Below are 115343 nucleotides of genomic sequence, written 5' to 3'. Positions count from 1 at the left end.
TCAATCACAACAACAGGGACACTGAGTGGTAAAAAAGATAATCCGATGATTCAAGTCATCTTTCAAGATAATAAAAATACGGAATGGTCACAATCTGAATGGTTGTATAATTGTTTGGCTGATTTAAAAAAAATGGGGGTTGAAGCGGTCAATTTGGTAGGACATTCGATGGGTGGCGTTTCGGGATTGCGGTATATGATGAGTTATCCTGACGATCCGTCACAGCCTGAAATTTTAAAATTTGTGGCGATTGGTGCACCTTTCAATGATTTTTTAGACACTAGTAGCAATCAAGATATGGCCGACTTATTAAAAAATGGGCCTACTGAAGTTTCTAGTCGTTACCAAGATTACCAAAAATTAGCAGCCAATTTAGCTAAAAATACGAAAATTTTACTTTTAGCTGGACAGTTAGATGAAAATACGTTTAATGATGAAATGGTCCCAACTACGAGTGCTCTAGCAGTGAACGCCTTACTAAAACAAACCAACAGCGTGACAACCCAAATTTTTTATGGTCCTAACGCACAGCATAGTCAACTGCACGAAAATAAGGAAGTCGATAAAAAAGTTTCAGACTTCTTATGGCCAAAGAGCTGAATCGCAAAGCCAGACAACCAGAAAAGCTTTTCTGACTTGGTCAGCGCTCGAAAAATAAGCGTGGAATTGCTAGAAATTGCTGCACAAATTTCTTGAAATTTCGCCTTATTTCTTAGAGGGCTAGTGCGTAAAGCCAGACAGTGCTAAGCGGTCAAATCACTATTTATCTTTTGAAAAATGTATCTCTTCTTTATAGTGAAGAAAATAAACGAGCCAATCACGTCACACAAGGCGTGATTGGCTCGTTTATTTTTCTGGTGCTAAGCCTTTTAGTAAAACTTCGCTCCACTCTGCAATGTAAGGCAATGCACGAGTATAAATTGCTGGTTCGGCAATGCCTGCGATCATTGATTCAGTGTAAATAAAGAGAAATTCATCGGTATACTTCGGATCAATAAATCCTTCTTTTCGTCCTTGTTGAAATAAGGTGAGGAGTGTTTCATTGCTTTTTTTTGCATAGCCGTTCATGAATTCAGCTAATTCTTTATCTTCTGTTTGCGAATAATAAGCCATAAGATCAAGATAAAATTGTTGACTACCCTGGTCTAAGCGGTCGATTTTTAGTTGTGTTAAGGCAGCGAAGGTATCTGGAAAAGATCTTTTTTCTTGTAAAATTTCCTCTGCATCACGGGCTGTCTCGGCCATAAAGTTTTTAAACACCATTTTAATTAAATTATCCTTGGATTGAAAATATTTAAAAATCGTAGCTTTTGAAATATTGGTTGCAGCAGTTACTTTGTCAATGGTTAGAGCTTTGCTTCCTTCAGGTCCATTCATTATTTCCGCTGCTGCCTTTAAGATGGCGTGCTTTTTTTGGGCACTTCTTTTTTCAAAACCGTTCAATTTTGTGCCTCCTTTTTAATCCATTACTACTTATATTATAGTAAAATAATTTTAAACTGCAAATTAAAAATAAGTTCAAAAGTAGGTGGTTTTTGATTGACATTTTCAACTGAGATGCATAATATTGAACTCGTATTAAGTAAATAGTTCAAAAATATTTTTTTGGAAAAAGGGAGACTTAAAAATGACGCAGTTAATTGAAATCAATAACTTGCAAAAAAGTTTTGGGAAATTTCAAGCATTAAAAGATGTAAGTTTTGCGGTTGCTCCAGGAGAAGTAGTGGGATTCATTGGCCCCAATGGTGCTGGGAAATCGACAACGATTCGAACGATTTTGGGCATCTTAAAAAAAGATGCGGGCCATGTTCAAGTATTTGGCAAAGATGCTTGGCAAGATAGTATCGAAATTCATAAACGACTATCCTACGTTCCAGGGGATGTCGCCTTGTGGGGAAATTTAACCGGTGGGGAAATTATCGACTTATTTATGAAGTTGCATGGAGGCGGTAATTTACAAAAGCGAGATGAATTAATTCAAAAATTTGAATTAGATCCACGAAAGAAGGCCAAAAGCTATTCAAAAGGGAACAGGCAAAAAGTCGGGTTGATTGCTGCGTTGTCGGTTGATTCCGATCTTTATATTTTAGATGAACCAACATCTGGTTTAGATCCACTAATGGAGGCTGTTTTCCAAGATGAGGTAGAAAAAATAAAGAATGCTGGTAAATCTATTTTATTATCTTCTCATATTTTAAGTGAAGTAGAGCGCTTAGCAGATAAAGTTGTTATTATTCGTGAAGGCAAAATAGTAGAAACCGGCACACTCCAAGAATTGCGACATTTGACGCGCTCTACGGTTTCACTCGTTGCAAAAGGCGATGTGGCAAGTTTAGCTGATGTTACTGGTGTTTACGATTTCAGTCAAAAAGGAACAGAAGTAAAATTTGCGATCGATAATAAAGCGTTAAATACTATTTTAACCGCGGTAGCAAAATTTGAAGTTGAAAAATTTGAAGTTGTACCGCCGACACTGGAAGATTTGTTTATCAGACATTATGAAGGGTGATGGCAGCAATGGCAGAGAAATTTTCACAATGGAATTTATTATTTTTTCAATTTCTAAAACGCGATTGGAAGAAAATTGTTGTTTGGTTACTGGGTTTAGGGTTATTTAGCGGTGGCTTTGTCTCCGCCTTTGAAGAACTTTCAAAAGGACAAGGGTTAGTGGGAATGTATCACACGATGCAAAATCCAGCCATGATTGCGATGATTGGCACAACACCCGTTTCTGATGCAAAAGCATATACGATTGGTGCAATGTATGCCAATGAAATGCTGCTGTTTTGCGGTTTATTTGCTATGGTAGTGGCCGCTTTACATGTTATTAGTCATACTAGAAAAGAAGAAGAACAAGGTTTAACAGAATTAATTCGTTCATTTCGTGTCGGACGACAAGCCAATTCGCTAGCTGTTTTACTTGAAACATTTCTAATTAATGTTGTCTTGGGATTATTTATCGGTATTTTAATGGCATCATTTCATGCTACAAGTATCGATCTAAAAGGAAGTTTATTGTTTGGGGCATCAGTAGGATTAGCCGGTATATTGGGTGCTGTGATTGGATTGTTATTCGCACAAATTATGCCTTCATCAGCAGGTGCAACAGGCGCCAGCCTCGGATTTATTGGTCTGTTGTACATGGTGCGGGCTGTAACGGATATCAGTAATGGTGATTTATCAAAATTAAATCCTCTTTCCTGGACGTATCTTACGTACCCATTTACGGAGAATAATTGGTCTTATCTGATAATTGGCTTTATTTTTAGTCTGATCATTATATTATTTAGCTTCTATTTAGAAGGAAAACGAGATTATAATGCAGGCTTTTTACCAGAAAAAGAAGGGCGCAAAAATGCTAGCAGGGCACTTTTGTCTATACCAGGTTGGTATTGGCGTATTAATGCTGGCATGATCATCAGTTGGCTTGTTGGTTTTGCAGTGATGGGAGCAGCCTATGGTTCTGTTTATCAGGATATGCAAAGCTTCATGGAAGGTAATGAATTAATAAAACAAATGTTTGTGCATACGGGTGGAAGTTTAGCTGAATCCTTTACTGGCACGATCATGATGGTAATGGTAGCGTTAGTGGTGATTTTACCTGTTGCGATTTTAAACAAATTATTCACCGAAGAAAGCAGTGGGCGTATGAGTCAGTTGTTTTCGACTAAAGTTTCTCGTTTAAAACTTTATGGTAATAGTGTTTTATTAGCTATAATCAGTGGTGTGGCCGGCGTTTTCATTAGCTCAGCTTGTCTAGGAGCAACAGCAGTTAGCGTTATGAAAGAAAATGCAACAATGCCGATACAAGAATTTTTTGAAGCTGGTTTTAATTTATTACCAGTCGTCTTGTTCTTTGCTAGTTTAGCGGCATTATGTTTAGGATTTGCACCAAAAATTAGCAAAGTGATTTACGCATATCTGGGTTATTCCTTTGCGCTAAGTTATTTTGGTGGTATTTTAGATTTACCAGATTGGTTTAGTAATACTTCTGCTTTAAAATGGTTGCCACAGCTGCCTGTAGCAGATTTTGATTTTACCCGTTTTGTTGTGATTAGCTTAATTAGTTGTGGCTTATTTATAGTTGGATTTATTGGTTATAATCGTCGCGACTTACAAGAATCGGCTTAACAAAAAGCATTATGAAGGCGTCTGCTTTCATAATGCTTTTTTTAGACTAACTATAAGGAGAACCGTTACTCATTTATTCTTGTTTGGCAAAAATTTCTTTTTGCAATCGTTGGGCTGTAGGGGTCATGGCTAAACCGCCTTCTGCTGTTTCTTTAAAGATAGAAGGCATTTGACGTCCGACTTGATACATTGCAACTACCACTTCATCTGGTGGGATGACACTTTCAATTCCGGCTAAGGCCATATCAGCGGAAATAAAAGCTTGAGAAGAACCTAATGCATTACGCTTCACACAAGGCACCTCGACTAAACCAGCAACTGGATCACAAATTAAACCCATCATATTTTTTAAAGTAATCGCCACTGCTTGGGCTGCTTGATGGGCACTGCCTCCGTTAGCACAAACTAAAGCCGCTGCGGCCATTGCACTAGCAGACCCGATTTCTGCCTGGCAACCACCTTCAGCTCCAGAAATCGAAGCGTTATTGGCAATCACTAAACCAAATGCGCCAGCAGTAAAAAGAAAGTCCACTTGTTCTTTGTGACTTAAATTTAAACGCTCACGTACCGCCAGTAAAACCCCAGCTACGACCCCGGCACTACCAGCAGTAGGGGTAGCGCAGATTAAGCCCATTTTGGCATTGACCTCGTTGACGGCGATGCCGTTTCTGACAGCCGTTAAAATTGTATCACCACTTAAAAAATTTCCACTGTTTAAGTAATCATCCATCTTTTTAGCATCACCGCCAGTTAAACCTGTAACAGAAGTAACTCCCGCAACACCTTCGGCAACGGAATTTTCCATAACGGTTAAGTTACGTTCCATTAATGCGATAATCTGTTCTTTTTTTCGTCCTGTGACAGCTATTTCAGTAGCAATCATTAAATCTGCAACAGAAGGATAATTTTTAGCTTGTTCTACTAAATCTGCAATTGTATAAAACATCAGATAATGCTCCTTAATCAAAATAATTAACAGTATACATGTGATCCAAAGCTTTTAACTGCTCACAAATACCTGGTTGCGGCTCATCAACTTCAATAATCATAATCGCTTTTTCACCTTTTGACTCCCGCGTGACAGTCATGGTACCGATATTTGCCCCGCGTTTTGATAAGATATTGGTAACTTTAGCAATCATACCTGGCACATCTTGATGAACTGTAATAAAGGTTGGTGTTCCCATAGATAAAGAAATTTTAAAACCATTTAACTCGGAAATTTGAATATTGCCACCGCCAATTGATTTGCCGGTTACAGATAATGTTCGCTCACCTTTATGCAGGACCATTTTGACTGAGTTGGGATGTTCCGCCTTTTCACTTTTAGGAATGAAGTATACTTCCATACCATTTTCGTAAGCGATTTTTAAAGAGTCTGCCAAACGGGTATCATCTGGCTCCATCCCCAACAAACCACCAACTAATGCGATGTCTGTTCCGTGACCGCGATAAGTTTTGGCAAACGATTCATATAAATAAATATCAACACTATCAGGCTGCTCGCCAAAAATACTGCGAATAACTTTCCCAATTCGAGCCGCACCGGCAGTATGAGAACTGCTAGGGCCGACCATGACAGGTCCGATAATGTCGAAAACGCTGCGATATTTCAGCTGTTCCATTGAAGGCACCTCGTTTCGTTTTATGCACTTGTAGTCTAACACAAAAATAACAATTTTTAAGCGTGTTTTTCTTATAAAAAAGATAAGTTTTTTGAAATTTTAATTCAATTCAACTGCGCAATAATAGCAAAAAAAATCAGATACCACAATATATTTACACGAAAGCATTCTTTTACGATATAATTATTTTATAAAACGTTTTCAAAAATAGAGGAGCGATATTAATGAAACTAATTATTGAAAAAGATTATGAAGCTATGAGCCAAGTAGCCGCCAATATTTTACTAGGTTTAATGAGTGAAAGTCGTCGTGTTAATTTGGCGATTACTGCGGGCAATACACCCAAACGACTATACGAGATCATGGTGCCTCAAGTAAAAGGGCGCCCTTATTTTGAAAATGTTCATTATTATAATTTTGACGAAATTCCAATTGTCGGTAGCCAAGGTTATGGCATTACCATGCGCAATTTAAATGACCTGTATTTTGGACCAGCTAATATCAAAAAAGAGCAGTTGCATCCATTAGATGAAACAAATTGGCAAACACAAGATGCGCGTCTAAAGGAAGCTGGTGGCTTGGATCTAATTTTAATGGGTATTGGTGCAGATGGCCATTTTTGTGGAAATATGCCTGGTTGGACAAAATTTGGCTCTGAGACATATGCTGTGGATATTTCTGATGCCGATGAAGCCAGAGAGTCATTGGCCGCAGAAGTTGATGGCAATTTAAGTAAAGTTCCCAATGAGTTTTACACGATGGGACCAAAAAGCGTAATGGCGGCGAAACACTTAGTCATGTTTGCTAACGGTAAGAAAAAAGCAGCAATCGTCAAAAAAGCATTTTTTGGTGAAGTAACAGAAGATATCCCATCTTCAATTTTACAATTACACCCGAATTTAACGCTAATTTTAGATCAAGAAGCAGCCAGCGAATTAACTAATCAGAACTAGAGGACCTGCTAGCTTCTCTGGTTTACCAACTCAACTTTCAAAACCAATAAGTCAAAAGTTCGCGAAATTAGAAGAGCAATTTATCAAGTTTCTGTCTTATTGCAAGAGAGTAAAGCAGGTTTGTTAAACTTTTCTTGTTGTCTAGTTTACCAACCCAACTCTCAAAGCCAATAAGTCAAAAGCTCGCGAAATTGGAAGAGCAATTTATCAAGCTTCTGTCTTATTGCAAGAGAGTAAAGCAGGTTTGTTAAACTTTTCTTGTTGCAATTTTTGCGAATTTTGCTATAATATTTCAGTGTGCGTAAACTCACGCTTATTTTGAGGCACGCATTTTTAATTGTGTTTTTACTATTTAGTAGCAGCACAAGTACGTGGGAGGAGAAATATGCATCTCCAATTAACCACATCACGGACTCAAGGAGGTATGTCTCGTGGCAAAGAAAGTTGAAAAAATCGTTAAATTGCAAATTCCTGCAGGTAAAGCAACACCAGCTCCACCAGTAGGTCCTGCGCTAGGTCAAGCGGGTATCAACATCATGGGCTTCACAAAAGAATTTAACGCCCGTACTGCTGATCAAGCAGGTTTAATCATTCCAGTTGTGATCTCTGTATATGAAGACCGTTCATTTACATTCGTCACAAAAACACCACCAGCTGCAGTATTATTGAAAAAAGCTGCCGGTGTTGAAAAAGGTTCAGGCGAACCAAACAAAACTAAAGTTGCAAAAGTTACGCGTGATCAAGTTAAAGAAATCGCTGAAACTAAAATGGCTGACCTAAACGCTGCTGATGTAGATGCTGCTATGCGCATGGTCGAAGGTACTGCACGAAGCATGGGGATCACTGTAGAATAATTCTACACCCTGAGGAAGTAGCTTCTCAGTTTACTCGCTATTGAAAAATACGAGACACGTGGGAGGTTCTACCGTTATAACCACATCAAGGAGGAAACAAAATGGCTAAAAAGAGCAAAAAAATGCAAGAAGCATTAAAAAAAGTTGACGCAACTAAAGCTTACTCTGTTGAAGAAGCTGTTGCTTTGGCAAAAGAAACAAATATCGCAAAATTCGACGCAACGGTTGAAGTTGCATACAAATTAAATGTTGACCCTAAAAAAGCGGATCAACAAATCCGTGGTGCTGTTGTATTACCAAACGGTACTGGTAAAACACAAACTGTTTTAGTTTTTGCTAAAGGCGAAAAAGCTAAAGAAGCAGAAGCAGCAGGCGCTGACTTTGTTGGTGACGACGACATGGTTCAAAAAATCCAAGGTGGATGGTTTGACTTTGACGTAGTTGTGGCAACACCAGATATGATGGCTACTGTCGGTAAATTAGGTCGTGTTTTAGGCCCTAAAGGTTTAATGCCTAACCCTAAAACTGGTACAGTTACAATGGACGTTACAAAAGCTGTTAACGAAGTAAAAGCTGGTAAAGTTACTTACCGTGTTGACAAAGCTGGTAACGTGCACGTGCCAATCGGTAAAGTTTCATTTGAAGATGACAAATTAGTTGAAAACTTCAAAACAATTAACGATGTGTTAGTGAAAGCTAAACCATCAGCTGCAAAAGGTCAATATATCAAAAACATTTCAGTGACTACAACATTTGGTCCTGGTGTTCACGTTGACCAAGCTTCATTTTAATTAAACGTAATTAAAACATTGACTTGACTACCTTATCTATGGTAAGGTAGTCAAGGTTAATAATTAACTGTACCGAAGACAGTAGGTGACGTATGTCTTAATTTCCTACCGAGGACGTTTATTGGAGAACATTCAATAGTCCCTCTATGTCTACGGTGACAAGGAGAGGCTTTTTTCTTTGCCTAAAATCCTTGTTCATCAAAATCAGGAGGTGAAATACAAGTGAGTGAAGCAGCAATCGCTAAAAAAGCGCAAATCGTTGACGAAGTTGCTGAAAAATTCAATGCAGCTGCATCTGTTGTAATCGCTGATTACCGTGGATTAACTGTTGAAGAAGTAACAACTTTACGTAAACAATTGCGTGAAGCAGGCGTTGAAATGAAAGTTATCAAAAACTCTATCCTTTCTCGCGCTGCAAAACAAGCCGGCTTAGAAGGTTTGGACGAAGTTTTCACAGGTCCTACTGCCGTTGCATTTAGTAACGACGACGTAGTTGCACCAGCGAAAATCATGGACGAATTTTCAAAAGACGCAAAAGCATTAGAATTAAAAGGCGGTATCATTGAAGGTAAAGTGGCTTCTTTAGAAGAAATCACAGCTTTGGCAAAATTACCAAACCGCGAAGGACTACTTTCTATGTTGCTATCTGTACTACAAGCGCCAGTCCGCAACGTGGCTTACGCTGTCAACGCAGTGGCAGAAAGCAAAGATGGAGATGCAGCCTAAGCGCCGCATAATCTAAATAAAAAAAACAAAACCTAAATTGGAGGAAAATCAATCATGGCATTGAATATCGAAAACATTGTCGAAGAGCTAAAAGGCGCGACAATCTTAGAATTAAACGACTTAGTTAAAGCTATCGAAGAAGAATTTGGCGTATCTGCAGCAGCTCCTGTAGCTGTAGCTGCAGCTGGTGCTGCTGGTGCAGCAGAAGAACAAACAGAATTTACTGTTGAATTAACTTCAGCTGGCGACCAAAAAGTTAAAGTTATCAAAGCAGTTCGTGAAGCAACTGGCTTAGGCTTGAAAGAAGCTAAAGCATTAGTTGATGGCGCTCCTGCACCAATCAAAGAAGCAGTTTCTAAAGAAGAAGCTGAAGAATTGAAAGGCAAACTTGAAGAAGTTGGCGCATCTGTAACAGTTAAATAATCACTGATTATTTCAAAAGCCGGGATCCTTTGGGGTCTCGGCTTTTTTTTTAAAATTGCTATTCAAAATGAATTGATAAGTTTATGTAATTTGACACATATGAAGCTCTTTCATTGGGCAGTTGACCATATTTTTGCTACACTTGAAGAGTAGTAAAGAATAAGGAGGCTATATCAATGGATAAAGATCAAGTTAAAGGTAAAGTAAATGAAACAGCAGGTAAGGCAACAGGTGATGATTCAAAAGAATTAAAAGGTAAACTACAACAAGAAGCTGGCAAAATTAAAGAAAAAGCTGAAGATTTAAAAGATGATGTAGCTGGTGAAATCAACAAATTATTTGATAAAAAAGATAAAGAAAAATAAATTTTTGACTTACAGGCTGCATGCAGTCTGTAAGTTTTTTTTACATTTTACCTCGGATTGTTAAGAAAAACTCTGCTACTTTTAAAATTTGTAAGCATAATTTTATAGCTAACACATGTTTTTGTACGCATACTCGCAATATTTGAGAGAAAATTTTATCTAGTCACACGTTTATAAATTTCTTAAAAAAGGTGGAATTTGGTCTAGACTTTTGTTGCCTACACAAAAAAATGGTGCTATAATTGGGCTATACCAAACAAGCGTAGAAAGAGGTTATCAAAATGGAAATTATCCGCGTAAAAGATGCCGTTGCTGGCGGAAAAAAAGCCTTTGAAATTATTCAACAAGCCATGAAAGATGGTATCCATACATTAGGTTTAGCAACTGGAAGTACACCGATTACTTTGTATCAAGAAATGATGGCAAGTGATTTAGATTTTTCAGAAATGACTTCTGTTAATTTAGATGAGTATGTCGGTTTAGGTGGAGAAGATAAACAAAGTTACCGCTACTTCATGAATGAAAATTTATTTAATCAAAAACCATTCAAAGAAACATTTGTTCCAAATGGTAAAGCAGAAGACTTAATTGCTGAATGCAAACGTTATGATGACGTAATTGCAACGCATCCAATTGATATCCAAATTTTAGGTATTGGTCGCAACGGTCATATCGGTTTTAACGAACCAGGGACACCACTAGATAGTAAAACATCAGTGGTTGATTTAACGGAGTCAACAATTGAAGCAAATAAACGTTTCTTCGATAAAATTGAAGATGTACCAACAAAAGCTGTTTCAATGGGAATTGGTTCTATTTTACAAGGTAAAAAAATGGTCTTAATGGCCTATGGTGAAGACAAAGCAGATGCGATTGCCGGCATGGTAAATGGTCCGGTTACAACAGATCTTCCTGCTTCTGCGCTACAAAATCACGCAGATGTGGTCGTAATCGTCGATGATGCAGCTGCCAGCAAATTATAATAAAAGCTAATTAAATAAAAGCACTTCATTATCTGTAAGGTACGTCATTGTGACGAATGCTTACGTAATGAAGTGCTTTTTTGTTAAAAGAATTATAAATTTTATGATTTATAAATGTTCGAGATGGAGCTTTGTGCACCAGCTCTTTGCACACTAAGTCAAAATCTTGAGAAATTTGAAGGACAATTTAGCATAATTTTATTTTCCTGCTATTCTTATTAAATAAACATGGTTATAACTAAGACTATAAAACCGGTAAGCAAATTAACAATATCGTTATCAATAAATTTTAGTCCATGGACAAGCTGGCAGGGTTTATTGTGATGATATTCCTGCTCAGTTATTTGATGGCAAACGACGCAGCGGTATTTACTTTGTAAAGATGAACCCAAAAGACTATCGACAAACATTCCCAATACACCAAGTAAAAATGGCTGCCAAAAAGTAGCAGGCTGGAAGCTGATTGGGGTAAATAGAAAAATACCGCCAGCGTAAGTTGCCGCAATTAAAAAGCTGCCACCAATTGCCGCAAAAGTTCCCAGCAAACTCACACCCCCTGATAAACCAGTGGCAACTTTTTTTAACGTTAGAATATTGTAAGGATCCCCTTTAGCTAACATGCCAATTTCAGAAGCCCAAGTGTCTGCAGAACTGACTGCGATCAGAGCTGTCATAATTTCTGACCAGTTAAAAGTCGCGGGAAAAAATTGTGCTAATAAGCCAGCAACAAGAACGGGCAGGCTATTAGCTAAAAGCTGTTTAGCATCTCGCTGGGCTCCTTTTTTGCCAATTGTATCGAATTGGTTACTAGCAACTTTTTTAATCGCATGGATGAAAATCGCACTGCCAAAGAATAGCCCTAATAAAAGCCAAACAAATGGAGGCGTTAGCGCAGCTAAAAAAGTACCTAAAAAAATAAAAGCAAGATAACCTGAGAAAGTTAGATAATGGGCGATAAAAAGTACAAAACCAAGGAGCGCTGTGAAAATTAAGCCACCACAGGCTAAATACACTGTAATCATTTGACACCTCTTTTGTTAACGGAATTTACACCCTTTTAGTGTAACATAAGAGAAGTTAAAGGAATGGTTCAGCCCAGAGATAGAAGACCAAAATCCTGATACATAGCAGTTCCATTTTTTAAAATTTTGACTTATTGTTACAGCGAGTTAGTGCACGAAGCTAGACAATAAGAAAAGTTTTTTGAACTCGGTCAACTCGCCAGCGATAAGACGGAATTCTAATAAATTGTTTTTCCAATTTTTTCAAATTTTGGCTTATTGTCGCAACGAGTTAGTTCAAAAAGCTAGACAGTAAGAAAAGTTTTTTGAACTCGCTCAACTCGCCAGCGATAAGACGGAATTCTAATAAATTGTTTTTCCAATTTTTTCAAATTTTGGCTTATTGTCGCAGCGAGTTAGTTCAAAAAGCTAGACAGGGCTAAAGCCGTTAGATCAATCTTTTTCTGGTGGACAACTTATACTTCCTATAATAGACGAAAAAGCACCGCCAAATTATTTTCATTACATAATTGCCGTGAAATTCTGGCAATTGTAATAATCATAATTGTAGCGGTGCTTTTTTGAACTAATTTGTTATGACACTAGTAGTAGTCAAAAGAAAATGAAATTTGCGAAGTCTTTTTTACTTAAAGATCAAAGTTATAGTCGTCATCTTCCATTGCTTCAACTTGACCTAATAAATAACCATTGCCGACTTGGGAGAAGAAGTCGTGATTGCTTGTTCCAGTTGAAATTCCGTTCATAACAATCGGGTTAACATCATCGGCAGTATCTGGGAAAAGCGGATCTTGTCCTAAGTTCATCAATGCTTTATTGGCGTTGTAACGTAAGAAGGTTTTTACTTCTTCAGTCCAGCCGATTTCATCATATAATTCTTCGGTATAACGTTCTTCATTTTCATACAATTCATATAATAAATCATACATCCAATTTTTTAAGTCTTCTTGTTTGGTTTCATCCAGTTCGTTAAAACCTAATTGAAATTTATAGCCAATATACGTTCCGTGAACAGATTCATCGCGGATAATCAATTTAATAATTTCAGCGACATTGGCCAATTTATTATTACCTAGATAATACAAAGGTGTATAAAAACCAGAGTAAAACAAGAATGTCTCCAAAAAGACACTGGCGATTTTCTTTTCCAAAGGTGTGCCGTTTTTATAAATTTCATTGATTCGTTCGGCCTTTTTTTGTAAATATGGATTCGTGTTGGTCCATTCAAAGATTTCGTCAATTTCTGATTTTGTATTTAAGGTTGAAAAAATCGATGAGTAACTTTTGGCATGGACGGATTCCATAAATTGAATATTATTCAATACCGCTTCTTCATGGGGGGTACGGACATCTTTTCGTAATTGATCCATTCCGCTTTCAGATTGGACGGTATCTAATAAGGTCAGCCCGCCAAAAACGTGGCCTACTGTTTGTTTTTCAAGTTCTGATAAAGTCCGCCAGTCATCCAAGTCGTTTGATAGCGGAATTCTGGTATCTAACCAAAATTGTTCGGTTAGTTTTTCCCAAGTGGATTTATCGATAATATCTTCAATTTCGTTCCAGTTAATGGCTTCATAATAAGTTGCCATGATCTGCCTCCTAATCGTAATTGTTTTAACAGCTTGCTCACAAAAAATGCAAGCTGTTAAAACAAGCCCTTTTTTTTCACTTGTAATTAAGGGTTAAATGACACAACTTTCACATTGGTTACTGCCGATTTCTTCTGCATCGTCGGTAAAGGTACGGACGTAATAAATCGATTTAATGCCTTTATGAAAAGCGTAGTGACGCAAAATATTCAAGTCACGGGTCGTTTGTTTGGTGGTAGCCGTTTTCCATTCATAAAGGCCCTTGGGAATGTCAGAACGCATAAACAGCGTTAAGCTCATACCTTGATCAATGTGTTGTTGGGCTGCGGCATAAACGTCGATAACTTTGCGCATATCCATATCATAAGCTGATGTGTAATAAGGTAATGTCTCATTTGAGAGATAAGGCGCTGGATAGTAAATTTTACCAATTTTCTTTTCTTGACGTTCTTCAATCATCCGAGTAATAGGATGTAAGCTGGCACTTGTGTCATTAATATAGGAAATAGAACCATTTGGCGCTACTGCTAAGCGGTTTTGATGATACAAGCCATCTTTTTGAATGGCTGCTTTTAATTTGGCCCAATCTTCACCTGTCGGAATGAAAATGCCGTCAAATAATTCTTTCACTTTAGCAGATTGGGGGATATGATTTTCAGCAATATATTTATCAAAATAGCTGCCATCAGCATAGGCTGATTTTTCAAAGTTGTAAAAAGATTGCTGGCGTTCTTTAGCAATTTTGTTACTTTCGACTAAGGTCCAGTAATTTAACAACATAAAATAGATATCAGTAAATTCAACGGATTCCTTTGAACCGTAAACCAATTGATTTTTAGCAAAGAAAGTGTGCAAGCCCATGCCGCCTAGTCCGATTGTATGAGCTTGGTCATTTCCATGGGCAATGGAAGGGACTACATCGATATGAGAATTATCGGTTACAAAGGTTAGTGCGCGTGTCATAGCTCGGACCGATTTACCAAAATCAGGGCTAGCCATTAAGTTAACAATATTGGTTGAACCTAAATTACAAGAGATGTCCGTACCTAAGACTTCATATTCTTGACGTCCATTTAAAACAGATGGAGTTTGGACTTGCAGTACTTCTGAACACAAATTGCTCATGATAATTTTGCCATCAATCGGATTTTCACGATTAGCTGTATCGATATTGACAATATAAGGATAGCCAGATTCTTGTTGTAATTTAGAAATTTCATTTTCCAATTCCCGCGCTTTGATTTTTTGCTTACGGATATTCGGATTTTTAACTAAGTTGTCGTATTCTGCAGTGATATCGATATAAGAGAAGGGAACGCCGTATTCTTTTTCGACACTGTAAGGGCTAAATAAATACATATCTTCGTTGTTACGGGTTAACTCGTAAAATTTATCGGGAACTAATACACCTAGGGATAAAGTTTTCACACGGATTTTTTCATCGGCGTTTTCTTTTTTTGCCGATAAGAAAGCCATAATATCCGGATGGAAGACATTTAAGTAAACTACCCCTGCACCTTGTCGTTGCCCCAATTGATTCGAGTAGCTAAAGGAATCTTCAAATAATTTCATAACCGGCATTACACCACTTGCAGCACCCTCATAGCCTTTAATTGGCGCTCCGGCTTCCCGCAAGTTGGATAATGTAATCCCGACTCCTCCGCCAATTCGAGAAAGTTGCAATGCAGAATTTAAGCCGCGGCCGATTGAATTCATATCATCGGTAATTTGAATTAGAAAACAAGACACTAATTCTCCTCGGCGTTTGCGTCCTGCGTTCAAAAAAGAAGGCGTTGCGGGTTGATAACGTTGATGAATCATTTCATCGGCTAAAGTTAACGCCAACTCTTCATCGCCTGCAGCAAAATACAAGGCGTTAATTGCGACACGATCCTCGTAATTTTCTAAATAAAAAGCACCATCATTGGTTTTTAAGGCATATTGCGAATAAAATTTATAGGCTGCCATAAACGATTTGAAGGTGAAGTTTTGGGCTAATAAAAAGTCGTATAATTTTGTAATAAATGCAGCAGAATAATGTGTTAGAAACTCTGCTTCCAAATAATCTTGCGCTACAAGATATTCCAGTTTTTCATTAAATGTAGCGAATTGCTTGGTATTTGGTAACACATTTTCCTTGAAAAAAGCTTGCAGAGCTTCTTGATCTTTGTTTAATGGAATTTGACCATTAACAGGGCGATTGATTTCGTTATTTAGTTTGTAGTAACTAACATCTTTTAACTCTTTTAAACTCATGGAAGGACCAACTTTCTTTTTTTTAGGCTCTAAAAAATAAAAAAATGCGAAAAAAAGGAGGTGTCCCCGTAAATTGCAAAATATGCTTGTATAACTGGTAAAAATAATTTTCCACTATTTGTAAAATATCTGCCAGTTAGACTGCTGCTATTTTGTCTAGGATACAACCTCGGTTAAATGCGTTTAAGAAGCAAGACTACGTAATTGGTCCGGTCTAAAACCGATGATTGTTGTTTCACCAGCAGTTGTTACCGGCACACTTTTGAAACCTTGTTCTTTTAGAAAGTTCAATGCGTTTGGCTCTTCATCTATGTTAACTTCTTTAAAACTGACATGATTCTCAGTTAAAAAGCGTTTTGTCATTTTACATTGCATGCAGTTGTTTTTTGAAAATAATGTAATCGTCATGATAATGCCCCCTTAATTCTTTATATTCTCAGTATAGAGAAGTAAAACTAAAAGTCAAACGAAAAACACTAGATATTGTGTTTTGTAATAATAAACACACTATACATTGTGGTTTTGGGATAGACAAGTTGAAAAGATAGCAGAAGGACAAGTTTTCTTTTCTATTTTCATGATGAGAATAGAAAATGGTCTAGTTCTAAATTAGAATAATTATTAATATGTGAAAAATATTACAATATTTTAAATTTGATTGACTTTGCTAGCGGTAGATCTTATTCTAAATGAGAATAATTATCAGTCGCAATTGATTCCTGTCAGTAAAGGAGTATTCATGAAAAAATTAGCAGAAGTTGCACCCAATCAAACCTTTGTTGTGAAAGAAGTAACAGCGCAAGCAGAAGTTCAAAAGCATTTACAAAACTTAGGATTGTTGCCCGGCAGTCATGTTGTGTTGTTAAAAAGTAAAGGTCAAGACGGAATTGTCCTAGTTCAAAATGCGCGCCTAGCTTTAGACCAGAGTTTATTAGAAGCAATTATCGTCGAGCCAGCTGCAAAAAAAGAAGAAGTCTTATCTTTAGATCAATTAGCAGTAGGAGATAAAGGCAAAGTTATTAAAATATTTGGCGAAGGTGCGGTCAAACGCCGCTTAATGGATATGGGCTTGACTAAAAATGTTGTGATAACGGTCCGTAAATTAGCACCATTAGGCGATCCCATTGAAATTAATTTGCGTGGCTATGAATTATCTTTAAGAAAAAGTGAAGCAGAGTATATTTTAGTGGAGTTAAAAAAGGAGGGATAGTATGGAAAACTTGCAATTTGCTTTAGCGGGGAATCCCAATAGTGGGAAAACAAGTACATTTAACCAATTAACAGGTTCCATGCAATCCGTGGGAAATTGGCCGGGGGTTACTGTTGAGCGTAAATCCGGTACATTAAAGAAACAAAAAAATATTACCATTCAAGATTTGCCTGGGATTTATTCTTTATCTCCTTATACTCCAGAAGAAATTGTTGCCAGAGATTATTTATTGACAGGTTCACCTAATACGATCATCAATATTGTCGATGCGACTAATTTGGAACGTAATTTATATCTAACGACGCAGCTTATGGAAACAGGTATTCCTGTTGTTTTAGGATTGAATATGATGGATCTCATCAGAAAAAGTGGCAAAACCATTAACTTGGACAAATTAGCTTATGGCTTAGGTATTCCGGTAGTGAGCATGAGTGCCTTGAAAAAACAAGGGTTACAGGAATTGATTCATAAAAGTACGCAAGCAGCGGAAAAATTTCCTCCTGAAACGACATATCCGACTTATGATGAGCGTTTAGAAGCAGCCTTAACTGAAATTATTGACGTCTTAGGTAATACTGTTGCGCAAAAACAAGCACGTTTTTATGCTGCAAAATTATTTGAAAAAGATGAATTGGCAACAGAAAATTTAGATTTAAGTAAAATTCAGCGTAAAGAAATTAACGAAATTATTGCCATTACAGAAAAAATCTTTGATGATACGAGTGATGCCATTTTGGTAAATGAGCGTTATGAATTTATCGCGCGCCTAATGGCATTATGTACCGTTAATGAAAATGAATTACGCTTAACTATCAGCGATAAAATCGATCAAATCGTGACCAATCGTTTCTTGGCACTTCCAATTTTTGCCTTTGTTATGTGGGGGATTTATTATCTGTCTATCCAAACAATTGGAGTCATGGGAACAGATTGGGTCAACGATGTCTTGTTTGGAACAGTCGTACCGGATTTTGTTACGAAAAATCTCGCGGCATGGCACGTTGCCGCTTGGATGCAAGATCTAATTTTAAATGGCATTATTGCCGGTGTCGGAGCTGTCTTAGGTTTTGTCCCACAATTATTAGTGCTCTTTTTCTGCTTGTCACTATTAGAAGATTGTGGTTATATGGCACGGATTGCTTTTGTAATGGATCGTCTATTCCGTAAGTTTGGTTTATCTGGTAAATCCTTTATCCCCATGTTGATTGCAACCGGTTGTGGTGTGCCGGGGGTTATGGCGAGTCGCACAATTGAAAATGAAAAAGATCGTCGTATGACGGTTATGGTAACGACCTTTATGCCTTGTTCTGCGAAATTACCAATCATTGCCTTAGTTGCCGGTGCCTTTTTCCCACAAGCAAGTTGGGTTGCACCGTCTGCTTATTTCATTGGCGTATCCGCAATTGTTTTGTCAGGCATTGCCTTGAAAAAAACGCACTTATTTGCCGGTGATCCCGCACCATTTATTATGGAATTACCCGCTTATCATTTGCCACAAGTCAAAAATGTTTTCCGCCAAACTTTTGATCGGGGATTTTCCTTCATTAAAAAAGCAGGGACGATTATTTTTGTCTCCAGTATCGTTTTGTGGTTTATGTCCAATTACAGCTTTACCTTAAAAGCAGTTGATGGCAATCAAAGTATTTTAGCGAATTTAGGTCGTGTGATTGCGCCATTGTTTGCACCATTAGGTTGGGGAAATTGGCAAGGTGCAGTTGCAACAATTACTGGACTGATCGCCAAGGAAAATGTGATCAACACATTTGGCATTTTGTTTAGTCATTTAGATGAAGTTTCTGAAAATGGTGTAGAAATTTGGGGACCATTACAAGCAGCCTTTACACCAGTAGCGGCTTACTCATTTTTAGTGTTCAATTTGCTATGTGCACCGTGTTTTGCAGCAATTGGCGCGATTCATCGGGAAATGGGCAATGCGAAATGGACTTGGATCGCAGTGGGCTACCAATGTGGTTTAGCTTATGCGGTAAGCTTTGTCGTCTATCAATTTGGCCGGGTTATCTTTGAAGGAGGCCCAATGAATGCGGCTACTATTTTAGCAGCCGCGGTCTTAGCCTACGGTCTGTTCTTACTAATTCGTAAAACACCCGCACCTAAAAATGATGTCATTTCAATGCATCAATTAAAAGAGGAAGTGAAATAAATGGTAGCAACGATAATTTTAAGTCTCTTAATTTTTGGCGCAGCAGCCTTTGTTGTTTACCGTCAAGTAAAAAAAGGCAGCAGTTGTGAAGATTGTAAAACAAGTTGTCCTGTGAAAAAAACGGAACAGTTTTAGTAGTTGTAAAAGTAAAATAAGGGGCTATGACAAAATCCTTGTCATAGCCCCTTATTGCGCTATTTAAAAATAGGAAGAAAAGTTGAGAAAAAACCGCCTCTTGTTTTTGAGCGTGAAGAAAAATTGGTAAAGCCCTTCTTTTTATTAAGCGTAAGAAGGTGCGCTATTTTGTGACACGTTTATATAAGTAGTATTTGGTGACGCCCCGCATAGGTGTATCCGGTAGGCTGCCAAAGATAGTAAAACCATTTTTTTGATAAAATTCAACGGCTTGATAACTTTTGGTTGTTAAGGTTAAGTTAATTACACCTTCTTCTTGTGCCCAATCACCTAAGGCTTGTAAAAGTCGGGAGCCGATTTTTTGGTTTTGAAATTCTGGTTTGACAGCTAACAGACTGACGTGAAGATTTTCAAAATCTTGCTTGGCGATTAATCCGCCGACTAATTCATCTGCTAAGGTTGCGGCAATGGCAAGTCTTTCGTGTTTTTTGGGCAATTCATCGTGAAATTGTGCCTGATATTGCGCTGTGAAAACTTCTCTTAATAAAGGTTCAATGGTTTCTGTCTGACTGGTTTCAATTCGAATCATGCAAATTCCTCCTGTCTATACGTATTTAGTATAGCAGTTTCTTTTAACCAATTGGAATTCTAAATAGATTTTTATAAAAGTAAGTAAAAATTTTAGTAAAATGACAAAAAAAGTTAAAATGCAAACGTTTTTTTGTGTGGGTTTGTTGTGTTATTCAATTCGCAAATTTTCTAATAGTATTTTATTTAAATTGTTGATTTAGCAAGGAATATTTTGAGTGAGAAAAGCAAAAACATTTGCTTTGTGTTTGATTATGTTTGGTATAAGTGTTTTTTTGAAAAAAATACAGTAGAAATATGTTAGAAAGGGTTTACAAGTGTTTGTTTACATGTTACGATACTTGTGAAGTTAATACGTAGTGGATTGTTACTATTCGATTAGGCAAAAACCGCGAATGCTAGGTGAGTACCAGTATCTTTACATGGTATGATAATCCTATCATTTGCGGTTTTTTTATTGGTTAGTTAGGGGGAATAGAATGTATCGCATTATTCAAGTCTTAAATAATAATGTCGCCATTATTCGAATAGAAAACGATGAGCAGGCTATTGCAATGGGAAAAGGTATTGTCTTTCAAAAGAAAAAAGGCGATTTACTAAAAAAAGAAGATATTAGTAAACTTTTCATGTTGCGCAATAAAGAGTCCCAGCAAAATTTTTCTTCACTGCTAAAAGATTTACCTTTAAATTTTATTACTACCGGTTATGAAGTGATTGATACGGCGATTTCTAAATTCAATTATCCAGTTCAGGAATATATCTATGTAACACTAACCGATCATATTTATTGGAGCTATCAAAATCAGCAAAAAGGGAACTATGAAGTCAGTCGCTTACCTGATATGAGTAAAGAATATCCGACAGAATATGCGATTGGCAAAATGGGTGTCACCATTATTAATGAGCGATTAAATGCGCATTTTCCTGATGATGAAATTGGTCGGATTGCCCTGCATTTTATCAATGCCAAACGGGAAGGGGAGCCTGTAACAAATGAAGTTTTGGATCCCCGTCAAGATATTATTAATCAGGTAGAAAAAATATTATTAAATAAAGGTATTGTACGAACCGAAGAAAATAAAAATTTTTATGATCGTTTAATGATTCATTTGAATTATTTTGCAGATAGACTCGATCAGCCAGCAGAACAAGTCATCTTTTCTAAAAGTTTGGAAACAAATATCAAAACAGATTATCCTCGTGCCTACGCGATTGGCAATGAAATTTATCAATTGGTAAGCGATTATGCGAATCGCAAATTAAGCGATAGCGAGCGGGTATATCTGGCAATTCATATTCAACGACTATTGTGAAAGAAGGTTTAGTAATGAAAGAAATGAGAACCCTACCAAAAGATTTTATCATGGGTGGTGCAATTGCGGCATACCAAGCTGAAGGTGCAACACAATTAGACGGCAAAGGCTTAGTTGCTTGGGATACGTGGCTTGAGGAAAAAGGAAGATACACCGCAGAGCCGGCCAGTGACTTTTATCATCAGTATCCAGTTGATTTAAAACTATGTCGCGAGTTTAAGATCGACAGTTTGCGCATGTCCATTGCTTGGAGTCGAATTTTCCCGAATGGTTATGGAAAGGTCAATCAAGCTGGTGTGGATTATTATCATCGCGTCTTTGCGGAATGTGAAAAACAAGGGGTCATTCCTTTTGTTACCATTCATCATTTTGATACGCCGAAGACATTATTTGATAATGGTGACTTTTTAAACCGAGAAAACGTGGAACATTTTGTTAACTACGCTAAGTTTTGCTTTGAAGAATTTAAAGAAGTGCATTATTGGAGTACCTTTAATGAAATTTATCCTGTGGCCACGAATCAATATTTAACAGGTATCTTCCCGCCAGAAACGAAATTTGATTTAAAAAAAGTAGTGACTTGTTTACACAATATGATGTGGGCCCACGCACGGGCTGTGAACATTTTTAAAGCAGGCAATTACGCTGGTGAAATTGGTGTTGTGCACTCCCTGGAACCAAAATATCCTTATTCCAAAGCAAAAGAAGATGTTCATGCTGCAGCTAAAGATGATGCGCTCTCTATTGCCTTTTTACTAGATGCAACTTATAAAGGACGCTATTCTGATAAAACGATGGCGCTAGTTAATGAAATTTTAGCTGCCAATGATACAAGTATTACTTTTGAAGAGTCAGATTTTCTTGAGATGGAAAAAGCTGCTACCCAAACTGATTTTCTGGGAATCAATAACTATCAAAGTCATTGGGTACAACATTACGAAGGAAAAAGTGAAGTTGGATTTAATGGTACTGGGGAAAAAGGAACTAGTTTTTACCGGATCAAAGGAATTGGTGAACGTGTTCAAAGAGATGATATTCCTAAAAATGATTGGGATTGGGCTATTTATCCAGAAGGTTTATCTGATTTATTAATTCGAATTAAAGCCGACTATCCAAATTATGGAAAAATTTATATTACTGAAAACGGCTTAGGGTTTAAAGATAACTTCAATGATGGCGTGATTATGGACGGTCCGCGGATTGAATATTTACGGGGGAATTTTAATGCTATCGCAAAAGCCATCGCTGCGGGTGTCGATGTCAAAGGCTATTTCATCTGGTCTTTAATGGATGTTTTTTCTTGGGCCAATGGCTACAACAAACGTTATGGCTTGTTCTATGTGGATTTTGAAACGCAAAAACGCTATCCCAAAGAATCGGCATATTGGTATAAATTTGTCAGTGAAACAAAAGTAATTATTTAAACTTTAGTAGAAGTTGCGAAAAATTATCCGGAAAACGAATTCAGAATATTGAAAAAATGGAGTGAGAATGATGAATAAAGAAGAATTACAGATGCTGGGCTTTGAGATTGTCGCATATGCTGGTGACGCTAGAAGTAGCCTATTAACAATTATTAAAGAAGCCCGGGCCGGCAATTTTGAAAATGTTACGACACTCATGGCTGACGCTGAGGAAAATTTGAATTTGGCCCATAATGCTCAAACCAAATGTCTGGCCGCAGAAGCAGAAGGTGAAGATTTAGATATCGGTTTTATCTTTGTTCATGGGCAAGATCATTTGATGACGACTATTCTTTTAAAAGAATTAACAGAAAACTTTGTCGACTTATATAAAGAAAAATACAACAAATAAACAAAGGTTAAGGAGGAAATGAAATGAACGCCATTATTAAACAAATCGAAAAGCATCAGGCAACTTTTCAAAAGATTTCAAGAAACATTTACTTGTCGGCGATCAAAGATGGTTTCTTGGCAGCGATGCCAGTTATCTTATTTTCCAGTATTTTTATCTTGATTGCGGCAATCCCGCCAATTTTTGGTATTACACTACCAGCAGAATTTGAAACCTGGTTATGGAAAATTTATGACTTTACCATGGGCTTAGTGGGGATGTTGGTGGCCGGAACAACAGCACGTTGTTTAGCAGGTTCTATGAACCGCAAAATGCCTGATGGTAAAGTGATTAACGAAACTTCTGTTATGCTAGCTTCAATTTGTGGCATGCTTTTACTTGCTGTTAATAAAACAGACGGTGCCTTTGTCGCAGATTACATGGGAACAAAAGGTTTGTTATCAGCTTTTGTTGCAGCCTTCATCACCGTTAATATGTATAAATTCTGTATCAAACGTGACATTACCATCAAAATGCCACCAGAAGTACCCGGTAGTATTTCGCAAAATTTTCGAGATGTCTTTCCTTTTTCATTTTCAGTTTTAAGTTGTGCAATTATCGATTTGATTTCTCGTTATTTCATTGATGCTCCTTTTGGGGAAATGTTCTCTAAATTATTATCACCACTTTTTTCAGCCGCCGAGTCTTATCCGGGAATGGCTTTGATTTGGTTTTTAATTCCGATGTTTTGGTTTGTTGGCGTACACGGTCCATCGGTTGTAAAACCGGGCCTGTCTTCAGCTTTGTATGGAAATACTGAAGAAAACTTGAAATTATTCCAAAATGGTGAACATCCTTTTCATTCATTGACGGAAAACTTTGGGAATTTCATTGGTGAATTAGGGGGTACCGGGGCAACGTTTATCGTACCAATTATCTTCATTTTGTTAATGCGTTCCAAACAGCTAAAAGCAGTTGGTAAAGCTTCGATTATTCCGGTCATGTTTGCCGTCAATGAACCGTTACTATTTGCAGCACCAATCATTTTGAATCCATACTTCTTAGTACCATTTTGTTTAGCACCGGTTGCCAATGTAATTATTGGTAAATTATTCATCGATATTTTGGGGATGAATGGTTTCATGTATGTCTTGCCGTGGGCTACGCCAGGACCAATTGGTACGGTATTATCAACTAATTTCCAACCAATTTCATTTTTATTGGCTGCCACATTATTAGTAGTCGACTTCTTCATTTATATGCCGTTTTGTAAAGCTTACGATAAAGTTTTGGTTGAACAAGAAGCACAACGGGTAGAAGAGATAGATGAAGTAGAAACAATTGCACCAGAATTAGCGCCAGCTAGTGCAGCAGCAGTTGTTGATGGCAATGAAACTGTTATTGTTGAGACAGAACCTGCTGTTAGTCCAAATGCTAGTGGCAAAGGTTACGATGAAGATTTAAATGTTTTAGTTTTGTGTGCTGGTGCGGGAACTAGTGCGATGTTGGCCAACGCTTTGAAAAAAGGTGCAGCAGAAACCGGGAAACACATTAATGCAGCAGCTGGGTCATATGGGTCTCATTATGACATTATGAATAACTACGATGTTATTGTTTTAGCGCCACAAGTAAATAGCTACTACGAAGATATTAAGACCGATACTGATAAATTAGGTATCAAATTAATTGCGACAAAAGGGGCGCAGTATATTAATTTAACCCGTGATCCCAAAGGCGCAGTTGACTTTGTCCTAGGTGAATTAAATAAATAAATTACTAAGATTTCTTCTTAGTTCGGGTAGAACGAAAAAATGGTTCTACCCTTTTTTCAAACAGACAGATCTAATTAAAAACAATGGCTGCCTAGTTGAAGAAATTATCTTTTGGATAAACAATGTAAAGTTGAAAAGTTTAGGAGTCTTTTGAACAATGGAGGAAAATACAAATGGAAAAATATCCCATTAATGATTGGCGTTTTTATTTAGGTGATAATGAAATCGCGTGGCAAAAAGATTTTAACGACGAAAACTGGCAAAATGTAACGGTGCCTCATGATTGGAGTATTACACAAGATTTTACAAAGGCCGCCTCTAGCGGTACGGGATATTTGCCGGGGGGGATTGGTTGGTATCGGGCTCATGTTGCCATAAATGAGATTGGCGAAGTTACCGATAAAGTGACGCAATTGCGTTTTGATGGTGTCTATAAAAACTGTCAGGTCTGGGTCAATGGGTATCATGTTGGCGGCTGGGCATCGGGATATAGTTCATTTCAATTTAATTTAACTGAAATTTTAAGCTATAACACCAATGATGAACTTGTAATTGCCGTTAGAGTGGATCATACAGACATTGCAGATTCTCGTTGGTATAACGGCAGTGGGATTTCTCGTCTTGTTACAATTGTCACCAGCAATCCCGTTATGGTGGATCGCTACGGGATTACGTTTGAAACCGTTGCGTTAAATGAGCAAGATGCTGTTGTGAAAACCAAAACAGCAGTAACAAATTTCACTGCCAAAAAAGCAACGGCAGTGATTAAACAAACTTTAACAGATGAAGATGGAACTGTCGTAACAGTAGGGCATGAAGAAGTTTCATTACTAGCCGGTGAAGTTTGCAAAATTCAATTTGAAACGACTGTAAAAGATGCAAAATTATGGCAGGTGCAAAGTCCCAATTTATATACTTTAACTACGAGTATTATAAGTGGTGATAAGGCGAATCATTATGAAGAAAAAGTCGGTATTCGCACCTTTGCCTTTACTGCTGACAATGGTTTTATTTTAAATGATACCGAAAATCTAAAATTAAAAGGGGTTTGTCTGCATGAAGATGCCGGTTGTTTTGGTACAGCTGTTCCCAAAGCAGTCTGGCTGCGTCGCTTGTTAAAATTAAAAGAAGCTGGTTGCAATGCGATTCGGATGGCGCATAATCCCCATGCGCAAATTTTGTACGATCTGTGTGATGAACTTGGCTTTTTTGTTTTTGATGAAGCATTTGACGAATGGGAAAACCCAAAAAACAAATGGTGGCAAGGTCACAATGTCTATCCGCCAAAATATGAAGGTTATGCCAAAGACTTTCCAGTTTGGCACAAAAAAGATTTAGTGGATATGGTATTGCGTAATAAAAATCATCCCTCAATTATCGCTTGGAGTGTTGGCAACGAGATTGACTATCCCAATGATCCGTATGCCAATGACCTATTCAATGAAATGGAAGGCAATAATGACGCCAATAAACCAGTAGAAGAGCGAATTTATAATCCTAATCGTCCGGATACGCGTCGTCTGACAACGATTGCCAAACAGTTGAGTGAAATCGTCCACAAAGAAGATGCAACAAGGCCAACGACACTGGCTGCTGCTTTTCCAGAATTATCCTATCAAACGGGCTTAGTAGATAGTGTAGATGTCATTGGTTATAACTATAAAGAACACTTGTATGAAAAACATCACCGCCTATTTCCGAACAAGCCCTTTATCGGCAGTGAAAATCGCCACAGCTATCAAAATTGGTTAGCGGTAAAAGATAACACGTATATTGCCGGTCAATTTTTGTGGACGGGAATTGATTATTTAGGCGAATCTCGTGGCGTTTGGCCCAAACATGGAACTTATCGTGGTTTACTGGATATGTGCGGATATGAAACCATGATGTTTTATAAACGTAAAAGCTGGTGGTCAGAAGAATTAACTGCCCGTCTTTTTACGCGTCCTGCTAAAGAAAAATCAGAGGATCCATGGGAAGCTGTTTATCGCAAATGGAATTACAGTGAAGGCGAACAAGTTGAAATTCGCCTCTACACGAATGCTGCCAGTTTTGAATTGAAGGTGAATGAGGAAAGAATTGCTTTAACTTTTGATGAAGTGGAGGGGTACTATTCGACCATTGTTCCATTTGTAGCAGGCCCATTAATTTTGACAGCCCACAAAGATGGGAAAACAATCATCGATACTTTAAAAGCAGTAGGGCAAGGACAGCGGTTAACCGCCAATCTATGGCAAGTGCCAACGGCTTTTAAAATGCTTTTGCCACAAGATGAAGTAATCCAACAAATTGAATTATCTATCGTCGACAAAGAGGAAAATCTAACCGATACCAATCAAGTTATTCACTTTGAAGGCGAAAACTGCGAGTTTTTAGGCTTTGAAAATGGGGATATGGACGATATTACCAATTATGGTGAAAAATATAGAAGAACACGCAATGGTCGCGCTATTTGCTATGTGAAAACAAAAGTAGACATGAAAGCAAAAGCAGTGTTTTCTGTCGCTGGATTTCACGATTTGATCATTACGTTATAGCACTGTTAGATAGTGGTTTTTAAAAGCGATGTTTACTTGCGCTTTTAAAAATCACTTTTTTGAAGACAAAAAAATACCACCGCATACAATCTCTTCGAAACGTCTAAAAGACGCCGAGATCATACCGGTGGCGTGGGTTTGGCACCCAATGGGCCGTGAGGGGCTCGAACCCGCGACCCGCTGATTAAGAGTCAGCTGCTCTACCAACTGAGCTAACGGCCCAAAATACTTTAAGAAAAGTACTTTTTTATGTTAGCACTCTGATTTTGAAAATGCAAGAATAAAGAGGAAAATATTTTTGCTTTGGTTAATTTATCGCAAGAAAAATTTTACAGAGGTGCAAAACTTCATTCACACTTTTTTCACACTTTCTCGTTACTATACAAGAGTACCAACAATAACCTGTCTTTTTAAGACAAACCCTAACACTTTTTCATTTTTACTCCTGCCTGTCGGTTCCCCGCCGACAGGTCTTTTTTTTACTTTAAAAATTTAGTGCAGCTGTCTTTTTAGCCATCACCCTCTTGAGCTAACTTTTTTGGTTTTCTGCTGGAAAGCAAAACAAGTTTTAGAAAGCCTTTCTTCCTGCCACACTTTATAAACTCGTTTTACTAGCACGAAGTAAAAAATTTTAATTTGAGTTGCAATTTTGCAATATTTTGCTCTTATTGTCTAAAAGCTGTGGAAATTTATGCAAACTTTCTAGGGGCTACTTCTAAAATTTTCCTTTAGTTGGCTAGTTTTGTTTCGTAGAATGTGTTATATTCTATCTAGTTTTTAAAACTACTTTATATAATTATCATAAATTTATTTGGAGTAATGAAAATGAATGATACTTTTCAAAATGAAACTTTAAAAAAATGGGGCGAAGCAATTAGTGAGTTCCATTTACCACGTTGGGACCAATTACCTGACTTGGAATTATATATGGATCAAGTGATTCAATTAGTTGATCAATATTTATCCCCTGTGACAACAGGCGACAAGCATCCGCTTTTGACAAAGTCAATGGTAAACAATTACGTCAAATTAGGCTTGATACCACCGCCAGTTAAAAAACGTTATACCAGAACCCATGTGGCGTTTTTACTTGCTATTACCACTTTGAAGCAAGTTTTAACGATTCCCGAAATAAAAGAAGCAATTGTTTTTCAAGGACGTACCGATGGCATTCGTGAGGCCTATAACTTTTTTTGTCGTGAGCAAGAAAGTGCGCTTCATTTAATCGCCCGCCAAGCGCAAGGTGAAGGGATAACTTACCCCAATGAACCTATCCCTTTTGCTTATTTGGCAGCCCGAACGGCGACAATTGCCTTTGCCAATAAAATTCTAGCCGCAAAAGTTATTAGTTGTGAGATTGATTATTTACGACAAGGAGAAAATAATGACTAAAGAAAAAATTGCCTTACTAGTAGACTCTGGAACAGACGTACCACAAGAAATTGTTGCCGCAAATCATATGTACACGATTCCTTTAAAAATTATTTATAAAGATCGGGAATACACCGATAAAGTAGACATCACCCCAGAAGAGATTTATGCCAAATTAAGTCAGGAAATTCCTTCTACTTCATTACCTGATGGCGATACGATTAATAAAATTTTTGATCAAATCAAAGCTGATGGGTTTACCCATGTCTTAGCGATTACAATTTCTGGTGGTTTGAGCGGGACAAATAATGCTGTTCGTCTTTTAGGCGAGCACTATGAAGGTTTAACTACTTATGCATTTGACACGAAAAATATTGGTATTGGGGCTGGCCTACAAGCGATTCGAGCAGCAGAACTATTGCAATCAGGAGTATCTTTTACCGAATTAATCGCCCAATTGGAAAAAGAAGTGTTGCAAAACAAAGTTTACTTCAATGTGGCAACTTTAGAATATTTGCAAAAAGGCGGCCGGATTGGTTTAGTCGCATCGATTTTAGGCAATGCATTAAAATTAAATCCGATAATTTCATGCAATGATGAAGGAATTTATTATACCGTTGCCAAAGCCAGAGGGCGCAAAAAAAGTTTGGAAAAATCAGTGCGTTTGATTTCTGAAGCAATCGGGAATCATCAAAAAGTTCGATTAGCAGTTGCTCATGGTGATGCAAAAGAAGAGGCTGAAATGATGTTGGCGCACTTGAAAAAAGAATTTCCCCAAGTCAAAGAATTTTTCTTTGGGCAAATTTCCCCAGCGTTGGTTGTCCATACTGGTCCCGGATTATTAGGTTTTGGGATTCAAGCATTAGACTAATCAAAAAAATAATGAAGGAAGCTTAACAAGTGAAGAATCAAAGTCAGAAAAAAGGTGTGTTATTTGACTTAATTCTTACTCTTTTGTTAAGCTTTTTCTTTTCAAAAGGCTGCTAGAGCAGGAAATTTTCCATTTAATGAAATGCCTGTCAAAATGAGTTATAATAATAGAGACAAATTTAAGAAGCATAAAGAGGTGTCTTCTAATGAAGAAAATATTAGTTGTTGACGATGAAAAACCAATTTCAGATATCGTCAAATTCAATTTAACCAAAGAAGGTTATGAGGTACACACTGCTTTTGATGGGGAAGAAGCCCTAGAAAAAGTGAAAGAAGTCGAGCCAGATTTGATTTTATTGGATTTAATGTTACCAAAAATTGACGGGCTAGAAGTCGCCCGGGAAGTGCGCAAAAACTATGATATGCCAATCATCATGGTAACAGCCAAGGATTCTGAAATCGATAAAGTTTTAGGGCTGGAATTGGGCGCAGATGATTATGTAACCAAACCGTTTTCAAACCGTGAATTAGTTGCTCGGGTTAAAGCCAACTTGCGTCGTGGTTCTACTGCGGCAAAAGAAGCTGAAGAAGCGCCAAACTCCGAACTTGTCATTGGAGATTTGACCATTCAACCAGAAGCCTACATGGTTATGAAAAATGGTGAGGCGATTGAGCTGACCCATAGAGAATTTGAATTGTTACATTATTTGGCAAAGCATTTAGGTCAAGTAATGACCAGAGAACACTTGTTACAAACCGTTTGGGGTTACGATTATTTTGGCGACGTCAGAACTGTTGACGTAACAGTTCGTCGTCTGCGGGAAAAAATTGAAGATAATCCAAGCCATCCTAATTATTTGGTGACACGAAGAGGCGTAGGCTATTATTTACGCAATCCGGAACAGGAGTAATGGAATGAATAAAAAAGTTCGCTTTTTTCAATCAGTGAACTTTAAAATCGCCCTGGCATTTATCTTGATCTTAATTATTTCGATCGAGATTATCGGGGCGTATTTTATTCGCGGATTGGAAAATAAAACGATCGAAAGTTTTACCACGAGTATGAACCGACAAGCTGCCAGTTTATCCGGCACGCTTGGCTCAGAATTGAGTAAAGACAATGATAAAGAGACCGATGAAGCGGATGCTTCTATTCAGCGGATTATTGACACGAATAAAAGCGGCGATATTATTGAAATTCGAGTTGTGGATGAAAAAGGCATTGTGAGAGCGACTACCAATGTTTCTGATCGTAGTGCCCGCGGCAAAAAAAATGATTATCGCGATATTGATGATTTAGCCGTAAAATCTGAGATGGCCATTGATGATACAACAGGAAATCGAGTTTACATTAATGTACAACCAATTCAATCTCCCACAGGCGATAGCATTATCGGAGCTGTTTACATTAAGAGTGATATTGAAAAACAATACTTAGAAATTCAAAATACGGCTCTGATTTTTGTTACTGCTTCGATTATCGCGGCGGCCATTTCAATAATCGTGGCGGTATTGGTTTCCCGCTCGATCACACAACCGATTGGAGAAATGCGAGAACAAGCAAGACGAATAGCCAGAGGAGATTATAGTCGTAAGGTGGCTGTTCATGGTAAAGATGAGTTAGGGCAATTGGCTGAAACATTTAATCAACTGGGAGATCGGATCGAAGAAACGCAAGAAGCGATGGAAGCAGAGCGAAATCGGCTAGATAGTGTCTTGTCGCATATGACAGATGGTGTTGTCGCCACCGATCGAAGAGGAAAAGTCATTACGATTAATGAAATGGCAATCAACCTTTTAAATGTCACCAGTGAAGAAGCAGTGGGACATTCGATTTTAGAACTACTAGATATTGAAGAAGATTATACCCTGCGAAAACTTTTGGAAAATCCTGATGAAATGTTAATTTCTCGTGAAGCACCAGATGGCAGTGAAATTATTTTACGGACGGACTTCTCCATGATTCGGCGTGAATCGGGCTTTATTAGTGGTTTAGTAGCCGTTATGCACGATGTAACCGAACAGGAAAAAACAGAGCAAGAACGCCGGGAGTTTGTATCAAATGTATCCCATGAATTACGGACACCTTTGACCAGTATGCGTAGTTACATTGAAGCCTTGAGTGAAGGTGCTTGGCAAGACAAAGAAATTGCACCAAATTTCTTAAAAGTAACGCTAGATGAAACCGACCGTATGATTCGCATGATCAACGATCTTTTGAATTTATCGCGGATGGATAATGGTAAAAATAATATGCAACTAGAATATATTAATTTTAATGAACTAGTGAATTTTGTTTTGGATCGTTTTGATATGATGATGAATTCCCAGGATCAAAAGAAAAAATATACAATTCGGCGAGAATTTACCAAACGGGAATTGTGGGTTGAAGTGGATACCGATAAAATGATGCAAGTGATTGATAATATCATGAATAACGCCATCAAGTATTCACCAGACGGCGGCACGATTACTGTTCGTTTGATGGAAACGCATAATAACATCGTCTTGAGCGTTCAAGACAGAGGATTAGGTATTCCAAAAAAAGATTTGCAAAAAGTATTTGATCGTTTTTATCGCGTCGATAAGGCGCGAGCACGAAAACAAGGTGGTACAGGCCTAGGCTTAGCAATTTCAAAAGAAGTAATTAAGTCCCATGGTGGTAGTATTTGGGCTGAAAGTAAAGAAGGCAAAGGCTCTACTTTCTTTATTACATTACCTTATGAACCATATGAGGGGGAATGGTGGGAATGAAAATATCCGAACGTATTATTCGTATCGGTTTGATTTTTTTAATCGCATTAAGTTTTTATCTTTCTTATATGATTTGGTTGAGCCCGACTGCGCGCAGTAACTTGCAAACCAATAAGCAAGCAGAACGGATTGTCAGTACGACCCAGAATATCCGAAAAGCAACCGACATTTTTTTACCGCTACGTTTGGTATGGGTCAATGGTGAGGGCAATATTAAGCAGACATCTACAGACACAATTATTGGGGATGTTCAAAATCTAGTGAATAAAGCTAGTTTTGGTACCCCTGAGAAAAAAAACTATGACAGCGATGAAGAATTTTTTGCTGATGTCGATATTAAAAATGGCGTTGAACTTTCATATTTTGGCCCATTTTTAGTGAAGGAATATGTTGAAATGTTTAATCTAGACTTAGCATTAGATAAATTGCAAGATGTTCATTTTACTAAGGTGCAGCTTGACTTTGACAGTCATCAAATTCGCTTTATTAATATGCGCCGTCATCAAATTGTCGAGGTGCCAGTAACCATTGATGAGCTGAAGATTACGCAAATTGCAAGCCAAGCCGCAGAAAAAAATTGGCTGCAAATGAATGAAGAAAATCGCATCAGTAGTATGCAATACAATACGCAAACGCCGGTCAAATTGAAGCGTTATAGCTATATTGCTTCTAATTTATCTTATACAACATTCCGGGATGCATTTTTCACAAATCCCCAAGATGTAAAAATGAATGAAGAAACTAGCAACCTTGTTTTATATGATGGCACTGAAAATATGAGTATTCAAGAAGACAAGCAGCTCATTGATTTTCGTGGGGAGATTGACTTAAGTGGTGGTGAGGGCGATATCTATTCCCAAAGCTTCAGTTATATCACACGCCTTGGTGCTAATTTGGGAAATTTACGTTATTTTGATCGCGACAAAGATGAAATAACTTACCGTATTTTCGTGGAAGGCTATCCTGTGTTTGGGGATGCTTATCAAGGGGAAGTTAATTTAAAAATAAACGGAGAAAGTAAAACAGATAACGGTGCTTTGCCGGTCCAAATTCTCTCAAGTATGAATGCAATCCAAGTACCGATTCCTTCTGATGAGGTCGTGGAATTACCGCCAAGTCATACGATTATTGAAAACCTGGCTTATATGGGGGTCGATCAAAGTTTGGTTCAATCGCTTGTGATTGCTTATGGTCGCCAAGATCTATCTGCCACTAGTGGTGTTGTAGATTTAGTCCCGATGTGGTATATCCGCTATGATGGTCAGTGGTATTCTTATGATAGTTTAATTGCTAAAATCCAGCAGGAAACGGGGGCGGATTAATTGGATTTTAAAAAAATCGAATGGATCTTCTTCTTAGCTTTTCTGGGTGTGAATATCTTTTTATTTAATATTTATCACGCTACTAAAAATGAAGAAGGTAACGTTTCTAGTACGAATCAAAAAATTGATATCTTACAGCGTTTGGAAGCAGACGAGATTAGTATCAAAGGCAAACTTTCTTCAGAAATAAAAGAAGGATATTATTTGGCTGCGGTACCAACAAATATGAATGAAGCTGTCAATACGGCTAAGGAAAAAAACGGTGCAGCCTTCAACAGCGGGACAAACTTTGTTGGAGAAAATCACAGTCAATTCATTTATACGCCGAGTACGAATTTTTATATTAAAGATAGTAAAGAAACCAAAGAGAATGTGGATTCTTTTTTGAAGGATTCAAATGAAGTTTTATTTGGGCAAGAATACATGTATGTCCCCCATGAGTCGTTAACAGATCCAGAATATCCAGAAATTATTTGTGCCCAAAGCTTTGAAGGTATTCCTTTTTATGATGACACGAGTAAAATGGAAATTATCTTAGAAGAAAATGACGGTCTACTGCGTGTTTCTCGTTATATGCAAACCCATCTGTCTGCAATTGAAAAACTACGGGAAAAGATGGGCTTATACAGTGAAAAAGATGCTGTCAATACGCTTTACATCAATAACAAACTACCAGCAAAATCCAAAATTTTGTGGCGCCAGCTGTCTTATGTGATGATTTTACAAGTTCGAGGTAAAAATGTCTATGTGCCTGCCTGGTTAGTAGCTGTGGAAACTGGTAAAAATAATGTTCAAATTGAAACAGTGAACGCCTTTACAAATCGTATTATTACAAATAATACGTTGCAAAAGGTGGAAAATACCAATTAAGGTATGTATAATAAAAATCGTTTAGAAGGTGAGGTTGTAAATTTCAATCACGCTTTAGTTTAGTTGAAGGGAAGTCTAGCAGATGGCAGAAGCTGCTTTAAAAATTAGTGTGTTAGCCAGTGGTAGTTCTGGTAATTCTTTATATATTGAAAGCGGAAAAAAACGACTGCTAGTTGATGCCGGTCTTTCTGGCAAAAAAATTACATCTTTATTAGCAGAAGTAGGCAAAGATCCAGCGGACTTAGATGCAATACTAGTTACCCATGAACATCGCGATCACATTCATGGTGTGGGAGTATTGGCTAGAAAATATGGTCTGGATGTTTACGCCAATGAAGGAACTTGGCAAGCAATGGATGGTATGCTAGGTAAAATTGATGTCGCGCAAAAGCATATTTTTGAAATGGGGAAGGTTCTAACCTTTGGGGATATGGACGTTGAAAGTTTTGGCGTTTCTCACGATGCAGCGGCACCGCAATTTTATCGTTTTCACAAAGACGGCAAATCTTTTGTAATGTTGACAGATACTGGTTATTGCAGTGATCATGTTCGTGGGATTATTCGCGATGCAGATGCCTATTTAGTGGAAAGTAACCACGATTTGGAAATGTTGCGGATGGGACCTTATCCTTGGAGTTTAAAACAACGAATTTTAGGGGATCGAGGCCATTTGTCAAATGAAGATGGTGCACTGGTTATGACAGATATCATCGGAGATAGCACGAAGAGAATTTACTTGGGGCATTTAAGTAAAGAAAACAATATGAAAGAGCTCGCCCATTTAACGATGAAAAATATTTTGAAAGAACATGATTTAGGTGTGGATTATAACTTTAAAATTTACGATACAGACCCAGATCAAGCCAGTGAAATGTTTGCAATTTAAGTATTGATATGAAAAAAGTCGTGAATAAACGACAGTTATATGTAAAAAAGCGGGGACAAAATTTTGTCTCCGCTTTTTTATTGCTAAAGAGTAGATCAAGTTCATGATGCTTTTTTTAGGGTCTAGCTTCATGAACTAACTCTTAATGACAATAAGTCAAAATCTTGAGAAATTTGGAGAGCAATTTATCAAGATTCTATCTTATTGCTAAAGAGTAGATCAAGTTCATGATGCTTTTCTTAGGGTCTAGCTTCATGGGCTAACGCTGCTAGGAATAAGGCGATATTTTCAAAAATTTGCGGAATGATTTCTGAAATTTCCGCGGAAATTTTTGAGAGCAAAGGGTGTTAGCGAAGTTTTTTTAATAATTTGTACTATCGCCAGCAATACTGATGTGAATATTTTTTTGTGGCTGTTTGATTAAATCCATAACACCCTTCGCATAATCCGCCATGCTGACTTCACTTTTTCCAGCACTATCTTTTTCCAAGATATCTTCGTTGATTTGGTATTTACCAGTAAAAGGGGCATCATAGATAAAGTTTGCGGCAGGTGATACATAAGTCCAAACAACATCAGGAAATTCTTTTAACTCAGCCAATGATTGGGCCATATTTGACGCCGTTGGATGAATGGGAGAGCTGGCTGGAATGGTATCTAGCAAGCGTTTTGTTCGCTCTGGATTCAAATACAAAGAAGAAGCGCCGCCGACTACAATTAACCAGACAGATGTTTTCCGCAAAATTTTAGCTAAATGAAGCAAGCTTGTTTTATGCATTTCTTCTCGTCCGTGGGGTGCGTTAAAAGCATCAATCACAATATCAAAAGCAGAGAGATCAGCAGTTGTTAAATCAAAAAGATCTTTTTTTAGCACGGGCACAGCTACTTGCAATTTTTCAGGGCTACGAACGATCGCTGTAACATCATAATGATCGTCTAATGCCGCTTTTAGTAGATGACTGCCGACATGACCTGTGGCTCCAATAATTCCAATTTTCATCAAAACGCCTCCTTAAAAATAAAAAAACACTACATCCTTTATTTTAGCGGTTAGCTACTTTTTTTGCTAAAAAAAAGCCTGTTAAAATAAAGGATTAAAGTGTAAAGCGCAATACTTGAATAAGCAATACTAAAATATTTGCACCGCAATGACTAAGGATGGCCGTTTTAATTGAACCTGTCTTGACGTAAATAAAGGATAAAAAGCAGCCTAAAATAAAGTAGACTAAAATATCACTATCGGTGTGAACTAGCGCAAACGCTGCTGCACTAAATAAAATTGCCAAAGGTAAAGAAAAATATTCACCAAAAAAGCCAATACAAGCCCGTCTAAAAACGAGTTCTTCCATAATGGGACCACAGATAGTGGCTATAACTGCAAAAATAGGCCGCTGCCACAAAACTTCCATCATATTGAGACTGCGATTAAAATTATTTTTTATACTAAAAAAAGTTTCGATATAGCCAGTGATGCCGATTAATAAGACGGTCAATAAAATACCAATCAGTCCGGTGAGAATAATTTTTTTTCGACTTATCGGATTTTTTTCAAAGGATAAAGGCGGAACTTTTTGGTATAAAAAAATTAGAACACCAGTGCCGATTAAATAAGATAAACCAGCAGTGAGGGTCTCGCCGTTGTTTATTTTAATAATAGCAGGAATTAAAAAAACGAAAGCATAACATAAAATTGATGAAAAGCTATATTTAATTTGTGACATTTAACTACTCCTTTAGTTGTCTAATAAAAGTATACCTGAATCATTTTCGCAAGACAATTACTTCGGAAAATAGGCAAAATTTCTTCAATAAAAAAACAAGGGAAAAAACTTGCATTGTGGGGGTAAAATGAGTAATATAGTTCTTGTAGGTTAGCACTCAACTATTGAGAGTGCTAATACATGAAAATTGATGGAGGGATTTATCGTGTTAAAACCATTAGGTGATCGCGTGATCATTGAAGTCGCAAAAGAAGAAGAAAAATCTGTAGGCGGAATCGTGTTAGCATCAGCTGCACAAGAAAAACCACAAACAGGTACAGTTATCGCTGTTGGTGAAGGCCGCTTTTTAGAAAATGGTGAAAAAGCCGCAATCCCAGTTGTTGTGGGAGACCAAGTAATGTTTGAAAAATATGCTGGTTCAGAAGTGAAATATGAAGGCAAAGAATATTTAATTGTTAATGGTAAAGATATTATCGCTATTGTGGAATAATCACACAAAAAACGTTATAAAAAAATTAAATGAGGTGTTTTAGCATGGCAAAAGATATTAAATTTGCAGAAGAAGCACGGGCTGCGATGGTGCGTGGAGTAGATAAATTAGCCGATACAGTAAAAGTAACATTAGGCCCTAAAGGTCGTAACGTTGTATTAGAAAAATCATATGGTTCACCTTTGATTACAAACGATGGTGTTACAATCGCAAAAGAAATCGAATTAGAAGATCATTTTGAAAATATGGGTGCAAAACTTGTTTCTGAAGTTGCTTCTAAAACCAATGATATTGCTGGGGATGGTACCACAACGGCTACTGTCTTAACACAAGCAATTGTCAGAGAAGGAATTAAAAACGTTACAGCTGGTGCTAACCCATTGGGTATTCGCCGTGGGATTGAACTTGCAACTAAAACAGCAGTAGCAAAATTACACAGCATTTCTTCAATCGTTGACTCTAAAGAAGCAATTGCGCAAGTAGGTGCCGTTTCTTCTGGTAGTGAACAAGTTGGGAACTACATTGCTGACGCAATGGAAAAAGTCGGAAACGATGGTGTTATCACCATTGAAGAATCAAAAGGGATTGAAACTGAACTAGACGTTGTTGAAGGGATGCAATTTGACCGTGGTTACTTATCCCAATACATGGTAACAGACAACGACAAAATGGAAGCTATTTTAGATAATCCGTACATTTTGATTACCGATAAAAAAATCTCTAACATTCAAGATATCTTGCCATTGTTAGAACAAATTTTACAACAATCAAAACCATTGTTGATTATTGCTGATGATGTTGATGGTGAAGCATTACCAACCCTTGTTTTAAATAAAATTCGTGGTACTTTCAATGTCGTTGCAGTAAAAGCTCCTGGCTTTGGCGATCGTCGTAAAGCAATGTTAGAAGATATCGCTACTTTAACAGGCGGCACAGTAATTACAGACGATTTAGGTCTTGAATTAAAAGACGCAACAATTGAAAGCTTAGGTCAAGCAAGTAAAATTGTCGTTGATAAAGACAATACAACAATCGTAGAAGGCGCTGGAGAAACAGATGCTATTGCTGCGCGCGTGCAATTAATTAAAAATCAAATTGCAGAAACGACTTCTGATTTTGATCGTGAAAAATTACAAGAACGTCTAGCGAAATTAGCTGGTGGTGTAGCTGTAATCAAAGTTGGTGCGCCAACTGAAACAGAATTAAAAGAAATGAAATTACGCATTGAAGATGCTTTAAACGCAACCCGTGCCGCTGTTGAAGAAGGTATGGTTTCTGGTGGTGGTACTGCACTAGTCAACGTTATCGCTGAAGTTGCGGCTATTGAAGCAGATGGTGACATTGCAACTGGTGTGAAAATTGTGGAACGTGCACTAGAAGAGCCAGTACGTCAAATTGCTGAAAACGCTGGTTATGAAGGATCTGTTATCATCGACAAATTAAAACATGCTGAAATCGGTATGGGCTTTAATGCGGCTAACGGTGAATGGGTAAATATGGTAGAAGCTGGGATCGTTGACCCAACGAAAGTAACACGTTCAGCTTTACAAAATGCAGCTTCTGTTGCAGCTTTGTTGTTAACAACTGAAGCAGTTGTTGCGGATAAACCTGAACCACAAGCGCCACAAGCTCCAGGAATGGATCCTGCTGCAATGGGCGGTATGATGTAATTTTTAACACTAAAAAAGTGATGATCTCTCAGGGATCATCACTTTTTTTATCCTTCAGTTAAAAGGGTGGCGAAATTTAAAGAGCATTCATCAAAAAAATTTGAAGTAAAGACTGTTCTATTCTTTGGTATAGTGGTAAATAATGTCGTGCATAATATCTACAACATCGGCTTCAACGTGGTCGTTGTAGTACGCTGCAAAGCGTTCATCGGCAACATACAAGTCGGCTAGACCGCGATGATACGCAGAATTGTAAAAAGGAGCGGCGATTTGTAGCCAAGTTTTGTGAGCATTAAAAACATTTTTTGAAATGCTGCTGTCTAAATCAATTTTTTCTGCTTGAGACAAGATTTTTAAATTCGTAAATAGCGCAGTTTGAGCTGCTTGCATTTTTTCATATTGTTCTTTGGTCAAATGTGACCAGTTATCATTGGCGGAATTAACGGCTTGTTCCCCATACTTTTCACGAATCTCTTTTCCATAGCGTTGCTCGTTTTCTTCAATTTGTTTGGCTTTAAAAGCTGCAAATTTTTCACTATCTTTCATGTGTTCTCCTCCTTTGTAATAAACCAATGTTTGAGAAAGAGTCTGAACCATTTCATTCAGCTGCGCTTGTTGGGTTAAAAGCGCTTGGTATTGTTCTTCAAGCAAAGCGAAACGTTCTGCTTGGGGGAGGTTCATCACTGCTTTAATTTTAGCCAAAGTAAAGCCAAAACTCTTAAAAAATAAAATTTGCTGCAATTTATCCACCGCAGCACGGTCGTAATAGCGGTAATCAGAATTAGGTTGACGTAACGCTTTTAGTAAACCAATTTGATCGTAATAACGTAGCGTGCGGTTGGAAATTTTTGCTAGTTTGGCTAATTCATTAATCGTATACATGAGTAATCCTCCTGCTTTTTGTTGTTTCATCCCATTTCTCTTTTACAGCATAAGGGTTGACGCAACGTAAAGGTCAAGTTTTTTCTAATAAATTATTTTGGACACTAATCACAAAGAAAAATGCGCCTATAAGTGACTAAATAGAACTTTAAAAGATAAAGTTAGTTGGATGGTAATGTGTTTTAAAATTCTCTTGTTTCATAATTTAAGCAAACTTTCTTCGCTAAAGTTGAAAACAAATTATGTTATAATATCAATGAGTAAAGGTTATGACAGTGTTAGTGTATAGTTGAATTTCACTTGAAAGGAAAGATGTTATGAAAATAATCGAAACACCAGTAAATAAAAATTTGAACTTAGAAACATTTTATCCTAATATTACCAAATTTGTTTTTGGCAAGACGGCAATTAAATATTACAAATTATATTCAGCTGATCGTACGCAAATCATTTATGCTGATACCTATGACAAGGTTCGGCTAATTTTGATTAACGATCACAAGAAAATTCGTAAAGAAGAAGTCGATACAATTATTCATCGTTTGTTAAAAGTGGATCGTCACGCTGTTTTTGTTGATGTGAACATTAAACAAAAAATGCAAGAAGCAGGCAGTAAATTCTCCAAACCCCGTAAAGATATTATCTTAGTGGAGTATACGCCTTTAGAAAACTAAACATATCCGCATTAAGTTTGATTGCATCATCATACAACAATAATTTTAGTTTAGTCTTTAAGAATATCTAAAAAAAGAAAGCTCTCTGTCAATTGATTTTGGTGAATCTCACCAAAATCAAAAAGTATAGAGCTAAAAAGAGGTAAGAGCAGTCTCTTATTCTCTTTTTTTTGTTGTCAATCTAAGAAAAAGCGTGATTTTCCTATCTTTTTGCGTTTTTTTGATATAATGGAAGGCATAAAATATCTTGAGGAGTTTAACTGATGCAAAAATTATATCCTGACGACAGCTTAACGCTGCATACAGATTTATATCAATTGAATATGATGAAAACTTACTGGGAATTAGGACGCGCCGATCGTCATGCTGTTTTCGAGTGCTATTTTCGTGAGATGCCTTTTAAAACGGGGTATGCGATTTTTGCCGGGTTGGAGCGTTTTGTCCACTACTTAGAAAATTTACAATTTACAGAAAGTGACATTGCCTATTTAAGAGAAGTTACAGGCTATCCGGAAGCGTTTTTGGATTACTTGGCAGACTTTAAATTCAGCTGTACAGTGCGTTCAGCATTAGAAGGGGACTTGGTTTTTAGTAATGAACCCATCGTCCAAATTGAAGGACCGTTGGCACAAGCGCAGTTAATTGAAACCGCCCTTTTGAACATGGTGAATTTTCAGACGTTAATTGCTACGAAAGCCGCTCGAATTAAATCCGTTATTGGAGACGATCCTTTGTTAGAGTTTGGTTCACGCCGAGCACAAGAAGTTGATGCGGCATTTTGGGGAACCCGTGCTGCGTTTATTGGGGGCGCAGATGCCACAAGTAATGTGCGAGCTGGGAAAATTTTTGGTATTCCTGCAAGTGGAACCCACGCCCATTCCTTAGTTCAATCTTATGGCAATGACTATGATGCCTTTATGGCTTATGCTAAAACCCATAAAGATTGTGTTTTCTTAGTGGATACTTATGATACTTTAAAACTTGGTGTTCCAGCGGCAATTAAAGTAGCCAAAGAATTAGGGGACGAAATTAATTTCTTAGGTGTTCGAATTGACTCTGGAGATATGGCCTACATTTCTAAAAAAGTTCGGGAACAACTAGATGAAGCTGGTTTTACGCAAGCAAAAGTCTATGCTTCAAATGATCTCGATGAAAACACCATCTTAAGTTTGAAAATGCAAAAAGCTAAAATTGACGTATGGGGTGTGGGGACAAAACTTATCACCGCTTATGATCAACCAGCTTTAGGTGCCGTTTATAAATTAGTTTCCATTGAAGATGACAATGGCAAAATGGTAGACACGATTAAACTTTCATCAAATGCAGAAAAAGTCACGACCCCTGGGAAAAAGCAAGTGTGGCGGATTAATCGTAATAAAGATGGGAAATCTGAAGGCGACTATATCACGCTCTGGGATGAAGATCCACGGGAAGAAGAAGAAATTTTTATGTTCCATCCAGTCCACACTTTTATTAATAAAACTGTTCGCGATTTTAGTGCGCGGCCTGTTTTACAAGAAATTTTTCATGCTGGTAAATTAGTCTATGACTTGCCAGATTTGGAGCATATTAAAGCTTATGCCCATGAATGTCTAGATTCTTTATGGGATGAATACAAACGTGACTTGAACCCACAACAATATCCAGTAGATTTATCTACCGATTGTTGGAATCATAAAATGGCAATTATGGAAAAAGTTCGCAAATCTGTGGCGGCTGTAACAAAAGAGGAGGGACGCTTTTAATGTCTTTACAAACAGAAATTATCAAAGAGTTAGGCGTTAAGGCAACAATTGATCCAAAAGAAGAAATTAGAGTAAGTATTGACTTTTTAAAAGCTTATTTAAAACGTAATCCTTTTTTAAAATCATTGGTTTTGGGAATTAGTGGCGGACAAGATTCTAGTTTAGCGGGAAGATTAGCTCAATTGGCGCTTACAGAATTACGAGAGGAGACTGGGGTTAATTATCAATTTATTGCAGTCCGCTTGCCTTATGGCACCCAAGCCGACGAAGCCGATGCACAAATGGCACTAGATTTTATAAAACCCGATGTTTTTCTAACTGTGAATATTAAAGCAGCTGTTGATGGGCAAGTGAACGCCTTAAATGCAGCTGGCGTTGAAGTTTCGGATTTTAATAAAGGCAACATCAAAGCTCGGCAGCGAATGATTACGCAATACGCAATTGCCGGAGCAAATAGCGGCGCTGTGATTGGTACTGACCATGCGGCCGAAAATATTACCGGTTTTTTTACCAAGTTTGGTGACGGTGGTGCTGATATTTTACCTTTATTTCGTTTAAACAAACGTCAAGGCAAATTGTTGTTAAAAGAATTAGGAGCGCCAGAAGCCTTGTATTTGAAAATTCCAACGGCAGATTTAGAAGATGACAAACCTCTCATTGCCGATGAAGCAGCACTTGGGGTGACCTATGATGAAATTGATGATTATTTAGAAGGAAAAACAATTTCAAAAAGTGCTCAAGCAACAATTGAATCTTGGTGGGCAAAAGGACAACACAAGCGCCACTTACCGATTACAGTTTTCGATGATTTTTGGAAGTAAAATAAGATTACGATGGTGTAAATTAATTTTTAATTAAAATGAACCCCTCCCTTTTGCTATATAACTTGGTTTATTTTATACTAAAAGTGGAGTTTTGGGGAAGACTCCGTCAACAACGGCTAGAGGATACCAGTTTGGTTCCTCTTTTTTTTGTCCTTTTTTAAATTTTCCATAGTTTCTTTACACCCGTAAAACAAACCGCTAAAATAAAGGCTACGAAAATAAATTATTTAACAAAAACAACGAATAGAAGGTTTCTTCATGAAAAAAATGAAATATGTTTTAGCTGGTGTGGCCGTTTTTTTACTGATCATCATCAGTAATTTATATTTGCAGTGGTGTCAAAATAATTTATCACTGGATTTAGCTTTGAAATTTGCTTTTTCTTGGCATACAGCCAAATTTTTCCTTGGTAGTTTGGTTTTACTGGCAGTCTATGGCATTTTTGCCACAATTGCAGGTTCGCTTTTATTTGGAGGCATATTTTATAGTATCGCCATTGGACTTTTAGGCTTTGCTGACTTACAAAAAATGACCGCCAGACAAGAACCTATTTATCCCGATGATTTAAAGATGTTAGGGCAATTAGGTGTTTTAAAAGATCTGGTGGGGTGGCCAGTCTTTCTGATGGCACTCCTTGCCATTTTTGTAGCAGTTATTGCACTAGGTTACAGTATTTATCGCAGCCGTAAATTGTCTTTTACCGAGCAAATCATTCGCGGTGTTGTCTTTTTACTTAGTTTATCTTTTTTAGTTTATGCTAGTCATTTTAACTCCAATGACAATTTATTAAGAAAGGCATACAATAAAACGGCTCTTTGGATTCCGTATTCGCAAAAAATGAATTACTATAATGTCGGTTTTGTTGGCGGTTTTTTATATAATTTAAGAGTAGAAGCAATGACTAAGCCAAAAGATTATTCTAAAGAGAAAGTCACAGAAGTTGTAAAGAAATACCAAGGTGAAAAAGGCAGCGAAGAAAAACCGAATATTATTTACGTGATGTCAGAAAGTTTCTCTGATCCGGCACATTTAAAAGGGGTAAAATATAGCGGTGAACCATTGGCTGATTATTATGCAGTGGCCAATAAAACGTATAGTGGAAAAATGTTATCGCAAAATTATGGTGGCGGCACTGCCAATATTGAATTCGAAGCTTTAACCAGTTTTAGTATGGAATTATTAAATGCCCAAATGACAACACCATACACGCTACTTGTTCCTAAACTACAGCAATTACCTTCCATTGTGTCGTTAACAAAAGAACAAGGTTATCAAACAACCGCTATTCACCCTTATGACACATCAATGTATAAGCGCAAAGATGTATATAAAATTTTAGGCTTCGACCGTTTTTTAGACCAAGATACAATGAAATACCAAAATAAAATTGAAAATAATCCCTATATCTCCGATGAGTCAGCTTATGACGAAATTTTATCCATTTTAAAAAAGGGAAAAACGCCCCAATTTATTCACTTGGTGACAATGCAAACCCATATGCCTTACGGAAATAAATATGGAAATATTCCCTATCAAGTAAACGCAGAGGGAAATACCTCAGCCATTGCCAATTACTTACAAGACATTGCCTATAGCGCTGAGGCGTTGCAAAGCTTTACTGAAGCGGTGAAAAAATTGCCGCGACGAACCCTCGTTGTTTTTTGGGGGGATCATCTGCCAGGGATATATTCAGATGCCATTCAAAAAGCAAATAGTGGTACGAACCTACATGAAACGCAGTTTTTGATTTTTGATTCGGCCGAAAAGTTAGCAAAAAGTAATCAGCATGATGTTATTACAAGTCCTTTTTATTTTGCGCCTAATTTGCTTTTGCAAGCAGGTCTTGGTGTCACACCTTATTATGCTATGCTTTTGAAGTTGGAAGAAACATTGCCAGCTTTTGAAAAAAATATGTATTTAAAACAAGGAAATTGGCAGAAAAATTTAACACTTACCGGCGCAAAAAAAGACGTTTATGAAGATTATCGGTTAATTCAATACGATATTTTAGCTGGTAAGCAATATAGTTTAAAAACTGATTTTTTTAAATAGTCGATTGATAAGGAGCTAGTATGAGTTTTAAGAAAAAAGACAATCAACTTTATTACAATCCCATCCGGCGTGCGATTTTAAACCATCAACTCATTGAAGCAGGAGATAAAGTTGCAATTGGTCTAAGTGGGGGCAAAGATAGCACCAGCTTGTTGTATTTTCTGGATACCATTTCAAAGCAAGAGCGGCTTGGTTTTCCATTTGAAATTGTCCCAATTAGCTTAGACATGGGATTTGAAGATGTTAATTTACAACCACTAATAGAATTTTGTCAACAGCTAGGGTACCCATTAGAAGTAGTTCCCACTAAAATTGCCGAGGTTGTTTTTGATGTGCGAAAAGAGGCGTCTCCTTGTTCATTATGTGCCAAATTACGCCGAGGAATTTTGTATAACAAAGCTCGTGAACTTGGGTGTAACAAAGTAGCGTTAGGGCATCATTTGGATGATGCGATTGAAACGTACTTTATGAATTTTCTCTTTCATGGCAAGTTAAATAGTTTTGAGCCGAAAAGTTATTTATCTAAAACAGAAGTTACTTTGATTCGTCCGTTGCTTTATATCCCAGAGCAAGAAATTATTCGCTTTGTCAAAAGAGAAGCATTGCCTGTCATTTTTAATCCCTGTCCAGCGGATAAAAAAACAAAACGGGAAGAAATTAAAATTTTTGTTGAAAATATTGCTAAAACTTATCCAGATGTGCGGCAGAAGTTTTTAATGGGAATGGAACAAGGAACAAAAGATAACTTTTGGCCAATCGGCAAATAATCAAAAATGGGAAAATATAGCAATGCTTTTGCTACGTTTTTCCATTTTTTTGTCTGAGAAAAGAAATTGTAAATTTTTCACAAAGAAAAGCTTTATTAATCGTTTCATTCTTTCATTGTTTTTCTACTTAATGAGGACTTGCTACTAATCTGAAGCAAAATGAATCAAGAATTGTCAAATTTTTGCTTTAATCGCAGCTTTTTTCTACAATAAAGAAAAGAGTGAATCAAAAAAGAGTGTAAAAAAATTATAGCTACTTTTTTGAGGTTTTTAATGGCAGGATTTTTCACAGGCATGAAGCGTGATTGGAGGAGTTGATTTAATGAAGGCGTTGGTGGCAATTGATTCATATAAAGGCAGTGCTACTTCACAAGAATTAAATGCAGCCGTCTGTCAGAAGTTGACAGAAATGGGCATAGCAAGTTGTAATGTACCAATAGCCGATGGTGGTGAAGGTACCATGGCTATTTTAGCGGCCGCTTTTGCAGGCAAAGAAATAGCAGTACCTACAATTGACTTATTAGGTCAGCCTATCACAGGTAAGTATTGGCTAACTGAAATCGCAGGCGTCAAAACGGCTATCATTGAGTCTGCTCAAATTCTTGGTCTAACCCAGATCACCCCTAGTGAAAAAACAATTCAAAAAGCACATTCCTATGGTTTAGGCCTGGTAATTTTAACGGCATTAAAAAAGGCAAAACAAGTGTATGTTTCCTTAGGGGGAAGTGGCGTAAACGATGGCGGCTTGGGCATGTTAGCGGCACTTAATCAACAAGATATTCCCTCAAAAAATCCCTTACTTTTAGGCAAAGACTTTTTGCAAGCTGTAAGACTACCAAATTTTACGGCAAAAAAAATAATTGGTTTAACAGATGTGAGTAATTTTTATACAGGCGCCCATGGCTTTACGTATATTTTCGGCCCTCAAAAAGGAGGCACACCAGCTATTTTAGCGCAATTGGAAGCAGGCGCAAAATGTGTCCAAAAAAAATTTCAAGATAAAATTGACGTTAATGTCTTTTCTGGCAGTGGGGCAGCCGGAGGAATTGGTGGTGGACTATTATTAGCCGGGGGCATGTTGCAGCCTGGTTTTCCAACCATTGCGCAAATGCTAAAGCTGGAAGAAAAAATGGCAGATTGTAAATTTGTCATTACCGGTGAAGGTCGTTTTGATGAGCAAACTGCCCAAGGTAAGGTACCTTTAGGTATGGCGCGTCTAGCTCGGCGGCATAACTTAGCAGTTGTTGCTTTTTGTGGCGCACGCCCAGATCATACAGTAGGGATTGAATATCATTTTGACGGAGTTTTTGCCATTCAAACGAAGCCGCTTTCTTTACAAAATGCCATGGTAAAAGAAACAACGCTACATAACATTGGGCTTTTAACGGAAAATGTCATGAAGGTTTATCTAGCTGGGAAAAATAGTTAATAACTACAAAAAAGTTATGATGATACTTATTTTTTTATAAAGCAAATAAAAAAGCTGACTGAAATCTTTTTAGTAAATAAAGATTCGGCCAGCTTTTTATCTTAGGTTTAAAAAACTTTATTTTCCAATAAATGAGGTACGAGAATTTCAATGTAGGCGCTAATCTCGCGTAAAACGTCTTTAAAAACCGCTTTATGGGTCAATAAATAAAAATGGCGTAAATGATGTTCGTGAATTGCTTCGTAGGCAATATCATGGGAAATAGCCAGTTTTGAAATAATTGAACGGCCAAATCCTTCACGCAATAAGGCTAGGATGGCTTCATTATTATCCACATATAAAATTTGCGGCAATAAATTATTTTCCCGCAAATAAATTTCATTATAAAAACGTAAACCCGATTCATTTTCCCGTAAAAGCCAATACGGAGAGTCTTCTTTTCCAGCCAAAACTAATTCATCTTCATAAATAGCTGTTTGATTGATGGCCTCATTGCGTTCTGGTTTTTCAATAAAACCAATACTGACTTTATTTTGAGCCATTTGCTGGCCGACTTCTTCTGAATTCATCAATTTAATAGAAAAATCAACATTTGGAAATTGTTTGACGAGATACGGGATTAATTTCGGGACAAAATAAACAGCACAAGTATGAGAACAGCCGATAATGCATTGGAGGCGGAAATTTTCTTGATTTTTAAGACGTTGACTCGTGTCATCCCACTCTTCAATAATTTGTAACGCACGGGGATATAAGAAAACAGCTTCTTTGGTGGGGATGATTTCTTGTTTGCCGTTGCGAATGAATAATTCCACTTTTAAATGTTCTTCTAATTTTTTTATTTGTGCTGAGATAGTTGGTTGTGACAAAAACAGATCTTCGGCAGTATGGGTAAAATTTCTCGTCTCATAGACAGAAACAAAGGTGTGTAACAGATGTAACATCAGAGGACCTCCGTTTTAATTAAAAAAACTAATAATAAGTATTTATACTATTTATTTTTCTTTTAGTCAAAATATCACTATACTAATAACGAACTCACTAGTGAGAAAGTAAACAATCTTTTTATTACAATTAGGAGGAACAAAAGTGCGAGACTTTCTAAAAATCATTCCTATTCCCATTTGCGGATTAATCTTGGGTTTAGCGACTTGCGGTAACGTGTTAAAAACGTATGGCTTAAACTTTTTTGGCAATAGTTTAGGTCTTATTGCCGGAATTTTATTTGTTGCAATCTTACTAAAGCTAGTTTTAACTTTTCGCCATGCCCATGCCAGTTTACGAGATCCTATCATTGCGTCTGTATCCCCAACATTCACGATGGGAACAATGGTCTTATGTACCTATTTACTGCAAATTCAAGCAATTGCACCTTATGTAAAATATCTATGGCTTTTGGCAATTTTAATTCATTATTATTTGATGACTTACTTTACCTATCATTTTCTAATTAAACCAAGCGTTAAAATAGATCATCTGTATCCAAGTTGGTTTATTGTTTACGTAGGTATTGGTGTCATTTCCGTTACCAGCAGTAACTTCTTTCCAGAAATCGGGCAGTTGAATTTCTGGGTGGGACTATTCTTTTATTTGGTATTACTGCCTTTTATTATTCATCGCGTCTTTTTATTTAAAAATATGGCCGAGGCAACACTTCCCCTGATTACCATTATTGCGGCACCGGGTTCTTTGGAACTAACCGGCTATTTAAAAGCTTTTTTCAAACCGAATATAGCTCTAGTCGTTGGTCTATTGATTTTATCACAGATTTTGTATTGGTTCATCATTTTCCACGTCATAAAAATGATTCGGTTGCCATTTTATCCTAGCTACGCAGCATTTACATTTCCGCTGGCGATCTCAGCCTTTGCCAGCCGCAGTGCAGGGAGTTTTTTAACAGCAATGGGTTATCGCGTTATCGTTATTGAATATTTGGCAAAAATAGAGACCGCAATCGCAGTGATAATGGTCTTGTATGTTTTAGCCCATTATTTAAATTTTTTAGCAAAACAGGCACGGATTTTATATTTTAAGCATCAGAAACAAAAAATTTAAAACAAAAAGTCGGAAGTCTACAAAAATTCATTCAAATTTTTGTAAACTTTACGACTTTTTATATTTTTTAGGGACTAAAAATAGGACCAAGGAGGCGTACTTGGAGTGGAACTTTTTAGCCAAGCGAAAATAGTAAACACGTGGCTTTTTTTATCTAGCCGACCATTTAAGCCGTTAAGAAAAGCTGAAGTAATCCTTCAGTCCGTGCCAACGGCTTAAAACTTGCTAAAATAGCTTTTGCATTTTTGTAACTTTCGATTTTTGCCAAAAGGTCGATCCGTGAAGTTGGGCAGGTAAAAAGTCAGATAATGCCAAAGTAGTCAAATCAATTTTTTTCCTGTAAAAAATGATACTTCTTTTATAAATCAGAAAAGACAGTTTTATCCTTTTCTTATCGGTGTAAAAAGATCAATTTGTAGCTGTTAATAAAACTTCGTAAATTCGGGCTACATCTTTTGGTGTGCCTCGCAATTCATAATCAGCTAGAAATGGACAGTCAAATTGTGTTGCGTACTGTTTGGCTGTCAGGCAATACTGGCGGTTAAAGTTTTTATTCCCACTGCCGACAATGCCAAGACAATTTTTGGCATTCTCTTCATAGGCAATGTATTCTCGTAAGGCTTCTGTTAAAATTTCTTGATCGCCATTATCAACACCGTTTCCTCCTTCTAAATAAGTAGGAACAAAGACAAAGAAAGGTTCAGTAATCACTTCTGGTAATGTATTATCGTCGACTGCTTGTAGCGTAATTGTCGGATTTTTAGTGTCTATTTCATGTTGTTGCGCGGCATATTTTTGTAAATTTGTCACAAAAGCACGGGTGTTGCCAGAAATTGACATGTAATAAATGTTCATGGAAATCTCTCCTTTATAAATACTGCTTTAACTTGAAGTATAACATGCTTTTTTGATAAATTTGTAAAAGCTCCCTTGGTAAAATATTTTAGCCGTGTTAAGCTTGTTAGTGGAGGTTGATAACATGATACGTTATGCAAAAAAGTCTGATGCTGCTGCGATAGCACCTTTAGTCTTAGTAATTTTAGAGGATATGGAGTTGCCCTTTGTACAAAAATATGGAGCAAAAAAAACATTAGCACTCTTAGAAGAAAGTGTGGCAATTCCTGATTACCGTTATGGCTATAAACGGGCCTTGGTAAAAGAAGTTGATGGCAAAGTTGCCGGAGTAGCTTATGGCTATCCTGCCAGTGAGGAAAAAATGATTGATGAACCGTTAATCACTTTGCTGGAAAAATTTGGGATCCCAAAAGATACACGCCTTTTTACCGATCCAGAAACTATTGACCCAGAATGGTATTTAGACTCTATTTCTGTAGCACCTGAATTTCGGGGACAAGGGATTGGTGGTAAACTATTGGCAGCACTCCCACAAATTGCAAAACGCGATGGCGAAGATGTCATTGGTTTAAGCGTGGACGTGAAAAATCCGGGTGCAAAACGATTATATGAACGAAATGGCTTTAAAACAGTAGCAAAAACAATGATTGCTGGTCACCAGTATGAGCATATGCAAAAACCAATTGCGTAAAAAAAGACCGCTGAAAATAAATCAGCGGTCTTTTTAGCTCAATTAGGAGGTTTTGTATTGGTTCGCTTAGCTGTCGTGGTTAGAACAACTTCGTTCATTACAATTAAAAAATTCACGTTAGCTTTTGGTACAAAATAGACAACTGTCCTAATTTTTCAAAAGAAAAGTATCACAAATAAGATGAAGAAGAGTTAAAAAAAGGAATGTCTAACAGCGTAGCTGTTGTACATTCCTTTTTTAACAATTTGGTGTTAGGCGATAATCAAACTTTTGGGTTTTACTCCGATTATACAGCCAGTAATCCATAATGGCCGCAATACAAATGCAAACAGGCGCATCTTCATCGTTTCTCACATCAAGGACATAATAATCACCAGAAAACAACGTGGCTTTATCCATTCGCATTATCAGATGATTAAAATGACGAATGCTATATTGATGTTGATAAATATTACCTTGTACTGTCCAATGAAGTTGTTGAATGTAATAAAAATCCCCCGGCCAACGAAAAATCTTTTGTAAGGTCCCCACTTTTTCAAAATTTTTATAAATTTCAAAACGGGTACCAAAGGTAAAACTAATTTGTTTGATGCTGGCCACAAGTTCACCATTCATTTTATAAAGAGAGAGGGCATCACCTTTTGTTCCCCAACGACCCACTAATAAAAACAAAGATTTTCCTTTTTCGTCTTTGACAATGGTTCGGGTGATGGAACTCAACTGTTTGTCTTGAATGAAAAATTCAGACATTCTAGCGCCTCCTTCAAAAAGTAGCTAAAAATTTATCGTATCAAATTAAGTTTACGCCAAATTCTCGTCGATTGCTCGCATAATGGCTTTGCCAACCCCAGAATCGATATTGGTTTCGGTTAAGTATTTGGCAGCTTCTTTTAATTCGATCTTAGCATTTCCCATAGCAAAACTCACGCCAGCCATTTGAATCATACTTAGGTCGTTCATATTATCGCCAATTGTCATCACTTGGTCTAAAGGGATATTCCGCTCTTTTGCAACATGGGCCACGGCAATCCCTTTTTGCGCATCGCGATGATTAATTTCAATATTATTTTGACCAGAAGAGGTAACGTGAAGTTGTTCATTTTCATCTAATTTTTTTGCAACTGGACCTAAGACAGCGGGACCGTCTTTATGGAAACAAATAATTTTTAAAACTTCAAAATCTGGTTTTCCTAATAAGTCTTTAATATCTGTAACATATTGTACAGGTAAAAATTCTAGTTGAGCAGAAGTCATAGCAATTGCCATTTTGTGAGTTAAATGGGGCATCATTTCGGACATGTGTTCAGAGAAATTCTCAATCCGCCGCGCTTGGCTTTCAGAATATAGACCTTCATTTGTAGCTACTTCGTAATAAATATCTGCTGCTCGCAAAAGATCTAGTGTTTCTGCCACCGTTTGTAGAGCAATCGGAACCGTAAATAAAGAGTTGCCCTCAGCATCAAAAACTTGCGCACCATTTAAGTTAATCATGGCACACTTAATACCGGCTTGTTCTAGTGCGGGCAGAGCCTCTTCGCGGTTGCGGCCAGTTGCCACCATGAATTCAATTCCGTGTTCGTTGGCATATTTAATCGCCGCAATATTTTCAACTGAAATCTGCATACGGGAATTTAATAAAGTTCCGTCCATGTCAGAGGCAATTAATTTAATCATAAAAAAATCGGCACCATCCTTTAAAAAATCTGACGCAAAGATTGCGTTAGAATTTTTTACTTATAAATTACTTGTCTTTAGTTTAACACAGATTTACAGGGAAATGTGGCGGTTTCAAAGACAATCCCTAACAATTGCGCTACAATAACTTTGAGTGGTTTAAAGTCTAATAATAAAGGCAGTGGCAGTATTTACTCTAAGTTGTTGCAGCTTTATCAATGAATTTAGGAGGCAGTAATGAAAGCAATTATTCATAATAGTTGGCAAGAGATTCTAGCACCGGAATTTTCGCAGCCTTATTACCTGCAGTTGCGAAAATTTTTGAAACAAGAATATCAAACTCAGAAAATTTATCCAAATATGTATCATATTTTTGAAGCATTAGAGCTAACACCTTATGAAGATGTCAAGGTGGTGATTTTGGGACAAGATCCATATCACGGAGAAAACCAGGCCCACGGGTTATCATTTTCCGTGCAACCAGGGGTTAAAATACCACCGTCTTTGCAAAATATTTATAAAGAATTGCAGAGTGATTTAAATGTGACGCCAGTAAATCATGGGTATTTAACCAGCTGGGCCAAACAAGGCGTTTTACTATTAAACACAGTTTTAACGGTACGAGCAGGCCAAGCTTATTCCCATCGCGGCAAAGGGTGGGAACAACTGACGGATAAAATTATCGAAAAGTTAAACGAGCGGCAAAAACCAGTCGTTTTTATCTTGTGGGGAAAAGGTGCGCAAGAAAAAATTAAAATGATCGATCAAACACGTCACGTTGTTATTGCGTCCCCCCATCCAAGTCCTTTATCAGCTCATCGTGGTTTTTTTGGCTCTCGACCTTTCTCAAAGGCCAATGATGCTTTAGTCAAGTTTGGCGAAGCACCAATTAATTGGCAGTTGCCAAAAGATCCTAATGCTGTATAATACAGTGTAATAATAAAGCGGTTGCTGTTATATAATAAAAGAGTAACTATGTGAAATTAAGAACAAAGAACGGTGCCTTTTTACTGTAACAGCAAAAAGAACTGTTCTTTTTTTTGTGAATAGTGTATGATGAGAAGGACAAAAAATACAGGAGGTAATTCCGGTGGAATTATTTGATAGTTTAAAATTTAAAATTGTACGTCGTGGCATTAAAATTGCTTTTCCAGAAGCAACTGATTCACGTATTTTAGGCGCAGCAGCACGTTTGAAAGCAGAAGAATTAATTACGCCTGTTTTAATTGGTAACAAAGAAGAAGTGGCAAAAGCTGCCGCTGCTCGTGGTATCACAATTGATCAATTTGAAATCCTAGATCCTGACGATTATCCTGATTGGGACAAAATGGTAGCAGCCTTTGTTGAACGTCGTAAAGGTAAAGCAACCAAAGAACAAGCTGAAGAAATTTTAAAAGATGTGAACTACTTTGGAACAATGTTAACTTACATGGGCGTAACTGACGGTATGGTTTCTGGTGCGATTCATTCAACCGGGGATACTGTGCGTCCAGCATTACAAATCATTAAAACGAAACCAGGTGTCAGCCGGACAAGTGGAGCTTTCTTAATGGTTCGTGGTCGCGACCAAGAAAAATATTTATTCTCAGATTGTGCCATCAATGTTAACCCATCTTCACAAGAATTAGCTGAAATTGCAGTAGCATCCGCTGAAACTGCAGAATTATTTGATATCGATCCAAAAGTTGCATTATTAAGCTTTTCAACAAAAGGTTCAGCTAAAGCTCCAGAAGTAGATAAAGTGGTGGAAGCAACAAAAATCGCAAAAGAAATGGCACCAGATATTATTTTAGATGGTGAATTACAATTTGATGCGGCTTACGTTTCTGCAGTTGGTCAATTAAAAGCACCAGATTCAGATGTTGCAGGTAAAGCTACAGTCTTTGTTTTCCCTGAATTACAATCTGGCAACATTGGCTACAAAATTGCGCAACGTTTCGGTAACTTTGAAGCGATTGGACCAATTTTGCAAGGTTTAAATAAACCTGTGTCAGACTTATCTCGTGGCGCCAATGAAGAAGATGTTTATAAATTATCAATTATCACTGCTGCCCAGACATTAAATACTGCAAAATAAAAATTGATTCATAAAAGAGGTTAGAAAAGTTAAATTGACTTTTCTAACTTCTTTTTTTAATACCTGTGAAAAAAGCAGTTTGTGGGACAATAAGAAAGAAAACTTAAATATGGAGCGTAACCTTTAAAATATATTTTTGATAGTTGGTATTGAGGTAATTTTGCTTATGTTGTCCTTTTGTTATGGTTAGCAATTTTTTGCATTGCTTTTGCAATCTAACTTTTAGCCAGTTATACTAAGCAAAACTTATATTTTAAAATTAAGATATTTATTGGTTAGGAGGAGCAATCATGATTGCTTTAACAGATCTTTTAGCAACAGAAAAATTAGGTAAGGTTATTGGTGCTAGTGCAATTGCTGGGGATGTCATTATTTTGACAGGAGAATTAGGGGCAGGAAAAACCACGATTACCAAAGGAATTGCACAAGGCATGGGAATAAATCGAATGGTAAAAAGTCCGACTTATACGATTATTCGAGAATATGAAGATGGACGGTTACCTCTTTATCACATGGATGTTTATCGTGTGGGCCAAGAAGCCGATGAACTGGGCTTGGAAGAATATTTTGAAGGAAGTGGCTTATCGATTGTCGAATGGGGCCAATTACTAGGGGATGCTTTGCCGGTAGATTATTTGGAAATAATATTAACGAAAATTGACGCCGATCAGTTTGCGCGTCAAGTAGAATTTAAAGCAGTAGGGAATCAGAGCGAAGCATTTTTAAACCGAATTTTACAAAACTGGGAGACAAAATAATGACAGATGTAGATGTAATTATTCGCCCTACACAACCAAACGATGCAGCCCAACTTTTACAGGTGATGAAGGAAATTGGCAGTCAAACAGATTTTTTGATTATGGACGAAAAGGGACTTTCCTTAACTAAAGAGCAACTAGCCAGAAAATTAGCAGCCTTTTTAGAGAGTCCAAATAATTTATCCCTCGTGGCATTGGCAGGAGAAAAGATTATTGGCGCTGCTTCTGTTATGGCAGAAGAAAACCCCCGAATCGCCCATATTGGTGAGGTAGGAATTTCAATTTTAAAAGAATTTTGGGGCATGGGCTTAGGTGCTGCGATGATGGAAGAAATTATTTGGTGGGCTGAAGATTCTGGTATCATTCGCCGTTTAGAGTTAACTGTTCAAACTCGTAACCAAAGAGCCTATCATCTTTATCAAAAATACGGTTTTGTAGTTGAAGGAAAGCTGCAAAGAAGCTTTTTAACACCACAAAATGAATTTGTTTCTGCTTATTTGATGGCACGCTTGATTGATTGATATTTTGTAAATCAGATGCTGAAAGTAATAAAAAGGCGTGGCGTTTTCAGGCAGCTTGTTGCTGCAAAGAAAACGCCACGTCTATTTGATTGTAACCATTTTTTTTAAAGGATCGGTGCCAAATTGTGCTTCTTGTCGTAATAAAATCTCAGCACAAGCGCGACTGTCTTCTAAAGCGTCGTGATGATTTTCTAAGGTAATGTCCAACATTTCACACATGGTATTTAAACGATGATTGGGAAATTCCGGATACAATTTACGACTAGAACGTGCTGTGCATAAAGATAAATAAGGTTGTTTTTCTAAGCCGTAATAATCTAAGCATCCGGCTAATACGCCATTGTCAAAAGGCGCGTTGTGGGCCACAATCAGGCTGTTTTGATTGTAATATTGGGAAATTTCTTCCCAAACGGTGGGAAATTTGGGGGCATTTGCAACATCTTCAGGATGAATCCCGTGAATTTGAATATTGCGCCAGAAAAAAGGTGTTTCTGGTTTAATTAAGGAATAGTATTCCCCTACGATTTTACTGTTGCGCACCATGACTAATGCCAAAGAACAAGCACTGTGTTTTTCGTGATTGGCTGTTTCAAAATCCATTGCAATAAAGTTCATATTACCCGCCCTTTCTTCGTGTAATGTAGCACAAAAAAGGCGACAATAGCAAACGCCTGGTCGCCTTTTTAAAACAAATTAAAAATTTAAATCCAATTCAACTGGACAGTGGTCACTACCAAAAATTTCAGTATGAATTTTGGCGTCAGTCATTTTGTCTTTTAGATCTTTGGAGACTACAAAATAGTCGATACGCCAACCTGCATTATTTTTACGGGCGTTAAAACGATAGCTCCACCAAGAATAAACGCCCTCAAGCTCAGGATAAAAGTAGCGGAAGCTGTCAATAAAACCAGCGTTTAAAAGCTCTGTGAATTTGCCACGTTCTTCATTGGTAAAGCCAGCATTTTTATGATTGGTTTTCCAATTTTTTAAATCGATATTTTCATGGGCGACGTTTAAATCACCACATAAAATGACGGGTTTTGTTTTATTCAATTTTACTAAATAGTTACGAAAATCATCTTCCCACGTCATGCGATAATCAAGCCGTTTTAATTCGTTTTGTGAGTTGGGGGTATAACAATCTACCAAGTAAAACTCGGGATATTCTAACGTAATAACCCGTCCTTCTAAATCATGGTGATCAATGCCGATTCCATAACTGACATTTAACGCTTCTTTTTTTGCAAAAATAGCTGTACCAGAATACCCTTTTTTCTCAGCATAATTCCAATATTCATAATAATTGGGTAAGTCCATTTCAATTTGTCCTGCTTGCAACTTGGTTTCTTGTAGACAGAAAAAATCTGCATCTAATTCTGCGATAACATCCATAAAATTCTTTTTCATCACAGCTCGTAAGCCGTTAACATTCCAAGAGATTAATTTCAAAATTTTTCCTCCTTATCAAATAAACATTCTTATTTATTTTAGCGAAAAATGGTGTAAGATGAAAGGAAAGGCCACTAAAGGAAGTGTTTTAATGAAAATTGGTGTCATTGGAATTGGCAATATTGCCCAGAAAGCTTATTTGCCAACTTATTTAAAAAAACAAGACGAAGCGACATTTTATTTCGCAACCCGCAATAAAAAGGTTAGAGAAGAGTTACAAGCGCGTTTTGGTTTTCAGCATGTTTATCAAAGTTTGGAGCAATTACTAGCTCAAAATATAACAGCTTGTTTGATTCATAGTGCCACTAAAAGTCATTACGACTTAGTGAAAACGTGTTTAGAAAACGGGATTCATGTCTTTGTCGATAAACCATTAACAGAAAACTATCGACAAACAGAAGAACTCTATCGGCTAGCAGCAGCTAAAAATTTGATTTTAATGTTAGGATTTAATCGGCGCTATGCACCACTTGTAAACCTGCTAAAAGATTTACCTGAAAAACGACAGCTCCACTTGCAAAAAAATCGTTTGGCCGGAAGTGGCACGCCGGAATTTTTAGTTTATGATTTATTTTTACATTTGGTAGATACAGCCGTTTATTTAATGCCAGGAACACCGCGGTTGGTTTATGGTAATTTACAAGTGAGTCAGAATAATTTAGAATATGCTACCATGTTGCTAGCCAGTGAAACAACGAGTGCAACGCTAACCATGGATTTAAAAAGTGGCGCAAACTATGAACGTTATGAGGTTACGAGCCCAAGTAAAACATTGATTTTAGAAAACTTAACAAACTTAACCGAGTTAAAACAACAAGGAACGCTGCAGTTAAGTGGTGATGATTGGCAAACAACGTTATTTAAGCGTGGCTTTGAAGCACTCGTAACCCAATTTTTAACTGCTGTTAAAGAAAAACAGCCCCTATCGCAGGAAAAGATTCTCTTGAGCCACCAATTATGTGCAGAACTTTTAGCAACCTATGGCAATTAATTAGGAAGCTTAGGTGGCAAGAAATGCCTTTGCGTGCTAAAATAAGTGGGATGTTTTTAAAAGAGAGGAAAATTTTTCATGAAAGACGCATTTAAACAAGCTTTTCCTGAAATTAGTATTTTACTAGATGAACCTTTAATGAATTATACGTTTACCAAAACTGGTGGACCGGCTGATGTTTTAGCGTTTCCTAAAAGCACGGAAGAAACGAAAGCTTTGGTAGATTATTGCCGTAATGAGGATATTGCATGGTTAGTATTAGGCAATGCCAGTAATTTAATTGTTAGAGACGGGGGCATTCGCGGTTTAGTCATAATGCTGAGTCAGATGACAAAAGTTTCTGTCACAGATACTGTGGTAGAAGCACAAGCGGGTGCAAAGTTAATCGATACGACTTACGCTGCTCTAAAAGAAAATTTGGCTGGTTTTGAATTTGCTAGTGGAATTCCTGGGAGTATTGGTGGGGCGGTATTCATGAATGCCGGTGCCTACGACGGAGAAATCAAAGATGTCTTTTTAAGCTGTGATGTTTTGTTTGCTGATGGTATCATCAAGACGTTGGATCATAATGAGATGAATTTTTCCTATCGTCACAGTGCCGTACAAGATTTAGGTGCGATCATTTTGAATGCTCGTTTCCAATTAAAAAAAGGAAATCACGATGAAATTAAAGCAAGAATGGATGAATTGACCGCTTTACGTCAGGCAAAGCAACCGTTGGAATATCCGTCTTGTGGAAGCGTCTTTAAACGACCTGCCGGACATTTTACCGGTAAATTAATTCAAGATGCTGGTCTGCAAGGATTGAAATGGGGCGGGGCCCAAATTTCTGAAAAGCACGCTGGCTTTATCGTGAATATTGATAATGCCACTGCAACAGACTATGTGGAATTAATTGCATATATACAAAAAACAATCAAAGAAAAATTTGACGTGACTTTGGAAACAGAAGTCCGCATTATTGGTGAAGAAAAATAGCAAAAAACTGGGCAAAAAGTTAACTAACTTTTTGCCCAGTTTTTTTGTCGTAATAAGTAAAAATTTGCTAAGTAGTTCTCATGAGTAAGGACGTGCTAAAAAAATCAGCTCGTTAATACATTTCGGTGCGGTTTTTCTTCGTTAAGCGTAACAAAATAGCACAAACCGCTGCGGTCACGACACCGGCTACAATTGACTCTGGAATTCCCTGTGTGAAAATGACAGTTAAAATGGCACCATATAAAAAGTTAGGACTTTGCCCGCTTTGTCCAACATACGTCCCATAGCTTTCTTGGAAGAGAAAATAAATGAAGTTCATTACCAACAAAGTATTGGTCAGTCCGCCACTAACACCAGCTATAAATAAAGCAACGCTATCGGCTTTATTTTTTAAAAGGCGACGCCCATATTTATAAACAAAAAATGGGACAACCCCGATTAAAATTCTAGGAACAATCGCGACAATCAAAGCTTTCCAATCCCCATGATTGGTTCCAATCACGTTAATAAAAGGGGAGAAAACAAAAGATAGTGGATTAGGTCTGGTCGTGGCATTATAGATACTCATAAGGCCCATTGAAAAACCAAGGAAAGCTCCCAAACGCGGTCCTAAAATAATGGAACCGATAATAACCGGCACATGTAAAATTGTGGCATTTAAAGGACCAATGGGAATAAAACCTAAAAAGGGTACCAGGCTCATTAAAATCATGATGCCTAAAAAAAGTGCAGTTAAAACAAGATCAAAAGTTTTGCTGTTTTTCATTATAAACTCCTTTGGCTTAGTGTTGCTTCTACAGCTTTGACAATAGTTTCATTGGTTGCCAAAGCTCCGCGACCAAAATCGCCACAGGCTAGTAAAGCTTCTCGAGGCTCTATTTCTTTATACCCGAACTCTTTTAATGTGACAAGATTTTTTTGTGTTACTGGATTTTGATACATGTAAGTATTCATTGCCGGTGCAATTAATTTAGGTACTTTAACTTCAAGGGCCATGGCTACAGTCGTCACCATGTCATCTGCGATTCCGCTGGCAAGTTTACCAATAATATTTGCTGTAGCTGGTGCAATTAATAATAAATCCGCCCGCTTAGCAAGCGCAATATGATTGACTAAATCCGCGCGCTGTTCCACCATAACGTCAGTGTGAACCGGGCGTTTTGATAAGGTTTGTAACGTGAGGGGCGTAATAAATTTAGTGCTGTTTTGAGTCATCAAAACATCGACGGCATAACCGCGTTTGGTTAATTCATTGGTTAAATCGGCAGCTTTGTATGCAGATATGCTGGCAGAGACGCCCAGTAAGATATGTTTTTGACGCATAATAGTTTGCTCCTTTTATTTATTTTTCCTTGCAGTAGTAATCGCTTGTTTTATTAACTGTGCAATTTCTTTTTTGGTAGCAGCTTCTGTGTAGCTGCCATCTTTGGCGATTAAATAACCATGATGTTCATTTGGACCAACTTCTGTTAAATCGTTAGCTAAGATAAAGTCGGCACTATTTTTTTGGATACTTTTCATCGCTACATCAAATAAGGCATTAAAGCTAACGTCAACCAGTAACTTAAAGCCAACTAATAGTGTTTCTGGCTGCAATTTTTTAATTAAGTGAATTACTTTAGGGTTTTTCTTTAAAATTAAGAACAAATGATCCGTATCCGAAGAAATTTTCTTATCCTGGTGTGCATCGGATTCAATTTCTGCCAACCAATTTTTTAAAACTGCAGCCGAGATACTTTCCCCATTATTTTTTGCGAGTAATCCAGTTAAAGCGGTTTGTAGTTGCTCTTCAGACAAACTTGTCGCAGGGGTGAAATCACTAACGGCCATGCTGTGAATAACCGCATCATAGGAATGTGTTGTTAATAAATTTGTTAGCGTGTCTGCTAACTCTTTTGTGTCATTAATAAAATGCAGCGTAATTAGGTCGCCTTCAGGCTTTTGTGCATTTTTCGTTGTGACGTAGTCGATTGTGGTCACCTCAGCGTTAAACGCGTCGGCAATTGCAACACCCAAACGACCACTTGAATGGTTTGAAATCGAGCGGACATCGTCAATTTTTTCAGATGTACCACCAGCGGTAATCAAAATGCGCATAATAAACTCCTTTTACATCGAAATAATACTGCGGCCTTCGTGCTTGCCAGCCAACAAGGATTGTGTAATAGCTCCCACATCGTAAAGAGGGGCTTCTTGAACTTTCAACTGTGAAGAAATTTTCCAATCGGTAGCCAATAAGTTCCAAATTTTTTGTCGCATAGGCATGGGTTGGTTGACTGAATCGATACCAAAGACTTTAATACCACGTAAAATAAAAGGTAAAACCGTCGTGTTCAGTTTAATGCCTGAAGCGTTGCCGCACAAAGCTGCTACACCTTCATAGTCAAGTTGTGGCAAAAGGGCAGCCAAAAGGTCACCACCGACTGTATCGATGATACCGGAAAATTGTTGTTTGGCTAAAGGACGTATTTTTTCTGGGATTAAGGCATCAGGCGTGATAACTTCTGTTGCACCGATAGTTTTCAACCAGTCTGTTGCAGCATCTTTTCTGCTGACAGCGACAATTTTTTCGTAGCCTAACTTGTGTAATAGTGCAATTGCAATACTACCGACACCACCAGAAGCTCCCGTCACAAGTACTTGCTTATTTTTAGCGATATTTTGATTGATTTTTTCTACTGCGAGTGCAGCGGTAAAACCCGCTGTGCCGTATACCATACTTTCTTTTAAAGATAAACCCGCTGGTAGAGGAACCAACCAGTCGCCAGGGATACTTTGATAGTGGCTTAAACCACCAGGAGCAGATACACCTAAGCCATAACCAGTTGCAAGAACTTCATCTCCTTTTACAAAGCGACTATCATTGCTTGTAACTACAGTTCCGGCTAAATCAATTCCTAAAGTTAAGGGATAACTTCGGACAACGCCAGTTTTAGCTTGTGTTGCTAAAGCATCTTTAAAATTTAAGGAAGAGTATGCAACTTTAACAATGACACCCTCAGTGTTGAGGGTAGTGAAATCTTGTTGGACTAAAGTAGCGTCAACTTGTCCGTCTTTTTCGTTAACGACAAATGCTTGAAATTTTTCTGTCATAATTTGCCTCCGGTTTTTTTCTAGCGTAGCCAAACGAGCCGTATTCTAGTAAAAAGATGTACTATAACGAATAAAAAAATACATATACATATAAAGAATCGTTACGGAATTGGGCTTCGTCATTTTTATTATCATACCATAAGTAAGCTGATTTCTAGTTTTAGTTTTTCTCGGTTAGATTAAAGGAATTTTCAGCGATGAAAAAATACTTATCGTAATGAAAAAAATCAAACTTTTTCGACCCATAAAATCCGAAATAGCACTTGTTAGCGGATAGTTATTATAATACATTTTGGCAAGTTTTTGCTATGATTTAATTAGGTCTTGTTTTTTGTCAATTTATCAGTATTCTTAATGAGTATGACCAAAAATTTTGTAGTGTAAAAGGGGGAGAAAAAGTGGCTAAATCCATCATCTCATTTAAAAATGTGACGAAACGTTACGACGATGAAGATACGGTATTAAAAAATGTCAGTTTTGAGATCGAGGAGGGCAAGTTTTATACCCTTTTAGGGCCTTCTGGTTGTGGTAAAACAACAATTTTACGGATTATTGCCGGCTTTTTAGATGCCACTGAAGGAGATATTTTCTTTGACGGCCAAAAAATTAATGATGTTCCGGCGAATCAACGCCAAGTGAATACAGTTTTTCAAGATTATGCTTTATTTCCACATATGAATGTTTTTGATAATGTGGCTTTTGGACTAAAAATAAAGAAGGTTTCCAAAGATCAAATTGAAAAACGGGTCATGGAAGCTTTGCGTCTGGTGCAACTAAAAGGATATGAAAAACGAGAAATTCGTGAAATGTCTGGTGGTCAAAGGCAACGGGTAGCCATCGCAAGAGCGATTGTCAATGAACCAAAAGTTTTATTATTAGATGAACCATTGTCTGCTTTGGATTTGAAGTTGCGAACAGATATGCAATATGAATTGCGGGAATTGCAACAACGCTTAGGAATCACTTTTATCTTTGTCACCCATGATCAAGAAGAAGCGTTAGCCATGAGTGATGAAATTTTTGTTATGAATCGCGGTAAAATCGTGCAAAGTGGAACCCCAGTTGATATTTACGATGAACCGATTAACCATTTTGTTGCCGATTTTGTCGGTGAAAGTAATATTGTGTCAGGAACGATGATTGAGGATAATCTGGTGGAATTTGTCGGCAAAAAATTTGAATGTGTCGATAGTGGGATGCGACCTAATGAACCAGTAGAAGTCGTTTTACGTCCAGAAGATTTGTCATTAACTTCCGTGGAAAAAGGCAAGTTGATTGTTAAAGTCGATACGCAATTATTCCGGGGCGTGCATTATGAGATCATCTGTTACGATGAACAAGAAAATGAGTGGATGGTTCATTCTACGAAAAAAGCTGTAGAAGGTAGTCAAATTGGACTGTATTTTGAACCAGAAGATATCCACGTTATGCGCTTTAATGAATCAGAAGCTGATTTTGATGCCCGTTTAGAAAGTTACGATGAATAGGAGGAAAGACAGTGACTAAATTACGACGTTTTTACTCCGTACCGTATTATATCTGGCTGTTGCTTTTTGTCATTGCACCCGTTTTATTAATTATTTATCAGTCTTTTTTTGATATGAATGGCAATTTTTCTTTAGTTAATTATGAGACCTACCTTGGTTCTGGCAAGTATTTAACCATGACCTTAAATTCAGTATGGTATGCCTTTTTAATCACACTTTTTACCTTATTAATTAGTTATCCGACTGCATATTTTCTGACCAAGTTGCAACATAAAGATCTCTGGTTGTTGTTAATTATTCTACCCACTTGGATTAATTTATTATTAAAAGCCTATGCTTTTATCGGGATTTTTGGTGTCCACGGTGGTATTAACAATTTCCTCGGGTTGTTTGGTATTGGACCTGAACAAATTTTATTTACAGATTTTAGTTTTTTAGTGGTTGCAACGTATATTGAATTGCCATTTATGATTTTACCGATTTTTAACGCTTTAGAAGAAATCAATCCATCGTTGGTTTTTGCTAGTCGCGACTTAGGAGCTAATAGTTTTGAGACCTTCCGCCGTGTTATTTTGCCCCTTTCCATGAACGGGGTAAAAAGTGGCGTGCAAGCTGTCTTTATTCCGTCACTTTCATTATTCATGTTAACGCGTTTAATTGGTGGCAATCGTGTAATCACGCTAGGGACTGCCATTGAACAACATTTCCTTGTTACACAAAACTGGGGGATGGGTTCAACTATTGGCGTGATTTTGATTATTGCGATGTTTATCGTCATGAGCTTAACCGGAGAAAAGCGTAAAGGAGGCGTGAAAAAATGAAAAAAATCCGTTGGTCGAATCTTTATTTGATTCTCGTTTTTATCATTTTGTACATTCCCATCTTTTATCTGATTTTTTACTCCTTTAATGCTGGGGAAACCATGAATAGTTTTACTGGTTTTAGTTTGCAGCACTATCAGGCTGTGTTTGCAGATACACGCTTGATTATTATTGTTCTCAACACGTTTATGTTGGCGTTTTTATCAGCGCTACTGGCAACTTTAATCGGTACTTTTGGTGCATTAGGCATCTATTACACCAAAAAAAGACGTTGGCGCAATGCCTTTTTAAGCGCAAATAATATTTTATTAGTTTCACCAGATGTTATTATTGGTGCCAGTTTTTTGATTTTGTTTACGTTACTAGGCAATATTTTTAAAAGTTTTAGTTTAGGCTTTTTCAGCGTGTTGCTATCTCATATTGCGTTTTCTATCCCGATTGTCGTGTTGATGGTGTTGCCAAAACTCAAAGAGATGAATGATTCGATGGTAGATGCTGCAAGGGATTTGGGGGCTAATAATATCCAAGTCATGCAAAATATTATTCTACCTTATTTATCCCCAGGAATTATCGCCGGATATTTTATGGCCTTTACCTATTCATTAGATGATTTTGCAGTAACTTTCTTTGTCACAGGTAATGGCTTTACCACGCTTTCTGTGGAGATTTATTCACGGGCAAGACAGGGGATTAGCCTTGAAATCAACGCTTTAAGCACTTTAGTCTTTATTTTTTCAATGGTCTTGGTTATCGGGTATTACTTTATCAGCAAAGACAATCATTCCAAAAAAGGCAAAAACCGCCGCAAGAAAGTGGAGGTGCCAGAACTACGATGAAAAAACTACAGTCACTTTTTATTGGAATTATCGCTGTCATTTTAGTTTTACTTTTTGCCGTTAATCGCTTGGAACACGCCAGTGGCATGGCCGGAGCCAAAGTATTAAATATTTACAACTGGGGCGATTATATTGATCCGGATTTGTTGAAAAAATTTGAAAAAGAAACTGGTTATAAAGTAAATTATGAAACTTTTGATTCAAATGAAGCCATGTTCACCAAGATTCAACAAGGGGGAACAGCTTATGACATCACGATTCCAAGTGAATACATGATCCAAAAAATGATTCAAGAGAACCTTGTTTTACCGCTAGATCATAGTAAAATAAAAGGCTTGAATAATATTCATGAAGATTTTTTAAATCAAAGTTTTGATCCCAATAATAAATATTCCATTCCTTATTTTTGGGGCACCTTGGGAATTGTTTATAATGATAAGTTTGTTAAGGCAGATGATTTAAAATATTGGCGGGATTTATGGAATGATAAATTTCGTGATAACATTATGATGATTGATGGTGCTAGAGAAGTCATCGGCTTAGGTTTGAATAGCTTAGGGTATTCTTTAAACAGTAAAAACAATCAACAGCTTAATGAAGCAGTTGAAAAATTAAAAGGCTTAACGCCTAATATCAAAGCCATTGTGGCCGATGAAATTAAAATTTATATGGCCAATGAAGAAAGTATGGTAGCAGTGACCTTTTCTGGTGAAGCTGCTGATATGATGGCGGAAAATCCACATCTTCATTATGTTATTCCAGCAGAAGGTTCTAACTTATGGTTTGACAATATCGTAATTCCTAAAACTGCCAAAAATAAAGCAGGCGCTTATGATTTTATTAACTTTATGTTACGCCCAGAAAATGCTGCACAAAATGCCGAATACATTGGCTACGCCACTCCCAATAAAGAAGCTATGAAGCTTTTACCTAAATCTATTACCGGAGACAAACAATTTTATCCCACCGATCAAATGTTAGACCATTTAGAAGTCTATCAAGATTTAGGCAAAGAATATTTGGGAATTTATAACGACTTATTCTTGGAACTTAAGATGTATCGTAAATAATAGGTAACCTTAGAAGCGACCAGTTAAAAGCTAGATCATTAGGCTAGCTTTTAACTGGTCGCTTCTTTAGTGAATTTTAAATAACAAAATAGAAAGAAAAAAATAATTTTTTAAATGGTATATATCATTTTGAAATAGCGGAGAATTTGATTAAGAAAAGCTTTTTCCTTCAAAATTTCAGTAAAAAAAATTTTTTTTGTTATCATAAAACAATTTTACGAAAGATAATATCCGTATTTGCATTATCTAAAAATAACGTTTCTTTGTTATTATCAGCCGGCATATGCTTCAGGTTAACTTACATAGGTTAAAACTTTTATACTTTGTTCGTGGTTGCCCCACTTTTCGCCAAAGAGGGTTAAACCGCCTACATGCTCCATATTTTCTTCTGAAGCAATGCGCAATGTAAAATAATCGGTTCCTTTAAGTGCTAAGTCATTAATATTTAAATCTGTCGTAGGGACGCCATCAATACTTGTGTCATATTGATTAATCCGGATATGTTTTAATTCACCATATTGACTACAAGTATCGGGCCACCAAGTTGGGGTTAGGCGCCCACGAACATCGGCATAATTGCCTCGGACAGTGTCGCTGCCCAATTTCTTTCCGTTGATATAATACGTAACGTCACTTGGCCAAGTATTATTAGAAATCGGAAATTCAGATGCGATTTCAAAACTAATATCTAATAATTCAAGGTGATCATCAACTTGAACGAGGTTAGGAATTTTATATTCTAAAAAACCTTTTCCAGTCCAAACTAATTGTGCGTTGACGCGTTGACTATCAAGAAAAGAACGAGGCTGATCGGCCATACCGATATGCCCTTCTTCTGAGGCTAGACCACAAGTTGGCTCCGCGTGGTAGTCGGTAAAATGTCCCACTTTTACGTCAGCATGGTAGTGTCGGTATTCTGGAAAAATTTTTTCCGGAAATTCAATGCCAATTTGATCAATCGCTAAGGCAACGATTTTTTGCAAACCAAATTTACCTGGACAACGACGCGTCTTTACAACACCAGCATCTTCTAATTGTTGGACGTGACGCGTTGTGATGGCATTTGAAATGGCGAGGGCTTTGGCAATTTCACCAATATTCATTTCGCCAGTCGCTAGTTGATTTACAATTCCCAGTCGCGTTTCGTTTGCTAAGGCTTGTAAAACGGGGAGTGATTTTGTCGATGTATCAATAATCATAGAAAAGCTCCTTTACTTTTTTGTTAAGTATAACTCTAGTAATAATTGTAATTTTATAAGTTGTTTTACTAATTGGTTAAAATAGTTAAGGTTGATAGAACGGCATTGACGCTCTGTGAAAACGCTGTTATTATTTTGTGTGTTGACCGATAAGTTAAATAGTAATGTTATTATAAGTCTTTGTTAACCAAAAGGTCAATAATGTTTTTTGAAAATAGACCAAAGAATTTTTGGAGGTAAGCATGTTAAACAGGAAAGAACATCCGCGACCACAGCTGATAAGAAAGAAATGGCAAAGTTTAGATGGAAAATGGGATTTTGCCTTTGATGATAACAATATCGGCCTAATAGAAAATTGGTTCAAAGTATTACCTGCAGCATACAAAATTTTGGTTCCGTTTACATATGAGACGGAATTGAGTGGTATACACGATACGTCTCACCACAAGATTGTTTGGTACCAACGCACGTTTGAAAATGATAATGATGAAAATCAGGTCCTTTATTTCGAAGGTGTGGATTTTCAAACGCAGGTATGGCTAAACGGACATTTACTTGGAACACATAAGGGTGGTTACGAGCGATTTTCTTTTGATTTGCAACCTTATTTAACCAAAGGGACAAATACGATTACATTACGCGTTGAAGATTCACTTTCTTGTGAACAGCCAAGAGGAAAGCAGCGCTGGCTAAAAGATAATTTCGGATGCTGGTACGTTCAAACAACTGGCATTTGGAAATCAGTTTGGTTAGAAGAAGCCGGTGAGCAGCGGATAAATTATTTAAAATTAACACCAGAATTGGATTTAGATTTATTAAAAGTAGAAGTGGAATTAAAAGACGCCGCTGTTTTGCCAGAAAGTAAAAGTTACTACATCGAAGCCGAGGCAAGTTTTAAAGGTGAATTAATAAGTTATCATAAGGGATTATTTCATCACAATGGGAGCAACTTTACCTTAGATACCCGGGTCAAAGAAAATGCAGACTCAGGTACACAGCGTTGGAGCCCACATACGCCTAACTTATATGATTTAACTGTGCGTTTATACACGCAAACTGGCGAGTTAATAGATGAAGTATACAGCTATTTCGGTATGCGAAAACTTAGCATCGAAAATGGACAAATTTTATTGAATAATCGTCAATTATACCAACGCTTGATTCTAGATCAGGGCTATTGGCCTGAATCGGGTATTACGCCACCATCAGTTGCAGCGTTGGAAAAAGATTTAGAAAAAATAAGTGCAATGGGCTATAACGGATTACGCAAACATCAAAAAATTGAAGATGAGCGCTTTTTATATCTGTGTGATGAAAAAGGAATTCTTGTCTGGGCAGAGATGCCATCGACTTATGTCTTTAATGATATTGCGATTGCACAGTTTACAAAAGAATGGTTAGAAATTGTGAAGCAACACTACAATCACCCAGCAGTTATTACTTGGGTACCTTTTAATGAAAGTTGGGGAATAAAAGGTGTTAATGAACATGCGCGTCCACAACATTTCACCGAAGGAATTTACCATTTGACAAAAGCAATTGATCCCAATCGTCCTGTTATTACAAATGATGGATGGGAACATACGATTTCAGATATTTTAACCTTACACGATTATGAAGAAACTGGCTTAGCATTTGCTAAACGCTATTCCGATCAACAAGATTTTGCGACCCATGGTTATTCAAATAAAGAAAAAATTATTAATAATGAAATCCAATTTAATGACGGCTGGTTCGCCTTTGCTAAGGGCTTTTCATATAAGGGACAACCTATCATGATTAGCGAATTTGGCGGTATTGCATTTACTGCCGATAGTGAAGATCAGTGGGGGTATGGTAATCAAGTCAAAAATGAAACCGAATTCATGGGACGCTTTGAAAAAATTCATGCAGCAATCCAAAGTATTCCGTATATTACAGGTTTTTGTTACACCCAGCTAACAGATGTTGAGCAGGAAGTAAATGGGTTGTTAACAGCAGATCGTAAAGACAAAGTGGATTTGACAAAAGTTAAAGAAATCAATGAGCGTCGCATTAATTTTAGCGAGATGAAAATAGAGAATAATTTTTAAACAGGGCATTAATTCGCAGTTTCTTGTAAGAGAAGCTAGCAATTTTATTTATTTTTGGAGGAATAGATATGAAGAAATGGAAGACATCTTTATTGGGATTAACATTATCAGCGGTTGCATTATTATCACTTAGCGCTTGCGGTTCTGGAAATGCAAGCTCAGAGGACAAAGCAGGTGATAGTAAAGGGTTCACGTTATTAAGTCCAGATCACAGTGCTGATCATCCAAAAAATAAGGATCTTTGGATGTGGAAAGAGTATGAGAAGAAGACTGGTGTGCCAATTACTTGGCAGGAAACAAAAGATATTAATGAAAAGAAAAATTTACTTTTATCAGAATCAAAATTACCTGATGCCTTTTACCAAGTTTATTGGACATCTGATGAGTTAGTAAAATATGGCGGGCAAGGAATGTTTCAGCCAATTGAAGATTTAATTGAAAAGCATGCACCAAACTTTAATAAATTAATGGAAGAACACCCTGAAATTCGTAAAAGTATTACTGCACCAGACGGTCATATTTATTTCCTACCAGAATTGTCGATTGATCCACAAATCATGGGCTTAACATTTAGATACTATATTAACCAAGAATGGTTGGATAAATTAGGACTTGAAAAACCACGTACAACAGAAGAATTAAAAGAAGTGTTAACACAATTTGTTACAAAAGATCCAAATGGTAATGGCAAAGCTGACGAACAAGGTTGGTACATGAATAGCGGTGAACTACCAAATAGTTTTGAAAAACTATTGATGGCCGCTTACGGTATGGGAACAGGCGGAAGAACAGGGATCGAGTCTTCTGTTTATTATGAAAAAGATGGTTCAATGCAATTAACATTAAACAGCGATCGGATGAAAGATGTTTGGAAATATGAAGCAGACCTTTACCAAAATGGTTTAATGTCTAAGAATTCTTTTGCGGGTGCTGATGGTGATAAATGGCGTGCAGATGCAGCCAATAATACAGTTGGTCTTTGGACTTGGGTGAGCCCAGAATTTATCGGAGGTTCCGTTCAAGATAAATATACACCAATTAATATTATCGCAGGGCCTGAAGGAGATAAAAGTCTCGTTATTAACGGACCAGTGGGAACTTCAGGTTTAGTTATTACCAAAGATTGTAAAGATCCAGGCAAATTATTAGAATGGACAGATTACTGGTACAGTCAAGAAGGATCTGACTTTGGCTATTTAGGCGAAGAGGACGTTACTTACCATAAAGTTGGGGATAAAAACGTCTATGTGGATAAGATTTTGAATTACGATAAAGGGGCACAATTAGGCGCATACCAATATCTAGATAATGTTTACGGTGGTGGCTACCCATATTTAAATCCAGATCAAGCCAACCGCGATATCGCACAAGGGTTAGAACCAATTCAATACGACGATTTTAATGAAGAAGTTATGCCAGAAAAAATGTTATCACCAGTAATGCCAACACCAGAAGAGTCTGGTCAGCTATCAACAATCATGACAGATATGAACAACTATGTTGAACAATCTCGGGTGAAGTTTGTGACAGGTGAATGGAACTTTACAAATGATTGGGATAAATATGTGAAACAGCTGAAAAAAATCGGCTCAGATAAATTACTTGAAATTCGCCGTACGCAATATGAACGTTATGACAAAGAATAGATAAAACTTTTGTCCAGGCTTAAAGCAAAATACTACAAGAAGCTTTAAGCCTGGTTCTTTATGACAAAATGTTTTATTGAACCAATCAGCTTAGGATTAAGATGCTGCGCTGAACAGTTTAATAAAACAAGGAGAAAGGAAGAATAATAGATGGTAGAAAAATTATTATTCGATATGAAAAAGCATAAATGGCTTAATGCGTTATTCGTTGTACCGATGGAGGCTTTAAATAAATTGTTATTCGATATGAAAAAGCACAAGTGGTTATATATTATGCTGGTCATTCCTGTGTTATTCGTTCTAATTTGGAATTATTGGCCGATGTATGGTGTTGTGATTGCTTTTAAAGATTATTCACCGGCTTTTGGTATTTGGGGAAGCCCTTGGGTAGGGTTAAAACATTTCCAGCGGTTCTTTGATTCTTATTTCTTCTTAGAAATTATTGTTAATACAATTCGCGTTAGTTTTTATAGTTTATTAGTAGGTATTCCGTTGCCAATCATTTTGGCGTTAATGTTTAACGAGATTAAGCGGAAATGGTTCAAATCGACTGTTCAAACAGTTTCATATATTCCCAACTTTATTTCAGTCGTAGTTGTTATCGGAATGGTTACCTTCTTTTTTTCTGAACAAGGTTCCATCAATCAAATTTTAACTTCTCTACACATGAAGCCAATTGATTTTTTAGGTGATGCGAAGTGGTTTCCGCATGTTTATGTTTGGTCTGGGATTTGGCAAGGTGTCGGCTGGGGAACGTTGATTTATACAGCAGCAATGTCTGGTGTACCCCAAGATCAATACGAAGCGGCGTATCTTGAAGGGGCAACACGGATGCAATGTATTCGCAATATCACAATTCCGGCAATTATGCCAACTATTGTGATTTCTGCAATTTTAGCAACAGGTAGCGTGATGTCAGTTGGTTTTGAAAAAGCGTATTTATTGCAAAATGCATCGAATCTGGCTACTTCAGAAGTATTGTCGACTTATACATATAAAGTCGGTTTGATTAACGGTGAGTATAGTTTTTCTGCTGCAGTTGGGTTGTTTAATAATATCGTCAATTTCATCATGCTTTTTGTCGTCAACAAGATTGCACAAAAAACTGGCGAAAATAGTTTGTGGTAGGAAGGCGGAAAGAGCAAAATGGAAAAAATGCGATACATCTCAACAAAATCAGATAAAGTTTTTGATATCGTCAATATTGTAATCATTACATTGCTGACTTTAATTTTGTTATACCCGATTGTTTTTGTAGTAAATGCTTCTTTTAGTAATCCTAATAAAATTTACGAAGTGCCACTATTACTTTGGCCCCGTGGATTTAATGTTAAAGGCTACACTGAAATTTTAAAAAATAAAGACATCTTAGTCGGTTTTAAAAATGCTGTTATTTATACAGGGTTAGGAACATTGGTAAGTGTTGTAGTTACAACATTAGGTGCGTATCCACTTTCCCGGAAAGATTTACGCGGACGCTCAATGCTGACTTTATTTTTCACAATTACAATGTTCTTTGGTGGTGGCTTAATTCCAACGTATTTGGTCAACCAACGATTAGGTATCATCAATACGTTGTGGGTAATGATTTTGCCGGGTGCTGTGGGCGTTTACAACATGATTTTAATGCGAACTTATTTCCAACAAAATATTCCTTCTGAATTAGTGGAAAGTGCTTATATGGATGGCGCTAATGATTTGCAGCTTTTATATAAAATCGTACTGCCACTTTCAACACCAATCATTGTGGTCATCGCAATGTTTAATGGGGTAGGACGCTGGAATTCTTACTTTGATGCCATGATCTATTTACGCGATCGGGCGCGCTTCCCATTACAATTGATTTTGCGAGAAATTTTGATACAAGGACAATTTGGTGATGACGTGAACCAAACCTTGGTAGGAAGTGCTCAGGCGGAATTAATGATGTTGAAACTAACATTGAAATACAGTGTGGTTATTGTCTCTACGTTACCAGTGTTACTGTTTTATCCAATTGTTGCCAAGTATTTTGAAAAAGGTATTTTAGTCGGAGCTATAAAGGGGTAAGAAAAGTGGTTAATAAAATTTATGAAGTTTTTAATCGAATTTACTATTTAATGAAATTAAATGGATTGTGGCTGTTATTTACGCTTTTAGGGGGCGTCGTGCTGGGGATTATTCCAGCAACGATTGCACTGTATGCTTGTATGCGACAACAAATTCGTTATGAATCAGAAAATCATTTGTTTCAAATGTTCAAAACATATTATGGCGAGAATTTCCGCCGTAGTCTACTATTTAGTGCCGTATTTACCGCTATTGCATTATTCTTCTTAGGTGAAACGATCGTCTTAGCTAATGCAGGCGCAGGAAATCTGTTATTAGAAATTGCGATTAAAGCGACCCGCTTGCTTTTGATTTTAGGTGTCGCAATGTTTTTCCCAATCTTTGTTCACTTTGATGTAAGAGGCGTAAAAACGATTTTGCAGCCGATGCTGTTTTTACTGATTTGTCCTTTGGAAGTCATCTATATGGCGGTGATTTTTGTAATCGTTAGTTTGTTATTTGCCATTAGTCCGCTTCTGATTCTTTTTATCGGCGTTGCATTACCTGCTTACGGAATGAGTCTTATTATGTTGAAAAAATTTGAACGGTTAGAAAAAAATATTAATTTAAGTGATTTTGCACAAGCCAATCGCTAAAAACGAACGTAAATTTAAAGGAGTCTCTAGATGGATATTAATCAAATCGACACCCGCCATGGGACCAGCAATTCTTTTGAGTTATCCCGTGGAAACTGTTTTCCCTTCACCGGTGTGCCATTTGGCATGAATTATTTTGCCATTGAAACCCATGAAGACAACTGGTGGTTTCATCCTGAAGCAATGCATTATCGCGGATTTCGTCTATCACATCAACCTACGATGTGGGCAGGAACAAAAGGTGATTTTTGCTCTTTACGAATTTTACCGTTTACTAAAAACACAAAAGGCTTGGTTGTAGTACCTTATGCACCACAGCAATCTGATTTTCATCCTAATTATTTAAAAATCAAGCAACCTAACAATCAATTAGATACAACTTTGATCCCATCTGATTATGGTGCCATTCTAACCATGGACTCACCGCAAAATAACAAAGGTGTTATGATTAGTTTTCCAACTGATGGGAAAATTACAAAAGCACAAGGGCATTTAATCGAAGGTTATTCTATGCAGTTACACGTTCATCGTACTACGCCGTTGAAATTTTATTTCCGTATTGAAGTGAGTGAGGAAATCACCCATTTTAGTGAAAAAGACGGCGTTTATGAAATTTGCTTTGCCGATGCAAAAGAAATTGAATTACGTGTCGGGACTTCATTTATTTCTGCTGAATTTGCCAAAAAAAATCTGCCTCAAACAGAAAAATCAGTACAGTTGCAACAAGTAACAAGCCTTTGGAACGAGAAACTGGCTAAAATTAAGGTATCTGATCAAGATAAAGAAAAGGTGAAAACCTTCTACCATAACTTGTATCGTACTTTTTTATACCCACAACGCTTATACGAGTTTGATGAAAATAATCAACCACTTCATCGAGATGCTTATGCTGATGAAGTAAAGCCAGGTTATTTATACATGAATAATGGTTTTTGGGATACAGCCAGAAGTGTTTACCCCTTATTTTCTTTAATTGAATTAGACGAATATGAAAAAATATTGGCGGGCTTCTTAAATAGTTATCGAGAAAGTGGCTATCTGCCAAAATGGTTGGCACCTGAAGATTCTGGGGGCATGCCAGGAAATTATATTGACGCGGTTATTGCAGATGCGGCTGTAAAAGATATTGCGGCCAAATTAATGCCAGAATTTTTAAATGGAATGCTGCATTCTGCAAATCAACAAGAAAAAAATCGTAGGCAAGGACGTTCTTATGCCGACGAGTACAATACGTATGGTTATGTACCATCAGATTTACACGAATCTGTCAACCATACTTTGGATTACAGCTATAGTGACTACTGTATTGCTAAAGTTGCCGAAAAATTAGGTGAAAATGAAACAGCCGAAATTTTCATGACACAATCTACACGCTATCAAAACTTATTTTCAGTTGAAGATAAGTTCATGGTAGCAAAAGATCGCCAAGGACAGTTTAAAGAAAATTTCAGCCCTTTTTCTTGGGGTGGTGACTATACAGAAGGTTCAGCGTGGCAATCAACATTTGCTGTTAATCATGATATTGCGGGTTTAATCGCATTGTATGGTGGAAAAGCGGCTTTTGAAGAAATTTTAGTAACGCTCGCCAATACACCGCAAGAGTATACAGTGGAAGGCTATGGTCATGTGATTCATGAAATGGCAGAGATGGAAGTTAATGGTTTTGGCCAGATTAATGTGGGCAATCAACCAAGTTTCCACTTGCCTTACTTGTTCCACTTCATAAACAAACCGTATTTTGCACAGCCACTTTTAAAACAAGCGATCAATCGGTTATTCTCTGCAGATTTTAAAGGCTATCCTGGGGATGAAGACAATGGTAGCATGGCCTCTTGGTATATTTTCAATGCATTAGGCTTTTATCCATTTTGTCCAGGAAGCGGTGAATATCTAATCGGGATGCCAAACTTTGATGAAGCCATTATTCATTTGGCTAATGGAAATAAGGTCAAAATTACAACGACATTAAACTATCCGCAACAGCAATTTATCCATCGTATTACAGAAAATAAAGCGGATTTTAAAACGTGTGTGATTGCTCATGATGAGTTAATTAAGGGAAAAGATTTTAACTTTGAATTAGGAATGGTGCCGAATTCAAAATGTTTTGATGAAACTGTGCCAGCTAGCATCCGCTAAAGAATGGTGCAGACAACAAGCTAAGAATAAATAAAAAAGTTTAAAAGAATGATTTTAGATGTAGAAATGGAGTTAGTAGAAGATGACAAAAGTAAACCGAGGAGCTTCAATTCCTCTGATTTTAAGCGACCCTTATTTTTCAATTTGGTCTCCAGCCGATCGTTTAACTGATTGTGACACGCAAAGTTGGACCGGTAAAGAACAACCTGTGCGGGGCTATATTCAAATAGGGGATGCTACGTATCGTTTTATGGGAGCAGATGATCTTATTCCTGCTATTGCCCAACAAGACCTAGAAGTAACAGCAACCCAAACAAAATACACGTTTGCAAATGAAGTAGTTCATTTAGAGCTGACTTTTTCGGTCGATTTGGACTTACAGGATTTACAAAAAATCAGTGAACCGGTAACGATGATCACAGTTAAAGCGGACGTGAAAAATGGTGAAAAAGCCGCAATTACTTTTGCATTTTCAGAAGAAATCTGTCGCGATAAAACACAAGAACCACTTCACTGGCACAAAATTACGACTGATGATGAGAAAATGGTTTGGATGGGGAAAAGACGTCAAACACCATTAGATTCAACCGGCGATCTGATTGATATTGATTGGGGTTATCTGTATCTAGCGGCTCCTAGTAGTCTTGCAATTACGTATCAAAAACAGCGTGAAATGCTACTAGCTCATTTTCCGATTCAATCCAGCCAAGCAACTACCATTTTAGCGGCCTATGATGATATTCATGCGATCAATTATTTTGGCACAGCATGCAATGCTTTGTGGAAAGAAAATTACAGCGGCATGTATGACTTGTTGCAAAATTACTTGATAAATTTACCCACACGGTTAGCAAACTGCCAAAAAATCGATGACAAAATTCAACAAGCGTCCATAACTTCTGGTGGGAAAACATTGGACTTTATTACCGCATTTAGTTATCGGCAGTCAATTTGTGCCCACAAATTAATTCGTGATGAACAAGGGAAAATTGTCTTTTTATCCAAAGAATGTAGTTCAAATGGATGCATTGGGACAGTAGATATCAGCTATCCTTCACTACCGCTTTATTTACTTTATCAAACAGAATTAGCCAAAGGAATGCTACGTCCTGTTTATAAATTTGCTGCTTTGCCAGTTTGGGAGTTCGATTTTGCCCCACATGATGTAGGGCGTTATCCATATGCAACAGGACAAGTTTATGGAGAGATAACCAACCAAGGCGATGAAGGTTGGCCAGATCGTGGCGCTTACGGCACAGTTTATGATTATTATCAATTACCAGTAGGGCAAAATGTGTACCATTATGAGCAGCAAATGCCGATAGAAGAAAGCGGCAATATGTTGGCCATGGCAGCTGCAATTTATTTGCGAGATGGAGACGATCAATTTTTTAATCAGCATTTAAAAACGAATTTACGTTGGGCCGATTATTTAGCAACTTTTGGTCAGGATCCAGAAAATCAACTATGCACGGATGATTTTGCCGGACATTTGGCACATAATTGTAATTTATCATTAAAAGCGATTACTGCACTTGCAATGTTTGGCAAAGCACTGCTAGCAGCAGGGTATGAAAAAGAAGGGGTACTTTATTCAAAACGTGCAAAAGAAATGGCCACTATTTGGCAAAAGACGGCGATAGCAAATGGGGAACATACACCGCTTTCTTTTGACAGACCAGACAGTTGGAGTATGAAATACAATATTGTTTGGGACAACTTATTTGAGCTTGGCTTATTTCCAGCACAACTAATGGAAAAAGAAATTAAGAAATATTTAGCAGAGGCAAATGAATTTGGTATCCCACTGGATGAACGGGCGGATTATACTAAAGCAGACTGGATTATGTGGATTTCAATTTTTGCCCAAAACGAAGAAGAAATGGAAAAAATCATTCAACCTGTGCGCCACTATTTAGAAAATACGCCAAATCGCGTTCCATTTTCTGATTGGTATGATACGAAAAATGCCAAGGTCATGAACTTTAAAAATAGAACAGTGGTGGGGGCCATGTTTATGCCACTGTTAAAACAAGCACTAGTTAAAAACTTAGTTAAGGTATAAGTAAAAGCTGAGTAAAACGTCCACCTGATGTTTTGCTCAGCTTTTTGTTTTGCTTGAAAATAAAATGACAAATAAATAAAAGTCATATTTCCTTTTTTTATTTTGTTTTTTTCGTGTTCTTTTTAAATTTGCCAACCACAAAGTAAAAAAGAAAGAGTAAAATTCAAAGTGATATATTTTTGCTCACTGTTGCACAATTGGACTAAAGATTTTTTATAAAGTGAAATCTCATGTTTGAAGTCGCCTTTTTTGCAGCCATAAATTTATCTAAGGCAAGCTGTCTAAGTAGCTACTAAGAGAAATAGAAATTATTCTTATTTGGCAAGTAAACGTAATGGTAAGCCCAGTTTTAATTGTGACATATTTTTAGAAAGCAGGTTTATAAATGATTGTAAAAATAATAGAAACTTTGATTGTCGGCATGGTAGGAGGTCTAATAGCAAGGAAGATAAAATTACCCGCTCCTTTTATGACCGGCAGCATGTTGGCGGTCGCTTTATTTGCAATCTTTTCTGCGCAAATGTATATGCCAAATAATCTAAAAACTTTTGCCCAAATAATTAGTGGTGCATATATCGGGCAACAGGTAACGAAAAATGACTTGCTTAATTTTCCTAAATTGGCAAAATCGATCGTGTTTTTGATGACCTTATTTACGCTGAATATGTTTATTGTCGGTTTTTTAATTCATACTTTTTTCTCAATTGATTTAATTACGGCCTTACTTTCCTGTATGCCCGGAGGAATTATGGATGTGTCTTTGATTAGTATCGATATGGGCGCGCAAGCTGAGATAGTCGCAACGATGCAACTGGTGCGATTAGTCGGGATGCTGCTTATTCTTCCATACTGGATTAAGCTGCTGCTTGATCGCTTTCAAAGAAAAGAAGATACTTTAAAATCATCGGAGGCTAAGAAAATTGTCACACAGCTACCTTTTGGTACAAGTGATTTTATTGTCAATGACGGTCTTATTTTGATTATCGCAAGTATTGGAGGATTGATTGGTTTATCCCTTCATATACCGGCGGGGGCGTTAATGTTTTCGTTAATTTTTTCCAGTATTTTGAAAATAATAAAAAATACTGCGCAACTAAACACGAATATTCGCTACATTGCCCAAATTTTTGCTGGGACAATCATCGGCAGTACCTTTACACAAGATAGTTTAAAAGAAATGAGTCGCTTATTTATTCCGGCACTTTTATTATTAGGAAGCTACTTAATGATAAATGTATTGTTTGGTTACCTTGTATCTAAAAAAGGAATTTTAGATTTAAAGTCAGCATTATTTGCTTCTTCTCCAGCTGGGGCGACAGATATTTCCTTAATTGCGGGGGAATTAGGTGGCGACATGCCTAAAATTGCGGGTATTCAAATTTGTCGCACCTTGTACACCATCATCGTTTTACCCAATATTGTTCGCTGGCTTACGTAACACCTGAAATTAGCACGATGGAAATGTGCCGTGTAAAAATTTTTTTGGTTCACTGTTTGGAGGAGAATAAAATCGCATTTAAGTACTTTCTACCAAAAAACTTGACCAATCTATTTTTCTTTGTTAATTTAAGTGCAACCGAATATGTGGGGAGCTGTAATGGCTGAGAGGAAGTTCGACTTCGACCCGTTAACCTGATTCAGATAATGCTGACGTAGGTAAGGAGTTTATTTTGGTGTGCAAAGTAGGTCATCACGGACTTTTGTACAGTTGAATAATATAACTTTTGTCTCAGTATCGTCTTATGATACTGAGATTTTTTTGTTCTCAAAGACTAGAGTTTGAATAAAGAACAAAAAGTTTGCTAGTGGCTGTTTTATTGAATCAAATCTTTAAAAGAAATTCATTTAGCTCATGCAGTTCACGTATCGGTAAAAAATAATGGAGTGTGAAAAAAATGGACGCAAGTATCGCAATTCAAGTTTTACCAAAAGTAGAAAGTAAAAAAGAAGTCATCGCTATTGTAGATGAAGTCATCGACTACATCAAAAGTACAGGGTATACCTATCAAGTGGGCGCTTTTGAAACAAGCGTTGAAGGAGATTATGAAGGCTTGATGGAGCTAGTGAAACAATGTCAATTAATTGCTGTTAAAGCGGGAGCGCCAAGTGTTTCTGCCTACGTAAAAATTGCGTATACGCCAAAAGGAGATGGGCTGACCATTGCCGAAAAAACGGATAAACACCAACATTAATTTAATTCCCGTTGCCACTATACTACTCATTTTAGCAGTGTGGCAGTTTGTCACAGTAAAAAATATTGTTCCAGCATTTATGCTACCCAGTCCTAAAGCGGTACTGCAAGCTTTACTAACAGACTGGCCTCAGCTAGCGGCAAATGCGAAAGTTACGTTGTTAGAAGCCATCTTAGGACTTTTAGCTGGTGTTTTACTCGGTTTTGTTTTGGCAGTTATTATGGATCACATCCATTGGTTGAAACAAGCGATTTATCCTTTACTAGTTTTAAGTCAAACAATTCCCACGGTTGCTTTAGCGCCCTTATTGATTATTTGGTTGGGATTTGGGATATTGCCAAAAGTTGTGTTGATTATTTTGACGATCTTTTTTCCGGTAGCGTTAAGCTTGTTAAATGGCTTTGCAGCCATTGATCCGGATGAAATTTTATTATTGCAATCGATGGGGGCGAAATCGTACCAGATTTTTTGGCATATTAAGTTGCCCGCTAGTTTAGGTTCATTTTTTGCCGCATTAAAAATTGCAGTCACGTATGCCTTAATCGGAGCTGTGGTATCAGAATGGCTAGGCGGTTTTGAAGGTCTAGGGGTGTACATGACCCGCGTGAGAAAATCTTATAGTTTTGACAAAATGTTTGCCGTGATTTTTCTCATTTCAGCTTTAAGTCTACTACTTTTAGGAGCTGTTTTAGTGTTAGAAAAAATTTCGATGCCATGGAAGAAGGAGCAAAAATGAAAAAATTAATCAGTTGTATTTTATTGGTTACAACGTTAATAACATTAGGTGCTTGTCACAGTGGACAAGCAAGTAAAAAAGAAACAAAACTAGAAAAAGTGACGTTTGTTTTAGACTGGACCCCAAACACCAATCATACCGGCTTATATGTCGCTAAAGAAAAAGGCTATTTTAAAGAGGCTGGCTTAGATGTTTCCATCGTCCAACCTTCTGATGGAGATGCTAGTATGATTGTCGCTAGTAATAAAGCACAATTCGGTATCTCTGCCCAAGATTCTTTGGCCGCAAATTATGTTTCCGCGAAACCTTTACCAATCACAACAGTGGCTACAATTTTGCAACACAATACATCAGGTATCGTTTCGCGAAAAGGTGAAGGAATAAATCATCCCAAAGGTTTGGAGAAAAAAACCTACGCGACTTGGGATTCACCAATTGAAAAAGCTATGATCAAAGATGTCATGGCAAAAGATAATGGCGGCGATTTTAATAAAGTAAAATTAATTCCGAATACAATTGTTGATGAGCCTCTCGCTTTGAAAGAAAAACAAGCCGACGCCATTTGGATTTTTTATGGTTGGGGAGGCATTAAAGCGGGGGTTGATAATGTAGCAATTGATTATTTTAACTTCAAAGATATAAATCCTGTATTTGATTACTATACACCAGTTATTTTTGCGAACGACACGTTTTTAAAGGAAAACCCCAAAACAGCTAAAAAATTCTTAGCCGCCGCTAGCAAAGGTTACGAAGATGCTATCAAAGACCCTCAGGCAGCCGCAGATATTTTATGTAAAGAAGTTCCAGAGTTAGATAAGAATTTAGTTCAAAAAAGTCAAGCTTGGATCAGTCAGCAATATAAGGCAGAGGCCAAATCATGGGGCTATATCGAGCCTAAACGGTGGAACGCCTTTTATGATTGGTTATCAGAAAATAAATTAGTTGCTAAAAAAATACCGGAAAATACTGGTTTTACCAATGCGTATTTAAGTGAGTGATGACAGTGGGACTAACAGTTGAGCGGATAAATAAAAGTTACGGGAATAAAGATGTGCTTGCAGATATTTCCTTGCATGTTCCTGCTGGCAAAATCGTCAGTTTGCTTGGACCCAGCGGTGTTGGAAAAACGACACTATTTAATCTGATTGCTGGCTTGGAGTTGCCAGATAGAGGTAGTATTCAGTTAAATAATGAAGAAATAACAGGTAAAAGGGGAAAAGTATCTTATATGTTGCAAAAAGATTTATTGCTTCCCTATAAAACAATGGAAGAAAATCTGGCATTGCCCTTGATTTTAAAAGGTGTAAAGAAAAAGGCAGCCTTAAAAAAAGTGGCAGCATACTTACCTGAATTTGGGCTGTCAGGGGTTGAAAAAGTCTATCCCAATGCCTTATCTGGTGGTATGCGACAACGGGCTGCGTTGTTGCGCACGTATTTATTTTCAGGAGAGTTAATTTTATTAGATGAGCCGTTTAGTGCATTGGACGCGATAACAAAACGCGATTTACATCAGTGGTTTTTGCAGATGCAAAAAGAATTTTCATTGACGACCTTGCTGATTACCCATGATATTGACGAGGCGATTCTTTTATCTGACCAGATTTATCTGCTGGCTGGCTCTCCAGGAGTGATACGAGAAACTATTACAGTTTCTCGTCCGGAAAATAAGGAAGTCGACTTTTCTTTAACCCCTGCTTTTCTTGATTACAAACGCGCTATCCTGCAAAAAATGCAAACAAATTAAACAGTAAGGCCGAAACAAAAGAACATAAATACTCACTTGTTGATTGTCTTTTTTAGACAAAGACTGGATGTATTTGTGTAATGCTTTTTGTTGCGGTCTTTTTTTATTCCGATAAAGAAAGTATGAATTTTTCACAAGAAGAACTTTGGTTTGACTGTATTAACACTACCGATTCTTTCAAATTGTCAGTTTCATACACCAATCCTTCAACTTTTCTTGCCTTACTGTTGTTACAACAAAATAGATTAACAGCAGAAAAATCTATTTACGCAAGTGATAATCATTCTCAACTGACGTTATTTAATTGGCCTTATAAATGGATTTTTAGCCTGTTAACTAGGGAGTTCCCTAATGATAGTTTGTTTTTTTTTGCTATAAAATAAAAGAGAATTAGAAAATATGCCGCGCTGCATTATTTTTTTTGATTAACAAGTGAAAAATATCACGAATAAAAATTAAGGGGACGAAGTATGAAAAAAACACAATCCACCTGTAATTATTGTGCACTAGCCTGTAATTTAGATTTTTACACAGAAAATGAAGAAATAGTAAAAATTATTCCTACACCGGGATATCCGGTTAACGATGGCTTTTCTTGTATTAAAGGTTTGCGGTTAAACCGTCAGCACCAAGAATTCAAACCAGATCCAAGACCAAGGATAAAACAAGAAGATGGTAGTTTTACTTATGTCACTTGGGAAGATGGTCTAAAAGATACAGCCGCTAAATTAAAAGAAATCCGCGCAAAATATGGTCCCGAAAGTATCGCAGGAATTAGTACAGGTCAATTGACAATGGAAGAGATGGCATTATTTGGTCATGTAATGCGAACGTATCTAAAAGGAAATGTGGATGGCAATACGCGGCTTTGTATGGCAACAAGTGTGGTTGCTCACAAGCAAGCTTTTGGTTTTGACGCACCTCCTTATACCTTAAAGGATGTGGAATTATCTGACACCATTATTTTAATTGGTGCAAATCCAGTTGTTGCACATCCAGTTTTTTGGGGAAGAATTCGCGCGAATAAAATTGCCGGTAAAAAAGTAATCGCCATTGATCCGCGCATGTCTGAAACAGCGAAAAAAGCCGATATCCACTATAAACTAAAAGCAAAAGCTGACTTAAAGCTCATGTATATTTTGGCAAATTTACTGATTGAAAAAGGCTGGCTTGATGAAAAGTATATCGAAGCACACACGCAAAAATTTGCGGAATACCAAGCATTTTTAAAAAATTATCCACTAAGTCGTGCAAATGAAACCGGATTGACTGAAGGTGAAATTGAAGAATTGGCGCAATTGATTCACGCTGGTAAAAATGTTTCCTTCTGGTGGACGATGGGAGTTAATCAAGGGTATGAAGCGGTGCGGACTGCACAGGCAATTATCAATTTAGCACTAATGACAGGAAATATGGGCCGTCCAGGTACTGGAGCGAATTCATTAACAGGACAATGTAATGCCATGGGTTCTCGCTTGTTTAGTAATACGACCGGCCTATATGGTGGTGGTGAATATGATAATCAAACTAGAAGAGAAATTGTTGGAACTGCTTTAGGAATTGAGCCAAGTTGGCTACCGGAAAAACCGACGTTACCTTATAACGTAATTATTGAAAAAATTAATGCAGGGGAAATCAAAGCCTTGTGGGTTGCCGCAACAAATCCAATTCATTCTTGGACCAATAGCGATACTTTTAAAGAAGCCATGTCTAAATTGGAATTATTAATCGTTCAAGATATTTATGATGACACTAAAACTTCAGCTAGTGCGGATGTTTATTTCCCAGTCGTACCCGGAACAAAAAAAGAAGGTACGCTAATTAATACAGAGCGCAGACTATCTCCAATGCGCCCGGCTTTAACTTTAGGTGAAAATGAAAAAACAGATTATCAAGTCTTTTATCAAATGGGTCAAGCTTTGGGGATGGAGGCAGGAAATCTATTGCATGGTTGGGAAACGCCGGCGAAAGCTTTCAATTTAATGGCAAAATGTTCAGCTAATATGCCCTGTGATTTTACCGGTGTGACCTACGCAGAATTAGAAAATTCTAAAGGAGTGCAATGGCCCTACACACCAGCACATAAAAAAAGTAATACCCCAGATGAACGCCGTTTATATGAAGATGGTCAATATTATACGCCAACGAAAAAGGCCAATTTTGTCTTTGAAGCACCAGTTGAAAACCCTGTTGCTTTATGTGATGAATTTCCATTACTTTTAAATACCGGGCGTGGAACGGTTGGACAGTGGCACACACAAACGAGAACCCGTGAGATTTTAGAAGTGCAAGATGCCGTGGAAAGAATGGCTTATGTTTTAATGCATCCGCAAAAAGCTAGCGATCTAAATGTAAAAAATAAAGATATCGTTTATGTATCTTCTATGAATGGCCACAGCGAAAAATTTGAAGTTATTGTTTCGCAATTTGTAAATGAAAATGAATTGTATGCCCCGATGCATTATATTGAAGTCAATCGGTTGACGCCATCGGTTTATGACGCGTATTCAAAAGAACCGTCTTATAAATCCACGCCAGTGCGTATCGACAAGGTTGAAAAGGAGTCTGTTTAAAAAATGAAACGAATCAAGATTGATCGTAACAAATGTATCAGCTGTTTAACTTGTGTCACCGCTTGTTCTGTGGCTCACAACGGGGAAGATCCTCGTAATCGCGTTGTCGTCAGTGATGAAGGGGTGAATTCTCCCATTTTTTGTCGCCACTGTGATTTACCTGAATGTGTGTATACTTGCATGACAGGTGCAATGTATAAAGATTACGAAACGGGATATGTTTTATATGATAAAGACAAATGTGCGAGTTGTTATATGTGTGTCATGGCTTGCCCGTATGGGGTATTAAAAGCCGATCGACTGCAACACAAGGTTATTATGAAATGTGATATGTGTTTGGATCATCCAAGCAAGACACCACAATGTGTAGAAAAGTGTCCAATGCAGGCAATTACACTAGAGGAGGTTAAATAATGGAATACGTTGTAGTTGGTGCTTCTGCTGCTGGGATTAATGCTTTAAAAACATTAGCTAAGCTAGCGCCAAATGATAATTTAACGTTGATTTCAAAAGACGAAGCCATTCACTCCCGTTGTATATTGCATCACTATTTGGAAGGTTCACGAGATGTTTCGCAATTGAATTTTACTGACGCCAATTTTATTGAAAAGAATAATATTCGTTGGCTAAAAGGCGTTTCCTTAACTGCCATTGATACAAGTACACAAGTATTAACTTTATCTGATGGTAAAAAAGTTGTGTACGATAAAGTTTTACTTGCAACAGGTGCTTCGACATTTTTTCCACCGGTTAAAAATATTAAAGACGCCGCTAATGTAATTGGGCTGCGGAATTTAGACGACGCCATTTTTATTAAAGAAAAATTGCCACAAGTAGAGAACATTGTTGTCATGGGGGCGGGACTTGTTGGGATTGATGCAGTCGAAGGTCTGCTTCATTACGGCAAAGATTTAACTTTAGTCGAGTTCGGTGATCGCTTATTACCAATTCAATTGGACCATAAAGCTTCGCAAAGATATCAGGATGCCTTTGCAGCATATGGTGTGAAACAACGGTATAATACCGCCGTTCAAGAAGTTTTAATGGATGAAACAGGCAAGGTCAAAGAATTAGCCCTATCAGATGGGACAACAATTCCCTGTGATCTATTGATTGTCGCTACAGGTGTTCGTTCCAATGTACAATTTTTAGAAGGTACACCCGTTGAAACGGATCGTTTTGGCATGTTGTTTAATCCATTAGGGGAAACAAATGTTGTTAATGTTTATGGTGCCGGTGATGTATCCGGAAAAAATCCAATCTGGCCCGCAGCAGTTAAAGAAGGAATTATTGCCGCAAGTAATATGGTGGGACAAAAACGTGTATTAACAGACTTTTTTGCCAGTAAGTCAACTATGACTTTCTTAAAAATCCAGACCATGTCCCTAGGCTCGCCAATTCCTGCGGATGATACTTACCAAGTTGAAATAAGGGAAAGCCCCGGTCAATATAAAAAAATTATTCATAAAGATGGAATTATTACAGGAGCAGTTATTCAAGGAGATCTATCTTACAGCGGTATTTTGACGCAATTGGTCAAAGAGCAAATTCGGATTGATAAATTAAAAAAGTGTGTGTTTGACATTAATTATTCGGATTTCTTTAATATGACGGAAAACTTTGAATTTGGTTTTTGTACAGATTAAAAATCTAAGTGGACATTGTACTTTAAGGATGTGACAAGTGTAGAGCTAGCATCTGATTAGGTAGAAATAAGGGTATTTTTAAAATAGCGGAATACTTCTCGTTTGATGCTATCAGAGTGTGAAGCTGAGATCATGGAAATTTGAATGTGGAAACGTCACATGATTTCAGCTTCATTCAAAAGTAGTAAGCATACCTTTAAGCTACTAGCATTACTTGATCACTTTTTAACAAACAACACAGCGGATTTTTCCGTGAAAATAGTTTTTTATTAATCCAATAGGAGCGTGAAGTTATGAAAAAAATGATTCAAGGATCTGATAAACTACCGGTAGGCGCGGTGGCTACCACAGTAGGTTTATGTACATTAGCCAATGCTTTTAATGCCATTGGTTTTAGTGGTATCCGCCATCTTGTTATGTGGTTTGCACTAATCGTGTGGGGTTTAACAATCAGCAAAATTGTATTGCATTTTGATACCTTTAAAAAAGAATATACACAAGTTGTCCCCGGCAGTTTATACGCTGCGGTAATGATGTTAACGGCAATTTTATCCAGTTATATCTATCCTTACTTGCCAATTTTGGGTATTGGTATGTGGTATGTGGCAGTGGTAGTACACGCTGCTCATATTTTGTTTTTCACCTGGCGCAATGTAATCAGAGAATTTAATTTTAAAACATTTTTACCTTCTTGGTTTGTTACCTACGTGGGAATTTTAGTCCCAGTGGTGGTGGGAACAGCTTATGGAAATCCGATTATTTTAAAAGCTTTACTGGGCTATGGTTTTGTAATTTCTGCTATTTTGGTGCCGGCCATGTTTATCCGTATTTTGAAATTGGGCATGGCAAGCCAAACAGAATTAATGAAAACTATCTTTTTAGCACCACCTAGTCTGTGTTTGGTTAGCTATTTTAACTTAACGGCACAACCAAACATGATGCTTGTAACGTTTTTATATGCGTTAATTTGTTTGATTTTCTTATATATCTTAAAAAGTCTGCCAAATTTTGTGAATCGACCATTTGATGGCACCTTTGCTGCTCTAACTTTCCCAATGGCCATCAGCTTAATCGCGACATTGAATACGGCACGTTTTTTAATCAATGTGGGACATACAGCGCCAGGGGATTTTTTCAATCAAGTTTTTGGTGCAAAATTATTTTTGATCACGTTAGTTATTGGGTATGTGGTGTATCACTTTACCCACAACTTTGTATTGGCAACTGTTAAAAAGCCTGTTACAAAAGCAAGTATTGAAGAAGTTGAAGTTGTCGAATAAATAGAATAAAGATGATAAGAGCTGTGATAAATCTCCAGCTCTTTTTTTATCGCAAAAGAAAATGTGAGTATTTACAAAAAAATTAGCATAGTAGTTGTTTTAACAATGTCTGGCCTTACAAATTCGCTTGCTGGCAATTACTGCAAAAAAAAGACACAAAGAAAGATTCTTTGTGTCTGTGAGCATAAACGCCCCTGCCAAGGTAATTTTACTATAACAGTTTTTTTATAGGATACAAGGATAAGTTTTATTTTACCCGGACAATTTCATCAGCCATGGCTTCTAATTCATCACGATGGTGGCTGACGATAATGGCTGGGATTTTTTCAGTTGCTAAAAGCTCTTTGGTTAATGTGATAGCCTCTTGCCTCATTTCATCATCTAAGCCATTAAAGGGTTCATCTAACAGTAATAATTTTGGGCGACTATACAAGGCACGTGCCAAAGCAACTCGCTGTTTTTGTCCGCCGGAAAGTTTGTAGATGGGCTGTTTTAAAAGACTTGTGATATTCAAACGGATAGATAAAAAGCTTAAGTAGTCACTAGCAGGGGGTGTTTGTTTTTTCTTCACAGCTGTTTTTTGACTAAATAGAATATTCTCTGTGACATTTAAATTAGGAAATAAAGCTACATCTTGCATCACGTAGGCTAAATTTCGTTGATTGGTGGGTAATGAAAAGTTTTTACGGGTATCTTCCCACGTTACATCGTTAAACGTAAGCTTGCAATCATCGGCTGTAATAAGCCCGGCAATGGCGTTTAAAATAGTTGTTTTGCCCACGCCGGAAGGACCGCTAAGTCCCGTTACCGGAGCAAAAAAATCATAATGAAAAGTTAGATTTTTAGGAGTTAGTTGGGTTTTAATTTGTAGTTTTAAACTCATCTAAAAGCTCCTTTTTGATAATAGGTAAGTAGTTGAATAAAAAGCAGTAAAATAATCCCGATAACCACGTTAATAAAACTTAACGTATAGGCTAAGTTTTGATTTCCTTGTTGGACAGCAAAATAAATGGCGGTAGCAAGGGTATCTGTTTTACCTTCGATGAAACCTGCGACCATTAAACTAGCGCCAAATTCTCCTAACCCCCGGCAAAAAGCTAGGATAATACTTGCAACCAGGCTGTGCCAACAGTTGGGCAAAATAACGCGCCACAAGACTTCACGCCGATTTGCTGACAGCGTTTTGGCAACGGCAATCAAGTTTTTAGGAACGGCCGCAAAGGCTCCTTTTAATCCTTGAAATATTAACGGTAAAATCACGATGACAGTAGCCAAAGTGGCACCTTGTAAAGTGAAAATTAATGAGAAATTGACTTGTTCCAATAACTGGCCTAAAACGCCATAACGGCCAAATAACTGTAATAAATAAAATCCAACAATCGTTGGGGGTAAGACCAACGGAAGTAAAAAAATAATTTCGACAATTTTTTTGCCGCGATAAGGATAATAAACATCCCAATAGGCAAAGGGCAATGCAATTAAAAAGGCGATAATTGTCGCAACTGTCGCCACAATCAGGGAATGCAGGAGTGGGCTTAGCAAATAGTTCAACTCCTTTTCTCGTAGTTACGCGCAATTGTAAGGGGATATTATTCTTATTGCGCCATAGTAAAGCCATATTTTTCTAAAACTGTTTGACTTTCTGATTTGCCTAAGTAGGTATTGAATTTTGTGACTGCCGTTTTATTTTTGCTGTCTTTTACAACGCCAGTATAGTATAAAATATCTTCGTGCAAATCATTTTCCACATCTGCCAAAACGGCAACTTTATCACTGGTAAGGGCATCTGTCTTGTAGACAAAACCAACCTCTGCATTGCCTGCTTCAACATAGGCTAATACCTGGCGTACATCACTGGCCATAACAAGGTGATCTTTGACGGCATTATATAAGACAGCTTTTTCCAAGCTTTGTTTTGCATATTGTCCAGCTGGAACGGTTTCTGGGTTACCGATGGCGACTTTTTTGGCATCAGCTACAATAGTTGCTAGATCAGCTTTCTTGCGATCGTCTTGTTTATTTTTGACGATTACCAAAGTATTTTCTAGCAACTTATTTTCAGCTTCCAATTTGCCAGCTTCAATTAATTTATCTGTATCGGCTTTACTTGCTAATAAAACACCATCAATGGGGGCGCCAGCGACAACTTTTTCACGAATTGCACCAGAACCACCATAATCAATATCTAAATGAATGGAGGGATTGGCCTTTTCGTAATTTTTTTCAATTTCACCTAAGGCATCTTTTAAGCTCGCCGCTGCAGAATAGTGAAGGGTCACTTCTGGTTGCGGAGAAGGTGTTTGGGCAGCTTCTTTTTTAGTGCAGCCGGCAGTACCTAACGTTAGCAGAAATAAAGGGACAAGTAAGACGATTTTTTTCATGTTAAGCGCTCATTTCTATAATGTATTTTGATTTACCACGTTTTGATTGACAAAAATTGGGATGGCTAAAAGATAAGTTAAAAAATTTTTCATTCGTTGGTTTTTTGTTAAAAAGTACGTCAGGTCATCTTTACAAAAAGACAAATGGGCTAACGTGTAGTGATTCTTCTGGTTAGCATCTTGTAAGTAGCAATTACGTTTTGAAAGAAGCGCAGACAAACTATCTTGGCTAATATCAGGATAATCTACGGCGAGGATCAAATAGTCTTGTCTGGTAGTCCCACACTGATTTTGACTTGCCGCCGCATAAAGTGCGCTTAAGGGGCCGCAGTCAATAAATGGAAGACAGTCTGTCAGCACGATCGCAGATTTTGGCAATATGTTTTTTAGCGCTTGCTGATTATTAGCATTGCCGCAAATAAAAACAGTATCTGTCAGTGCTGCAAGTTTTTGATAGGCCAAACAAACCCAGTACTCTTTATAAAGTGCATCAAAATATAACGCCTTATCGCTACCAAAACGACTGGAGTGACCACCGGCTAAAATAATTCCAACTGTCATAAAATCCCCCTTTGCCAAAAACTCTTCGTTAGTTTATCATAGGGCAGAAGTCAGAACAGCTAGGGAGTTCCCTATATGTGAAAAAATACGCAAGTGAAGGTGAAGATATGTATTTAAATCGAGATGTTATTACATTGGCGCAAGCAAAAGAAAGATTAGCAGCAGTGGTACCCAAAAAAATAACACAAGAAAAACAAGTCGAAGAAACGTTGGGATATACTTTAGCCCAAGATATAATAGCCCCTTTTCCACAACCGGCTTTTCGCCGTTCGGGTTATGATGGCTATGGTATTTTAGCTGAAGATGATCACGATTATCCGATTACCTTAACACTTGCTGCTGAAGTGCCAGCCGGATCTGAGCTGAAAAAAAAATTACAGCCAAAAGAAACGATCCGAATTATGACCGGAGCAAAAGTTCCTGATGAAGTTGCAAAAGTTATTATGCTGGAAAAAACACATATGTTAGCTGACGGAAAAGTTGTGATCAAATCAGGTAGCCGTAATGATAATATAACCCCAATTGGAGAAGAATTTGAAAAAGGGGCAGTTTTACTGACAAAAGGAACGCTCATTAATGCGGGGGCAATTAGTTTGATGTCGGCCTTTGGTTTTGCGACTTGCTTGGTTTATAAGCGGCCAAAAGTAGCAATTCTAGCGACCGGGACAGAATTGTTACAGCCAAAAGATGCGCCTGTTGCTGGAAAAATTTACAATTCGAATGGCCCTTTATTGGAAGCCTTAGTAAAAGAAAATGGTGGAAAAGTCGTCTATTGTGGGCAAATTGCTGATGATATAAAAAGTCTTGAAGAAAAGCTAGACGACTTAGCTAAAAAAGCCGATCTAATTTTGACTACCGGTGGTGTTTCCGTGGGGGATTTTGATTTTCTTGCAGTTGCGGCCAAAGAAAGTGGGCAACTATTATTTAATAAACTTGCCATGCGACCAGGTAGTCCCACTACGGCGTTTGTCTATGAAAAAACGCTAGTCATGGCACTTTCAGGTAATCCAGGAGCTTGTTTTACTGGCTTTTATTTATTATTTGAGAGTTTATTGCAAAATATGCAAGGAAATTCCACTGAAATTAAAATTACGAAGATGAAATTGGCGCATGATTATCAAAAGCCAAATAGTTTTGATCGTTATTTACGGGGAACGTGGGAAGAAACTGCGACCGGCAAAGTGGTCTCATTAGTCGGCAGCGATCAATCCAGCGCCTTAGGAAACTTGCATTTGACAACCTGCTTTTTTAAAATTCCCCATGATACAGTTGTGACTGCAGGAACGGAGGTAGAAGTTTGGTGCTTACCTTACAAATAATTGGCAAGAAAAAAAGTGGTAAGACCACAACCATGATCAATTTCATTCAAGCAAGTCAACAGTTAGGCTTAAAAACAGCCGCGTTTAAACATACCCATCATAGTGTGGCAATGGATGTAGCAGGTACAGATACGGCGCGCTTTAGTGAGGCGGGAGCAGATCAAGTAGGAATGCAGCAAGACGGTGGTTTTTTTTGGCATGAAGTACGTCAGATTGAAAAAAAAGTTTTGTTAGCGACTGAAATCAATGATTTTGTCCGACCACAAACAGATTTGGTTTTAATAGAGGGCTTCAAATGGGAGAAATATCCCAAATTATTGTTGTTGCGTCCACAAGATGAAGTTGCTGATTTTTCAAAATTTGGTCCCTTTGATTATGTGGGGACGATTTTTCCTGAAAATAGAGGTGCAAAATTAATAGATTTAACCTCTAAGGAGAAAAGCCAGACTTGGTTTGAAAACTGGGTCAAAGAACAGGAGCAAAGACAAATGAACAATGAATTAACGCATTTCAATGAACAAGAGCGGGCAAAAATGGTAGATGTCACTGACAAAAAGGTAAATTACCGGATGGCAACGGCACAAGCGACAGTAAAAATGACCAAAGAGACGTTACAACGGATTAAAGCAGGCCAGGTAAAAAAAGGGGATGTGTTAGCTGTCGCCCAAGTAGCAGGTATTATGGCAGCAAAAAAAACGAGTGAATTAATTCCGATGTGTCATTTGCTACTTCTAAGTGGCGTGGATATATTATTTACCGATAATGAAGTTGATACGTTGACTATTCAGGCAACAGTCAAAGTAAATGGGCAGACAGGTGTAGAGATGGAAGCATTAACGGCGTGTCAAATTACAGCATTAACAGTTTACGACATGTGTAAAGCAATGGATAAGAGTATGGTGATTACTGACTGTCACTTGGTAGAAAAAATTGGTGGTAAAAGTGGGCATTACACCAAGCAATAAGCAACACTTAGTTTTTTAAAGAAGAAATAAATAATCCCAAATGAACAATGCAACGTAAAAAGTACAAGTTGCAGTTCATTTGGGGTGTTTTTTTTATCATAAAAAATGAGTAGCACTTATTTTCGGCGCTCTTTTAATAGATGGACTAATTCTGGTAAGATGAGTTTTTCCATGCCTAACTGACAAGCCTTCGTGGAACCAGGTAAACAAAAAAGCAAAGTATCATCTTGGGTAAAACCCGCTAAAGCGCGAGAAGCAAGGGCGTGGCTGCCAATTTCTTTAAAGCTAAGATAACGAAATAATTCCCCAAAGCCCGGTATTTCCTGCACTAGAAGTGGTGTGATGGCTTCAAAGGTGACATCACGTTTGGCGATACCGGTACCGCCATTTAAAATAATTGCGTCGCTATTAGCCACCAGTGAGCCGACCCCATGGGTAATTGCAGCGCAATCATCTTTAACGATAATATGTCGGGATGGATTGAAATTCTTTTTTGTTAACAATTCAAAAATCAGCTGGCCGGAAAAATCATCTGCCAGACTACGGGTATCGCTAACAGTGAGGATACTTACATTAACTTTCATGGGCAATTAAAGCTCCTTTTACAAGATTGTCTAAATACGGTTGAATCGACTTGCTAGTGGTAAAGCCATAAAAATGAAGACGGCCATTGGGAAATAAGGTGAACTCATAGTCATCCCAAGTAAAGCGAGCGGCTAATGGATTTTTCTTTAATGGCAACTGCTGTTTTTGACAAAAGTGATCAATTAGAACGAAAGTAGCTGCGGGTATTTGAGTGGAAAAGACATTTTGACCGCACATTTTTTTTATCATAAAATTTTGTGGAGCGTTTTTTAATTCTGTTTTTTGGCAGTATTTACAATGAGCTTGTTTTTTTACTTTAAAATTTTGTAACTGGTAAGACCAAGCATCGATATAAAGCATTTCATCCCAGATAACTTCTTTTGGATTTGTGATGATTTTTAAAGCCAGACTGACCTGGTAACTACTAATCATTGGCACTAAAGGTGTTATGACGCCTAATAAATCACAATCTTTTTGAATAAGAGCGTCTAATTGTGGCAATGCACAACCTAAACAAGGGGCATCGACAGGATTTATAGCCATCACCTGTCCACTTGTGGCCGCCAGTGCAGCAAAAACAAAAGGAATTTTATAGTAGTGACAATAGTTATTGATTTCTTCACGAACCTGATAGTTATCAGAGCAATCTAAGATTAAATCAGGGCAACTTTCTTCTTGCAAAATGTAATCGCTGAAACTTTCTTTATAAGCAAAAATCTTCGCACTGCTATCAATTTTACTTAAAGCATTTTTTGCAGCTTCGACTTTGGCAACGTTATTTGTGGCATCAGCTTCGGTAAAAAGGGTTTGCCGTTGTAAATTACTTAACTCCACATAGTCAAAATCCAGTAAAGTCATTTTTTTAATCCCCATGCGCAGCAGCTGTTCTGCTGTATAACTGCCAAGTGCTCCGCAGCCAACGATTAAAACGTGGACTTGGGCAATTTTTTCTTGGCCGCAGGGGCCAATTTTTTTGACTCGGATTTGACGATCGTATCGTTCCATGACAACCTCCTTAAAAAATGGCGATAGTAGTAGCTAAAAAGACAAAAATTCTCACGTTAACATAACATAAGAATAAAAAAAAGGGAATTGGGGAGTGCACTTATTTCTTTTTTTATCAGAAAGCATTACAATACGTTCAGTATCTCACAAATTAGAAAGCGAGGAAACGTTATGGCGCTTGTTAAATTACAGACAGAACCAATTGATGTTGCCTTTTATTATAATCAATTAAAAGATCCCCGATATGGTGGCATCGTTACTTTTGCGGGTGTCATTCGCGAGTGGACTGGTGCAATCCAAACAAAAGGGATTGGCTATACAGCCTATGAAGAAATGGCAGAAAAAGAGCTTTTAAATTTAGCGACTAAAGTCGAAGCAAAAGGCGCAAAAGTCGTTTTGGTTCACCGTTTAGGAGAATTGAAAATTGGCGAAGAAGCGGTATTTATCGGGGTGGCTTGTCCCCACCGTAAAGATGCTTTTGTAGGCTGTGAATATTTAATTGATCATTTGAAAAGAAATGTTCCAATTTGGAAAAAAGAATACGATACAGATAAAGTCCGCTGGGGAGGTTTAAGCCAATGATACCCATTAAATTATTTGCTTATTTGGCTGAAGCGATTGCGCCGGAAATTAGCGTAACACTACCAACAGAAATAAAAAAAGAAGATTTATTGGCAATTGTAGCCAAGACTTACCCGAATTATGCTGCTGAAATTGAAACTTGTAGCGTGGCAGTAAATCAAAATTTTGTGCAAGATGAAACAATCTCTTTGACTAAGACAGATGAAGTAGCGTTAATTCCACCTGTAAGTGGAGGTTAACATGACAAATGCAATGCTTATAAAAAAACAAGAAAAAACTTTACAGGATCGTTTTGGCCGCCAGCATGATTATTTACGTCTTTCGATTACGGACCGCTGCAATTTACGTTGTGTATACTGTATGCCAGAAGAAGGACTACCATTTTTTCCCCACGAAAAAGTTTTAAGCGCTACTGAAATTATTACTTTAGTAAAACACTTCGCCAAAATGGGCATCAAAAAAGTGCGTTTAACAGGTGGCGAGCCTTTATTACGCAAAGATATACTGGAAATTGCGGCAGGAATTAAGGCAATTGACGAGATTGAAGATTTATCAGTGACGACAAATGGGCTGGCTTTACCAAGAATGGCTGCTGATTTAAAAAAAGCAGGGGTTGATCGGTTAAATATCAGTTTAGATACTTTTGATGCTAAAAAGTATCATCAGATGACGCGGGGTGGCAAATTAGAAAAAGTGCTTGCAGGAATTGATGCTGCTAGTCAGCAAGGCTTTAAAGCTATTAAACTAAATACTGTTGTTATAAATGGACAAAATCAAACGGAATTGAGGGATTTTTTGCGTTATACGATAACTCAGCCGGTTAATGTACGCTTTATTGAATTTATGCCAATTGCCAGTCAAAAAAAGAATTGGACGCAAGGCTATGCCGGGGTAAAAGAAGTCTTTACAATTTGTCAGACTGAAGGTTGGGCATATGAAAAAATGACATTGTCTGGTAATGGCCCTTCAGAGAATTATCAAATTAAAGGCGCAAAGGGATCTTTTGGTTTAATCCACCCTGTAAGTTGTCAATTTTGTGAAAGTTGCAATCGCCTGCGAGTTACAGCAGATGGTTGTTTAAAATCTTGCCTTTATTGGGCAGATGAAATTAATTTGCGTAACAAACTAGATGATGCGGCAGCTTTTGAAGCAGCTGTGGTTACGGCTTTAAACGATAAGCCAGAAAATCATCAAATGGCATTAGATGAACAAGAAAAAGTAAAAGAGCGGCAACCTACTTGGCGACACATGAGTCAAATTGGTGGATAAGGAAAATAAAAGTAAGAAAACGACCTTTGTAAAGTTTAGCTCTTAGACTAACCTTACAAAGGTCGTTTTTTATGGTGCTTTAAAATTTACTGGGATAATAACTCATTATCGGTATTTCTAAAAACTATACTAAAAACGCAAATAAAATGCACAAGGATTTTTGAAAAGGTAATAGCGCTATAGCCTAAATAGATCTAAAGCACCATCAAACATCGCAAAAATATTGGCTTATAAAAAAGCTGGTGTGATTTTTTTGGCGCATTTTCTACACATGTGCCAGTACTGCCCACACTAATAGGGTAACTCCGCTACCAAAGAGCCAGCCTCCTAGAACATCTGTCAGAAAATGGACGCCCAAATAGATACGGGAAAATCCAATCAGCCCGGCGATTGTCACGGATGCTGCAACCAATAAGAAGGCTAGTTGCGGATAAAGAGTCCAGCTGGCCAATGCTAAGCTAAGGTATAGCGCCGCCGAACAGGTAGCGTGGAAACTGGGAAAGCTATGGTCTGTCTCCTCGGTTAGTCGCTTTCCCTCTGGTCGTGGTCGTTTCATTCCCCGCTTCATGGCAAATGCCAGCCACCAGCTAATCGTTAAGGCAATTCCCGCCGGCCGGACTACTTCCCACCAGAATCCAGGGATCAGCGCCAATGCAATTATCACCACCACGACGCCGGAAAAGCGCCCCAACTGGGTAAAAAAGAACATCACTTTATTTATAGCTGGACGCCGCAGGCTGACTACTTTTTCTGTCACTTGGGCATCCAAACGTTCTACTGCCGGCTGCCGAATTCCAACTGCCAACACCGCAAACAGCATCAGACATAAAATCCCTGCTATCGCCATCTCTTTTACCTCCGCTTTTTTTCTTTCTAGACTTGCTTTTTACTTTTGAACTAGTCTTTATCAAAAAGAAACCTGATACCAATTGCTGCAAATATACAAGCTAACACGATATAGCGAGCACATTTATGATCATCTTTATATAGTACTCACTAGAATCTGTCTCGCCTAAAACAGTGGATTCAATCATTTGGTTAAGAAACAGCAAGACTAATATCCCACCAATAATAAATAATATTCCTATTTTTTTTCTCATTTTATTTTCCTTAGCTATTTTTTGACAGAACATTTTTTAATAAATAATCGTATTAACTAAAGAACAAATTTTTCCTTTTTAAATTAGCGCGGACAATTCTGTATGGGGTAAATCCAAATCTTCTGCAACAGCCTGCAGGGTTAATTGCCCTTTATACGTATTGACCCCATGATATAAGGCATCGTTATATTGTAATAAATCTTCTAAATTAGTTGTTGCTAATAATTTTGCGTAAGGCAATGTAGCATTGCTTAGGGCATGAGTTGAAGTTTGAGGTACAGCTCCAGGCATGTTGGCAACAGCGTAATGAATAACGCCTGACGCAATATAAGTCGGATCTTTGTGAGTGGTTACTTTACTACCAGTAGCAAAAATTCCGCCTTGATCAATGGCAATGTCAACGATAACAGATTCATTGGGCATTGCGGCTACCATTTCTTCTGTCACCAAAACTGGAGCTTTGTGACCAGGAAGTAAGACAGCACCGATGACTAAATCAGCTGTTTTTAACGAATTACGAATATTCAGTTCATTGGAAATTAGAGTTTGAACTTGTCCGTTAAAAATATCATCCAATTCTTTTAAACGATTGATATTTACATCTAAAATCGTCACTCGTGCTCCCAAACCAAGTGCTAAACGTGCCGCGTTATATCCTGAAACGCCACCACCGATAATGACGACATTCCCTTGGCGGACACCTGGAACACCCGCAAGTAAAATTCCCTTACCACCAAATGTTCGCTGTAAATATTGTGCCCCAATTTGTGCGGCCATTCTACCTGCAATTTCACTCATCGGAGAAAGTAGTGGTAGACTACCATCTGCTAATTGAACATTCTCATAAGCAATCGCAGTAACACCGCTTTTCATCAATTCAAGTGTTAATTCTTTATTGGCAGCTAAATGGAGATAAGTAAATAAAACTAACCCTGCTCTAAAATACTGATACTCACTTGGCTGTGGTTCTTTTACTTTCATCACCATGTCGCAGTTCCAAACCTCAGCAGCATCGGTCAAAAGTGCGCCAACTTTTTGATACGCCACATCAGCAATACCAGAACCCAGGCCAGCTTCGCTTTCTACTAAGACAGTGTGGCCAGCTTTCACGAGCTCTAAGACACCACTTGGGGGTAGTGCCACCCGATTTTCATGATTTTTAATTTCTTTGGCAATTCCGATTCGCATCTACATCACTCCTTTATTTTTTGAACTTTTGGCTTACGAAAAAGCAAAACGAATCCTGTGTAGCAAAATTTTATAACCAAAATACGAAATAAAACGGCCTTTTCTTACTTTCTAGTATAGAGGAATGGGAAACGATTACAAAGAAACTTTTCAAAATTATGGAAAAAAGCGACAAAATTCTTGTGAGAAAGCAAAACGATGGCTAGAATGGAAAAGACAAGAGGTGATGAAATGCTCAAAAAGTTACAAAAGAAATTGAACGAGTATAATCATGAATATCACGTTTTAAATTTAACCTTATCCATTATTTGGATTATTTTGATGCTGTTAGATTTTGCATCTGTCATTAATATTAATGAAAATCCGTTTCGTGTTGTTGATTATTTGATTTGGATTTTATTTACCATTGATTATTGTGGGCGTTTGCTTGTTGATCCAGCTAAAAAAACTTTTTTCAAAAAGAATATTTTTGATTTGATTGCGATTTTGCCCCTTAATTTCATTTTTGGAGTACTAGGACTTGCGCATTTTGGCAAAATTGCCCGTATTAATCGTATTGCCCGAATTATCGGACTATTTGGGAAGCTGTCGCGCAATAAGCGCAGTATTTTATATACCAATGGTTTTATTTATGTCCTTTATATTAGTTTAGGGATTATTGTGATTGGAGCCGGACTATTCTCTATTGCAGAAAATCGCTCTTTTGCAGACGCTTTGTGGTATGCAATTGTTACAGTTACCACAGTTGGGTATGGAGACATTGCCCCTACGACTGATGCTGGTAAATTGATTGCCGCAGTTCTGATGCTATTAGGGATTGGTTTTATCGGGATCTTGACCTCAACAATCACCTCTTATTTCAGCCATAAAAACGAAGCCATGCGACAAGTGGAAGAGGATAGTGAATTGGCTGAGTTGAAAAAGGAAATTATTTTATTACAGAATCAATTAGATCGGATTGAAAAAATGTTAAAAAAATAAAAGCTCTAAAAAAATAGCCGCTAGCAAGTCAATTAAACTGCTAGCGGCTATTTTTTATACTCATTAAGACAGTAAGAAAAGCCTAGCTTTTGGTGAAAGTCCAATAATGGACAGCCTCACTTGTTAAATCTTGGGGATGAAATAATTCTTTGTAAGCTGCTTTTGCGGGCGTATCATTAGGGTCTAAAACTAAAATTTGATTGTCTGCCTCTGCTCCAAGTACCATAATATGTCCCACATCGGTAAAACGACCCGGTTTGACAGAGACGACAACGGGGATTTTTTGCCGCAAGTAGTGTTGCACACTTTGAAAATCAGTACCTAAATCATGATATTGCAGTTGGTAGTGATGAGCAAAATCACTAAAAATTTGCCAAGCAGTTCCTTGTCCGGCAACAAAATAATTATTTTGGGCCCAATTTAAAATATCTTGGGGGACGGCTTCTTTTCCTTCAAAATAAGAAAGCACCATTGTCAAAGATAAAATTGCACAGCCGTTTTGGGCTAGTGTATTGTTATCGCCACTACCATAGGTATCATTAGCCCAACGTTCGTCTGTCTGTAAAATCAAAGGTGTGGGGATCTGATTTCCTTTTAAAGTATGATTGGCTTGTTGACTATACTCCTCTTGACTAATGCTTGCACTTTGTAATGGAGTATCCTGCGTAGGGTTTATAAAAAAAAGCCAAATTACACCTAAAATAAGCATGCAAAAACCGATAAAAATTATTTGGGGTTGGCGGGATTTCTTTTTTGCCATGAAAACACCTCGCTTTTGATTCATACTTGGGTTTACTCTAAAGCAAAATTTTAAAAAAAGATATCAGTCATGGGTCTGATTTACCAAACCTTAAATTTTATCAGTCATTTGAAAGCCTCATTAAAAAAAGATACTTTCAAATAAAATGAGTGACTTAGTCAGTACAAAAGATGATAGGTGATTCATCTGAATTGAAACTCATGTTATTTAAGTGTTGACAAATTTTTTTTAAGTTGGTAATGTAATGGAGTTCAAAACGAAACGATTACGATTTATATAATGAAAAACGAAAAGAGGTAAGACAAATGGCAAAAAAATCAAAAATTGCAAAAGCGAAAAGACAAGAAGCTTTAATCGAAAAATACGCCGTGCAACGTAGGAAATTGAAAGCAGCAAAAGACTATGTTGCTTTAGCCAAACTACCAAAAGACTCCAATCCCAATCGCTTGAAATTCCGCGATCAAATCGATGGTCGTCCTCGGGCGTATATGCGTAAATTTGGGATGTCCCGTATCAATTTCCGCCAATTAGCCCACAAAGGGTTAATTCCGGGCGTGAAAAAGGCTAGCTGGTAAGAAATAAACATGTGATTTGGAGGAATGAAAAATGGCAGTACCTGCACGAAAAACATCAAAAATGAAAAAACGGCTTAGACGAACCCATCAAAATTTGAAACGACCAGAAATTTCTTTTGATGCTGCTACGGGAGATTACAGACGTTCTCATCGCGTTTCTTTAAAAGGATATTACAAAGGGCGCAATGTGGCAGAGGAAAAATAAAGGAGGGAGAAGTTTGCAAATTATTTATCCGCCTTTAGTGGAAGACTGCTTTAATTATCAACAGGAAAAAAACGGGATTCTACTTGAAAAAAGTCAAATTTATAAAGATATGGTGGCTGCTGGCTTGATTACCCAAACTGGCATGCCAACTGAAAGTGCGTTGGAAAATGGCATGATTAAAGATTTTTACGAAGAAAAAGATTTGAGTTTTGAGGATTTCTTAGCTTTGTATCCTATTTTTATAAACTATGATGCAGACTTATTCCAACAAATTGATGGTTTTTGGGAAATAACTTTGGATTTTAAAAATGAATTGTTACAAGCGTTAGCTGCCAACGTTTTTGACTATGATGAAACTTTGCAGCTACAAATGTATCTAGAAGAGCGCTAGGAGGTTAAAAAATGCGTCAAAATATTATCTTAGAGTCGCCGACAACAAAAGAACGTTTATATCTAACGAGTAAAAATAAACGTAACAGCCCCGAACGCTTAACGCTAAAAAAATATTCACCTAAGTTACGTCAAAAAGTGATATTTACAGAAGTGAAATAGACAGCAAATTAAGTTTTTTTAAGCTTAAAAAAATAAGGAGGAAGATGATGGAAAAAACAGATTTGGCGAGTGCCTATCGCAGGCTGAAAAGCCCCAATATTAAAACCCGTAAACGGGCGCTAAAAATAATCAAAGAATACAAACGCGATAAAATTAGAGCCTATTATGCCGTAAATTAAAAATGTCTAGCGCAATTGTCAGATTGACTTTTGTGCTAGACATTTTTTATGGGCAGAAAGTATAAAATTTTCACATGAATAAATTACTTTAAGACAAATTTTCAAAAAATTTGAAGAAGGATTTCCAACAATTCTGCTCTTATTTGTAAAAAGCTGATCACGTTTAGTGGCAACCTTTTATTCGTATTCTTCTAATTCCAGGCTTAATTCTTCCCATTTTTCTAACAGCTCGTTTTGTTTACTACGGGCAACTTCTAATTTTTCATTTAATTCTTGTAGTTGCAGATGATCAGCTAAAATTTCTGGTTTTACCATTTCGGCTTCTAGTTGGTCGATTATTTCGTCTGTCTCACTCATCTTTTGTTCCACATCGCCTACTTTACGTTGTAGGCTGCGGAGAAGTTTTTGTTGGTCTTTACTTTTTTGGAAGTTTTCTTTACCAGCGGAGATAACAACGGGTGTGTCATTGTTTTCCGCAGCGAGTAGGGCGGCAATTTCTTCTTCTTCTTTTTTCTTTTCAAGATAATAATCGTAATCACCTAAAAATAACCGACTGCCTTCTGGGGACAGCTCGATGACTTTGGTGGCGATTCGGTTGATGAAGTAACGGTCATGGGAAACAAAAAGCAAAGTTCCTTCGTAGTCGATCAAGGCATTTTCTAAGACCTCTTTGTTATCAATATCCAAGTGGTTAGTAGGTTCATCTAAGATTAAAAAGTTTTCTTCATCCATTGCCAGTTTTGCTAATGCGACACGTGCCTTTTCACCACCACTTAATAAATTAATTGGCTTATCCACATCTTCACCAGAAAACAAGAAGCTCCCTAAGACATTGCGAATTTCTAATTCTGGGGTAGTAGGATGTTCATCCCATAATTCTTGTAGAATCGTTTTATTGCTGTTTAAGTCTGCTTGGCCTTGATCGTAATAGCCAATGGAAACATTCGCCCCTAATTGGGCTTCACCGCGGATAAACGGAAGCTGTCCGATTAAGGATTTTAATAACGTAGACTTGCCGATGCCGTTTGGTCCGACTAAAGCAATGGCGTCTTGTCGGCGAATATCCAAGTCCACAGGTTGGGCTAAAATATCAGTGGGGCTGTAGCCAATTGCCCCATCGTTTAATTGTAAAACGACATTACCAGACACTTTATCAATATGGAAAAGAAAATGTGCTGATTTTTCTGCACCTTGAGGTCGATCTAGCCGTTCCATTTTTTCCAGTTGTTTGCGGCGACTTTGGGCTCTTTTGGTTGTCGAGGCGCGGACTAAATTTCGCGCAACAAAATCTTCTAGCTTATTAATTTCTTGTTGTTGCTTTTCATAGGCTTTCCATTCACTGGCTAATTGTGCGGCTTTTAAATCCAAATAGCGACTGTAATTGCCTTTGTAGTGAGTCATTTTATGACGACTCAACTCGTAAATTTCATTGGTTACTTTATCTAAAAAGTAACGGTCGTGAGAAACAATCAGTAAGGCACCGCTATAGTTTTGTAAATAGTTTTCTAGCCAGCTTAACGTTTCTATATCTAAGTGGTTAGTAGGTTCATCTAATATTAAAATATCTGGTTTTTGCAAAAGCATGCGGGCTAAAGCCAGTCGCGTTTTTTGGCCACCAGAAAGGTTGTTAATTTTTTGCTGATAAAAGCTTTCATCAAATTGAAAACCGTGTAAAACAGAGCGGATTTCATTTTCATAACCATAGCCGTTACTATCAGCAAAATCGTGTTGTAATTTATCGTACTCTTTTAAGGTACTTTCATAATCACTACCACTAGGATTGCTTTCTGAAATTTTGACTTCTAAAGTTCGCATCCGCTGTTCCATTTGTCGGACCTTTTCAAAAGCGGTCAGCATTTCATCCCAAATTGTTGCCTCAGAAGTTAAGCCGGTATCTTGGGCTAGATATCCTAAGGTAGCAGTTTTATTTTTAGCGATTGTTCCTTCATCGGGGGCTTCAATGCCGGCGATGATTTTTAATAGAGTGGATTTGCCGGCCCCATTACGCCCCACCAGTCCAATGCGTGCTTTTGTAGCAATCTCTAAATGAATATTGCGAAATAAGACTTCTGCGCCAAAAAGGCGGGCAATTTGATTTGCTTGTAATAATATCATGGATAATCTTCCTTTGAATAAAATATGTCATCTGACTGTTTTTTCACAAATTTTAAAATAAAGCTAAAAAAATTAGCAAAAAAATTCAGCGTATCAGTTGTAGTCTATCATAATTTTCCTACTAGTGTATATTACAGGAGAAAGCAAAAATAAAAATTCACAAATTTGTGAGCAGAGAAATTGCATTTGCTGGTACGTCCTGTTATGATTTGTCAGTAAATTACGTGAAAAATTCACAAATGGAGGCGTACACGTTGAAAGATCATCATATCCCTAAGGCAACAGCAAAGCGTTTGCCCTTATACTACCGCTATTTGCGGATTTTAAATAATGCTGGAAAACAAAAGGTTTCTTCAACTGAACTTAGCGAAGCCGTACAAGTCGATAGTGCCACTATTCGTCGCGACTTTTCGTATTTTGGTGAGCTTGGCAAAAGAGGTTATGGTTATGATGTGGAGGCATTGATGAATTTCTTTGCTAAAACATTAAACGAAGATCATATGACTAACGTTGCTTTAGTCGGTGTTGGTAATTTAGGGACAGCCCTATTAAAATATAAATTCCACCAAAGTAATAGTATCCGCGTTAGCGCAGCTTTTGATGCAGATGAAGAAATTACTGGTCGCATCATTGACGGGGTTCCTGTTTATGCAATGCGGGACATGGTCGAGCAAATAAAAATTCAAGAAATTGATATCGCCATTTTGACGGTACCAGCAGAATTTGCACAAGGAATCGTAGATGAACTTGTTGCGGCTGGAATCAAAGGTATTTTGAACTTTACTCCAGCTCGTCTTAGCGCACCTAAGAGCGTCTTAATTCAAAACGTTGACTTAACTAATGAATTACAAACATTGATTTATTTCTTACATTCACAAGACGAAAAATAAAAAAGAAAGACCAAGTAGGGATAGCATCATTAAAAAGTTAAACTTTTTAGTGACGCTACATCTGCTTAGGTCTTTCTTTTTTTGATTAGCAGGAAAGGCTAAAATTTTAAATAGCCTCTGATTACGCAGAAACTAAGGGAGTTTATAAAGTTATTAGCGAAAAAGTTCAGCGTAATCAGGTTTTTCATCAGAAAATTCTGCGATGATTTTTGTCAAGGCAGAGTAATCGATGAAACGAGCTGAACGGGTTAATTCTTTGCCATGACTTAATAAAACGACTAGAGGTGCTGTCAGAGCTTGAAAATGACCGGCAACTTCAGGAAATTTACTTCCATCAAAATGGTAAATTGGAACATCTTTGGCAAAACGAGCTTCTAGTTGCGGTTTTACCGCCACGCAAACGCTACAGCCAGGCTGAGAGATATAGGCAATCGCTAATTTTTCTTGGTTTAATTGTTGTAATCCGCTGTTAAAATCTGTAATTTGGATCATTCACTCACCTACTTTTCGTTGTTTTCATCTTTAATGTAAGATTTTGGTCAATAAAAGTCAAATTAGCTGTTTTTCATTTGAAAAGGTAAATGAAAGCTTAATTTTTTTGCGACAGACTTGTGAGATTTTACGAAAAAGCGTATATTAAAGCGACGAAAAAACAAGCTAAAAAAATTATTTTCTGCATTGACCCCTATATGAAGGGTTTTTCTTTTTGCTGAAACAACAAATTTACATATTGAAATAGCTAAAGGAGTCTTTTAATGTTTAGTCATTTACCTGATTCAATCTTACAAATGAGTATGATTTTTTTATCAATTGTGATTGAAGCTTTACCTTTTGTTTTATTAGGCTGTATTATTTCCGGTGCACTTTACGTTTTTTTAACACCTGAAAGGGTCCAGCGCCTATTGCCACAAAATAAATTGGCCGCAATTGCAGTAGGGTGTGGTTTGGGCTTTTTCTTTCCTTCTTGTGAATGCGGGATTGTGCCGATAGTCAATCAGTTTGTTAAAAAAGGAGTGCCCAATCATACAGCCTTTGCTTTTATGCTAACAGCACCGATTATTAATCCAATTGTCATTTTTTCTACTTTTATTGCCTTTGGAAATTCGATGCGGTATGCATTTTTACGCGTGATCGGCAGTTTAATTGTTGCTATGGTGATTGGCGTTTGGTTGGCTTATTTTAACCAACAAAGCATTATTAAAGACGCGAACTTGCAACAAGCTGTGGCAAATGTCAGCCATAGCCATCATCATGAAAAAAGTGTTCATAATCAAACGAAGAAAACATTCATCCAGCAGGTAGGTCATGTATTAGAACATAGCGTAGATGAATTTTTTGATACTGGCCGTTACTTAATGATTGGTGGTCTAATTGCCGCTGCGATGCAAACGTATTTACCAACTGGGGTTATGTTGACCTTAGGTTCAAATAAAATTTTAGCAGTCGTTGTGATGCTGTTTTTAGCTTTAGCGATGTCTCTTTGTTCAGAAGCGGATGCTTTTATTGGTTCTTCTTTATTAAGCTTGTTTGGTACAGGGCCAGTTGTCGGCTTTTTGGTCTTTGGTCCGATGGTGGATATTAAAAATCTTTTAATGATGAAACGCTATTTTAGCGGTCGCTTTATCGCGAGTTTAGTCGCAATTATTGTTGTCTGTGTAACAGGCTATGCATTGGTGGTGTCCTTATGATTCGCTTTTTAATTTTAGCTGGTTATTTTGAGTTGATGATGTATTTACAAGTTTCTGGTAAACTCAATCAGTTTATTAATGTTCACTACAGTTATTTGGCTATTTTGTCCATGATTTTGTCTTTTGTCTTGGCGATGGTGCAATTGGTATTGTGGGTGAAAGCTGACGGTAAAAAAGAAGACTCCGTAGAACATAGTCATGAAGAGGGGATAGAACACGAGCATGGTCTGAAAAAAAGACACCAACGCGTAATCGCCTATATTTTATTAGCACTACCGGTGATTGTCGGGACTTTTTTTCCAGTGGTCAGTTTAGATACCACGATTGTTCAGGCTAAAGGATTCCAATTTCCAATTAGTAAAGAGTCAGTGGGAGATCCACAAATGCAGACCCAATATCTACAGCCTAATACAAGCATGTACTACAATAAAACTGAATACCAAAAACAAATGGATAAATTAATGAAAAAGTATGATAAATCTGGTACATTAGCCGTTACAGAAGAAAACTACCTAGAAATAATGGAACTGATTTATAATTACCCAAGTGAGTTTATTGGGCGCAAAATTAGTTTTGACGGTTTTATTTATCATGCCAAACAAGATCAAAAAGAAGACGATTTTGTTTTTCGTTTTGGGATTATTCACTGTGTTGCCGATTCAGGAGTTTTTGGTCTACGTATTCATTTACCAGCGGGATCGTCTTTTAAAAACGACCAATGGGTGCATATCGAAGGGGTTATTCAGAGTAATTTTTATCAACCTTTAAAACGGGAATTACCAGTGGTACAGACGATGAAAACAAGTACAATCACAGCCCCTAAAAATCAATACGTGTATCGCTCATTTTAACCACTTTTTTAGCGAAAAAAATGTTAAAATAAGAAACAGATTTCATAAAAAAAACATATTCCTTTGTTAGAGTAGGAAATGTAGACGCTTTGTTTGTAGTTTCAGACAAGTTTTAGTAAAATGAAATGTAGCAATAGTTAGAAGAAAGAGGTGTTAACTGTGGGTTTTACAGATGAAACAGTACGTTTTGATTTTGACGATAGTCGCAAAAAAGAAGTAAGTGAAACGTTGGCCATTGTTTATCGCGCTTTGGAAGAAAAGGGCTACAACCCAATCAACCAAATCGTAGGTTATTTACTTTCCGGCGACCCGGCCTATATACCTCGTTATCGTGATGCCCGTAATTTAATCCGCCGTCATGAAAGAGACGAGATTTTAGAGGTCTTAATTCGTTATTACCTTGGCAATCATGGGATTAGCCTGTAATGCGGATAATGGGATTAGATGTCGGTTCAAAAACTGTTGGTGTTGCAGTCAGTGATTTACTTGGTTGGACTGCACAAGGGGTAGAAATTATCCGCATCGATGAAGCCAATGGCGAATTTGGATTTGATCGCATCAAAGAGTTGGTAACCCAATATGAAGTAACGCAATTTGTTGTGGGCTTACCAAAAAACATGAACAATACGATTGGTCCGCGAGCCGAAGCATCACAAGCGTATGGTAAAAAATTAGAAGAGTTATTTCACTTGCCAGTTTTTTATCAAGATGAACGCCTAACCACCGTTCAAGCTGAGCGGATGCTTGTAGAACAAGCCAATACATCACGGGCAAAACGGAAAAAGGTTATCGATAAGTTAGCCGCCGTGATGATTTTGCAAAATTATTTAGATCGCAGCGATACAAAGTCGCCTTTATAGGAAAGAGGAAAGCAGATGACTGAACATAACCACGACCACAACCATGATCACGAAGGACACGAACACATTACGTTAGTGGACGATCAAGGTAACGAAACGCTTTACGAAATTTTATTAACAATTGACGGACAAGAAGAATTCAAACGCAATTACGTTTTATTGTACCCAGCAGGTGCATCAGAAGACGATGACGTTGAATTACAAGCCTATGCCTACATCGAAAATGAAGATGGCACAGAAGGCGAATTGGAACAAATCGAAACTGAAGCTGAATGGGATATGATTGAAGAAGTCTTCAATACTTTCATGTCTGAAGAAGAAGAATAAGCTTTAAACAGCGGAGAAACCTTGGCATGACAGGGTTTCTCCTTTTCTGTTTTTCTTTTGACTAAGGAATTGACTAAGGTTTCTAGGAATTGAGATGTGCAACCAGCTTCTCAAGGGTCTTTTCTTTGGTCTCTTTGCTTAGGTGTCCATACGTGTCCATGGTCATAGAAATTTTTGAATGCCGTAATCGGTCTTGGACTTCTTTCATGTTTGCCCCAGCATCTAATAAAAGGCTAGCATGAGTGTGCCTTGTAACGTGGATACCCAGGAACGGGAGCCCACATTTTTCTGTGATTGTCTTCATACGGGAGAAAATTGCATGATGGGTAATCATTTGCTTATAGATCCCACAAAATATCATAGTTGGGCCGGTTATGCCCAGGTTCAGCATATACATACGCTGATTGAGTTGCCATTTCTTTAGGGTTGCCATTGTTTCAGCATCCAAGCTGACACTAGCGGTACTTTTATCAGTCTTAGGATCACTAATCTTATAACCATGTTTGGTTTGGCTGAGCGTTTTATTAATCAGAACAACATTGCCCTCAAAGTCTATATCTGACCAGTTCAACGCTAGGGCTTCACTAATACGGCAACCACTATAAAAGAGAAAGCGTAATAGCGTTTTGTTGTAGTCGTTGCTGTAGGTAGGCTTCAGCTTGTTGAGGTAATCAAATAAAGTTTTTAGTTGGTCTTTTGTGTAGACTTTTATTTGGTCACTATCATTGTTTTTCTTTTCTCGCTTCGGCATCATGACATGAGCTAATGGATTGTACTGAATGAAGCCCAGGTTAATTGCATACTCAAAAACTCTTTTAGCCGTAGAGTGTAGGACTTTATATTGATCAGTTTCAGCAGCCCAGGTATTCAGGATTTGTTGAGCACGTTTGACAGTAACTTCTTTAATCCGGAGATCCCCATAGACAGGCAGAACCCATTTGTTGAACTTAATCTCGCTCTTGATGAAGGTGACTTCCTACGATTCGAAAGTAAAATATAATCACAAATATTTATTACTACGTCGAAATAGGCTTGTTTTCTGGGAGGATGTCTGCTTTAATTGGTTCATATAGAAGGTTTTGGGGAGAGAATGATATGTTTGACAGTATTTATAGATATGGAAACGACTATCCTGATCAGTGCCCACCATCAGAAGCATCTTCACCAATTGGAATTAGTCTTTATAGAATTTGTAAAAGCGAACCTAGCTCTACAAATTTACTTCCTGATGATTTTGTACCAGTATGGGAAAATCAACGAAGAAGATTTCCAAAAAATAAAGAATGCGGAGCTAAAGCATTATCGTTCAATAGTAGTGTGAATGATTTATCTAGTCTAATGCAAGATCATCCCAACATTGGAAAAAGGATTGTGAAAGTGAATCTTAATGAATCGTGTGGTGTAATAAAACAAACATCCGCTAATCATTATAATTTGTGGGACTTGTTCAATCCCGGTATAATAGATGCGATAGGGAATGAATGGGAAGAGGTGATATAAATGAATAGACTATCATTCAAAGAAGTAATGGATGCAGAGTATAAGTTCATTTTTGAATACTTTGATTCTCCTCTTTCATTTATTTCCGTTTCCAAAAAGAGAAACTATTTTTTTTATTATATTGATGATGATTCTTTCTTTGTAAGCGAGTTAAAAAAGAAAGACTTTGAGATTTTAAACGAAACGAAGAATTTAAAAAAATTTATGGACTATTTAGTTAATTTGGATAAGGTAAATATAATTAACTTCAATTTTGATAATGATGAAGTACAATATCTAACCTTAGAGCAAGCTGACTTTGAAGTCGAAAGATTTTTGCCTAAAACGAATAAGATTATCGATTATGATTATAATTTAGAAATTGAAATTCCTTATGATTACGACTATTCTAGATACTTAGAATTTCCTTTGGAAGTTGAAGATATAACTTTACGGGTATATGACAACGTTAATTCACATAGTTATAACTTTGACATCATAGATAGTGCAATGAAATATGTAAAAAAATCGTTTGATTCTATAAAGAAAGCTGCTATTACTGCTGATAATATAATTAATCAAAATCTTATGGTAAGTCCATTTACGACTGGATCGTTTAAGCTGAATTTTTTGATATCAGATAATGATAGTTTATTAGCTGATAAAATTGATTTCTTTCCTATTTTGAACGTAATAGATGAAGTAACAGTTAGTAATAGAGAACTGAATTTAGAATTGATAGATGAAGAGTTAGGGATAGAATTAATACAAAATATTGATGAGCTTTATAGTATTGTAAAACATGAAGGTGTTTCAATTGCATTTTATGGTAACGAGAATTTGGATAGTGAATTGGTAAAAATTGCTCCTAATAGTTTAATTGATAATAATCTAGATGTATTCAAAGAAAAGATATCTGAACGTAATCAATTAATCGTTACGCATACCGAACTTGATGTACCTAATTCTAGATTCATATCTGGCAGTGTAATATACAATTCAGTAAAAATTGATATTGATGAAACTACCCAAATTGCTAAGTTTGAATCAGGTTTATTTAGAAGAATTAAAGATGGTACTCAACATTTAACGCTGGATAAGAAAATCACATTAAAAATAACTATTGAGACTTCAAGAGATATAAATAATAATCTTGTGAAGGAAGTTTTTATCATTAACAGTTTTAATTACTTATAATTGAGATAGTGAGCTTGTAATAAAAAACCGCCCACAAAGTGAACGGCCGCCCCACGATAGATGAGAATTTTTTGACTAAGAAATTGACTAAGGTTTTACTGAGATTGGGTTAAATACCAGTAAATTGTTATTGCTGAATTGATGTTTCTTTTCAGCAATTCATCTCGTATTTGAGCCAATGAAATTGAAAGATATTCATGTCTGAAGAAGAATAATAAGCTTTAAATACTAGCTGAACCCTTGGTGGATAAGGGTTCAGCTTTTTTGTGTTTTGAATTGAATACGAGATTGAATACGTTCCGCTATAAATTTAGGTGCTCTGCAAGCTTTTCAACTATTTTTTCTTTGGTTTCTTTTGCCAGATGTCCGCAAACGTCCATTGTTTGAGAAATGTTGGTATGGCATAATCCGTCCTGGACTTCTTTCATAGTTGCGCCAGCATTTAAGAGCGTAGGTAGAATATTTTAAAGTATCTATAAGTATCTATAAATATTTGCAAATACCTTGAAATACATTCAAATTAATGTAGAATGAAGGTGTAGAGAAGGAGGGATTGACATGGCAGTAATTAAAAGGGAAAGACCGGTTGTTCTGACAGGTCAGTCAGCAACAGCCTTTTTAAAGTTCAAGTCGGCAAATGAGAAAAAAGTTAAACGGCATATTGAATTTTGCGAAAAAAAAGCACAAGAAAAAGGGAATAATATTAGATGGAACAACGGCAAATAGTACGTATTTCACCAAAATTTATGGAAAGCTATAAAAAGTTTTCTTGTGGTAACACGGATATAGATAATTATATAAAAAATATCGCTTATGTTGATACTATAGGCTTTGATGCAGCTACTTCTTTAGTGATTGATGGAGAAGATGTAGTTGCATTTTTTACGTTAAATAATAACTATTCGTTTGATGTCGTTGATCCTGAATCAAATGAGAGAGAAAAAATTTATGCTATTGAAATTCAGTATCTAGGAGTACATGATAAATATAAAATGAAAGGCATTGGCAAACAGATTATTAATTATATATTTGATGTTTGTAGACATTTGAATCATCGTTATGTATTTTTGCAATCAGTTCGTTCAGCGGTGGGATATTATAAAAAATTTGGATTTCTTGAATTGGAATTGGGAAATACACCGGAAAAAGCAGTTAGTATGATTGTCGATTTATTGGATGAAGATTTAAATGAATCTTATTGGAATCAGTAAATAGCCCCCAGTGGCTTATTGAAGTTTTTTTGCATGCCAAATTGTATGCCATTTGGTTTAAATTACTTGAAAAATATTGATAAATAAAGCGATCTTGATAGATCACAAACATTGATTTGAAAGTAATTACGATTTATTGATATTCATTTCTCATTCATGTCCGAAGAAGAAGAATAAGCTTTAAATGCTAGCTGAACCCTTGATAGATAAGGGTTCAGCTTTTTTGTGTTTTGAATTGAATATGAGATTGAATACGTTTGACTAGTGATTGAAAGGTTCTTTTAGTTATAAAAAAATTATAGTGTTTTTTGTAAAAATAAAATCGCGCCTAACACAAGTAGAAATCCAATAAATTCAGGTAAAGAAAATCGTAGCTGAAAGATAAAAATTGAGAAGACTGTGGCAAGTATAGGTTCAAAAGCGGTCAAAACACTTGCTAAAGCTGAAGAGATGTAGCGCAAACTGGATAGATAGATTAAAAATGAACAGGCAGTACCAAAAATAATGACAATAAAAATTTGAAGGACAGAAGCCAACGTGACCATTCCGTCAACTTTCCAAATGGGGTGGATGATGTTGGCGGCGATACCGCCTAAAAGCATTCCCCAACCAACAACTGCGATGCTTCCGTGTTCTGCAAGTAGCCGGCGCGGTTGAATGGAATAAAAGGCTAATGAAATAGCCGAGCCAATTCCCCAAAGAAAGGCCGCTGGTGAGGCGATTAAATTTGCTAGCTTTCCTTTGGCGGCAATTAGTGTGACGCCCAGCAAAGCAAGCAAGATGAGATAAATTGTTTTTTTCGCCGGTAGCATTTTCGTCTGCAATGCTGTATAGAAAATGACGAAAACCGGACCGATATATTGAACAATTGTCGCAAAAGAAGCGCTACTGAGCTCGATAGTTTTGAAATAAGTGAATTGCACCAGATACATTCCTAAAAGTGAAAATGAGAGTATTGAAATAAAATCAGTCCGGTGTTTAAAAGGCCAAGTCAGTGCATCTTTATTTTTAATCCGGGCGATCATAAGTAAAAGAAAACCTGCAAGTAACATTCGTGTTGAGACAAGCCAAGTTGCGGAAAAATGAAACTGGTTAAATAGAATTTGACCAGATATTCCTGAGATAGCCCATAATGCGGCCGCAATACTGGCATAAAGAATCCCAATCGTTTTTTGATTTTTTAAAATGGTCCGTCACTCCTTTTTTAATATCTGTTAGTATATCAGTATAATGTTTATTTACTTTGTTTTCTAACAGTTTTGAGGACGATAATAACAGTATTGGGTATAAAGGAGCTAGTATGTATTTTCAAGTTGATGATAATAAAAAAGAAGCGACACAGCATGTAACCAAAAATCTTCCACTTGCCATTTATCAGCGGACCTTGATAAAGGAAAGGCACGATGTGATAACTTTACACTGGCATGAGGAATTTCAATTGGTTTGGGTCTATTCAGGAACATTGCTGTATAGCGTCGATGGAAAAGAATTTTTACTTCACCAAAACGAAGGCATTCTCATTAATACTTCTAAAATACATGGGGCAATCCCAGCTACATCAAAAGTAGAATATAGCTGCATTGATTTTTCTCCATATTTTATCAATAAAGAAATTTACCAGAAAAGTATTGCGG

At 37.2% G+C, this 115343-nt stretch carries 118 protein-coding genes, 1 tRNA gene, 3 pseudogenes, 1 riboswitch and 1 other annotated feature (2 of these 124 only partly in view); of the genes and pseudogenes, 85 read left to right on the top strand and 37 right to left on the bottom strand.

Going from position 1 to position 115343, the window contains the following annotated elements:
- A protein-coding gene (locus K4422_RS04405) for an alpha/beta fold hydrolase (protein WP_230709389.1) crosses the window boundary here: on the top strand, nt 1-600 show its 3' portion. 255 nt of this gene lie to the left of the window's left edge; 600 of the gene's 855 nt are visible here — the last part of the coding sequence; its start codon lies beyond the left edge, outside the window; the stop codon is at nt 598-600.
- 246 nt (nt 601-846) lie between these two features.
- Here the strand turns inward: K4422_RS04405 and K4422_RS04400 are convergent, their stop codons facing one another.
- On the bottom strand, nt 847-1443 hold the full coding sequence (locus K4422_RS04400) for a TetR/AcrR family transcriptional regulator (protein WP_230709388.1): 597 nt from the start codon (nt 1441-1443) through the stop codon (nt 847-849).
- Nucleotides 1444-1627: 184 nt separating this feature from the next.
- Between K4422_RS04400 and K4422_RS04395 the strand changes: the two genes are divergently transcribed.
- Both K4422_RS04395 and K4422_RS04390 read left to right on the top strand, forming a co-directional pair.
- Entirely contained in the window at nt 1628-2509 is an 882-nt protein-coding gene (locus K4422_RS04395; protein ID WP_230709387.1) for an ABC transporter ATP-binding protein, read from the top strand.
- 8 nt (nt 2510-2517) lie between these two features.
- On the top strand, nt 2518-4131 hold the full coding sequence (locus K4422_RS04390) for an ABC transporter permease (protein WP_230709527.1): 1614 nt from the start codon (nt 2518-2520) through the stop codon (nt 4129-4131).
- Between the two features lie 73 nt (nt 4132-4204).
- Here the strand turns inward: K4422_RS04390 and sdaAA are convergent, their stop codons facing one another.
- Nucleotides 4205-5077, bottom strand: a complete 873-nt coding sequence (gene sdaAA, locus K4422_RS04385; protein WP_206902438.1) for an L-serine ammonia-lyase, iron-sulfur-dependent, subunit alpha — start codon at nt 5075-5077, stop codon at nt 4205-4207.
- Between the two features lie 13 nt (nt 5078-5090).
- Nucleotides 5091-5756, bottom strand: coding sequence for an L-serine ammonia-lyase, iron-sulfur-dependent subunit beta (gene sdaAB, locus K4422_RS04380; RefSeq protein WP_206902439.1), 666 nt, complete (start codon nt 5754-5756; stop codon nt 5091-5093).
- Between the two features lie 224 nt (nt 5757-5980).
- Here sdaAB and K4422_RS04375 point away from each other — a divergent pair, with 224 nt between their 5' ends.
- From K4422_RS04375 to nagB, 7 genes are all read left to right on the top strand, one after another.
- Complete coding sequence (locus tag K4422_RS04375) at nt 5981-6709, top strand: glucosamine-6-phosphate deaminase (RefSeq protein WP_230709386.1); 729 nt, start codon at nt 5981-5983, stop codon at nt 6707-6709.
- A 431-nt stretch (nt 6710-7140) separates the two neighbouring features.
- Nucleotides 7141-7563 (top strand): 50S ribosomal protein L11, encoded by a 423-nt coding sequence (rplK, locus tag K4422_RS04370; protein ID WP_230709384.1) that lies wholly within the window; start codon nt 7141-7143, stop codon nt 7561-7563.
- A 101-nt stretch (nt 7564-7664) separates the two neighbouring features.
- Entirely contained in the window at nt 7665-8354 is a 690-nt protein-coding gene (gene rplA / locus K4422_RS04365) for a 50S ribosomal protein L1 (RefSeq protein WP_206902441.1), read from the top strand.
- Nucleotides 8355-8408: 54 nt separating this feature from the next.
- Nucleotides 8409-8540, top strand: a sequence feature (ribosomal protein L10 leader region).
- Between the two features lie 36 nt (nt 8541-8576).
- Nucleotides 8577-9080: a 50S ribosomal protein L10 gene (rplJ, locus tag K4422_RS04360; protein WP_206902442.1), complete on the top strand. Its 504-nt coding sequence runs from the start codon at nt 8577-8579 to the stop codon at nt 9078-9080.
- A gap of 54 nt (nt 9081-9134) precedes the next feature.
- Nucleotides 9135-9503: a 50S ribosomal protein L7/L12 gene (gene rplL, locus K4422_RS04355; protein WP_206902443.1), complete on the top strand. Its 369-nt coding sequence runs from the start codon at nt 9135-9137 to the stop codon at nt 9501-9503.
- Nucleotides 9504-9679: 176 nt separating this feature from the next.
- Nucleotides 9680-9868 carry a CsbD family protein gene (locus tag K4422_RS04350; RefSeq protein WP_071865579.1) on the top strand — a complete coding sequence of 63 codons (189 nt, stop codon included), beginning with the start codon at nt 9680-9682 and terminating at the stop codon, nt 9866-9868.
- Between the two features lie 281 nt (nt 9869-10149).
- Complete coding sequence (gene nagB / locus K4422_RS04345) at nt 10150-10851, top strand: glucosamine-6-phosphate deaminase (RefSeq protein WP_230709382.1); 702 nt, start codon at nt 10150-10152, stop codon at nt 10849-10851.
- Nucleotides 10852-11069: 218 nt separating this feature from the next.
- Here nagB and K4422_RS04340 read toward each other — a convergent pair whose 3' ends face one another.
- The 4 genes from K4422_RS04340 to nrdH form a co-directional block, all read right to left on the bottom strand.
- Nucleotides 11070-11873 carry a DUF92 domain-containing protein gene (locus K4422_RS04340; RefSeq protein WP_230709381.1) on the bottom strand — a complete coding sequence of 268 codons (804 nt, stop codon included), beginning with the start codon at nt 11871-11873 and terminating at the stop codon, nt 11070-11072.
- Between the two features lie 626 nt (nt 11874-12499).
- Complete coding sequence (gene nrdF / locus K4422_RS04335; RefSeq protein ID WP_230709525.1) at nt 12500-13462, bottom strand: class 1b ribonucleoside-diphosphate reductase subunit beta; 963 nt, start codon at nt 13460-13462, stop codon at nt 12500-12502.
- 90 nt (nt 13463-13552) lie between these two features.
- A complete protein-coding gene (nrdE, locus tag K4422_RS04330; RefSeq protein ID WP_206902450.1) occupies nt 13553-15715 on the bottom strand; it encodes a class 1b ribonucleoside-diphosphate reductase subunit alpha in 2163 nt (720 codons plus the stop codon).
- Between the two features lie 183 nt (nt 15716-15898).
- Nucleotides 15899-16123 (bottom strand): glutaredoxin-like protein NrdH, encoded by a 225-nt coding sequence (nrdH, locus tag K4422_RS04325; protein ID WP_206902451.1) that lies wholly within the window; start codon nt 16121-16123, stop codon nt 15899-15901.
- Nucleotides 16124-16454: 331 nt separating this feature from the next.
- Between nrdH and K4422_RS04320 the strand changes: the two genes are divergently transcribed.
- The 3 genes from K4422_RS04320 to K4422_RS04310 are packed head-to-tail and all read left to right on the top strand — an operon-like array spanning nt 16455 to nt 19221.
- Entirely contained in the window at nt 16455-16925 is a 471-nt protein-coding gene (locus tag K4422_RS04320; RefSeq protein WP_206902452.1) for a FeoA family protein, read from the top strand.
- Between the two features lies 1 nt (nt 16926).
- Nucleotides 16927-19086, top strand: a complete 2160-nt coding sequence (gene feoB / locus K4422_RS04315) for a ferrous iron transport protein B (protein WP_206902453.1) — start codon at nt 16927-16929, stop codon at nt 19084-19086.
- A complete protein-coding gene (locus K4422_RS04310) occupies nt 19087-19221 on the top strand; it encodes a FeoB-associated Cys-rich membrane protein (RefSeq protein ID WP_230709380.1) in 135 nt (44 codons plus the stop codon).
- Nucleotides 19222-19384: 163 nt separating this feature from the next.
- On the opposite strand, the gene K4422_RS04305 is transcribed toward K4422_RS04310, so the two are convergent.
- The gene (locus K4422_RS04305; protein ID WP_230709379.1) at nt 19385-19810 is read right to left on the bottom strand and encodes a GNAT family N-acetyltransferase; all 426 of its coding nucleotides are present in this window, start codon (nt 19808-19810) and stop codon (nt 19385-19387) included.
- 478 nt (nt 19811-20288) lie between these two features.
- Between K4422_RS04305 and K4422_RS04300 the strand changes: the two genes are divergently transcribed.
- From K4422_RS04300 to K4422_RS04280, 5 genes are all read left to right on the top strand, one after another.
- On the top strand, nt 20289-21122 hold the full coding sequence (locus tag K4422_RS04300; protein ID WP_206902456.1) for a PRD domain-containing protein: 834 nt from the start codon (nt 20289-20291) through the stop codon (nt 21120-21122).
- Between the two features lie 23 nt (nt 21123-21145).
- A complete protein-coding gene (lacG, locus tag K4422_RS04295; RefSeq protein WP_230709523.1) occupies nt 21146-22546 on the top strand; it encodes a 6-phospho-beta-galactosidase in 1401 nt (466 codons plus the stop codon).
- Between the two features lie 70 nt (nt 22547-22616).
- Nucleotides 22617-22937 (top strand): PTS lactose/cellobiose transporter subunit IIA, encoded by a 321-nt coding sequence (locus K4422_RS04290; protein ID WP_206902457.1) that lies wholly within the window; start codon nt 22617-22619, stop codon nt 22935-22937.
- Nucleotides 22938-22960: 23 nt separating this feature from the next.
- Nucleotides 22961-24688 (top strand): PTS lactose transporter subunit IIBC, encoded by a 1728-nt coding sequence (locus K4422_RS04285; RefSeq protein WP_206902458.1) that lies wholly within the window; start codon nt 22961-22963, stop codon nt 24686-24688.
- Between the two features lie 173 nt (nt 24689-24861).
- On the top strand, nt 24862-27225 hold the full coding sequence (locus K4422_RS04280; RefSeq protein WP_230709377.1) for a glycoside hydrolase family 2 TIM barrel-domain containing protein: 2364 nt from the start codon (nt 24862-24864) through the stop codon (nt 27223-27225).
- 149 nt (nt 27226-27374) lie between these two features.
- Here the strand turns inward: K4422_RS04280 and K4422_RS04275 are convergent.
- Nucleotides 27375-27447: transfer RNA gene (locus K4422_RS04275), tRNA-Lys, on the bottom strand.
- Between the two features lie 597 nt (nt 27448-28044).
- Here K4422_RS04275 and K4422_RS04270 point away from each other — a divergent pair.
- The 7 genes from K4422_RS04270 to K4422_RS04240 all read left to right on the top strand — a co-directional run bounded on the left by K4422_RS04270 (nt 28045) and on the right by K4422_RS04240 (nt 35298).
- Nucleotides 28045-28617, top strand: a complete 573-nt coding sequence (locus tag K4422_RS04270) for a DUF1836 domain-containing protein (protein WP_230709375.1) — start codon at nt 28045-28047, stop codon at nt 28615-28617.
- Nucleotides 28610-29467, top strand: coding sequence for a DegV family protein (locus K4422_RS04265; RefSeq protein ID WP_230709373.1), 858 nt, complete (start codon nt 28610-28612; stop codon nt 29465-29467). Before K4422_RS04270 ends, K4422_RS04265 begins: the two co-directional genes overlap by 8 nt.
- 205 nt (nt 29468-29672) lie before the next feature.
- Nucleotides 29673-30377 carry a response regulator YycF gene (gene yycF / locus K4422_RS04260; protein WP_206902469.1) on the top strand — a complete coding sequence of 235 codons (705 nt, stop codon included), beginning with the start codon at nt 29673-29675 and terminating at the stop codon, nt 30375-30377.
- Between the two features lie 4 nt (nt 30378-30381).
- Nucleotides 30382-32220: a cell wall metabolism sensor histidine kinase WalK gene (gene walK, locus K4422_RS04255; protein WP_206902470.1), complete on the top strand. Its 1839-nt coding sequence runs from the start codon at nt 30382-30384 to the stop codon at nt 32218-32220.
- Entirely contained in the window at nt 32217-33542 is a 1326-nt protein-coding gene (locus K4422_RS04250; protein ID WP_230709371.1) for a YycH family regulatory protein, read from the top strand. The genes walK and K4422_RS04250 overlap by 4 nt, the downstream gene beginning before the upstream one ends.
- The gene (locus K4422_RS04245; RefSeq protein ID WP_206902472.1) at nt 33543-34412 is read left to right on the top strand and encodes a two-component system regulatory protein YycI; all 870 of its coding nucleotides are present in this window, start codon (nt 33543-33545) and stop codon (nt 34410-34412) included.
- Between the two features lie 82 nt (nt 34413-34494).
- Nucleotides 34495-35298, top strand: a complete 804-nt coding sequence (locus K4422_RS04240) for an MBL fold metallo-hydrolase (protein WP_230709366.1) — start codon at nt 34495-34497, stop codon at nt 35296-35298.
- A gap of 361 nt (nt 35299-35659) precedes the next feature.
- Here the strand turns inward: K4422_RS04240 and K4422_RS04235 are convergent, their stop codons facing one another.
- Nucleotides 35660-36298: an NAD(P)-dependent oxidoreductase gene (locus K4422_RS04235; RefSeq protein ID WP_230709364.1), complete on the bottom strand. Its 639-nt coding sequence runs from the start codon at nt 36296-36298 to the stop codon at nt 35660-35662.
- 94 nt (nt 36299-36392) lie between these two features.
- Nucleotides 36393-37019, bottom strand: coding sequence for a CPBP family intramembrane glutamic endopeptidase (locus K4422_RS04230; protein WP_230709362.1), 627 nt, complete (start codon nt 37017-37019; stop codon nt 36393-36395).
- Nucleotides 37020-37224: 205 nt separating this feature from the next.
- On the opposite strand from K4422_RS04230, the gene groES reads away from it, so the two are divergent.
- Both groES and groL read left to right on the top strand, forming a co-directional pair.
- The gene (groES, locus tag K4422_RS04225) at nt 37225-37509 is read left to right on the top strand and encodes a co-chaperone GroES (protein ID WP_206902476.1); all 285 of its coding nucleotides are present in this window, start codon (nt 37225-37227) and stop codon (nt 37507-37509) included.
- 44 nt (nt 37510-37553) lie between these two features.
- A complete protein-coding gene (gene groL, locus K4422_RS04220; protein ID WP_230709360.1) occupies nt 37554-39179 on the top strand; it encodes a chaperonin GroEL in 1626 nt (541 codons plus the stop codon).
- 117 nt (nt 39180-39296) lie between these two features.
- Here groL and K4422_RS04215 read toward each other — a convergent pair whose 3' ends face one another.
- The gene (locus K4422_RS04215) at nt 39297-40061 is read right to left on the bottom strand and encodes a MerR family transcriptional regulator (RefSeq protein WP_230709358.1); all 765 of its coding nucleotides are present in this window, start codon (nt 40059-40061) and stop codon (nt 39297-39299) included.
- 317 nt (nt 40062-40378) lie between these two features.
- Between K4422_RS04215 and K4422_RS04210 the strand changes: the two genes are divergently transcribed.
- The 6 genes from K4422_RS04210 (at nt 40379) to K4422_RS04185 (ending at nt 47552) form a co-directional block, all read left to right on the top strand.
- The gene (locus K4422_RS04210) at nt 40379-40735 is read left to right on the top strand and encodes a DUF1827 family protein (protein WP_230709356.1); all 357 of its coding nucleotides are present in this window, start codon (nt 40379-40381) and stop codon (nt 40733-40735) included.
- Between the two features lie 263 nt (nt 40736-40998).
- Entirely contained in the window at nt 40999-42480 is a 1482-nt protein-coding gene (locus K4422_RS04205; RefSeq protein WP_230709354.1) for a nicotinate phosphoribosyltransferase, read from the top strand.
- Nucleotides 42480-43301, top strand: coding sequence for an ammonia-dependent NAD(+) synthetase (gene nadE / locus K4422_RS04200; protein WP_230709352.1), 822 nt, complete (start codon nt 42480-42482; stop codon nt 43299-43301). Before K4422_RS04205 ends, nadE begins: the two co-directional genes overlap by 1 nt.
- Nucleotides 43302-43562: 261 nt before the next feature.
- Nucleotides 43563-45356, top strand: a complete 1794-nt coding sequence (locus K4422_RS04195) for an LTA synthase family protein (protein ID WP_230709350.1) — start codon at nt 43563-43565, stop codon at nt 45354-45356.
- Nucleotides 45357-45376: 20 nt separating this feature from the next.
- Complete coding sequence (locus tag K4422_RS04190) at nt 45377-46123, top strand: tRNA lysidine(34) synthetase (protein WP_206902483.1); 747 nt, start codon at nt 45377-45379, stop codon at nt 46121-46123.
- Nucleotides 46124-46424: 301 nt separating this feature from the next.
- Complete coding sequence (locus K4422_RS04185; protein WP_230709348.1) at nt 46425-47552, top strand: glycerate kinase family protein; 1128 nt, start codon at nt 46425-46427, stop codon at nt 47550-47552.
- 107 nt (nt 47553-47659) lie between these two features.
- Here the strand turns inward: K4422_RS04185 and K4422_RS04180 are convergent, their stop codons facing one another.
- Nucleotides 47660-48496, bottom strand: a complete 837-nt coding sequence (locus K4422_RS04180; RefSeq protein WP_230709346.1) for a LysR family transcriptional regulator — start codon at nt 48494-48496, stop codon at nt 47660-47662.
- Between the two features lie 145 nt (nt 48497-48641).
- On the opposite strand from K4422_RS04180, the gene K4422_RS04175 reads away from it, so the two are divergent.
- Nucleotides 48642-49607 (top strand): TDT family transporter, encoded by a 966-nt coding sequence (locus K4422_RS04175; RefSeq protein WP_230709345.1) that lies wholly within the window; start codon nt 48642-48644, stop codon nt 49605-49607.
- A 408-nt stretch (nt 49608-50015) separates the two neighbouring features.
- Here K4422_RS04175 and nrdI read toward each other — a convergent pair whose 3' ends face one another.
- The gene (gene nrdI / locus K4422_RS04170; RefSeq protein ID WP_230709344.1) at nt 50016-50462 is read right to left on the bottom strand and encodes a class Ib ribonucleoside-diphosphate reductase assembly flavoprotein NrdI; all 447 of its coding nucleotides are present in this window, start codon (nt 50460-50462) and stop codon (nt 50016-50018) included.
- A 124-nt stretch (nt 50463-50586) separates the two neighbouring features.
- On the opposite strand from nrdI, the gene K4422_RS04165 reads away from it, so the two are divergent.
- Nucleotides 50587-51153 carry a GNAT family N-acetyltransferase gene (locus tag K4422_RS04165; RefSeq protein WP_206902488.1) on the top strand — a complete coding sequence of 189 codons (567 nt, stop codon included), beginning with the start codon at nt 50587-50589 and terminating at the stop codon, nt 51151-51153.
- Between the two features lie 237 nt (nt 51154-51390).
- Here K4422_RS04165 and K4422_RS04160 read toward each other — a convergent pair whose 3' ends face one another.
- Together K4422_RS04160 and K4422_RS04155 are read right to left on the bottom strand one after the other, a co-directional pair.
- Nucleotides 51391-51903 (bottom strand): LURP-one-related/scramblase family protein, encoded by a 513-nt coding sequence (locus tag K4422_RS04160; RefSeq protein WP_206902493.1) that lies wholly within the window; start codon nt 51901-51903, stop codon nt 51391-51393.
- Nucleotides 51904-51954: 51 nt separating this feature from the next.
- Nucleotides 51955-52827 (bottom strand): Cof-type HAD-IIB family hydrolase, encoded by an 873-nt coding sequence (locus K4422_RS04155; RefSeq protein WP_230709343.1) that lies wholly within the window; start codon nt 52825-52827, stop codon nt 51955-51957.
- A 237-nt stretch (nt 52828-53064) separates the two neighbouring features.
- Here K4422_RS04155 and K4422_RS04150 point away from each other — a divergent pair, with 237 nt between their 5' ends.
- The 4 genes from K4422_RS04150 to K4422_RS04135 all read left to right on the top strand — a co-directional run bounded on the left by K4422_RS04150 (nt 53065) and on the right by K4422_RS04135 (nt 56183).
- On the top strand, nt 53065-53754 hold the full coding sequence (locus tag K4422_RS04150; RefSeq protein WP_230709342.1) for a uracil-DNA glycosylase: 690 nt from the start codon (nt 53065-53067) through the stop codon (nt 53752-53754).
- Nucleotides 53755-53917: 163 nt separating this feature from the next.
- A complete protein-coding gene (gene pta / locus K4422_RS04145; protein WP_206902496.1) occupies nt 53918-54904 on the top strand; it encodes a phosphate acetyltransferase in 987 nt (328 codons plus the stop codon).
- 290 nt (nt 54905-55194) lie between these two features.
- The gene (gene tsaE, locus K4422_RS04140; protein ID WP_206902497.1) at nt 55195-55662 is read left to right on the top strand and encodes a tRNA (adenosine(37)-N6)-threonylcarbamoyltransferase complex ATPase subunit type 1 TsaE; all 468 of its coding nucleotides are present in this window, start codon (nt 55195-55197) and stop codon (nt 55660-55662) included.
- The gene (locus K4422_RS04135; protein ID WP_230709340.1) at nt 55662-56183 is read left to right on the top strand and encodes a GNAT family N-acetyltransferase; all 522 of its coding nucleotides are present in this window, start codon (nt 55662-55664) and stop codon (nt 56181-56183) included. Before tsaE ends, K4422_RS04135 begins: the two co-directional genes overlap by 1 nt.
- Before the next feature lie 81 nt (nt 56184-56264).
- On the opposite strand, the gene K4422_RS04130 is transcribed toward K4422_RS04135, so the two are convergent.
- Together K4422_RS04130 and K4422_RS04125 are read right to left on the bottom strand one after the other, a co-directional pair.
- Nucleotides 56265-56798: a 3'-5' exonuclease gene (locus K4422_RS04130; RefSeq protein WP_206902499.1), complete on the bottom strand. Its 534-nt coding sequence runs from the start codon at nt 56796-56798 to the stop codon at nt 56265-56267.
- Nucleotides 56799-56876: 78 nt separating this feature from the next.
- Nucleotides 56877-57632, bottom strand: coding sequence for an exodeoxyribonuclease III (locus tag K4422_RS04125; protein ID WP_230709338.1), 756 nt, complete (start codon nt 57630-57632; stop codon nt 56877-56879).
- A 91-nt stretch (nt 57633-57723) separates the two neighbouring features.
- Between K4422_RS04125 and K4422_RS04120 the strand changes: the two genes are divergently transcribed.
- Together K4422_RS04120 and murB are read left to right on the top strand one after the other, a co-directional pair.
- The gene (locus tag K4422_RS04120) at nt 57724-58623 is read left to right on the top strand and encodes a Gfo/Idh/MocA family protein (protein WP_230709336.1); all 900 of its coding nucleotides are present in this window, start codon (nt 57724-57726) and stop codon (nt 58621-58623) included.
- A gap of 78 nt (nt 58624-58701) precedes the next feature.
- Nucleotides 58702-59601, top strand: a complete 900-nt coding sequence (gene murB / locus K4422_RS04115; protein ID WP_230709334.1) for a UDP-N-acetylmuramate dehydrogenase — start codon at nt 58702-58704, stop codon at nt 59599-59601.
- A 112-nt stretch (nt 59602-59713) separates the two neighbouring features.
- Here murB and K4422_RS04110 read toward each other — a convergent pair whose 3' ends face one another.
- From K4422_RS04110 to K4422_RS04095, 4 genes are read right to left on the bottom strand one after another with little or no spacing between them, the layout of a single operon-like run.
- On the bottom strand, nt 59714-60367 hold the full coding sequence (locus tag K4422_RS04110) for an ECF transporter S component (protein WP_206902502.1): 654 nt from the start codon (nt 60365-60367) through the stop codon (nt 59714-59716).
- A complete protein-coding gene (coaC, locus tag K4422_RS04105; RefSeq protein ID WP_230709332.1) occupies nt 60367-60924 on the bottom strand; it encodes a phosphopantothenoylcysteine decarboxylase in 558 nt (185 codons plus the stop codon). The genes K4422_RS04110 and coaC overlap by 1 nt, the downstream gene beginning before the upstream one ends.
- 15 nt (nt 60925-60939) lie before the next feature.
- A complete protein-coding gene (gene coaB / locus K4422_RS04100) occupies nt 60940-61698 on the bottom strand; it encodes a phosphopantothenate--cysteine ligase (protein WP_230709330.1) in 759 nt (252 codons plus the stop codon).
- A gap of 12 nt (nt 61699-61710) precedes the next feature.
- Nucleotides 61711-62694 (bottom strand): YhdH/YhfP family quinone oxidoreductase, encoded by a 984-nt coding sequence (locus K4422_RS04095; RefSeq protein ID WP_230709328.1) that lies wholly within the window; start codon nt 62692-62694, stop codon nt 61711-61713.
- A gap of 398 nt (nt 62695-63092) precedes the next feature.
- On the opposite strand from K4422_RS04095, the gene K4422_RS04090 reads away from it, so the two are divergent.
- Genes K4422_RS04090 through K4422_RS04075 form a run of 4 tightly spaced genes read left to right on the top strand, consistent with a single transcriptional unit; the run spans nt 63093 to nt 66908 of the window.
- Nucleotides 63093-64181, top strand: a complete 1089-nt coding sequence (locus K4422_RS04090) for an ABC transporter ATP-binding protein (protein ID WP_206902506.1) — start codon at nt 63093-63095, stop codon at nt 64179-64181.
- Nucleotides 64182-64192: 11 nt separating this feature from the next.
- The gene (locus tag K4422_RS04085) at nt 64193-65002 is read left to right on the top strand and encodes an ABC transporter permease (RefSeq protein WP_206902507.1); all 810 of its coding nucleotides are present in this window, start codon (nt 64193-64195) and stop codon (nt 65000-65002) included.
- Entirely contained in the window at nt 64999-65838 is an 840-nt protein-coding gene (locus K4422_RS04080) for an ABC transporter permease (protein WP_206902508.1), read from the top strand. The genes K4422_RS04085 and K4422_RS04080 overlap by 4 nt, the downstream gene beginning before the upstream one ends.
- Nucleotides 65835-66908, top strand: a complete 1074-nt coding sequence (locus tag K4422_RS04075; RefSeq protein WP_230709325.1) for an ABC transporter substrate-binding protein — start codon at nt 65835-65837, stop codon at nt 66906-66908. Before K4422_RS04080 ends, K4422_RS04075 begins: the two co-directional genes overlap by 4 nt.
- Nucleotides 66909-67201: 293 nt before the next feature.
- Here K4422_RS04075 and K4422_RS04070 read toward each other — a convergent pair whose 3' ends face one another.
- Nucleotides 67202-68107, bottom strand: a complete 906-nt coding sequence (locus tag K4422_RS04070) for an ArsR/SmtB family transcription factor (RefSeq protein ID WP_206902510.1) — start codon at nt 68105-68107, stop codon at nt 67202-67204.
- 242 nt (nt 68108-68349) lie between these two features.
- On the opposite strand from K4422_RS04070, the gene K4422_RS04065 reads away from it, so the two are divergent.
- From K4422_RS04065 to K4422_RS03985, 17 genes are all read left to right on the top strand, one after another.
- Complete coding sequence (locus K4422_RS04065; protein ID WP_230709323.1) at nt 68350-70179, top strand: glycoside hydrolase family 2 protein; 1830 nt, start codon at nt 68350-68352, stop codon at nt 70177-70179.
- A 68-nt stretch (nt 70180-70247) separates the two neighbouring features.
- Nucleotides 70248-71825 carry an ABC transporter substrate-binding protein gene (locus tag K4422_RS04060; RefSeq protein ID WP_206902512.1) on the top strand — a complete coding sequence of 526 codons (1578 nt, stop codon included), beginning with the start codon at nt 70248-70250 and terminating at the stop codon, nt 71823-71825.
- Nucleotides 71826-71975: 150 nt separating this feature from the next.
- Nucleotides 71976-72953, top strand: a complete 978-nt coding sequence (locus K4422_RS04055) for an ABC transporter permease (RefSeq protein WP_230709321.1) — start codon at nt 71976-71978, stop codon at nt 72951-72953.
- 18 nt (nt 72954-72971) lie between these two features.
- Complete coding sequence (locus K4422_RS04050; protein WP_206902514.1) at nt 72972-73874, top strand: carbohydrate ABC transporter permease; 903 nt, start codon at nt 72972-72974, stop codon at nt 73872-73874.
- 5 nt (nt 73875-73879) lie between these two features.
- On the top strand, nt 73880-74509 hold the full coding sequence (locus K4422_RS04045; protein WP_230709319.1) for a YesL family protein: 630 nt from the start codon (nt 73880-73882) through the stop codon (nt 74507-74509).
- 30 nt (nt 74510-74539) lie between these two features.
- Nucleotides 74540-76648, top strand: a complete 2109-nt coding sequence (locus K4422_RS04040) for a GH92 family glycosyl hydrolase (protein ID WP_230709317.1) — start codon at nt 74540-74542, stop codon at nt 76646-76648.
- 82 nt (nt 76649-76730) lie between these two features.
- Nucleotides 76731-78713, top strand: a complete 1983-nt coding sequence (locus tag K4422_RS04035) for a glutaminase domain-containing protein (RefSeq protein ID WP_230709316.1) — start codon at nt 76731-76733, stop codon at nt 78711-78713.
- A 385-nt stretch (nt 78714-79098) separates the two neighbouring features.
- Nucleotides 79099-80151: an AbrB family transcriptional regulator gene (locus K4422_RS04030; RefSeq protein WP_230709315.1), complete on the top strand. Its 1053-nt coding sequence runs from the start codon at nt 79099-79101 to the stop codon at nt 80149-80151.
- 137 nt (nt 80152-80288) lie between these two features.
- A riboswitch (TPP riboswitch) is annotated at nt 80289-80389 on the top strand.
- Between the two features lie 219 nt (nt 80390-80608).
- The gene (locus K4422_RS04025; RefSeq protein WP_206902518.1) at nt 80609-80905 is read left to right on the top strand and encodes a thiamine-binding protein; all 297 of its coding nucleotides are present in this window, start codon (nt 80609-80611) and stop codon (nt 80903-80905) included.
- Nucleotides 80874-81641 (top strand): ABC transporter permease, encoded by a 768-nt coding sequence (locus tag K4422_RS04020; protein ID WP_230709314.1) that lies wholly within the window; start codon nt 80874-80876, stop codon nt 81639-81641. The genes K4422_RS04025 and K4422_RS04020 overlap by 32 nt, the downstream gene beginning before the upstream one ends.
- Entirely contained in the window at nt 81638-82639 is a 1002-nt protein-coding gene (locus tag K4422_RS04015; RefSeq protein ID WP_230709313.1) for an ABC transporter substrate-binding protein, read from the top strand. The genes K4422_RS04020 and K4422_RS04015 overlap by 4 nt, the downstream gene beginning before the upstream one ends.
- The gene (locus K4422_RS04010; RefSeq protein ID WP_206902521.1) at nt 82639-83385 is read left to right on the top strand and encodes an ABC transporter ATP-binding protein; all 747 of its coding nucleotides are present in this window, start codon (nt 82639-82641) and stop codon (nt 83383-83385) included. Before K4422_RS04015 ends, K4422_RS04010 begins: the two co-directional genes overlap by 1 nt.
- A gap of 122 nt (nt 83386-83507) precedes the next feature.
- Nucleotides 83508-83768: a hypothetical protein gene (locus K4422_RS04005; protein WP_230709312.1), complete on the top strand. Its 261-nt coding sequence runs from the start codon at nt 83508-83510 to the stop codon at nt 83766-83768.
- Between the two features lie 87 nt (nt 83769-83855).
- The gene (locus K4422_RS04000) at nt 83856-85958 is read left to right on the top strand and encodes a molybdopterin oxidoreductase family protein (RefSeq protein WP_230709310.1); all 2103 of its coding nucleotides are present in this window, start codon (nt 83856-83858) and stop codon (nt 85956-85958) included.
- 3 nt (nt 85959-85961) lie between these two features.
- Nucleotides 85962-86372, top strand: a complete 411-nt coding sequence (locus K4422_RS03995) for a 4Fe-4S dicluster domain-containing protein (RefSeq protein WP_206905375.1) — start codon at nt 85962-85964, stop codon at nt 86370-86372.
- A complete protein-coding gene (locus K4422_RS03990) occupies nt 86372-87604 on the top strand; it encodes an NAD(P)/FAD-dependent oxidoreductase (protein ID WP_230709309.1) in 1233 nt (410 codons plus the stop codon). The genes K4422_RS03995 and K4422_RS03990 overlap by 1 nt, the downstream gene beginning before the upstream one ends.
- A 293-nt stretch (nt 87605-87897) precedes the next feature.
- Nucleotides 87898-88884, top strand: a complete 987-nt coding sequence (locus K4422_RS03985; RefSeq protein WP_230709308.1) for a TDT family transporter — start codon at nt 87898-87900, stop codon at nt 88882-88884.
- A gap of 247 nt (nt 88885-89131) precedes the next feature.
- On the opposite strand, the gene K4422_RS03980 is transcribed toward K4422_RS03985, so the two are convergent.
- Genes K4422_RS03980 through K4422_RS03965 form a run of 4 tightly spaced genes read right to left on the bottom strand, consistent with a single transcriptional unit; the run spans nt 89132 to nt 91826 of the window.
- Nucleotides 89132-89767 (bottom strand): ATP-binding cassette domain-containing protein, encoded by a 636-nt coding sequence (locus tag K4422_RS03980; RefSeq protein WP_230709307.1) that lies wholly within the window; start codon nt 89765-89767, stop codon nt 89132-89134.
- A complete protein-coding gene (gene modB, locus K4422_RS03975; RefSeq protein WP_230709306.1) occupies nt 89764-90426 on the bottom strand; it encodes a molybdate ABC transporter permease subunit in 663 nt (220 codons plus the stop codon). The genes K4422_RS03980 and modB overlap by 4 nt, the downstream gene beginning before the upstream one ends.
- Before the next feature lie 53 nt (nt 90427-90479).
- Nucleotides 90480-91265 carry a molybdate ABC transporter substrate-binding protein gene (modA, locus tag K4422_RS03970; RefSeq protein WP_230709305.1) on the bottom strand — a complete coding sequence of 262 codons (786 nt, stop codon included), beginning with the start codon at nt 91263-91265 and terminating at the stop codon, nt 90480-90482.
- A 15-nt stretch (nt 91266-91280) separates the two neighbouring features.
- Nucleotides 91281-91826, bottom strand: a complete 546-nt coding sequence (locus K4422_RS03965) for an NTP transferase domain-containing protein (RefSeq protein WP_230709304.1) — start codon at nt 91824-91826, stop codon at nt 91281-91283.
- Nucleotides 91827-91903: 77 nt separating this feature from the next.
- Here K4422_RS03965 and K4422_RS03960 point away from each other — a divergent pair, with 77 nt between their 5' ends.
- The 3 genes and pseudogenes from K4422_RS03960 to moaC all read left to right on the top strand — a co-directional run bounded on the left by K4422_RS03960 (nt 91904) and on the right by moaC (nt 94110).
- The gene (locus K4422_RS03960; protein ID WP_230709303.1) at nt 91904-93145 is read left to right on the top strand and encodes a molybdopterin molybdotransferase MoeA; all 1242 of its coding nucleotides are present in this window, start codon (nt 91904-91906) and stop codon (nt 93143-93145) included.
- A 32-nt stretch (nt 93146-93177) separates the two neighbouring features.
- A pseudogene (locus tag K4422_RS03955) lies at nt 93178-93429 on the top strand (molybdopterin-guanine dinucleotide biosynthesis protein B); the annotation flags it as partial.
- Between the two features lie 204 nt (nt 93430-93633).
- On the top strand, nt 93634-94110 hold the full coding sequence (gene moaC / locus K4422_RS03950) for a cyclic pyranopterin monophosphate synthase MoaC (protein WP_230709521.1): 477 nt from the start codon (nt 93634-93636) through the stop codon (nt 94108-94110).
- A 116-nt stretch (nt 94111-94226) separates the two neighbouring features.
- Here moaC and K4422_RS03945 read toward each other — a convergent pair whose 3' ends face one another.
- Together K4422_RS03945 and K4422_RS03940 are read right to left on the bottom strand one after the other, a co-directional pair.
- Nucleotides 94227-94694, bottom strand: a complete 468-nt coding sequence (locus tag K4422_RS03945; RefSeq protein WP_206905270.1) for a MogA/MoaB family molybdenum cofactor biosynthesis protein — start codon at nt 94692-94694, stop codon at nt 94227-94229.
- Nucleotides 94684-95700, bottom strand: a complete 1017-nt coding sequence (locus K4422_RS03940; RefSeq protein ID WP_230709302.1) for a HesA/MoeB/ThiF family protein — start codon at nt 95698-95700, stop codon at nt 94684-94686. The genes K4422_RS03945 and K4422_RS03940 overlap by 11 nt, the downstream gene beginning before the upstream one ends.
- Nucleotides 95701-95871: 171 nt before the next feature.
- Between K4422_RS03940 and K4422_RS03935 the strand changes: the two genes are divergently transcribed.
- The 3 genes from K4422_RS03935 to moaA are packed head-to-tail and all read left to right on the top strand — an operon-like array spanning nt 95872 to nt 97551.
- Complete coding sequence (locus K4422_RS03935) at nt 95872-96282, top strand: molybdenum cofactor biosynthesis protein MoaE (RefSeq protein ID WP_206905265.1); 411 nt, start codon at nt 95872-95874, stop codon at nt 96280-96282.
- Nucleotides 96279-96521, top strand: a complete 243-nt coding sequence (locus tag K4422_RS03930; protein WP_230709301.1) for a MoaD/ThiS family protein — start codon at nt 96279-96281, stop codon at nt 96519-96521. Before K4422_RS03935 ends, K4422_RS03930 begins: the two co-directional genes overlap by 4 nt.
- Before the next feature lies 1 nt (nt 96522).
- The gene (gene moaA, locus K4422_RS03925) at nt 96523-97551 is read left to right on the top strand and encodes a GTP 3',8-cyclase MoaA (protein WP_230709299.1); all 1029 of its coding nucleotides are present in this window, start codon (nt 96523-96525) and stop codon (nt 97549-97551) included.
- Nucleotides 97552-97816: 265 nt separating this feature from the next.
- Here the strand turns inward: moaA and K4422_RS03920 are convergent, their stop codons facing one another.
- Together K4422_RS03920 and ald are read right to left on the bottom strand one after the other, a co-directional pair.
- Nucleotides 97817-98398, bottom strand: a complete 582-nt coding sequence (locus tag K4422_RS03920; protein WP_230709297.1) for a phosphatase PAP2 family protein — start codon at nt 98396-98398, stop codon at nt 97817-97819.
- A gap of 331 nt (nt 98399-98729) precedes the next feature.
- Nucleotides 98730-99839 (bottom strand): alanine dehydrogenase, encoded by a 1110-nt coding sequence (ald, locus tag K4422_RS03915; protein ID WP_206905260.1) that lies wholly within the window; start codon nt 99837-99839, stop codon nt 98730-98732.
- Between the two features lie 207 nt (nt 99840-100046).
- Here ald and K4422_RS03910 point away from each other — a divergent pair, with 207 nt between their 5' ends.
- A complete protein-coding gene (locus tag K4422_RS03910) occupies nt 100047-100820 on the top strand; it encodes a potassium channel family protein (protein WP_230709295.1) in 774 nt (257 codons plus the stop codon).
- A gap of 82 nt (nt 100821-100902) precedes the next feature.
- On the opposite strand, the gene K4422_RS03905 is transcribed toward K4422_RS03910, so the two are convergent.
- Complete coding sequence (locus K4422_RS03905; RefSeq protein ID WP_230709293.1) at nt 100903-101580, bottom strand: C39 family peptidase; 678 nt, start codon at nt 101578-101580, stop codon at nt 100903-100905.
- Nucleotides 101581-101885: 305 nt separating this feature from the next.
- On the opposite strand from K4422_RS03905, the gene rpsN reads away from it, so the two are divergent.
- Genes rpsN through K4422_RS03880 form a run of 5 tightly spaced genes read left to right on the top strand, consistent with a single transcriptional unit; the run spans nt 101886 to nt 103091 of the window.
- Nucleotides 101886-102155 carry a 30S ribosomal protein S14 gene (gene rpsN / locus K4422_RS03900; RefSeq protein WP_230709291.1) on the top strand — a complete coding sequence of 90 codons (270 nt, stop codon included), beginning with the start codon at nt 101886-101888 and terminating at the stop codon, nt 102153-102155.
- Between the two features lie 31 nt (nt 102156-102186).
- Nucleotides 102187-102360 carry a 50S ribosomal protein L32 gene (rpmF, locus tag K4422_RS03895; RefSeq protein ID WP_206905253.1) on the top strand — a complete coding sequence of 58 codons (174 nt, stop codon included), beginning with the start codon at nt 102187-102189 and terminating at the stop codon, nt 102358-102360.
- 13 nt (nt 102361-102373) lie between these two features.
- Nucleotides 102374-102751, top strand: a complete 378-nt coding sequence (locus K4422_RS03890) for a hypothetical protein (RefSeq protein WP_206905251.1) — start codon at nt 102374-102376, stop codon at nt 102749-102751.
- 11 nt (nt 102752-102762) lie between these two features.
- Entirely contained in the window at nt 102763-102912 is a 150-nt protein-coding gene (rpmG, locus tag K4422_RS03885) for a 50S ribosomal protein L33 (RefSeq protein ID WP_230709288.1), read from the top strand.
- Between the two features lie 47 nt (nt 102913-102959).
- Complete coding sequence (locus tag K4422_RS03880) at nt 102960-103091, top strand: putative metal homeostasis protein (RefSeq protein WP_206905247.1); 132 nt, start codon at nt 102960-102962, stop codon at nt 103089-103091.
- 177 nt (nt 103092-103268) lie between these two features.
- On the opposite strand, the gene K4422_RS03875 is transcribed toward K4422_RS03880, so the two are convergent.
- Nucleotides 103269-105206, bottom strand: coding sequence for an ABC-F family ATP-binding cassette domain-containing protein (locus K4422_RS03875; protein WP_230709286.1), 1938 nt, complete (start codon nt 105204-105206; stop codon nt 103269-103271).
- Nucleotides 105207-105460: 254 nt separating this feature from the next.
- On the opposite strand from K4422_RS03875, the gene K4422_RS03870 reads away from it, so the two are divergent.
- The gene (locus K4422_RS03870) at nt 105461-106096 is read left to right on the top strand and encodes a redox-sensing transcriptional repressor Rex (RefSeq protein WP_206905243.1); all 636 of its coding nucleotides are present in this window, start codon (nt 105461-105463) and stop codon (nt 106094-106096) included.
- Nucleotides 106097-106249: 153 nt separating this feature from the next.
- On the opposite strand, the gene K4422_RS03865 is transcribed toward K4422_RS03870, so the two are convergent.
- Nucleotides 106250-106588: a thioredoxin family protein gene (locus K4422_RS03865; protein ID WP_230709284.1), complete on the bottom strand. Its 339-nt coding sequence runs from the start codon at nt 106586-106588 to the stop codon at nt 106250-106252.
- Between the two features lie 263 nt (nt 106589-106851).
- On the opposite strand from K4422_RS03865, the gene K4422_RS03860 reads away from it, so the two are divergent.
- The 5 genes from K4422_RS03860 (at nt 106852) to K4422_RS03840 (ending at nt 109822) form a co-directional block, all read left to right on the top strand.
- Nucleotides 106852-107784, top strand: coding sequence for a permease (locus K4422_RS03860; protein ID WP_206905239.1), 933 nt, complete (start codon nt 106852-106854; stop codon nt 107782-107784).
- Nucleotides 107781-108635 carry a TIGR03943 family putative permease subunit gene (locus tag K4422_RS03855; RefSeq protein ID WP_230709282.1) on the top strand — a complete coding sequence of 285 codons (855 nt, stop codon included), beginning with the start codon at nt 107781-107783 and terminating at the stop codon, nt 108633-108635. Before K4422_RS03860 ends, K4422_RS03855 begins: the two co-directional genes overlap by 4 nt.
- Before the next feature lie 159 nt (nt 108636-108794).
- Entirely contained in the window at nt 108795-109061 is a 267-nt protein-coding gene (locus K4422_RS03850) for an IreB family regulatory phosphoprotein (RefSeq protein ID WP_016171403.1), read from the top strand.
- The gene (gene ruvX, locus K4422_RS03845) at nt 109061-109495 is read left to right on the top strand and encodes a Holliday junction resolvase RuvX (RefSeq protein ID WP_206905235.1); all 435 of its coding nucleotides are present in this window, start codon (nt 109061-109063) and stop codon (nt 109493-109495) included. The genes K4422_RS03850 and ruvX overlap by 1 nt, the downstream gene beginning before the upstream one ends.
- A 15-nt stretch (nt 109496-109510) precedes the next feature.
- Nucleotides 109511-109822: a DUF1292 domain-containing protein gene (locus K4422_RS03840; protein WP_230709279.1), complete on the top strand. Its 312-nt coding sequence runs from the start codon at nt 109511-109513 to the stop codon at nt 109820-109822.
- An 82-nt stretch (nt 109823-109904) separates the two neighbouring features.
- Here the strand turns inward: K4422_RS03840 and K4422_RS03835 are convergent.
- Nucleotides 109905-110798, bottom strand: a pseudogene (locus tag K4422_RS03835) (tyrosine-type recombinase/integrase); the annotation flags it as partial.
- A 71-nt stretch (nt 110799-110869) separates the two neighbouring features.
- Here K4422_RS03835 and K4422_RS03830 point away from each other — a divergent pair.
- Nucleotides 110870-111322 (top strand): hypothetical protein, encoded by a 453-nt coding sequence (locus tag K4422_RS03830; protein ID WP_230709270.1) that lies wholly within the window; start codon nt 110870-110872, stop codon nt 111320-111322.
- Nucleotides 111323-112498 (top strand): hypothetical protein, encoded by a 1176-nt coding sequence (locus K4422_RS03825; protein WP_230709268.1) that lies wholly within the window; start codon nt 111323-111325, stop codon nt 112496-112498.
- A 302-nt stretch (nt 112499-112800) separates the two neighbouring features.
- Here the strand turns inward: K4422_RS03825 and K4422_RS13610 are convergent.
- Nucleotides 112801-112947, bottom strand: a pseudogene (locus tag K4422_RS13610) (site-specific integrase); the annotation flags it as partial.
- A gap of 109 nt (nt 112948-113056) precedes the next feature.
- Here K4422_RS13610 and K4422_RS03820 point away from each other — a divergent pair.
- Together K4422_RS03820 and K4422_RS03815 are read left to right on the top strand one after the other, a co-directional pair.
- Nucleotides 113057-113224 (top strand): hypothetical protein, encoded by a 168-nt coding sequence (locus K4422_RS03820; RefSeq protein WP_230709267.1) that lies wholly within the window; start codon nt 113057-113059, stop codon nt 113222-113224.
- Nucleotides 113206-113709, top strand: coding sequence for a GNAT family N-acetyltransferase (locus K4422_RS03815; RefSeq protein WP_230709265.1), 504 nt, complete (start codon nt 113206-113208; stop codon nt 113707-113709). Before K4422_RS03820 ends, K4422_RS03815 begins: the two co-directional genes overlap by 19 nt.
- A gap of 296 nt (nt 113710-114005) precedes the next feature.
- On the opposite strand, the gene K4422_RS03810 is transcribed toward K4422_RS03815, so the two are convergent.
- The gene (locus K4422_RS03810; RefSeq protein WP_230709519.1) at nt 114006-114896 is read right to left on the bottom strand and encodes a DMT family transporter; all 891 of its coding nucleotides are present in this window, start codon (nt 114894-114896) and stop codon (nt 114006-114008) included.
- Between the two features lie 113 nt (nt 114897-115009).
- Between K4422_RS03810 and K4422_RS03805 the strand changes: the two genes are divergently transcribed.
- Nucleotides 115010-115343, top strand: the 5' portion of a protein-coding gene (locus K4422_RS03805) for an AraC family transcriptional regulator (protein WP_230709263.1). It continues 497 nt past the right edge of the window; only the first 334 of its 831 coding nucleotides appear in the window; it begins with the start codon at nt 115010-115012; its stop codon lies off the right edge, out of view.

The organism is Enterococcus sp. SMC-9 (assembly GCF_021011285.1).
GTDB lineage: Bacteria > Bacillota > Bacilli > Lactobacillales > Enterococcaceae > Enterococcus_C > Enterococcus_C montenegrensis.
This window is presented reverse-complemented; position numbering and strand designations above follow the sequence as displayed.

What these genes read in the sequence shown, in the direction of transcription:
- coaC (WP_230709332.1), bottom strand. Translation starts at nt 60,924, where the DNA reads ATGCGTCAAAAACATATCTTACTGGGCGTCTCTGCCAGCATATCTGCA.
- K4422_RS03905 (WP_230709293.1), bottom strand. Translation starts at nt 101,580, where the DNA reads ATGGCAAAAAAGAAATCCCGCCAACCCCAAATAATTTTTATCGGTTTT.
- K4422_RS03935 (WP_206905265.1), top strand. Translation starts at nt 95,872, where the DNA reads ATGGCGCTTGTTAAATTACAGACAGAACCAATTGATGTTGCCTTTTAT.
- K4422_RS04130 (WP_206902499.1), bottom strand. Translation starts at nt 56,798, where the DNA reads ATGAACTTTATTGCAATGGATTTTGAAACAGCCAATCACGAAAAACAC.
- rpsN (WP_230709291.1), top strand. Translation starts at nt 101,886, where the DNA reads ATGGCAAAAAAATCAAAAATTGCAAAAGCGAAAAGACAAGAAGCTTTA.
- murB (WP_230709334.1), top strand. Translation starts at nt 58,702, where the DNA reads ATGAAAGACGCATTTAAACAAGCTTTTCCTGAAATTAGTATTTTACTA.
- K4422_RS04350 (WP_071865579.1), top strand. Translation starts at nt 9,680, where the DNA reads ATGGATAAAGATCAAGTTAAAGGTAAAGTAAATGAAACAGCAGGTAAG.
- moaA (WP_230709299.1), top strand. Translation starts at nt 96,523, where the DNA reads ATGACAAATGCAATGCTTATAAAAAAACAAGAAAAAACTTTACAGGAT.
- K4422_RS04080 (WP_206902508.1), top strand. Translation starts at nt 64,999, where the DNA reads ATGAAAAAAATCCGTTGGTCGAATCTTTATTTGATTCTCGTTTTTATC.
- K4422_RS03880 (WP_206905247.1), top strand. Translation starts at nt 102,960, where the DNA reads ATGGAAAAAACAGATTTGGCGAGTGCCTATCGCAGGCTGAAAAGCCCC.
- K4422_RS04235 (WP_230709364.1), bottom strand. Translation starts at nt 36,298, where the DNA reads ATGAAAATTGGAATTATTGGAGCCACAGGTCATGTCGGCAGTCATCTA.
- K4422_RS04035 (WP_230709316.1), top strand. Translation starts at nt 76,731, where the DNA reads ATGACAAAAGTAAACCGAGGAGCTTCAATTCCTCTGATTTTAAGCGAC.
- K4422_RS04240 (WP_230709366.1), top strand. Translation starts at nt 34,495, where the DNA reads ATGGCAGAAGCTGCTTTAAAAATTAGTGTGTTAGCCAGTGGTAGTTCT.
- K4422_RS04375 (WP_230709386.1), top strand. Translation starts at nt 5,981, where the DNA reads ATGAAACTAATTATTGAAAAAGATTATGAAGCTATGAGCCAAGTAGCC.
- K4422_RS04075 (WP_230709325.1), top strand. Translation starts at nt 65,835, where the DNA reads ATGAAAAAACTACAGTCACTTTTTATTGGAATTATCGCTGTCATTTTA.
- sdaAB (WP_206902439.1), bottom strand. Translation starts at nt 5,756, where the DNA reads ATGGAACAGCTGAAATATCGCAGCGTTTTCGACATTATCGGACCTGTC.
- K4422_RS04135 (WP_230709340.1), top strand. Translation starts at nt 55,662, where the DNA reads ATGACAGATGTAGATGTAATTATTCGCCCTACACAACCAAACGATGCA.
- K4422_RS04120 (WP_230709336.1), top strand. Translation starts at nt 57,724, where the DNA reads ATGAAAATTGGTGTCATTGGAATTGGCAATATTGCCCAGAAAGCTTAT.
- K4422_RS04000 (WP_230709310.1), top strand. Translation starts at nt 83,856, where the DNA reads ATGAAAAAAACACAATCCACCTGTAATTATTGTGCACTAGCCTGTAAT.
- K4422_RS04040 (WP_230709317.1), top strand. Translation starts at nt 74,540, where the DNA reads ATGGATATTAATCAAATCGACACCCGCCATGGGACCAGCAATTCTTTT.
- rpmF (WP_206905253.1), top strand. Translation starts at nt 102,187, where the DNA reads ATGGCAGTACCTGCACGAAAAACATCAAAAATGAAAAAACGGCTTAGA.
- rplL (WP_206902443.1), top strand. Translation starts at nt 9,135, where the DNA reads ATGGCATTGAATATCGAAAACATTGTCGAAGAGCTAAAAGGCGCGACA.
- K4422_RS04265 (WP_230709373.1), top strand. Translation starts at nt 28,610, where the DNA reads ATGACTAAAGAAAAAATTGCCTTACTAGTAGACTCTGGAACAGACGTA.
- K4422_RS04270 (WP_230709375.1), top strand. Translation starts at nt 28,045, where the DNA reads ATGAAAATGAATGATACTTTTCAAAATGAAACTTTAAAAAAATGGGGC.
- K4422_RS04395 (WP_230709387.1), top strand. Translation starts at nt 1,628, where the DNA reads ATGACGCAGTTAATTGAAATCAATAACTTGCAAAAAAGTTTTGGGAAA.
- K4422_RS04095 (WP_230709328.1), bottom strand. Translation starts at nt 62,694, where the DNA reads ATGACAGAAAAATTTCAAGCATTTGTCGTTAACGAAAAAGACGGACAA.
- ald (WP_206905260.1), bottom strand. Translation starts at nt 99,839, where the DNA reads ATGCGAATCGGAATTGCCAAAGAAATTAAAAATCATGAAAATCGGGTG.
- K4422_RS03855 (WP_230709282.1), top strand. Translation starts at nt 107,781, where the DNA reads ATGATTCGCTTTTTAATTTTAGCTGGTTATTTTGAGTTGATGATGTAT.
- K4422_RS04230 (WP_230709362.1), bottom strand. Translation starts at nt 37,019, where the DNA reads ATGTCACAAATTAAATATAGCTTTTCATCAATTTTATGTTATGCTTTC.
- K4422_RS04070 (WP_206902510.1), bottom strand. Translation starts at nt 68,107, where the DNA reads ATGATTATTGATACATCGACAAAATCACTCCCCGTTTTACAAGCCTTA.
- K4422_RS03945 (WP_206905270.1), bottom strand. Translation starts at nt 94,694, where the DNA reads ATGAAAGTTAATGTAAGTATCCTCACTGTTAGCGATACCCGTAGTCTG.
- K4422_RS04110 (WP_206902502.1), bottom strand. Translation starts at nt 60,367, where the DNA reads ATGAAAAACAGCAAAACTTTTGATCTTGTTTTAACTGCACTTTTTTTA.
- K4422_RS04030 (WP_230709315.1), top strand. Translation starts at nt 79,099, where the DNA reads ATGATTGTAAAAATAATAGAAACTTTGATTGTCGGCATGGTAGGAGGT.
- K4422_RS03860 (WP_206905239.1), top strand. Translation starts at nt 106,852, where the DNA reads ATGTTTAGTCATTTACCTGATTCAATCTTACAAATGAGTATGATTTTT.
- K4422_RS03985 (WP_230709308.1), top strand. Translation starts at nt 87,898, where the DNA reads ATGAAAAAAATGATTCAAGGATCTGATAAACTACCGGTAGGCGCGGTG.
- lacG (WP_230709523.1), top strand. Translation starts at nt 21,146, where the DNA reads ATGAGAACCCTACCAAAAGATTTTATCATGGGTGGTGCAATTGCGGCA.
- nrdI (WP_230709344.1), bottom strand. Translation starts at nt 50,462, where the DNA reads ATGAACATTTATTACATGTCAATTTCTGGCAACACCCGTGCTTTTGTG.
- nagB (WP_230709382.1), top strand. Translation starts at nt 10,150, where the DNA reads ATGGAAATTATCCGCGTAAAAGATGCCGTTGCTGGCGGAAAAAAAGCC.
- K4422_RS04165 (WP_206902488.1), top strand. Translation starts at nt 50,587, where the DNA reads ATGATACGTTATGCAAAAAAGTCTGATGCTGCTGCGATAGCACCTTTA.
- K4422_RS03940 (WP_230709302.1), bottom strand. Translation starts at nt 95,700, where the DNA reads ATGGAACGATACGATCGTCAAATCCGAGTCAAAAAAATTGGCCCCTGC.
- K4422_RS04150 (WP_230709342.1), top strand. Translation starts at nt 53,065, where the DNA reads ATGAAAGCAATTATTCATAATAGTTGGCAAGAGATTCTAGCACCGGAA.
- K4422_RS04005 (WP_230709312.1), top strand. Translation starts at nt 83,508, where the DNA reads ATGAATTTTTCACAAGAAGAACTTTGGTTTGACTGTATTAACACTACC.
- K4422_RS04210 (WP_230709356.1), top strand. Translation starts at nt 40,379, where the DNA reads ATGAAAATAATCGAAACACCAGTAAATAAAAATTTGAACTTAGAAACA.
- ruvX (WP_206905235.1), top strand. Translation starts at nt 109,061, where the DNA reads ATGCGGATAATGGGATTAGATGTCGGTTCAAAAACTGTTGGTGTTGCA.
- K4422_RS04310 (WP_230709380.1), top strand. Translation starts at nt 19,087, where the DNA reads ATGGTAGCAACGATAATTTTAAGTCTCTTAATTTTTGGCGCAGCAGCC.
- K4422_RS04300 (WP_206902456.1), top strand. Translation starts at nt 20,289, where the DNA reads ATGTATCGCATTATTCAAGTCTTAAATAATAATGTCGCCATTATTCGA.
- K4422_RS04390 (WP_230709527.1), top strand. Translation starts at nt 2,518, where the DNA reads ATGGCAGAGAAATTTTCACAATGGAATTTATTATTTTTTCAATTTCTA.
- nrdE (WP_206902450.1), bottom strand. Translation starts at nt 15,715, where the DNA reads ATGAGTTTAAAAGAGTTAAAAGATGTTAGTTACTACAAACTAAATAAC.
- K4422_RS03875 (WP_230709286.1), bottom strand. Translation starts at nt 105,206, where the DNA reads ATGATATTATTACAAGCAAATCAAATTGCCCGCCTTTTTGGCGCAGAA.
- rpmG (WP_230709288.1), top strand. Translation starts at nt 102,763, where the DNA reads ATGCGTCAAAATATTATCTTAGAGTCGCCGACAACAAAAGAACGTTTA.
- K4422_RS04015 (WP_230709313.1), top strand. Translation starts at nt 81,638, where the DNA reads ATGAAAAAATTAATCAGTTGTATTTTATTGGTTACAACGTTAATAACA.
- K4422_RS03920 (WP_230709297.1), bottom strand. Translation starts at nt 98,398, where the DNA reads ATGGCGATAGCAGGGATTTTATGTCTGATGCTGTTTGCGGTGTTGGCA.
- K4422_RS04055 (WP_230709321.1), top strand. Translation starts at nt 71,976, where the DNA reads ATGGTAGAAAAATTATTATTCGATATGAAAAAGCATAAATGGCTTAAT.
- K4422_RS04305 (WP_230709379.1), bottom strand. Translation starts at nt 19,810, where the DNA reads ATGATTCGAATTGAAACCAGTCAGACAGAAACCATTGAACCTTTATTA.
- yycF (WP_206902469.1), top strand. Translation starts at nt 29,673, where the DNA reads ATGAAGAAAATATTAGTTGTTGACGATGAAAAACCAATTTCAGATATC.
- moaC (WP_230709521.1), top strand. Translation starts at nt 93,634, where the DNA reads ATGAACAATGAATTAACGCATTTCAATGAACAAGAGCGGGCAAAAATG.
- K4422_RS04025 (WP_206902518.1), top strand. Translation starts at nt 80,609, where the DNA reads ATGGACGCAAGTATCGCAATTCAAGTTTTACCAAAAGTAGAAAGTAAA.
- K4422_RS03830 (WP_230709270.1), top strand. Translation starts at nt 110,870, where the DNA reads ATGTCTGCTTTAATTGGTTCATATAGAAGGTTTTGGGGAGAGAATGAT.
- nrdH (WP_206902451.1), bottom strand. Translation starts at nt 16,123, where the DNA reads ATGACGATTACATTATTTTCAAAAAACAACTGCATGCAATGTAAAATG.
- K4422_RS03930 (WP_230709301.1), top strand. Translation starts at nt 96,279, where the DNA reads ATGATACCCATTAAATTATTTGCTTATTTGGCTGAAGCGATTGCGCCG.
- K4422_RS04010 (WP_206902521.1), top strand. Translation starts at nt 82,639, where the DNA reads ATGACAGTGGGACTAACAGTTGAGCGGATAAATAAAAGTTACGGGAAT.
- coaB (WP_230709330.1), bottom strand. Translation starts at nt 61,698, where the DNA reads ATGCGCATTTTGATTACCGCTGGTGGTACATCTGAAAAAATTGACGAT.
- modA (WP_230709305.1), bottom strand. Translation starts at nt 91,265, where the DNA reads ATGAAAAAAATCGTCTTACTTGTCCCTTTATTTCTGCTAACGTTAGGT.
- tsaE (WP_206902497.1), top strand. Translation starts at nt 55,195, where the DNA reads ATGATTGCTTTAACAGATCTTTTAGCAACAGAAAAATTAGGTAAGGTT.
- K4422_RS04320 (WP_206902452.1), top strand. Translation starts at nt 16,455, where the DNA reads ATGAAAAAATTAGCAGAAGTTGCACCCAATCAAACCTTTGTTGTGAAA.
- K4422_RS04215 (WP_230709358.1), bottom strand. Translation starts at nt 40,061, where the DNA reads ATGTATACGATTAATGAATTAGCCAAACTAGCAAAAATTTCCAACCGC.
- K4422_RS04290 (WP_206902457.1), top strand. Translation starts at nt 22,617, where the DNA reads ATGAATAAAGAAGAATTACAGATGCTGGGCTTTGAGATTGTCGCATAT.
- K4422_RS04205 (WP_230709354.1), top strand. Translation starts at nt 40,999, where the DNA reads ATGCAAAAATTATATCCTGACGACAGCTTAACGCTGCATACAGATTTA.
- K4422_RS03965 (WP_230709304.1), bottom strand. Translation starts at nt 91,826, where the DNA reads ATGACAGTTGGAATTATTTTAGCCGGTGGTCACTCCAGTCGTTTTGGT.
- feoB (WP_206902453.1), top strand. Translation starts at nt 16,927, where the DNA reads ATGGAAAACTTGCAATTTGCTTTAGCGGGGAATCCCAATAGTGGGAAA.
- walK (WP_206902470.1), top strand. Translation starts at nt 30,382, where the DNA reads ATGAATAAAAAAGTTCGCTTTTTTCAATCAGTGAACTTTAAAATCGCC.
- K4422_RS04250 (WP_230709371.1), top strand. Translation starts at nt 32,217, where the DNA reads ATGAAAATATCCGAACGTATTATTCGTATCGGTTTGATTTTTTTAATC.
- K4422_RS04160 (WP_206902493.1), bottom strand. Translation starts at nt 51,903, where the DNA reads ATGTCTGAATTTTTCATTCAAGACAAACAGTTGAGTTCCATCACCCGA.
- K4422_RS03825 (WP_230709268.1), top strand. Translation starts at nt 111,323, where the DNA reads ATGAATAGACTATCATTCAAAGAAGTAATGGATGCAGAGTATAAGTTC.
- K4422_RS04285 (WP_206902458.1), top strand. Translation starts at nt 22,961, where the DNA reads ATGAACGCCATTATTAAACAAATCGAAAAGCATCAGGCAACTTTTCAA.
- K4422_RS03865 (WP_230709284.1), bottom strand. Translation starts at nt 106,588, where the DNA reads ATGATCCAAATTACAGATTTTAACAGCGGATTACAACAATTAAACCAA.
- K4422_RS04190 (WP_206902483.1), top strand. Translation starts at nt 45,377, where the DNA reads ATGAGTTTTAAGAAAAAAGACAATCAACTTTATTACAATCCCATCCGG.
- K4422_RS04340 (WP_230709381.1), bottom strand. Translation starts at nt 11,873, where the DNA reads ATGATTACAGTGTATTTAGCCTGTGGTGGCTTAATTTTCACAGCGCTC.
- K4422_RS04050 (WP_206902514.1), top strand. Translation starts at nt 72,972, where the DNA reads ATGGAAAAAATGCGATACATCTCAACAAAATCAGATAAAGTTTTTGAT.
- K4422_RS04180 (WP_230709346.1), bottom strand. Translation starts at nt 48,496, where the DNA reads ATGTTACATCTGTTACACACCTTTGTTTCTGTCTATGAGACGAGAAAT.
- K4422_RS04155 (WP_230709343.1), bottom strand. Translation starts at nt 52,827, where the DNA reads ATGATTAAATTAATTGCCTCTGACATGGACGGAACTTTATTAAATTCC.
- K4422_RS03990 (WP_230709309.1), top strand. Translation starts at nt 86,372, where the DNA reads ATGGAATACGTTGTAGTTGGTGCTTCTGCTGCTGGGATTAATGCTTTA.
- rplA (WP_206902441.1), top strand. Translation starts at nt 7,665, where the DNA reads ATGGCTAAAAAGAGCAAAAAAATGCAAGAAGCATTAAAAAAAGTTGAC.
- K4422_RS03840 (WP_230709279.1), top strand. Translation starts at nt 109,511, where the DNA reads ATGACTGAACATAACCACGACCACAACCATGATCACGAAGGACACGAA.
- K4422_RS04195 (WP_230709350.1), top strand. Translation starts at nt 43,563, where the DNA reads ATGAAAAAAATGAAATATGTTTTAGCTGGTGTGGCCGTTTTTTTACTG.
- groL (WP_230709360.1), top strand. Translation starts at nt 37,554, where the DNA reads ATGGCAAAAGATATTAAATTTGCAGAAGAAGCACGGGCTGCGATGGTG.
- K4422_RS03820 (WP_230709267.1), top strand. Translation starts at nt 113,057, where the DNA reads ATGGCAGTAATTAAAAGGGAAAGACCGGTTGTTCTGACAGGTCAGTCA.
- nadE (WP_230709352.1), top strand. Translation starts at nt 42,480, where the DNA reads ATGTCTTTACAAACAGAAATTATCAAAGAGTTAGGCGTTAAGGCAACA.
- sdaAA (WP_206902438.1), bottom strand. Translation starts at nt 5,077, where the DNA reads ATGTTTTATACAATTGCAGATTTAGTAGAACAAGCTAAAAATTATCCT.
- K4422_RS03995 (WP_206905375.1), top strand. Translation starts at nt 85,962, where the DNA reads ATGAAACGAATCAAGATTGATCGTAACAAATGTATCAGCTGTTTAACT.
- K4422_RS04280 (WP_230709377.1), top strand. Translation starts at nt 24,862, where the DNA reads ATGGAAAAATATCCCATTAATGATTGGCGTTTTTATTTAGGTGATAAT.
- K4422_RS03910 (WP_230709295.1), top strand. Translation starts at nt 100,047, where the DNA reads ATGGAAAAGACAAGAGGTGATGAAATGCTCAAAAAGTTACAAAAGAAA.
- K4422_RS04065 (WP_230709323.1), top strand. Translation starts at nt 68,350, where the DNA reads ATGTTAAACAGGAAAGAACATCCGCGACCACAGCTGATAAGAAAGAAA.
- K4422_RS03980 (WP_230709307.1), bottom strand. Translation starts at nt 89,767, where the DNA reads ATGAGTTTAAAACTACAAATTAAAACCCAACTAACTCCTAAAAATCTA.
- K4422_RS04060 (WP_206902512.1), top strand. Translation starts at nt 70,248, where the DNA reads ATGAAGAAATGGAAGACATCTTTATTGGGATTAACATTATCAGCGGTT.
- K4422_RS03815 (WP_230709265.1), top strand. Translation starts at nt 113,206, where the DNA reads ATGGAACAACGGCAAATAGTACGTATTTCACCAAAATTTATGGAAAGC.